Source organism: Paenibacillus aestuarii (assembly GCF_027789125.1).
Lineage (GTDB): Bacteria > Bacillota > Bacilli > Paenibacillales > NBRC-103111 > Paenibacillus_E > Paenibacillus_E aestuarii.
Window position 1 is genome coordinate 1 of sequence record NZ_JAQFVF010000025.1, and the last position, 115,343, is coordinate 115,343.

Consider the following 115,343-nt stretch of genomic DNA (forward strand, 5'->3'; position numbering starts at 1 on the left):
AGCGTCATTGAAGCATTATTGATGGAATTCATGTTCGAGGCACTCCGTGAAGCGGGAATTCGTTTGCCCAAGGCGACTGGTTCAGCAGTCAGCATTGTAGGCGCGCTTGTCATCGGACAAGCTGCCGTCCAAGCCGGAATCGTATCTGCACCTATGGTAATCGTTGTTTCCATGACCGGCATTGCTTCTTTTGCCATACCCCGTTACAACATGAGCATCGCTTTCCGAATCCTTCGATTTCCGATGCTTCTCCTTTCAGGGATGTTCGGGCTATATGGCGTCGCAATGGGAACGATCGGGCTTTTAGCTCACATGGCCCGATTGGAGCCATTCGGCGTTCCATACTTGTCCCCTGTCTCCCCGTTACGACTCCGGCAATTGAGTGATGTATTCATCAGAGCCCCACGAACGCATGCTAGCCGAATCAGATATCGACTGTCCGTGTTTAGGAGGAAGACTGGAAATGAGGGGAAGTTGTAAAGCTTGCATTTCAACACTGATACTTGCCTGTCTATTATGCGGCTGCTGGGATCGAAAAGAGCTGAATGATCAGGTTTTTGATCTTGCAGGCGGGATTGATTTGGACGAAGGTAAGGGCAATCGTTACCTAATTACTGCTCAACTATTTATTCCCTCCAAAACGGGGGAAGGACAAGAATCATCGAAACCGTCTTATTTTCTTGAGACTAGCAGGGGCAGAAATATTTATGACTCGATCGAGATTATGCAGCGTTACCTTTCTAGGTCGATGACCCGCGGACATAGACGTAATCTATTCATTGGAGAAAAGCTAGCCAGAAGCGGAATATCTGAAATTCTGGACTCATATACCCACGATCCGGATAGCAGGCTTCGGACAGATATATGGGTAGTGAAAGACGGTACTGCGATGGATATTATGAAAGTCAATTATCCGCTAGAGGAGCTGCCAGGAATGGCGCCTATCAAAATTCATCAGGCTACAGGAGGTATAGTCGGAAGTTCTTTAGTTGAATATTTAATAACTTCCAAAGGAGAAGGAAGCTCGCCAACGCTGCCTGTCATGCAGAAAATATCCCCCCCTGGCCTTGATAAGCCGACGATGATGTTCTATGGCCGTGCTATTTTTAATCACGACAATCAGTTGGTGGGCTACCTAGACAATGAAGAAGCGCACAATAGAGACTGGATCCTTGGATTAGGTAAATATGTAGTTCTCACGACCGAACTTCAGGGTCAATCGTCTGGAGTCGTCTTCCAACCGAAAAGCAAAATCCGTATTACAGTCTTGGAGTCCGACAAAATTCGAATTGAGATTGCAATTAAAGGGCATATCGTCATAAAAGAAAACAATACGTCGCTTGTGTTATCTAATCACTCCGATCTAATGAAGCTTCAAGCATCATTCAATCAGGAAATCAGCAATCAGATGACAAAGCTCATCGATAAGGTGCAGAAAGCGTTTAAGTTAGACGTGCTCGGCATCGGAGAAACGTTGTATCGACAACACCCAAACTATTGGATACGACACAAAAAGGATTGGGATACGATCTTCGTTAATTCTGAATTCGTCGTTCGAACTAATTTGGAAATCAAACAACTCGGACAACAAAATTCTTCGATTCAAGTCAAATGAAAGTTGGGATCACATGAAACTATCCTTAAATCAACTGTTCTGGCTGATCGTGACGATGGAAATTGGCATGACTGCATTATTGGCTATCGGAGATGCCTTCAAGGAAAGCGGCCAAGTGGCATGGTTATCGGTGTTTTTGGCCCTCTTGGCGAGCCTCGTCATAACCTATATATCCGTCAAATTGAGTTTATTGTTTCCCGGAAAAACGTTCGATGAATTCGTATCCGATATTATCGGTAAGTGGCTCGGTAAAGTGCTCTTAGTATTGTATCTTGCAATTTGGTATGCTGTTGGTGGTATTATTCTTCGGGAGTACGCAGATTTCGTGTTTATGACGTTATTTTCCAAAACACCGATTTGGGTCATTATGATTATGATGGTTGTGATGATGGTCTACACCATAAATGGCGGCATCCAAACCTTGGGACGTTGCAGTGAGATCATCGGCCCCTTCATTGTAGGAACCATCATACTGATAACTATACTTTTGTCAAAAGATTTTCATCCATATAGACTTTTACCATTAATTCCTATGCATGGTTTGAGTTCATTAGTAAAAGGAAGCCTTGGGACGTTATCTTTCCTTGGTGAGTCCATCGCAGTGTTAATGCTGGTTGGATTTCTGCCTAAACAGCGAAAAGTCACCGTTACAGCAATTGGCGGGGTTGCATTAGCTGGCATATTGCTTGTCGTAATGGCGGCAAGTACTTGTATGATCATAGGTCCCATACTGCCAGCTTATTTCATCTACCCCGTTTATTCAATATGCCAATATGTATCCGTTATGGAATTCATTCAAAACATTGACGTGCTCGCTGTGAACGTCCTAATCTTCAGCATCTTCGTTAAGCTATCCATGTATTTATTCATGACCAGTTATGGTACAGCCAAATTATTTGGAATTGTAAGGTGGAGAAAGATGACAGGAGCTGCCGCCGTCATTTTATTTCTGATTGCACTTTCTCCAAATAACATCGTGGAATCGCAAATTTCATTTCCGCTTTTCTGGAAGTTTATTGTTCTTCCAATTTTCATTACCGGGTTGCCGCTTTGTCTGCTTATAATCGCCATCCTAAAACAGAGGGTAAGAAAACTTAACTTCCGATGAATGTTTGATTCACCATATTGCGGTTGTGGATCAGTCAATCAGAGCGAGCAAAACTGCCCGACCTGCAAATACTCTATGTCTGCACGTTCCAGCCGTTGAACCCTAATAGGGTCTTGAAGGGCGGAACGAACAAACCCGCCGAATGCTCAGCGGGTTTGTTTATGATCATGCGATGATGTACTGGTTATTATTAGGCCTTGTTAGATCTCGCGAATGTGATGTAATCGACTTGAACAGGCTCTGCTGATTCGATCCGAAATGTCCGGTTGATCTCTCCCAGGTGATATTGCCCATGTAAGAGGACCTGCGACAGGATGTCGCGGACGGACGTTTTCCCACAATGGCACGAGGATACATAAATTCTCCTTCGAAATGACTTCAACTATAGTGCAACAAATTCCCCTATTTTACCAAATTTACTTGTGATTTTGATGGAGAGGAAGCAGCACCATGTTGGTCTGCTCCCTGCCTGGTTGAACTATCGCTCCCTAATTCCCTTCCCCTTATCAGTTGCTCCATTTCTGCTAAGAATTGATCAATTTTTTGGTCTATCTCCTCATGATCATAATGAAGTATCGAAGCTAATCTTCCAATACGAATTTGTTTGGATTTTTCCTTTTGAAGTTTCTGGATATGTTCGTGGTAAGATTCTTCTTCAATGCCCTCATCAATTTTTTTCTTAATGAGCAACATTTGAATATCTAACTTATTAATTGAATCGAGATTTTTTGTAAAGTTATTCTCATCAACTAAATAGGATTCATCAATACCAAAATAGTTACTTAATGTTTTCAATCTTTCTTGCGGAATAGGTCTACGTTTCTTAATCCAATCCGAAAATTGTTGTGGTGTAATATTTAACTCCCTACCGATCCCAGAATAGGATTGTTCATTTACCAATACCAAATATTCTAAAGTGGTTTTAGAGTTTAATATATTTTCATTAGCCATTGGGCTCCCTCTCTTATTGATGTAATTTACGTCAATGATAACATGATTGATTGATTCCCACATTTACGTTTATATGGAGTCTATCAACGCCGCTTCCACCCGTGTCGTAGGCACCAAGGGTGCATATTGATCAACACTGAACCAATGGGTACTACTCAGCCCCCCTGAGCACCTCGGGACTCCGGCTGGTTGCTATTCAGGAAGGGTGTGTCATTAACGACGAGCCGTTCGCTCAATGCCATCAGCGGCTAATTTATAAAGTTGGTGCGGCAGGTCGTGTCCCATGCCGTCAACCAACATTAGCTCGGCGCCCGGAATGGCAGAAGCTGTGTCCTCGCCACATGCCGGGACGAATAGGGGATCGTCCACCCCATGAATGACAAGTGCTGGCACTTTTATAGTCGCCAGCCTCGGACGACGGTCACCGGAGACAGCAATAGCAGCAATCTGTCGTCCGACACTGCCTGGATCGTAAGCTCGCTGGACTTCCTCCAGAATGAGCGCCCGATAAGCGTCCTCTTCAAACGGATAGCCGGTGCCGGCAATGCGTCTGGCAAAAGAGAGGCTGTGCGCCAAAAATCCTGCTTCATCCTCAAATGGGTTCGGCGCCGGTTTAGTCATCAAAGCCATGACATCCGGGGAAGATTGTGGAAGATCGGGATTACCGGAACTGGACATAATGGAGGTGAGTGATAAGACCCGTTCAGGGTACTCACTGGCCACAATTTGGGCGATCATGCCGCCCATCGACCTGCCAACGAAATGTGCCCGGTCAATTGAAAGGGCGTCAAGCAGTCCAATAGCATCGTTGGACATGTCATCGAGAGTGTAAGGGATGTCCGGTCGCTGTCCCGACATGAGGGCAGTCACCAGTGCATCAAAATCTAGTGTCCGATAATGGCTAAAATGTGTCGAGCAACCTACGTCGCGATTATCAAAGCGGATCACGCGGAAGCCCCGTGCTGCCAATAGCCGACAAAACGGAACCGTCCATCGGATCATCTGGGTTCCAAGCCCGGCGATTAGAATAATAGCCTCATCATTTTCGTTGCCGAAACTGTCATAGGCCAGATCAACGCCGTTGACTTTCAGGATGTCCATAATCATGTTTTCCTCCAATTCATTCGGTCTCAGAAGTTCTACCATTGGTAAAAGCCGTGAATCTTCGATCGCTGCAGTCCGTTGCCCGATACCGGCCAGGTTGTCTTAATAACTTGAAAAAAGCAAGAAACAACTGCGCGCTGCTCTGGCGGATCAGCATGACAAGATCCCTTCTTTCGTCTTCGTTTAGATTGTTCTGAGCACTCATTCTCTTATCTTTGACTTAATTTAAGTCAATAATAATAAAAGACATAAATTATGTCAATGATTTCGACGTAATTTATGTCTGAATTGTACTATCGTATCCCTACCTTACCGATATAACTTTCGTTATATCTTTGTTTTTCGCCGTAAAGGAAAATGTAATTCTCGATCAAGCTTTTCAATGCCACTATTTACCACTAACAAGTCAGTCAATGATTTGATGATTATACCCATGACTAACATGGTCAAGAAAGAACGGGTGTATGTCCATGTGTTCATCCTATATATTCCTAAAGCAACGAACAGAGGCTCACCTATATAGGAATTCACTAGGGCAAGCCCAAGTGTGGCGACAAGATAATTTAGCCACTTTGTAAACCATTGATAGATCAATGTGAATAAACAGGGAATTACGAAAAAGTTGACGGCATTAAAACGTTCTAAGAATTGTATAAACTCGTAAGGGTAAGTCCAAAATCCAAAGTACTTTCCTGTCTCATCAACAATACCAACAATAGTGAAAGCGATCATAAAGCCAATAATGATTTGATTTTTGCGATTTCTGTCGATAAATACTATAAATAATAAAAAACATAGTACGTTGACAGCCGTAATAATCCACCAGTTTGTGCTAAATAAGGTGTGACTAGCCCACCAAGACATTTCTAATTGATGTTCTTTAGCTGTTAGTTGTTCGATCTGATCCCATTGCATCGTAAAATTTTCTCCTTTAAAATTTTTACTTTTAAGGAGTATTATGAAAAATAATTGGCAAAAGTATTCGTGATCGCCATTAGTTAAGCCCTTGTAAGAGAGGACCTACCGGTCATTACTGGTTCTGCGTCACAACAGTTAATAACCTCATTAACCAAGAAAAAACGACCCGTGTGATCGCATCTACTTCGCGATAGGGTCGTTTTGTTCTTTCTCGATATACTTTGTGTTGGATTAAGGAATATTAGATTACAAAAGCTGAAGTAATAATTACCAAAAGAATGAAAAGAACCAATACCGCAGCCATACTTGTGCCTATACCGCCATAACCTACTCCACTCATATCTACACATCCCTCACAGTGGTTTTTCACTACGGTATAAAATACGTACGATACAAAATACTTGCGTGGACGATAGCCTAAATAGGAGCGTCTAAAATCTTCATTTCATTTGGGAAGGCTGATGTTATCTCACGCCGTATCACAGTTGCACGGCAGCTCGGCCATCTCCGAGACAAACAAGAACGACCTCCTGTTTGGACGCCGTACATTCCCCATGGCGCTGATCCACTATCAGCCGGTCTTATTACGAAATAGATGCGAATACAGACCGTTTTTCTCGTTGTTGAGGCGATGAGTGGGTGTTGAGTGTGCAGGCAATACCAATATATGGTCAAGTAGATGCTAGGTCTATCCCCCCACTTCGTGTTTTCTTACTTTTTAGCCGGTATGTCCAGAGCGCTTTCTTCGATACTTTGATAGCTCTCCATTCCCAGCCGGATCCAACGCTATCGTTGTGCTAAAGAAAGAAAACGTCATGGCGTGGGCACCAGTAACACCGGCGCCGGCACCATTGAAAGATTTAGAGATTTGAGTTGGCGCCATAATTATTAATGATTCACCGTTGATTATGGTGCCTGAGTTAGTAATTACTTTAAAGGCACCGATTTTAGATGACATCTGCATCAACCCTTATCCTTATTTGATGTCACTATTATATGTGAGCATGGTCTTTTTGCATGGTTTAGTGAACATGTCCAGGCCCATTTTAACGGCCTCCCATAAAATCACCAATTTTGCACCTCTATATTTACATTTTCCACAAGTAATCTGCCGTCTGTCAACATTATAAACACCTTTGAACGCTAACGGGAATAAGTTGAACCATAGGCATCTATCCCATATGCGCTTATGCCCATGCACTTCAAATGCAAAATTTGTAGGTCGCATGATAGGCGCGCAAAGGAGTGTTCAGGTTGATTGAAAATGCATCCCACTATTTTGCACGCGGCAATACCGCTCACGGTGCTCATTTTTTGTATAAGTCAGCTTTCCAAGGACTGGATAAGATTCTCGTCTTAACGGGCCCCCCAGGTACAGGCAAATCCACGGTCATTCGCAATTTGGCAGAAAGTCTGCTGGACAGAGGTCAGCACGTGCAATGCTTTCATTCCCCGCTTCGACCAGATGAGCTGGACGGCATAATTGCAACCGAATTAAAGGTTGGTGTTATTGACGAGCAAGCGTGTGGAGGGATCTTAGAGGGCGTCACAGGTGAAACCCTTATGTTCGATTTCGGGGTGGCGCTTGATACCAGAAGTATTTCCAAAGAGACTTTTGGAACGATCGAAGAGCTCAAAGGAAACCTTATCGATGCTTATTCTAAAGCTTATAAAACCTTTGCAACCGCTTTACGGATTCATGACGAATGGAAAAATTTTATATCGAGAGCATGGACTTCGTGAAGGCAGATCAAATCACGCAGGAATTGATTCACGAATTGTACGCAGGTTATGAAAACGGGACACCGACCGTTGGACGTCACTTGTTTTTCGGAGCAGCTACTCCGAAGGGTGCGTTTGATTTTATTCAAAGCTTGACAGCTCAGTTGAACAAGCGGATTTTTATCAAAGGAAGACCGGGATCTGGTAAATCCACGCTATTGAAAAAACTTGCGGCTGCTGCCGAAAAGAATGGCATCGAAGTTCAAGTGTATCATTGCGGTTTTGATCCGAACAGCCTCGATATGCTGATCTTTCCGAAGCTCAGCACAGCTATATTCGACAGCACCGCCCCTCACGAATACTTCCCTGATCGGGACGGCGATGAGATCTTGGATATGTATGAACGCGCCATGACCCCAGGGACAGATGAAACCTATGCTGCTGAAATAGCAGCAATTAAAGAACGTTATACAGCAAATATGAAGGAAGCCACCTCTCATTTGGCGGCTGCTGAAGCCATCGATTCACAGATTAAGTCCTTTTATACGGCTGCAACGAATTTTTCAATTATTGAGGAACTGCTTCCTCAACTGCAGTCAGAATTAATGAAGTACATCCTATAGCAGCTAGCGAAATCTTTTAGGGCAGCCAAACAATGCGCTGCCTTTTCGTCATGATGCTATCGTATCAATTGAACGATCTTGTATGATTGCGATTGTTCACTCAGGGACAAAGAATTGAGCTAAATTTGTGTTTGAGTCGACTAAAATGCTTTTTTCCATCACAAAGATGAGATCTGCCCAGCCAATGTATCCACGGTTACTTTAATTCTAGTGCCATCTTCTGTCCCAGCAGACCTCACATCTAGAATTTTGGGGATTCTCCCCTCGCCAAATGCTTGCTCTGACTTATCAAGATTCCACTTTGCTTCAAAAGTACGGTTCCAATTATAAGGATGGTCTCCAGACAAGCATATTTTATCCATGGTATCTCCAACTTACCATACAAATGAAGCACAGCCCCAAGCCCCAAGTACCAATACGAATTAGAGCTCACACCAAACACCCCTGCATTGTGGAATCGTCCCCCTATTATTCCAAATTCTACGGAGCGAATATTCATAGGGACGCTTTCAAGCCAAAATTAAAAAAACGCGCACCGATCGAGTAACCGGTGCACGTTGGCAGCTTAACTTTATGCAATTCCTCATACTAATTGTCTATAGCGCTGTCCATACATCTTTTGCATATTGCCCGGTAGTTTGCAATTCATCCAACCATTTTACAGCAGCTTGTTTGTCTGCTCCATGGACCAGCATATAAGCTTTCTGTATTTCGTTTTCTACTTCCGGAGCCATTTTGCTTCCATCTCCACAAACATACAACCGTCCTCCGCCGTCAAGAATGCCAATGAGCTCCTTTGCATGATTGGCCATTAAATGCTGCACGTATGTTTTGGGTTCACCTTCCCTTCGGGAAAATGCCCTGTGAAGCGTGACCAAACCATCCCTTTCGTATTGTTCTAACTCATCGCGATAAATGTAGTCAGTGTCATTTCGGCAACCAAAATAGAGTTGCGCCTCGCCTAGCGATCTTCCCTCCTGTTTCAATTTAGCGCGCGCCTGAAGGAAACCACGGAAAGGCGCTACACCCGTTCCCGGACCTACCATAATAATCGGTGTTTCCGGATCTTCCGGAAACTCGAATCCCGACTCTGGAGTTCGGATGAATAGGACAATATCGTCTCCCGCTTTACGTTCGGCCAAATAATTGGAAGCAACACCACGATATTCTCCCCTGCCGTTCCAGGCTTGTTCACGGACAACTCCTACGGTAATGCTTGCACGTCTATCACTCATACGCGGGGAACTAGAAATTGAATAATATCTTGGTTTGAGCGGCGGCAGCAGCTCCAGAAACTTTTCAATCGGCATCTCACAGGCTTGATACTTTTCAATAAGATCCAGCATAGAAACCCGTTTCTTCAAGATCTGCTCTTCGTACACCCCGTCCACCAATAGAACGAGTAACTCCTGCTTGTGTGGAGGACACGCCGTATATGCAGCTATTTCACGGATTTGAGCTCGAGTTGCAGCCTCTTGGACCTCAACACTGTGACTTAGAATGGCAGATAGCGCAACCGCGCGATTCAAAGGCAGATGCGAGGCACTTACCCCACTAGCTGTTAAAATCACTTGATCCTGTCCATTCAAACTAAATCGCTTGAGGATACGTTCGACATTCTCCAAACTGTTACTTGGAAAAACGCCTAGGTGGTCTCCTTCCTGATAAGAAACTCCGTTCGGTAATTCTATTTCAATATGTCTTGTGCTTCGTTCACTTGCGCTCTGCTGAAGCTCCCGATTGAGCGCTACTGACGCATGAACGGCTTCATACGATTGAGCAAGTGGCGCCTCTGCAAAACCATTAACGAACTGAATGCTAATCGTACTTCGTTCCTTCTCCGCATTTTCATTCAGTTGGAGATCAAACGTCTTCATTGCATCAGCCCACATCTGGCTCTTCCACATTTCGAGTTGCTTTTCGAAATCTCCGCTCGCGTCAGCCTCGCCACGCTGTGAGAATCTTGTTGCACCTTTCTCCGTGAGTTTCTCGTCGATGAACCTTGGCACATCTTGATAAGTCGAAGCCCAATTGTGGTCACCGCAGCCAAATACGGTATAGTGCACGCCACTGAGCTCATCCGATCCAACCTGATCCAACCACTGAACAAACTGACGCGCATTACCTGGGGGTTTGCCATTATAAGAAGAAGTAATAATGATGACCGCTCCCTCCTTCGGTAATCGGCCTAAACGATCGTTCAATGGAACAGCTTCACTTCTAATTCCATGCAAGCTTGCAAGATCAGCCAATTCTTTTGCGATCCGCTCTGCCGTGCCCATATTGGAACCATAAAGTACGAGCAATGGCCCATTATTTACTCCGATAACTTTGGTTCGATTCATCAAAGCTTCATGTTTTAATGCAACGGCACTCTTTGTTGTTTCCTTCTTCTGCATATATGCAGGAGACAATTTCTTATCCCGCAATTGCACACGAATAGTAAAATCGTCCGGTTTTAGCGTAAGAGTTTGCTTCACCTTTAATTGGTAATTCGTATGATCAATCAATTCAAATTGCTGAAGGATCATCCCAAGGACTAAGGTTGCTTCATGCAGGGCGAACTGCATACCGATGCAAGCTCGTTGTCCATTACCAAACGGCTTATACGCATGACTTGGCACCTTGGCAGGATCCTCAAACCGTTCCGGTTTGAATTGCTCGGCGTCTTCCCCCCATGCTTCTCGATCCCGATGAAGTTGCGGCAAAATTATGGAAACCCTATCCACTTTCTGGATGGGATATTTTCCTCCGAGCACGGTGTCTTCTTTAGAGAACACAGAATATTGGGGGGCAGTCGGCCATAAACGAAGGGATTCATTAAGAATCATTCGGATATACTTCAGCTTAAGAACTTGCTCATAGGTTGGCACAGCATCAGATAGTACTTCATCTACTTCAGCATAAGCCTTTGCTAATACCTCAGGATGCTTTAGAAGAAAGTACAACGTGAATGATAACAATCCGCTGGTTGTTTCATGACCGGCGATTAGGAACGTAATAATTTGATAGCGAATATTTTCATCATCCAGTTGCTCACCGGTTTCAGGGTCTTTCGTATTCAACATGCGAGCAAGTAAATCGGTTTCACCGCTATCTCCGTTTGCTTTACGTTCCGCGATTATTTTATCCACTAATGAGAACATGGATTGAATGTCACGCTCATACTGATGCTTGGTTTTGATCAGCAGCATATTAAGAATAGGCAATCTGCTTCCATAGTGCATTGCCTCATCGAGGGCACGGACCATACTGACAATAAAAGGATTCGGTGTTTCCCTGTAATAGCTATTAAAGCGAAAGTTAAATCCACATAGACCAATGGTATCCAGCGTGAGTCGCGTCATATCGTCGGGAATGTCGATACTTTCATCCGGATTCAATCTTGCCCACTTCTGGACAAGTTGTGAAGCGATGTCCACCATCATGCTATGGTATCCCCTCATCGCTTGTAGACTAAAGGATGGCATCAAGATATTATGTGCTTTTTTCCAATTTGGCTCCTCGGTTAGACTTGTGAACAGGCCATCTTTGGCGAAATCACGCACTTTAAGCAAATGACCGTTAGATTTGTCAAAACGTGACTCATCACTTAGATCGGCCACCAAGTCGGGGCCTGAAACCATATATACATGTCTTCCGAAGGCTTCAAAGCGGTATATCGGCCCTAACTCCTCAGCAATCCTGCAGAAAGATAACGTAGGCGAGTCTTTATCGATTAAAGGTATATTCCCCAGGACACCGTAAGTTTTAGGTTGAGGGATGGACAACGTTTTTTCCATGAAAAGTACTCCTCTCCAAACATTTGCTCATTCACATTGATTTTGCCCAAAATTCCTTACAACGATTACCATGATTAAATGATATTTCCCAAAAACAGAACCTCTGAGATCAACAATCAACCTCAGTGTGATAAACCATGAAGGTAACGCGCCAACTAATGATGAACCCGCTTCAGCACATCGGAAGCAGGTTATCATTTGAAGTAATCATTTTATTATTCGTATTATTCTTTTTCACAAGGTCTTGAGTTTGCACCCCAAGCAGCGTTACTGAAAACCTAGTAATTATTCTTGCCAGTTACATTTTGTTAGAGGCGAATAATTTAAAAAGTTGTATAAAAAATTTAGCTGTCGATGTCTGAGTTTATCATTTTAATTAAGCATTCGGATTCGATTGTTACACGAACTGTAACAACAATAAATGGGAGTATCCGTGATTGCCTATCCATACTTCGGGGATTGGTGGCGCTTCAGCTCCTCTCCCCATCTCAACCCAATGACTTGGTACTTGCCGCTACACTTCGAATGAAAGACTGCAGCTCGCCGATAAATACTTTAGCCGCTTGGCTAAGAAATCTATCGGTCCGATAGAGGATGCAAATCTCTTGACTTGGTGTCGGATTAAATAGGGTGACCGCTGAAATTCTATCATGGTTCAAATAATCGAGCAGCATTCGCGGAAGCACAGCGACACCAATCCCTTGTGCAACTAAGGAAAGCAGCGTCGATAACGTCGAAGTCACAATCGGGGTGTCGATCTCAATGCCTTGCTCTTGACAGCAGGTGCGAATGATCTTCGTTATTTGATGCTCAGGACCGAACATAACCATCTTGAGCTGCTGCAGCTGTTCAAATGGAATCACCTTTGACTTAGCAAAGGGATGATCGGACGGCACGGCCAAAGCAAATTCCTCATGAAACAGTGGAATCGTTTCGATCCGTTCGTCCGGATTCTGCGGCAGTGTCGTGACGCCCAGATCCCTTTTACCGTCGACAACTTGTTCATAGACGTCCATCGTCTCCGTAACGCTGATGGAGAGTTTGGGGTATCTGCGGTGAAAGTCAATCAATAGTGCATCAAACAGCAAGTCCCCATCCCCCGGTAAAATCCCGATGTCGAGCTTGCCGCCTTCCATTTGTTTCAGATCCGTGATCGCTCCTTTGATATAATCGATTCGCTCAAAAATCAGATGAGCTTGCTCTAACAAAATCCTACCTGCATCCGTTAACGCGATACGCCTGCCAAGGCGATCGAATAGCGGCAACCCAAGCTCATTTTCCAAAAACTTGATTTGTTGACTCAGGTTCGACTGCGTTGTGCACAGCTTCTCGGCTGCCCTTGAGAAATGCATCTCCTTACATACAGCTGCAAAGTATTCAAGCTGCCTAATTTCCATTCCGCAACTCCTCCACCCTCTTGACGATCTCTCCTGTCATTGATTATAAAGGATACACCAGTAATTACCAATAGTTTCCACTCATCAATTCATTACTCAAACCGATCGTTTGCATCGGAATTTCGTGATTGTTGCTTCCCTGTGACAAAGGTACACTTTGATTAAGAAACCGAATGAATCAACCACATTTTAGGAGGCGTTCAAAGATGACACAATCCATTCTTCGAACAGGAATTATGCTGCGTCAGATGGTAATCGGACAATTGCAAGCGATGACAGAAACACAAATGGACATTCAACCCGCAGGCTTCAACAATACGATTCGCTGGAATATCGGTCACATGATTTACTGGTTCGATAAATGCTCAGCAGTTTCCTTCGGAATACCTTCGGCAATCCCAGCTCATTATGAAGCTTTGTTCAGCAGCGGAACGAAACCATCCGACTGGACAATCGCCCCGCCTGCAAAAGATGAACTGCTGCAAACGCTGGCAGCGCAGCTGTCCCAGTTATCCGAGCTCAGCCCAGAGAAGCTTGACACGATTCTGACATCACCTTATCAGCTTGGCCCGTTCGAGTTCCACACCGCTGGTGAATTATTGAACTTCGCCCTCCTACATGAAGCCATTCATCTTGGGATTATTTCGAGTCAAATCAAATTCATTTGATAAAATGAGGAGGTCGGCAATATGCCATACATGAAAACGAAAGATGCAACGTGCCTTTATTATAAAGATTGGGGTTCGGGGAAGCCCGTCGTTTTTGTTAGCGGATGGGGATTGAGTGCTGAGATGTGGAACTATCAAATGATTGATTTAACAGCCCGGGGGTTGCGCTGCATTGCCTACGATCGGCGGGGACACGGGCGATCGGACGATCCTGGTCGCGGCTACCACTACGATACGCTTGCCGATGATCTCGCTTCACTCATCGATCATTTGAACCTTCAAGATGTGATGCTGGTCGCTCACTCTATGGGCAGCGGGGAGATTGTCCGCTATTTAACGCGATATGGCAGCGAAAAAGTGAAGCAGTGTGTCTTCATCGGCACGACGCTGCCCTTCCCGTTGAAGTCGGAGGATAATCCCAGCGGATTTGATCGGAGCCTCATTGACATCAATCGAGCGATGTGGAAAAAGGATTTTCCCCGCTGGCTGCAAGTGAACGCCGCCCCGTATTTCGGCGACGGGCTGCCTGGCTGTGAGGTCTCACCAGAAATGACGGATTGGACGAAGTCCGATATGCTGCAGACATCGCTCAAGGCGATCCTCGATTGTAATCTCACGCTCATCGAGACCGATTTTCGCGAAGAGCTGCATGACATCGCGGTGCCCACTCTGTTCATTCACGGGGACAGCGATCGTTCACTACCCGTCGAAATGTCAGGCAAGATCGCTGCCCAGCTTGTGCCGAATGCCCGTTTCCACTTGTACGAGAACGCTCCGCACGGACTTTATATTACGCATATGGAGCGCGTCAATAACGACCTGATATTATTCATTAGTTAGAAACTCATAAGTAAATATCCGGATGAATAGTAATAAGAGCCTCCACCTTCACGATTAACGTGACAGCGGAGGCTTTTAAATTTCTAGTCAGCTATAACTCCCTTCTACATGTTTCCAGGAAAGTGTTAGTTACTTTTGGAATGGCACTGTCCCTTGTTTCTAGTTATTAGACGAACTTTCAAGCTTGACGTCAATGGCGTTGACGAAGATGGTGGAGCCTCCACCCGGTGTGTTATTAAAATCGAACTCGACAGACTGAGCAAATTTGTTTGTGCCTGTGACTTTTACCAGCATAGGCATTGGTTCGTGTCCCTCCGGCATCCATCTGGCCGACATTTTGTAACGGCCGAGCGGGATTTTATCCAGTCCATGACCGCCTGTTTCGAGTGCTGCTGCGCGTCTCGTTATGTTTTGGCCTGCACTTCCGTCAAACAACGGTCCAACTGGCGTGAGCGTTATTTCCACGTCCGCCGAATCGAATTGAGGTAAGCTGTCAGGAAACGAGTAGAAATCGGGATGGATTTCAAGGTTTCCAACAAGATTCTTCAGGGTAAAATTACGAATAGCTCCTGTGCTCCCAGCGAACGGTTTATCACCATCAGCCGTTAACCATAAATCGAGCTGCTTGCCGTTATATTCGAGGGAGAATCTCGTATTCATGCGCCAGGTTGCAGGAACCTTAGCCAATTCAATCCGATAGAATCCCCTTTCGTCGGTCACTGTTTGCATATTGCTGTCGTAAAGTAATAAGTTATCTGCATTTATAATTACATCCGGTATCGGGTTACCCTGCGCGTTAAGCAAGTAGCCCTTTACGACATACGGTTCAACCTTCTCTGCATTCAGCACGGATACAGGTGTCGCCGCAGGAGTCGGTATCGTACTCTTTTCGGGATTTTTGGTATTTCCAACGCCCCCGGTCTTCATATTCCAAACATGGCCGGCTGCGAAGCTGCCAATCATCAAACAACCGACGATCGTAAGTCCAATAACAGATTTCTGGATGATGTTTTTGTTTGAAAAAGACATGATCGATCTCTCCTTTTGAGTGGTTTTAAATCGTTTTATATGGTGCTGCATTGGAGTGAGTCGAAGACCAAACCGTGCTAAATAAAGCGCGATGAACAAACGCTCATCAAGATTCAAGCGATATAGCCGCAAATCACCTTCGGCGTGCTGTCATCGCCCCAAATGAGTGACAATTGATTGATTCATTCCCTTGAAATAATCATAACAAAGAGGCATTCCTTGCCACGAGAGTAATCACTTCCTAGGAATCGGGAAGTTTATATAGTTAATTTCGGGAAGTAATCTCACTCCCGTTTCCTATGCGCTTGATTCTTCACTGTTTTTCGAATGATACTCAGCCAGTTTTCATGCACCTTAACGTGTATGCTCCATTTTTGGAGGGAGTGTAGTGTAAGGCACCCCAACGTGTTCATTCTCCCCTGTGCTGTAATAAGTGGAATTTCATGTTTTAGACTGGATGTGTTGCTCCAGCGCTGATCGACGTGGTTGGAAATCGTCAGGTGCATAAAAATAAGTATTCGACTGGCTGAAAATAGAAAAAGCGGTAGTCTTGGACTGAAAAATAAAGTCCCAGACTACCGCCTTATTTATTCAACTAACGTTCCTTGTTAGTTGAACAAAATCCTACCACATAGATAACCTTGTCCTTAAGTCATTTTCAACGGTTATATACGGATTATTTTACAAATTCATTTTCGCACCGTCCTGAGCGAAGCAGAAGCCGGGCTGTTTCAGGATCCGGTTGCAGCCACGCCAAGACGCGCCAACGCGCATCCAGTTAATGGAAGTACCATCAAGCACCTCCTTAAGACGCTTGCTCATCTAATCCTCTATTATTTAAATATCCGCCTGTCTTCAATTCGAAGCAAGGCGGATATTCTTGAGCAATCTATTATTTTTTCACTCTCGTATACCAATCTCTCGCGCGCTTCGTAACCTCTTCGCCACCCGATTTGTTCCACTTGTCTACAAATTCGTCGAATTTACTGATTGGATATTGCCCGGTTATGATCTTACTTGCGTATTCGATATACAAAGTGCGATTATTGATATCCGGGAAGCCTTCGTATACGCTGGCTGGCATGCCATCGCCCGCAATGACCTTGGCATACTTCTGAGCATCTTGCATATCTTTGACGGTCTGGTCAACCTCCCACTTATTATCTGCTGATGCCGTACTTTGGATGAGATCGGTTGTAAAATCAAGTGTCGATAGACCAGAGGCTGGATTAAAGAGCCCCACATTCTCCTGAGTGCTCTTGTCATCCGGAAGCTTGACGGCTTTGCCGTCCTTCATCGTATAGTGCATCCCTTCTACACCGAGGTACAAATCCTTCCAATTCTTCTTGTCATACATATTGTTTAGCAGCTTTAAGACAGCCATCAGTTTGGTCTGGTCCTTAGTGTTCTTGACGACCCATGCTGGGGGCGTCATCCGTTTCCAGGTATAGAAGCCTTTGTAGCCTTCGACTTCTGGTATGGGGAGCAAAGAGAACTGGGCCTTCACACCACTGTTCTTTTGCAAACCATCTAAGTATAGAGGCAGTTGTTCTACCCAGTGGAAGTAATTACCGGCCTTATTCGCCATAACCTTCCCATCCCACTTGGCCTTATCGTTCAGAAGCGTCTCCTTATCCAATAGTCCGTCTTTGTACAACTTTGCGATGAATTCCAAGGCGGCTCTCATATTCGGAGTTGTTGCGGAATAAGTCAGTTTGCCATCGTATATATCCCAATCCGGATAGCCTTCAAACATGGCCACACCGTACATAGCAAATAGATGATCCATCCAACGCGCCTCTTGGCGGCCGCCAGTAGGAAGCTCATCCTTCTGTCCGTTGCCATTGGGATCCTTATCACGAAATGCCTCTAGAATTTTTACAAAATCATCTTGTGTCTTTGGCATCTGCAAACCCAGCTTGTCAAGCCAATCCTGACGGATCATACCGCCATATCTTCCATAGTCCACTAGACCAGGGATATAATAGATTCTCCCTTGACCGGTTGGATCGTTGGCCTTGACGACATCCCAAACATCCTGCGGTATATCTTGCCATAAATTCGGCGCATACTTCGGCAACAGGTCGGTCAGATCGGCGATCGCTCCGTTTTTGGCCAAGCTATTTTCAATGCCTTGCTGAGGTAAAAATAGATCAGGCATTTCTCCCGATGCGATCTTTAAGTTTAACTGATTTAAATAGGCAGTCCCGCCATTCCACTCCACATACGGGTTGATCACGCCGACACCCAGCTTCTCCTTCAAAAATTCATACGTCTTGCTGCCTTTGGTGATCGGTTTATAGCCGGTATTGGTCCCCCATACTTCAATGTCGATGACGTCTTTCACTTCGGCAGCTGTGCTTTGACTCGTGGCGGGCGATGAAGAGTTTGTTCCTACGGAAGATTCCATTTTGTTGCTACATCCTGCAATGACTGTAAAGGAAAGCGCTCCGACTGCTGCTAGCAATCCTAGCTTTTTGATAACCATACCTAATTTCCCCCTAAGAATGAATTAGAATATGTTTTAAGACTCGAAGAGCCGTAAAACTGAAGCAACAATTGCCCTTACCGTTATTGAGAAGCTGCCCAAACACCAGCGCTTGCTGTACACCTGGATTAAATCGGGATAATGGAACAACGCTGCGGAATGATTGAATCCTGCTGCTTGGTGTATCCGCTTACACATACTATACACTTGGGCAGTTCACATGCTCAAAGGGTCGTTTTTAAGTACTTTACTAGGTCATTTTTTAGGTATTAAAAAAAGTCCTCTCGCCGTCTGGTGGCGAAAGGACTTCTTTTGGTTAAACTTGTTTCATTAGCGATGAGATTTTTTGCTCATCTGAATCCTTGATTTTTTCAAGTTGTTGGATAACCAATTCCCGTCGTTGAATGGAATGATTCTGGCTTAACTTTGCTTTCCCTTCAATTCTATTAATTTTCAATTTAAAGCCTTGAACCCCTTTATTCAAGCCACTAAGATAACCAGGGTCTATGTCCTTCAAGCTATAGGAACTATTAGGGGATTCGTATTTCATTACCATGTCATTTAAGGAAACCATTAACTCATTTTCGTCATCTATCAGCTGGACTTCTCCATATACATGTACGGTCACATAGTTCCAGGTTGGAACTGCCTTATTCGTCTCGTACCATGAAGGGGAGATATAACAATGAGGGCCATGAAATACAGCTAATACCATTTGGTTCCCAATGTCTGTCCATTGAGGATTTGGACGAGCAAAATGCCCATATAGGTAAGTATGATTTTTATCGAGAATTAAAGGCAAATGGGTAGCATAGGGTGACCCGTCATGTTGAGAGAACAATGTAGCAAAGCTATTTTCTCTCATAATCCCGTAGGCAATGGATAAATCCTTTATTTCAAAATGCGATGGTACATACATACGATCCTCTCCTCATCATTAATTAATAATCATAAACCAATAATAGGCAAAGAGTGGACTAAACAAAAGAACCAATTTTAATCTTTATAATTGTACCAATCTTTTATTGCGCTTCGTATGCTTCGCTACATACCTAGCTTGCTATATCAGCGATTTAGTCATAATAAAATCGATTTGTTCTTCATCACCCATAAAAAATGAGTGAGCTCCCGTTTGAACAAAACCCATCTTTCTATAAAAGGAAATTGCGTTCTCGTTCTTTTCCCAAACTCCTAGCCATATCATCTTTTTGTTTTGTCCAATGGCTATCTCCACGGCTTTGTTGAGCAGATATTTTCCAAGTCCTTTGCCTTTAAATTTATATTTAATATAAATCCTCTCAACTTCAAGAGATTCTACACCAATTTCTTCTGATTGAGCATCATTGACATTCACCTTTAAATATCCAGCAAGTTCTTCATCGTAATAGACGAAAAAGAATTCCGAAGAGGTATTTGACAATTCCTTTTCCAACTGTTTAGCGTTAAATGCTCTTTCCAAATAAGCTTCCATATTTTCAAGTGAGTTTTGATCTTTAAACGTATCGTTAAAGGTCTCAATACTTATATCTTGAAGTAATTGTACATCTGCATGCGTACATTTTTTTATTTTCACAGTCATATTGAAATTTTCCCCTTTAAATAAAATCAATACGTTCGCTTGTTGCCCTTCTTTACAAATTCCCAGTCAATTTCTATATTCTTTCTCACTCTTTGAAGAAGATTAATAAGGGTCTCTGCTTCATTTTCGGATAATCCCGCTAATGCGACGCAATTCGAATGATCATTTTCTCGTTTGATAAAAGGAAATACAGTGTTCCCTTTTTCTGTTGGAAAAAGCTTCTTTATTTTTTTGTTATGTTCATCATCTTTCTTTTCAATAAAGCCATTCATTTCAAGCTTTAAAATTGCACGAGCTGCGGTAGTTCGGTCTACTTTAATCATTTCAGCTAACTTTTCTTGAATGATTCCTGGGTTTTCACATATTCGGACAAGGTACAAATACTGCCCTTTTGTCAGGTCATATTCTTTAAATTCGATATTGCTTATGGAATCTAATGCCCTTGCAATCATCCCAATTTCGCGAAGAATTTCCTTCATCATTTACTCCTAAGTTTATAATTTTATTGCAACTACAACAAAAAGTGCATAAATCAAATCTAATACATTATTATTGTATTTGCAACATAAATTTACGTTAAAGAGGTCGAGTCGTCATGCCTCTGTCGGGCAAGATTTCAAGTTACGGATATTTGATTTAAGTTAATACTATTTTGAATTTTAGTAGAGGGAAAATCCGCTGCGTGTAGAAATATTGGTGGTACAAACATCGGTCATCGCCGTCCGGCTTGGAGCACGATTAGAATCAGGCGGCTTTTCGTCGCGGCTCTTTTCAGGCTCGAACTAATATTACAACCTGACAGATGGAGTGATGAGCTTGAAATTGTGGTGCAAGGACATGCCGCGTGGCGTACCGCTGCTGCTAGCCAATTCATTTCTAATGTCGATCGGTTTCTACGCCCTTATCCCAAATCTGTCCGTCTATCTTACGCATTAGCTCGGATGGCAGCCGCTGCTTGCTGGCGTACTTCTGATGGTGCGCCAATTCAGCCAGCAGGGCCTGATGACGTTAACAGGGATGATCTCCGACCGAGTCGGCTATCGGCTAACGATTTCGCTCGGGTTTGTGTTACGCGGCATTGGATTCAGCATGTTTGCTCTTGGCACGAGCCCGCTCGTTATATTTGTTTCCGCCATCGTCGCAGGTATCGGAGGCAGCCTGTTCGAGCCGACCAGCGACGCGGCACTGACGACTCTAACGAATGCGCAGAGTCGGTCTCGCACGTACGCCGTGAAGAAGGTGACCGATAACCTTGGCATCGTGGTTTCGGCTCTGCTCGGCTCTATATTAGTATCGGCCAGCTTCCACTTGCTGTCGCTGATCTCCGGCGCTCTGTTCGTAATCGCAGGTATTTTGACTTATATTAGGCTGCCGTCCATCCGCATCCAGGTAAAGCCGGTTGCCTGGGGTAACATGTGGAGAACCGTTACGCGAGACAAGCCATTTGTTCATTATGTGGCGGTTATGATTGGCTATTTTTTTCTATTCATGCAACTGTATTTGGCGATCCCTGCCCGCATTGTTGATTTAACGCAACAAGCTTCATCGGTATCCTTCGTTTTTCTCGTGCTATCGATAATGATGATCGTGTTTCAAGTTCCAGTTAGCATGCTGGTTACTAGGATCAACGCGATACGCGCCATTCAGGCAGGGTTTGCGCTGTTGGGGACGGGACTGCTCTTGCTGGGTAACGCCGGGCATGTTGCGGTTTTTGTCGCAGGCATTGCACTTTTTACCATCGGGATGATGACAATCGAACCAGCGAGTTTTGATTTGACGGCGCGGCTCGCGAGGCCGGACATGACAGCGACCTATTTCGGATTTTATTATTTGGCCATGGCCATCGGAGGCGGGATCAGCCAGGGCACGGGCGGCCTGCTGATTCAGATCGGATCGTCCTCTGGGCTGCCGGGGCTTATTTGGTGGATCAGCGCTCTCGTCTCGTTACTGGCCATAGCGGGCGCGGAACCGCTGCGCAAATCATTAATTAGCTGTCGATCCGATAACGTAACAACCAAACATTAAAGGCAATTTAAATATCAATGTTCTTAATAACTTTTGCAGGGTTTCCTCCTACAACAACATTATTAGGAACGTCTTTGGTCACTACTGCTCCTGAAGCTATAACTACATTATCACCGATAGTTACACCGGGATTTATTACCGCTCTGCTCCAATCCAAACATTGTTACCAATCATTACAGGCTTCCCAAATTCAGCACCAGCAACACGTTCAAAAGGATTTAATGGGTGTGTGGCTGTATAAATATGTACGCCTGGCGCTATAAAACAATTCTCACCTATGCGCACTACACATACATCTAAAATTACACAGTCAAAATTTGCAAAAAAATTGTTACCTACATGGATATTGTAGCCGTAATCACAACGAAACGTGGGTTCAATATAAAGGCTCATGCCTGTTGATCCGAAAAGCTGTTTAAGGACTTCTATTCGCTTTTCATACTCGGTCTCCAAGGTTTGATTGAATAATCGAGTCATTCTCCTTGCATTTTCACGGTCTTTGGTTAACTATACGTCGGAAGCAAGATATAATTCTCCAGCTAACATTTTTTCTTTCTCGGTTTTGTTATCCATTCTAGACTTCCTTTCTTAAAAGCTAAATTCGAATAAATTCATCATACCCCTAACATATTCTGCTGCACTTTATTTCAATTATAAGATCATTCCCAAAAGTGCAATAAAACTTGTGATCGATAAGCTCTGTAAGGCTGATGAGTTTTAAAGGGAAAACAAAGACCCCCACAGCAAAATGCTGCAGGGGCAGAGGTTTATATATAAGGCGATCATTCATGTTTTAGGCTCAGTTCAATATCTCAGCGATCGCCGGTTGCCGCCATATGGTTAATCTCGTCCATCGTGGCCGTGGTGGCACAAATTTCCTCTGACGAAGCAGAAGCATTCTCAGAAACATTCGCGATGCTCTGGATCATTGAAGAAAGCTGCTCTCTTATAGCATTGACCTCACCTAGATGCATTACAATCCGGTTGGTTCGATCGGAAATAACCGTTATGGCATCCGCAATCTCGCGGTATGTACGAGCGGTATGTTCAGCAGCTGCGATGACTGTTGCTCAGCCCCTTCGGCAACATCGCTAACTGCCCGTGCCACTTCGGTAATGGAAATCGTCGCTTCTTTTGTTGTTTCCGCCAGCACGTCGGATGATTTTGCTTATCAGCAATATATGAGCAATGCAAAAAGGCCGGTTAAACCGGCCTTGCCCATTCTAGCTTCTTCGCTTTCTCTTTGATATAATCGGCAGTTCTTAACGCTAACGACATGACCGTATTCGTAGGATTTCCAGCACCTGAAGTGACAAAGATGCTTGCATCGCAGACGAAAAGGTTAGGAATATCGTGTGTTTGTCCGTACGAATTCACGACTGAAGACGCTGAATCTTCCCCCATCCGACAGCCTCCCATCATATGAGCGGTGTCAGGAATGACAAATTCGACTTTGCCTCCGGCAGCTTCAAGGATAGCACTCATCTTGCCGACGGCATGATCAATGAGCTTGCGATCGTTATCGCCGTAGCTGAACGTTACTTTGGCACGAGGCAGTCCGTACTCGTCTTTTTCATCGACTAACGTCACCTCATTGGCCTTATTCGGGAGCACCTCTCCGACCAAAGTGACTCTTCCGTAATAATTGTAATCGAGCAAAGTCTCCCTGAACCGTTCGCCCCAGATGGGTCCGCCCTTGGCTTTCGATATTCCGTTGGCAAAACTGACCGGTCTCGCCCCATGCGCATGAAGCGTATAACCGCGGACGAAATTGTTATGCGAATCTGTCCGGTAAAAATCCTGGGTCGTCGCCAGTACAGGGGTACCTTTATAAAGCTTGATTTCCTCATCGAACTTGGCGTAGACGTCTTGGCTGCTGTGGACCATGATGGATTTCCCGACCCATCCGCTGCTGTTGGCAAGGCCATCGGCAAATTGGGCATTTGCGGAATTGAGCAGCAAACGTGGTGTTTCTACGACGAATGCCGATAAAATCACCAGCTTTGCTTTTTGTTCGTACGTTAGGCCATTGTGAACAAACGTGACTCCCTTCGCTCTACCATCTTTCCCCATCAACACCTGGGTTACCATACAATCAGCCAGCACCTCAGCTCCGGCTTTGATTGCTTTGGGAATATGTACGATCAATGTGCTGAATTTAGCGTCCGGCATGCAGCCTTGATTGCAAAAGCCTCGATTTATACAAGGCGGACGTCCTTCAAACGGTGCGGAGAGAATCGCGAGCGGAGCAACGGACGAACGAATGCCAAGTTTTTCACAGCCATTCATGAACATATAGGCGTTCGGGCTAAGGGGCTCTCTTTCCGGGTACGGATATGGTCCGTGAAAATCCCCCCATGGAAAATGCTTCGGACCGGATACGGCAATTTCTTTCTCAATTCTCGCATAATACGGTGCCAGATCCTCATAATCAATCGGCCAGTCATCGGCTACGCCATCCATCGATTTTACTTTGAAATCCGCTTGGTGAAACCGCAAGAAAACCGCTGTAAAGTGAGTGGTTCCCCCGCCAATCCCCCGCCCGGAGTTATTGTTCCCCATCTGCAGCGGGTCGCTGCCATCTACGATTCGGGTATCCTGCCAACCCAAGTTTTTCATGGATAACTCATCGCTTGCAAAATCTTTTTGTGGATCCCGAAACGGTCCTGCGTCCAAAATAACAACACTCATGCCGGCTTCGCTTAATTCTTTGGCTAATACACCTCCGGCAGCACCCGCACCAACGATCACGACATCGACTTCTTCACCTTCGTATCTGCGTTTCATCATCGTTCCGGTTGTGCCTCCCATGGATCCAATTGTCCCAGCCCCGTACGTACGTATCCTCGTGGATAAGCCGGACCCGCGTAACCAATTTCGGACCATACGCTCGGATGTGAGCAGTACGCTTCCACAGTCAATTGCATAAGCTTCTTAAATAGATCTTCCTGAGGTATATTGCGCCAAGCATCTTGTGGCTCTGCTAGGGATTCACTAATCCGCTCTAAATATTGAATTTGCCGTTGGGTATCCAGATCGGAAAATGAAGAATTATAAGTCATCCTGGCCCCTTGATCAATCGCTTGGAGTCCTGACCTGACTAAAGCGGCGGCATGAGGAACGTTTGCTTTTCTTTGACTCTCCCCTGGAGATTGATGCAGCGTCTGATCGATGTGACTAAGTATGAAATCCAATACCTCCGGCCTTTGATCATTGACTAAGATAGAACAGATAAGTCTTAGAATCTCCGTTTCCGCAGCGGTCAGAAAATGATAGCTAATCTTCAAATTCAGCCGGGAGGTTACGATGGTTTGCGTATGGTCATCCCACTCATCTTGTTCTTTCATGACATCGAATGACGGGTAATGGCTCACGTAAGACATCAGATCACCAGACCTTCCAATAGATCGCGATCAGCCCGAGGACACTAAGCGCAGTGAACATTAACGGCAGTGTGACAGGAGGACCGATGAGAAAATTTCGTAAAGCCCATCCGCCTACTCGAATCCCGACTCCGCGAAAATGAAAATAAAATCCAATCAAACCATCGACTACACCGAACCACATAAGAACCATAAACAGGGTATGCAGCCAAGATGCGTTATACCAGGTCAGAATTAAACCAACAATCAGGAAAATAGGTGAGGAAATAACGGGTACCCACATTGCTTTATGGGTAAAATTCTGCCTATAGTGGAACATCGTTACCTGGATGCCAATCACGAGAAAGGCCAAGCTGACAAATAAGATTAGAACTCGGTCAAGCGACCATGCAGACCAATTCATAAAGGATCCTCTCTTCCATCGCAATGTTGTCGTTTCAAATATTTCCATGGATCCTGAAAAATATTCCAAAAATACGAATCAGGTGATAAATGAAAAAGGTTTGCATACTACGTGGAAATGAAACTAGGGGTACAAGCTCATTCGATCCAAAAACAATCTAATCCCTACGAACCCTTACCAAACCTGTGCACTATTCTTAACCCCATCAGAACAAGAATCCCACTGATCCAGCTTTACATATACATGGCTAACGTGAAGAGCAACAGTCCAATAACGATGAATGGTCGTCTACCAAATCGATCCAGCATCCTCCCAACGATCGGACGAAAAATAACGGCAGATAACATAAATACACCCATCGATAGACCGACTTGTGTTTCGTTACCGCCAATTTGTTTTGATGAACAAAGGAAGCGTCGGATACAGCATATAAAACGCGTTGAAAAGGAAAAACATCCCTATAGTCATGAGAATAAATGACTTGGCCTATAAGCGTTCCATGTATGTACATCCTTTCTTCAGTTAAATACTGCTAAAGGGCTATATAATCCCAATAAAACAAAACGCTACCGACACCAGCTTGTCAGTAGCGTTTTGAAATTTTCTCAGCCTCTTCCCGAATCCGATGTCGCAAAGACTTCGGTTCCAGCACCTCGACATCCCCGCCCCAGCTCAGGATATAAGGCAGCAGTTCCTCTGGCTGACGGACAAGAAAGTGAACTAAAAGTTCGTCCCTGCAATCCTCAATCGATTCCAAATAAAAATGACATGTCTCAGCGATTTTGTCTGCAATTTCGGGATTAGCTCGAAGCAACACCTGAACGTTACGGTCGTCTGGCGGACGGTAATTGTTAAGGTTAAACCCATTTGGTATGAGAAAGCGATCCTCCAATACGGTAAGCCCCGTCATCCGAGACAACCGGAAATGCCGAATTTCCTGCCGCAAGTCGCAATGTGCAATCAAAATCCAATTTCCCTGAACAAGCACCAGTCCGTAAGGAGCGACATCACGCGTACTCTTCCGATTGCCATCCGCTTCCGGTATTTTTTCAGATACGTCATACGTAATTTGCGGCATTCCATAATGGCCCGCCTCGCTTGTCCGATGTAGTCCTTTTCCCTCCAGCTGGTAATCGGCTCGCCGGCCTGAAGAAGACGCATCGTTTCTCGAACGCGCGACGACTCACCGCGCACTCGCTCCGGCAGAATAGCTTCAATTTTACGTCTAGCCATCTTAGAAACATTTCCGTAATCTCCATCCAACCGCTGCTCGATAAAGTCAATACCCATAAGCAAGGTTACGGCCTCTTCAACAGAAAACCCGACCGGAGGGAGAAAATATCCTGCCATTAGGGAATAACCATGCCCGGGAGACCCCACAATTGGAACACCCATTTCGCTAAGTGTATGTATGTCTCGATATATAGTCCGCACGCTGGTCTCAAATAGAGACGCCAAATCTTCCGCTCTCAATACCTTGCTTCGTTGTAGCTCAAGCATTATGGCGAGCTGCCGATCGGTTTTGTTCATTCTTAATTCCCCCGCTGTTCTTCAAGCAAGTCCACTTCGTTTATTCTACCACAGCAAACAGCAAACTGCTTGTTAGCGTGATAACGGAACCGATCGCGATCCTCGAGCTGTTCGACATGTATCCATACAAGAAAGAGTAGAACTTTATTCCATAAAAATGAAAATCCGCAATTGACGTCTCCTTTAATTAGATATGTTCTTGTCACCTGACATTAGATGTTGTTCGGCGACATCCCCCTTTTGTTTGGGAATACTTTTCTTATACTTGGTAAATACTTCATTAAAAGTAACTTACTCATGCCAAGCGGGGATTGATAAATGATACAAAAGAATTTGCCCTTTGCTCTCATCATGATGACATTAATGATGTCAGTCGGTTTGGTGAATCATGTTCAAATCGTCCCTTTGTTATTAGAAACCGCCAAAAGAGATGCCTGGATCAGTATTCTCCTATTGATTGTGCCTTTCTGCTTGTTCATGATACCGCTATATTATATATGTAAGAAAACGAATGGTCTGAGCATCCAAGACTGGATAAAGCACAACTATGGTCGAATAGCCTCCATCCTTTTTCGAGCCATTTGGTTGGTTTATTTTATTTTTTTCGTATTCGTCGCTGTAAAGGATACGGTCATGTGGACCCATGTCTCCTATTTACCACATACGCCTGTTCTTGTAATTGCTTTCTTCTTATGCGGGTTAAGCGCAGTGGTCAGCGTATTTGGCATACGCATGATTCTGATTGCCAGTGGAATATTTTTGCCAACTGTTTCCTTACTGGGCTTTTTCATTACCTTTGCTAACCTTCCAAATAAAGACTACTCAAGCATATTCCCCTTACTCGAAAACGGTTGGAATCCTATAATAAAAGCTTTGATCTATGTAGGCGGCGAGTTTTCGGAGTTGATCCTCATTACTTTTCTTAGTCAGCATGCTTCTAAGAAATCATTATGGTTCTTTATTTTGCTTGCTTTGATGATAGCTTGTATCGCTCTTGGTCCCACGCTAGGTGCCATTGCGGAGTTTGGGCCATTAGAGGCGGCCAAACAACGATATCCTTCTTTTGAGGAATGGAGACTTCTCCATATCGGGCATTTCATTGAGCATATGGATTATGCATCCATTTATCCGTGGATCACCGGCGCATCCATTCGTATGTCACTCGGCATTTGTTTAATCCTTGATCTTGCAAAATTGAATCAACGGCGGACTCGAGCAATAGCCGCTTCAGTTATTGGCGCAGGATTCATGTTCGCTAACCTGCTCCCAATTAGTGATTACGATTTTTTATTATTCTTACGCGATTGGTACTTTCCAGCAGTACTCCTGTTCCATTTACTTGTCGTTATCGGTCTATGCGGGCTTATCGCTTTATTAAAGCGCAAAAACGTAACAACATAGTCAAAAAAGGTGGTTCCACTATGCTGCAGCAAGATCTCCCCTCCAATCAGACCATCGATTCTTTGCAGGAGCATTCCATCAGACAGCTGTTCAAAAGCAGCCAGGATGTTCAAATCGATCAAGTATTTATGAAATTTCATGACTCAGAGCACAGCGTTATTTTAATATATTGCATCGGCTTAGCTGATTCTAAGCAAATCAATAATTATGTAATGCTCCATTTGGAGAGCATGATTGAGCTTCATCCGGACGAGCAATCCCTTGAGCGCTATGGACCTCTGCGATTGAAGAGGTTGAATGTGAAAGACAATGTTGATACTTTAACTGCACATGTGTTTACTGGTGACTTAATCATTTACTTAGAAAAGTCACACACCTTTTATTCTCTGGTAATCGCCGATGCTCCAAAACGTAATCCTGAGGAATCTGCCTCCGAGGTTTCTATCAAGGGGGCACGCGACGGTTTTACAGAGGACTTGGATACCAACGTTGCCTTGGTTCGGCGCAGAATAAAGTCAGCCTCTATGAGCTGTGAGTATTTTACTGTCGGGAGAAGAAGTCAAACCAAAGTAGCTTTACTGTATATGAACGATATCGCGAATCCAGAGTTGATTCAAATGGCCAAAGAACGCCTACTTAAAATCGATGTGGATGTTCTACATAACAGTAGCCAGTTGGAAGCGATGCTTGCTGATACTTCGATATCGCTATTTCCGTTAATCGATTACATTGGGCGGCCGGATTATGTGACCGAAAGCTTAATGGTCGGTCGGTTTGTATTTTTAGCTGACGGCTCCCCAAATGCCATCATTGCACCAGTTTCTTTTGCAGGAATTCTAAAGACTCCAGAGGATCTCTATTTACCGTTTCAGTTTGTTTCCCTTGAAAGAATACTTCGAATTTTTGGCTTTTTTATCGGAACCCTTTTGCCAGGCTTCTGGATTTCCTTATCCGCTTACAATATAGACCAGCTCCCTTTCTCTTTGCTGGCTACAGCAAAAATCGTAAGGGCCGGTCTTCCTATGCCCTCCACACTCGAATCGTTTTTTATGGTTATTCTTTTTGAGGTTTTCCGGGAAGCAGGCATCCGATTGCCCAAATCGGTCGGACAAACGGTCGCCGTTGTCGGCGGGTTAATCATAGGTGACATGTCCGTCAAAGCCGGGATCACCTCTCCCGTGATGATCGTGGTCGTATCGATCTCTACGGTTGCATCATTTATGCTGATTAACCAGAACTTAAACGGTACAGCGACCATACTAAGGATTTACGTCCTTATCATGTCCTGTTTTTTAGGCATCTTCGGATTTATCCTTGCCTTTATTTGCATCGTTTTTTATATGTCCGCCTTGGAGTCGTTTGGCATCCCATACTTTTCTCCGCTCTCTCCCCCCGTTTGGAAAGAGCTGATACCTGCTATCGCGAGAGAACCTATTATTCGAATGAAAAAAAGATCCAGCGTACTTCACCCGAAGGATTCCACCCGTGGAGGAGATGATGCTTCTTGATTTTCAGCCGCGTACTGATACTGTTTATCGCTTGCAGTCTTCTTACAGGCTGCTGGGATCGAAGAGAGCTTCAAGATACCGTATTCGTAGTTGCACTTGGCGTGGATTATGAAGAAGGACAATATACCGTATATTCCCAATTGATAGATTTCAATAGTGTTGCAAAGCATGAGACAGGGGCAAAGGTTGCGGAATCCACATGGATCGGTAAAGCCACTGGAAGCAACCCATTTGTCGCTTTTCAAACCTTAAATCAACTTACATCCCAACAGCAGCTATATTTAGGACAGGTTTCAGCTCTTATCTTAACAAGCCGTGCGCTAGAACAAAACGTTGAAGACATTTTAGAAGCGTTATATCGATACCGAGAGCTTCGCTATAATTTATGGATATTTGGGTCGGAAGAACCCATTACTTCATTACTTACTTCAAATTCTCTCTTAGGTCTCTCTCCAGAGTTGACGGTCATCCATAATCCAAAACCGGCTTCTGCCAAAGTAGCATGGACTCAACCGGTTAATGTAAGACAATTCCTTAAAGCCTATAGAGAGCCCGGCGAAACCGCATTTATCCCCTCTCTATCGATAAACAAATTATGGAGAACAAAGGACAAGAAGGAAGATGTAGCTTATATCGACGGACTCTATACTTTTTATCAGAAAAAGTATAAAAAGAAATTCCTGCTTTCAAAAGTGGAAGGAATTCGTTGGATGAACAAACCTTCACAAGAGATTTTACTGCAGGTGAATAATCCACAATTTCAAGCAGCCTTTTTGGTTAGGTATACGCATCGACGTGTGAATTGGAATGACGCAAACGGACAGCTTCAATATATCTTGGACTTAGATGTTAAGGGCAGCATGGAGATGGCGAACGGTCCTTTCACCAAGGAAGAGCTTAGAGCAGCGGCGGATAACGCGATTCGTAATGAAATCACCGAAACGTTTCAATTAGGTCAAAAATCGCAAACAGACTTACTTAATCTGGGTAAGGAATTGTACAAACATGACCTTCCAAAATGGCGAGAAATTTACCGTACCCCGGAGGTTAAACCAACATTGAAGGTGAATATTCATTTGTTCCTGGAGCATTCCGGAACATATAAGGCGAGTCGGGACGAGTAATTAAACGGTGTTTAGCATCGCTTGATGCGTAAACATTGAACTGCGTTCCTCCCCCCCATATTTGCTTATATGAACAAAAAAGTGACCCGCAGCAACGGGCTGTGGGTCAAAATTATTTATATTATAAAGGGAGGCAGTTTTATTATAGGCTTAGAGCGCGTACCTCAACCTGATGACAAGGTGGGGGCTGTTTGGCGCTTACCGAAGCCACGGCGGCCTCCTCACTACTTTGATTGAACTAACGATCCCCGATAGTTCAACAATCACGCCTCTAACGAATCTAATAATGTTGTTTTATTTTCTAAGAGTGGGAATAAGTCTATGGTGTTTTAATAATAGATCCAGTCCGTCTGTTATATCGTTAACAACGATATGACTAGCCATTAGGGTTGCCGTTGCGCATCCTTCTTTGCCAACTATTGCAATTGCCAGATCAGCTTGCCGAAACATTAGCTCATCATTTGCGCCGTTACCCATAGCTGCAACGCCATCTGGCAATAGATTAGAAACAAAACTGCGTTTTTCCTCTCGCTGGTCTTCTGGACCGATAATCTGTAGTTTTACTGGCAATCCGTCACATTCTTTTGTTGCACTTCCATTACTGTCAGCAGTTAACACATGGATCGTAAACAGTTTTTCTAAATATAAAAGTCTTTCCCTTACGCCCTGTTGCAGTTTTCCATCCAAAGCTATTGTCCCGTTAAAGTCTAATACTAAATGCTTAATACGAATTTCTCCATCTCCTGGGATGTGTATTTGCATAATTCACTGCTCCTATGTTTCATTTAATTGTTAGTTAACAGTCCTTGTGGTCAATGTTGAACGTGTAATCCAACGCACAATTATAACAATTTACAAGTTTCTTTAGTATTCCGCATAACTGTCAGTTACTTTACAGATAAATTACTCGAACTACTTCTTAAAAAGCTGACACAGATTTAGGATTTCCAAATCTCAGAGCAACTTGTCCAGAAGGTGGAGAAACAGAACTCTTTGGTGGAGACCATATGTGGGTCCCAACAAATTCTATTGGGAATGCTTCGGGTAAATTCTCAGCCCACCAAGCCAGAATCCAACATCTGAGATCGCTTCTTCCAGTATCTCTAATTTTTCCTTCACCGTGTCCCATCTCTAAAAGTATGTAACCTCATTTAGATAATTCACTAGATAGTAGCTTCAAATTCCCACATTTGAGGTATTCGTCAAATAATTAAACAATCCTGCGGTTCTTCATATGAAGAAAAAAGAGCTGCCGCAATTCAATGAATCGAACAAATGAAACAAATACATTTTTCACCTCTTGCAGATTGTAATCTTGAAGTTTAATCGTAATGTCCCACAACTCCAACAACGTATGGTCCTCTTAGCTTGCCCGCGGGATTGCTATCGCTTCTGTTGCTATTCGATGGGAAGTTACAAGCAGCGATCACAATATCATTTCTCCCTCTGCAAAGGAAGGGTATAATGTCAAACTGTCTTCCCGGGTTAAAGAAGGAAACATTCGCCTGTGGAGTGTCGATAATAAGCGCACGCCCATTTATCAATACGATAGCAAAGTTACCGACGGCCAAGAATAAAGCAGCGTCATTAATTTCATCCATAACCCGAAGTATGGTAAATCTTCTGGCTACCACAGCCGTAGGACCATTCGGATCGTTTTTTCCCCATAAATAGGATTCACCTGCTTGCGGTACAACCCACGTCGGGTTTCGATTGATTGGCAGCCCGTTAACCCAAGAAGTAATTCCATGCCACCGTGCTGTCTGAAATGTCAAATTTTAAATTGATCTCGTGGCGTTAGACCATACATACTTCCCCCTCCATGAATAACCTAGCTAATAGCTCTCCTCTCGATCATCCCTTTCTCCCATCTTGAATGAAGCGAGGTTATTCATGACAAATTCCTATACAAAAACTAGAATTCGCAAAATCACCCGCCATTTCGGTCTGATTCCATTGAGTTCAAAGTCAATCGCGTCATTTTACCGAAAAAACGCCATCATCCAGATACAAACGGAAAGTGGAACCTATGCGATAAAACCCTTTTTTCGGAATTTATTCCTCCGATCGAGTACAATTCATCAGATAAAAACAACTGCAAACTATATACAACTCTTGATGGAAAGCGATTTCAGCTATATGCCCAAATGGCTCACGAGCAATACCGGAAAGTTATGGACTTTAAACCAAGGAAGACCCTTCTATATAACCACTTGGATAAAAGGAAGGAATTTGGAAAACCAAACAGATTTTGAAGAGCTCGGCCGGGCCCTTGCAACCCTACATACAACATCCAGTCGTTTCATTTACACTAAGGGGCCTTTCACAACTAAACAAATCCGAATATGGAAAATTCAAGACCGCCTGTTTCGTAGGCGAATGGCAAAGGCAATCCAATCGAATAAACAGAACAAAAAATGGTACAAAAAACATGAAAAACACTGTAAAATAATTTCGGATCGGGCCTGGGCCGACTTAAGGAACCCGGAGATTGTAGACCTCTTGGAGAAGGAATTGGACCGTCCCGCATTAATACACAACGATATTACTTCGCCTAATGTCATTATTTCTGATGACAACAAGCTTTTCATCATCGATTGGGATCATATTAAGGTTGGCTCCATCTACGTTGATATAGCCAAGGCTCTCATGAACACAACTCAATTTAATCCCGATTTCATACAATCGTTCTTAAAAGGGTACGAAGAAATCTATCCTTTAGAAAAGACTGAGCGCAAACTAATTTCTTCCTTATATAGATTGCCCCGGGAAGCTTGGCAGGCCACTCGGTTTCCTAGTAGTCCTAGAAGCCGTGAAATGCTAGACATTATGGAACAAACATGGCTGCTCCGATTGAAAGCAATAGATTTATTAGAGGAATGGATAAATCAATAAGGGGAATTGAGAATGAGGGTATCCATTGGGTCAAGGGTAGAACAAATGTATGGAATAAAAATCAGAGAAACTTTTCAAATACAAGATGTTTAGAGGATTCGAACCGCTGACGCGAGCTACTGTTTAAAAAGTTACGTCTTTCCTGAAGAGGAGGTTCGTTTTATCACCCGCATCTTATCCTGCATGGATGAGCATGGATTTACCCGTGGTCAAAAGGTTTATCCTACATTGGAGCAATCCGCCTATATGACTCATGACGGCATTTCGTACACGTTAACGAATTGGGTAGACGGACAGAGACCGGACTTTATAAGGAAGATAGACTTAAAGAATGGAATTCGAACTTTAGCCAAGTTCCATTCTATTGCTGAAGGATTCCCTACAGCCGAAGCTCCGGTCGCAAGAATCCGATATTCGGGACTGAACAATGAAGTTTCGGAATATAAACAACTGCTCAGCCAGTACAAAAATTCAGGGCATTTAGCAGCGCTCTGTGAGGAAGTGCTGGGCTATTTACATCAGCCAAAAGTCTTAGTGGCCATCGATGCAGAACAAAAGGCTTCCGCATTTATCCATGGCGATTACAATTATCCCAATCTGATTAAAGACAAAAGACAAAAATTACATTTGATCGATTTTGATAACAGTTCTCTCCACACAAGAATGAAGGATTTGTCCCATATTCTTCATCGAAATTTTGTTTGGAACGGTTCGGAGATGCTTCGTTGGATCGACTACTATCAAAGATACCGACAATTAAGCTCTTCTGATTTAAACCTCCTACATGCGCTTTTATCTGCCCCTTACCATGTAGTCCGAAACATAAGAATCGGCGGCATTCGTTTGGCCAAGCGGGTTATTCCAACATTAGCTCATATGAATAAATATCAACGTGAGCTTAGGAGTTTATTGTAATCCGAACAGTCATACCATACCCTTACACATCGCAAATAGCCGATTCAGTCTAGAACTAATAAATACCGTATAATTCAGCGAACGAAGGCGTAGTCAATTAGCAGTATAGTTCCGATACTAACAATTTCTAGAACTTTCCCTTGTAAAGCTTCGCCTCGCTGGTACTACACCAATGTACAAGAGCTAGTTTTAGAATCCTTATAATAGTGAAACCCGCCAGTAAGCGGGTATTTTTTTTCTTTTCCGGGACATTTTCTATATAACTCTGCTATTTGCGGCGGACAAAAAATACGGTTCCTCCACTTCAGATGGTCCGTGGAAAGATAAATGATTGGTATAATTTGGAATACTCGATTATTTTATATAACCTGTCCAATCAAAATCTAATAACTTCTAATATGTATACATAGAGGGGGTGATAGGAATGCGTGCAATGCGTGCAATAGAAAAGTATCAGATCAATACAAACTTGATACCCAATTTGCCGCAAATCCCTTTTAGGAAGGGAGTTGGGCAATACGAAGGGGTCGTCATGCATGCAACAGCTGTTTATAATGATACGGCAACTGGGGAGAGGAGTTACGAAACGACTCATTTTGAAGAGGCTTTCGTTCATACATTTACGGATGAAACGCAGATTCTTCAGGTTGCCGATTTCAAATATATCTCTTGGAATGCTGGGCAAACCGCGAACCAACGTTATCTAGGGAATGAGCTTTGTCAAACTCACGATCACAGTAAGTTTCTGCTTGCTTATGACCGATGGGTATGGCTGGCGGCGTACCAACTTTACCAAAGAACGTTAGGGGTAATCGATAATGTGACGCTGAATTCACATATGCAAGTTACTGAAAAATGGCACGAAAGCACTCATACTGACCCGATCGATTATCTGGCGGAACACGGCAAAACATGGGCCGACGTCGTTCAAGACGTAACCAAATACTTCAATCAATTTCTAAAGGAGGAAATTGCAGGCATGACGGTTGAAGATGCGAATAAGCTGATTGAGATTCTAAAAGGTATTTATAACGCAGGTTTATCTCAGGATGAGGTGCACCGATTAGCAAATGCTTTGCGGAAAGCATCCGGACAACCACTGGAATAAAACAGAATAACCAAAGGAGCCCAAGGACAAATTCCCTTGGGCTCCTTTGATGAGAAAACTCATGACAGAGCGAACTCAAAGTCTATAATAGGCTTGGTTTTAATTTGTTTTTTTGCCGCCTTAACTCCTAAGAATGACCGACTTATTTCCGTGAGGCAAGCCATCTTAGGAAAGCGTGTCTTATTGAGCTATCGTTTCCCGTTAGAATGCCTGATATATGAAACAGCTAAATAAGCACATTTATGCATCAACAACTCAAGACCTAATTTAGACGTGTTCAACATTGCTAAATGGCTATCAGACATATTTTTAGTTGTTTTCATACTTCCAGCTCTCCCAGCTCTCCCATATTGACTCATCATGGCCATCCGTCACTACTAAATCGAATTTTTGGGAAAACATTTCTAGAGAATCTTTTGCATCTAAAAGCAGAAACTGTCCCATCTCTTCTCTCACCGTGATTCCGATATCCTTTAATGCCTCCATCACTAAAAAAGGCTACCGATCATACACGGCAGCCTCGTTGTTCTTTTAATGGATACTCTTCAGCTCGGCAAAGACCTGATGGTCAAGCAGAACATCGCCAGCAGCACAGGAATCTTCCAGTTGACTGATATTTTTGCAGCCAGAAATGGGAAAGACAGGGAATGGATGAGCAAGCAAATAACCTAGTGATATTTGGGTCATCGTAAGCTCTAATTGCTGAGCGATCGATTCGACACACTTCAGCATACGCAAATTCTTATCATTGCAGAGCTTCCATACCTTTTCATTTTCTGGACTCGGTTTAAGCAGCATTTCACTTTTGTAACGACCACTGAAAAAGCCGGATGCCTGTGAATTGTAAGGGATCGCAGGTAGGCCCGTTCCTTCGTGATAGGTGAGCTCATTTTCGTCCATCGTCACCGTCGTGGGATCATTTCCAGGAGAATATGAAGCAAGGCTCCATTTGGTTTGGCTGGCAGCAAACCCTTGCACTCCTCTACTTGCTGCATAATGGTTTGCGGCTTCAATCCGTACCGCCTTCCAATTCGAACATCCAAAATATCTAATTTTCCCCTGTTGCACCAACGCATTCATCGTATCGATAATATCTTCGACAGGTCGTTGTGGATCGTCCCGGTGAAGCCAATACAGATCGATAAAATCGGTTTGCAAATGCCGAAGGCTCTGTTCCACGTCGTAAATAATCTCTTCCCTGCTTAAGCGTGGTATATGCATTGTCTCCAATTCGGGGTGAGCCCCTTTGGTTGCTAGAACTATACGGTTGCGGTTGTTGCGCGATTTCAACCATTGCCCGATGAGCTTCTCGCTGCGACTTAGTTCGCCTGGCAACCAATCGGAGTATACCTTCGCCGTATCCAGAAAATTGCCTCCCCTGTCTAAAAAACGGTCCATGAGTTCAAAGGATGTCTCTTTGCTCACGGTCTCGCCGAAATTTGAAGTGCCGAGGCAAATGACGGATGGCGTTAACTCCGTTCCAGGTATGTTTCTGTTTCTCATATTAACCTCCACCATATTCTCAATTTCGTATAGGGATATATAAGAATCACAAGATGACATTAACTTATTCCTTGATTATACAAGGAGTTGGCATCATCCGGAACTGATTTCTACGACATCAAAATAGTTCACTTAATTATTATCTGAACAGTTAGTCTGCTAGTAAAATCGAGTGTTGCCGGAAGTAAACATTAACCAATTGCAGCAGACCATTAAAAAGTACGACTGGTTTGTGGAACTAAATGCTTGACCGGCGTTATTGGCTATCGGTCTACCGGAGACTCTAAACCCTTGCTAGTGACTCCAATCCTCAAAAGGAAACGATAGTTCTTTCCAGAAACGTTTGCCTCTTGTAATATGATAGGAAGAAGAATCAATTGAAACGAGGAGAGAACATTTTGCTGAAGACTTATCCTGAAGACTTTCAAACGTATACAGCCCGTGACGGCGCTCAACTGCCTTATCGTTTATTTGCAGGTCCTTCCGATGTTGTCCTGATTTTTCTCCACGGTATTACAGAACCCAGCCTGTATCTAAGGGAACTCGGCCGCTATGTATCCGAGAACGGGATTGCCACCGTATACCTTCCGGATCTGCGAGGTTATGGCAATCATCCCATTCGGCGCGGTGACATCGACTACATCGGTCAACTTGATGATGACATCGAGGATCTGTTTCGTTACGTTCAAAAGCGCCATCCTGGGGCGCGAATTCTTATTGGCGGTCATTCTGCGGGAGGGGCAACCGCGCTCAGACAAACGATTAGACCTATTCACCAGGACATTGAAGCCTATTTGCTCATATCACCAGCACTTAGCCCGAATGCGCCGCTGGACCGAAAAGGCGGATCAGGTAACGAATCCAAGGTAAGCATCCCGCGCTATTTGATGTTAATGCTGCTTAATAAAATCGGAATTCAACGATATAACCACACAGTGGTATACCGCAGGCTGACACCGGTTGAAAAGCTGCACGGGACGGAATCTTGCAAACTCAGCTATCGCCTCGCCTTGTCTCGCATGGTCGCCAATGATTATGGCAACTATTTGTCACGATTAACTCAACCGGCATTCGTCATGGTCGGTGCGGATGATGAGGTCTTCGACGCGAACGCCTATCAACCGCTTTATCAAAAGTTTTGTAAGGCGGAAGTCCGTATCATTCCTGATCAAAATCATGACTCCATCGTAAAAATGCAGCCAGCACTCTCTATTGCAGGGGACTGGCTTAAGAGGCATGCAGGCACTCTTGAGTCGCAATAAACAGTGTGCCCCTCTCTATGCCTTCAGCTCCATGATAGAGCAGCCTCGCCCAGTTACATGATCCAGTAAAGCCGTAGGTATTTGCCTACGGCTTTTTATATTCACGTCCCTCTGCCTCGCTTACTATCCCTTCATATCACATTGATCTAGTACCGCTGCACCTTACCCGGCTTTCCTTTTCTAGCAGCCCCATGATGGGCGTACCGTCTGAGGTCATGTAAGAAAAGCCAAGCAGCGGAAAGTCTCTGTAATCACCAGCAAACGAATGGGCTCTTATCCAATCCTGCAGGATGAAAAGCACATACATTAATAGGGTTAAAGCGTTGCCCTCATTGCCACAAGCGTTGGTGGCTTTTTCATAAATTTTGCTTCTAAGAGTAAGGAGTAATGTCAGGATGAAACCATATCATGTGGTCTGGAAAGGACCTGTTCACAAAGCGAGCGGTCTCGGAAATGCAAGCAGAGCGTATGCGCGCGCGTTAATTCGGCAGGGGGTTCGTGTTAAGATCGGTGCAGCAAGAACCAGAAAAAATTCAGCCGGCGGCAAGAAGGTGCTCATCTATCACCATGTGCCAAACTCGATGAATATCAAGCGGGAGCGAAGGGCTTATGATTTCATTATTTTGAATACCGTTTGGGAAACGAGCAGAACTCCACGGAATTGGCTGGCGAATATGAACAAGTTTGATGCGATATGTGTGCCCTCGCAGCATAACAAGAAGGCATTACGTAATAGCGGCGTCAAAGTCCCGATTTTTATTGTTCCTCATGGCGTGAATGCCAAAGTCTATCATCCAAATAATAAAAAGTTGCCTGTACCGAATACAGCAGGCAAGTTTACGTTTGTCTCTGTGTTCGGCTTTCAGCACCGGAAAAACCCGGAGGGACTTTTAAGGGCCTACTGGGAGGAGTTTTCCGCCAAAGATAACGTGATCCTCGTTATCAAAACGAACGGATATGCGGCGTATGAGAATGAGAAATGGATTAAGTCCAGAATCCTGCAATACAAAAAAAGATTAGGCATCTACAAGGATACAGCTCCGATTAAAGTCATCGCCCATCGGCTTCATGAAAGACAGCTTAGAGGGCTGTACACGCGGGGGAATGTCTTCGTGCTTCCCACCCGCGGCGAAGGCGTAGGGCTGCCTTATTTAGAATCGCTGGCAAGCGGTGTACCGGTCATTGCTACCGGATGGGGCGGGCAGATGGATTTCCTGACAAGTAAAAATTCGTTCCTGATCCCTTATCGGCTACAGAACCCGCTAACGAGCATGAGCAGCAGGCATTCCATTTCGCGAACTTTTGGCTACCTGTTTGCGCAAAAGGGACAGCTATGGGCAGAACCGGACCTGCCCAGTTTGAAGAAGATCATGAGACTTGCCTACGAGAATCCTGGTTTGTGTAAGCAGAAAGGTCTTCATGGCAGGAGGGATGTCCAGGCTTTATCCTGGGACCGAGCGGGGGCGAAGATGAAACGCGTGATTGAAACTGTGATTCGTTTCAAGAACTAGTTAAAGAACGAGCTAGCGTTGACATCAAAGATCTCCTCTGCACCAGCACGAAAAAGCAAATAGCGGAAGTAACTCTTCCGCTATCTTTAGCATCCCTTATGTCATTCAAACAAACGATTCAACAGGATCAAGATGATGGTATGGTAAGTTTCATTATATCAGTCGAGGCTGTCTTCATCCGGTGGGGTTTATCTTGAAGCAACTCGTCGTTAAAATTGGGGGGGTTTTGACTTATTGCATTCAATAATAATAAAAAGTAAAACAAGACATCTTCGTTGAGAGTGCATCAATTCGATTAGACGCCTCCATTATTTATACGGCCTCTTAAACACAAACCAAATAAAAACCACCAACGCAACTATAAATATTGCCATAAATAGCAAAGTTCCATGTGGGGCCGCATGTAATTTTGTGTCGCGGCCCATTCCTCCTGCCATGTTAATCACTTCCTATAATCAAATAGCTGTGCTTTTTCTTAAAATATTCATTTTCTCCATTGATCTCTCAACAAATTCAAATACCACATAGACGCCGATTTATCGGGACCTAGGATTAGATAATGCCTCCTATTCGATCTATGCATGCTCTAGTTTGATAAGCAGCTATTTAATATAGTTAATTTAACTTCGCTAATTTCGTTTGAATATTCTTTTCGAATGCTTCCAAGCGTTGAAGCTGTTTTTCATATTTGCTTATTTTCGCTTGTTGCTGTCTTTGTTTCGCTTTCTCTAACAATTTCTTCGTGTTTTCAATTGATTTTTGAACATGAGATAGCTGCGCTTCCAAGCTTTTCTTTTGTGATTGAACACTGTTCACAGATCTATGTACGGCCTTTTGTTGAGCTGCAGTTGGATGCGTGGTTGCTACTTTCGTTGCAGCAAAAGCTGACAATGGCATTGTTAACACGATTGACGTAACCGCCGTAGTTAGAATGATCTTTCTCAGTTTTTGATGATTCACGAAAAATCCCTCCATTTTTATCTATTCGATGCCTTTTATCAGTTATTATAGTCAAACAAAATTAAAATCCAATGAGAAAGCATGTCCTTCTTAATTGAAAAAGGAATAGTTGCCGCGGGCTCTGCTCCCTTCTCGTTCTTCGAATTAAGAGGTCAACCAGATTTTACTGGTTGACCTCTTTTGTCTTTGGTGAATTTAGCAGTTGCCGGGGATAGATCGACCCGCCACCCACCGCCTTGCGGGAACATTCCGGTCCTAACAACCGGCTCGCGAACGGATCGATTGGTTGCAGTATGGCGGCGTCATCTCCCGCTTCCTTATTTGTCAAGAATAATTTCTTCAGTACATTCTCATCGTTTTCTAATAAACAAGCCCCTTCCCACTCCAGCTAACGGTTTCCGACACCTCAAACAATTTTTAGGAGATCCCAACTGTGCTAAACTAGGTTCCAGATACGGATGAGCTGTACACAACCTTGAGGAGGGGAACAACTATGAAATTACATCAAGTATGGAACAAGCGCTTGGCTATCTTGGCACTCGGGACAACCATCGCCATCTCAGGTGGTGTGATCAGTAGCCCTCAGCTTACTAAGGCTGATACGATATCCGCTTCCGCAACTTCGACTTCATCTAAAGCCAATGCCATTATTGCATTCGGCAAAAAATATTTAGGTACACCTTATAAATTTGGTGCAAAAGTCGGTCAGACCCGCAATTTCGATTGCTCGACATTAACGAAATACATCTATGGCAAATACGGCGTTAGCTTGCCGCGTACCGCAGCGCAGCAGTCCAAAGTAGGCCGTCACGTATCGAAGAGCAACTTGCAGAAGGGCGATCTCCTCTTCTTTTCCGTACCGGGTCGACCGGGTGTAGGACACGTAGGCGTCTACATGGGGGATAACAAGATGTTGCATACGTACGGAGCCGGTGGTGTAAAAATTACGAAACTGAACTCGTACTGGAACTCGCACTATATCACAGCCCGCCGCGTCTTGTAATTGGCAGGTTTAATGAAAAAAGAACCGTTTATCTCTTAGAGATGAACGGTTCTTTTAGTATAGCCAGAATAAAAGTGATTTCTACCCGGTTTCTTTTTACCATTGTACCAAATCATCTCTGACCGCCTGCACGGGATATGCAACCGACTTCGCTGATATGACAACCCGCTCCTGCTCATATAATCTTGGTCATGATGTCGTAGTCTACGATCTACGATCGTCTTGCCGCCCTTCGGCAATATCAACGCATTCTGTGTAATCGCAGACGTAAAATGCTTGTATTAACTAGCAATTAACGTTTCGCCTAAATCATCCTTATCCGGGAAATAATAATGAATGCTTGCCATACGTATCCCTAATATTCTCTGCAAGTTGCGAACGGCTGAATCCAGCACCCGATGAAAAGTGGGTCACGGATGTGACCGAATTCAAATATGGACATGGTCAAAAAGCGTATTTAAGCGCTATTCAAGATCTCCATGATAAATCCATCATCTTCTATGTTATGGGACATTCCAATAACAACCCGTTAGTATTCCAGACGTTGGAACAACCCTTACAAGCAGCTCCAGGAAATCGTGGATTTCAATACACGTTGTTGGAGTTCAAAAAGCTTTTGAACCAAAATGAGCAATCCCAGAGCATGTCTCGAGTTGGTCGATGCATCGATAACGGCCATTGCCCGATTGCCACTTTCACCATCTTAAGTGCATCTTCCTTTCTTTTACTATGATCTATGATAGTCTAGTCGACTACTGAGGTCGACTATCTTGTCACCTGATTCATACCCTGCACGCTGAATGTTTCGTAAGGCCTTTTATGGCGGTTCGGTGATGAATTAGGCACCTGCACATTCAAATAGTCTTTTACCTACATAAGATAAGTTATCTTATTCAATACCCATTTTTTTAAAGGAGAGGACTAAACGATGAGTATGCAGCAATCGCCTATGGGGGTAAACGTACAGACTTTGCCTCCTCCGCCTTCCTACATTCCGCCAAAATCAACAGGTTCCTATATGATCGACTGCTTATATCAGCCAACGTATGTATGGCTTTTAAACGGCGAAAATTTCTGGTTTATTCCAATTAGTGTCGAGTCATTCGGTACAACAGGTTATAGATGGATGGGATCGTTCTGGATGTTTACGGGAATTGATACTAGCTTCATTGAAGTGGTATCCTGTCCTCCCATACCTACTCTTTATTGATGCCAAAAAGCGGGGCTATTCGCCCCGCCCTCCCGATCATTAGGTGATCAGTGTCTTTGAACGCTGCTTACTCCTTATAAAGCTTGAACGACCATATCCGGCGACACTTGATTCCAATCCTTCTGTTCCGGTGTTTACCCACTGGCTGGAATGCCAAAATCTTTGACGATCATGAACGCCATTTGCCGGCTTTCATCTTCAAAGCGCCTAGATTTCAATGGGGGAAATTTTAGGCGCGATTGCTCGCGTTGGATTTGCTTGGCTCAGAAAAGGTACGTCCTCTTTTTAACATCCCGAATAGAGAAGATGGCTGAGGACTCAAAATCCCTCCACCCATATCCAAATTCAGTACATTTTCAAACAAGACGATTTGATTCAACGCTGTCATTAATTGCTCTTGCTTATACGGCTTGAGACTGAAACAGAGCTGCACGAATGTTTTTCCATTGTGCCCCTCGGATACTTCCTGGTCCGATTTCATTTTAATTTGGCTGAATTGAATGCCGTATTCTCCGAACGTGGAAGTAATCATGCCGAGCACGCGCGGGTCATCCAGCGCTTTAATATTCACTTCCAAGCTTCTGCGGTGTCTCATTAAATATTTCTCCCACTTATTGAACAAGAGTAGGCTGATCAAGACAATCAGCGTTGCAAAAGAAGCCGTATACATGAAGCCGGCACCCACACATAAACCGATGGCGGCGACAACCCAAACCGATGCGGCCGTTGTCAGTCCGCTAATCAGGGAGCCCTGCCTCATAATAGCCCCCGCACCCAAAAATCCAATCCCGCTGATGACCTGAGCGGCCAAACGGGCGGGGTCCATGCTGACATGGGCCTCGGTGGTAAATTCCGAAAAACCATATTCCGACAATAACATAATGGTCGTAGAACCGAGACATACCAAAATATGGGTCCGGAATCCGGCGGCATGATTATGCCACTCCCGTTCCATGCCTACCAAACCGCCTAATAATACCGCGATCATTAATCGAATGAGAATCTCTATATGAGAAATATGCCAAACGCTATTTACAGCCGTCATGATCTCACATCCTCAAATTCAGCAGGGCTGAAATATTCCTTGTTGTTATGGACTGGACACCCCATTCGATAAAACGCTTCATCTGCGACTCTTCATCCACCGTCCATACATAGACATCAAGACCGTGACGACTCGCCATTTGCAGAAATCCAGCATCGACAAGTCGAAAGTTCACGTTCATACCAAAGCAATTTGCCCGCTTCGCATCCTCACAGCTGATCCGAACCGCTTCACTATACGAGGTGGATGCAAATAGCGATGAATCCACGTTCAACAGCTTTCGCAGTTCTTTATTGACGTGATTCACCATGATCGCACGCTCCGTCTCGCAGCCTGAGAGAATGATCTGCTGAATCAATTCATTTTCAATAATGAAACTCGAAACCGGTTCCACACATGCATCCGATTTTAAATCCAGATTCATTTTCATGCCGGAATCCTTTAAGATAGGCAGTATCTCCTCCAAGGATAGGAGACGAAATGTCTCTCCTGGCGCCCCGTGGTGCGCTCTAAGCTCCAACCCGCTCAGCTCTTTATAGCTCGTTTGGGAGATTCGGAATGCGGACCCGTCGGCCGTCTGAACGAGATCGTCATGGGAGAACACAAGCACGCCGTCAGCCGTGATTAAAAGATCTTCTTCAACAAAATCAACGCCCGAATTCAACGCTGATATAATCGAGCGCATTGTATTGTCCGGCGTCCCCATGCATCCTGTATGGGCAGTAATAAGCGGGAATGGCTTCAAGATGGTCACCAACTTTTATGAGAAGTAAATTGCGTTCGTAAATCCGATCATCGTGTTCACATGGTAGAATACGCCGTGGAGTTCTGCACGTAACCAGCGAATCCCTGATAGATCCATGACTTGGCTTTGTGCCGAGTTAGCTCGGCTCACGTTCAGCGTACCGATCTGCCCTCTGTTACTGATCAGTCTGATCTCCAACTCGCGTTCAAGCAGGATCCAGTGTCCGGCTCTGGCCGCAAAATCCACGCCCACTGTCACTTCAGCGAACGAATCGGCGGGCAGAATCACCTCTTCACCGATATCGGCTTCCTGATGATCTGCTGTTCTTACCCGAAGCTGTGGTCTGGGCCCCATCGAAACAGCTGCCGCTCCGCGCTTTAGCGCATCCAATGCAGCCTTCGTGATGCCGGATGATGCCGTAACTTCATCACTCAGGCCAAGATAAGTTGCCGATATAGGCTCTGATACGGGATCTGAAGTGTGCCAATCTCGGCCGCTTGTGGCAGCAATGCGATAACCTTGATTCAACAAGTCAGTCCACATAGCGAAGGCGCGATGATTATTTCGGCGAATTGAAGGAAACAAGCCTGACCATACTTCAATGTAATCGATATCTTTCCATTCAGACACTTCAAATTCCCAATAACAGCCCGTGCACATCGGACTCCCGACGCGGAACGGATGCGCGATGCCAACGAGTCCCCCTTGGCGATGGACGCCTTCAATCCCGCGATGTATATGAAACGGACTTAAATTGCGCCAATCCACATACTCCTGCAAGCCAAGCGTCAGCATATGTCCAAAAAAAGTCGTCCATTCCAGGCCCGGAATCACCTCGACGCCTGTTGAGTCAACGACTTCTTCCCGATTGGATAATCCTGTCATCGTATTATGGTCCGTCAAGGCAACACCATGCAGCCCTAAAGTTTTAGCTGCTTCAGCAAGTTCCCTAAGCGATTGCTTGCCATCGCTGTGGAAGGTATGACAGTGCAGTTCATAAGGCAGCCACTGTTTCATTTCCCCCCCACCTCACCTTCCCACACATGAAGGCGATACTTACACTGCTCAGTCACAACACAATGCAGATTGATCATTAATTTCAGCTGTCCCTTTGGAAAGCTGCCGGGAATAAATCCAGGCGAAGCTTCATCGGCTGTTATCGTTAAATGCTGAACAGGATCATGGCGGTGCCCAGCCCCCCGAAACCCGTTCTCATCGTCCAGCGAAAGGGTAAGCAGATTTTGAAGAGGCAGGAAATCTCGCCATGAATACGAGTCTCTCTGAGCTTCCAGAATATAGCGCGTAAACCCTTCTTCAATGAGGGCTTGCGCTTGACTTTCATCCTCCAGCTTTTTGGGTTCATAGTTGAATTCCAGATGAAGCTCTTGGCACATTTCGTGCAAATGAAACGTATACGTGATGTGACTCTTGGAACAGCTTGGTGTCACCGTTCCTTCCGCTTGCAGCAGCGTCTTCAACGAGAACTCCTCCTTTATTGAAAAAAGACACCTTTCTCCGTAAGAGAAAGGCGCTCTCTTTCATGGCGTGAACCTTAATGTGACGAAGCTTTATCGTCCTTTATCATGGTGCGGATATAGAAATAACCCATAAACGAACATAGTACGAACATAAATACGGCTGTGGCGCTGGCCAACTGTGTCTCCTGATAGACCGAGAAAACCTGTCTCATCGCCACCCCGAGCACTTGTGGAGAATTAGGCCCGATTAAGAACGGGGCTGTAAACCCGCCGATTATTCCCATGAAGCTAAATGTAATGGCGACGAGCATAGTTCGGTAAGTCAGCGGAACGATCAGCTTGAAAAAAATTTGCAGCCGCCCGGCTCCGACGTCCTTCGCGCTTTCGATCAAAGCATTCGGAATCCCCGACAAGGCCGATGCAAGCAGCATCGTGGTGAACGGGATATTAAACCACAAATTCGCTAGAATGATTCCTTTATAATCAAAAATGATTTTAGGTATGTTCTCCACGCCAAATGGCAGCAGCAGCCGGGACAGCCAGCCGTGATTGCCATACATGTTAATAATTCCGTAAGAAGCAATAACGGAGGGCACGAACATCGGAATCATATACATTTTTTTAATGCCGCTGACGATCCTCCCGCTGCTGAAGCGCATGTAGACAGCCAGCGCATAGCCGATCAGCACAACGGCAATAACGGAAATAATCGTAAGCTTCAGCGTAAATAAAATATTGGCGGACATCACTTTATCCGTAAATAATTTAACATAATATTGAAGCGTATAATTGCCGTTATCGTCCTGAAAGCTTTCGTTGATGGCCAAAACAATAGGTGCGATAACAACAAAGCATAATAACAGGAATGACGGAATGACTAGAAAGAGCCCTAACAGCCCTTGTTTCACTTGTTTACTCATTGGCCTGCAACTTCTTGCTGCCAGCGTTTTTGGATCTCTTTACCTAAATCACCAAGGTTAAAAGTACGATACCCCGCAGCCACGTCCTTAAATTGATCCCGTAATTCGGCAGGCATCTCCGACCATTTAATTCCAGGGTAGCCGTACATTTTCTGAACAATTACCGTTTGCGCTTCCGGCGTTAGAACAAAGTTAAGGAATTTTGCTACGGAATCTAGGTGTTCGGACAATTTAGGGGCCATTAAATAGGTTGGACCGCCGGTAAAGGAGGGCTGAATTTGCGTTAACTTAGTCGTGTCCGGAAGCACCTTTTTGCTGATTTGCTCTAGCCCCTGGTCAGACCATGCCGGAATCATATCCACTTCGCCGTTAGCCATCAAATCCAGGGTACCCTGGTTTTTCTTCGGATAGACGCCTTTCTGATACATATAAGGGTGCAGCTCCTTAAGCAATTTAAACCCTTTATCCCACTGAGCCATCCATTTCGGATCCTGGCTTGTATTCGCTTCAGGCGGCAGGAAATTATAAATCGCCGTTTGTACGAAGGAATCACCCGATCCCCCTGTTGCCGGATCATTGTAAGCAAAGCGCCCCGGATGTTGACGAATCCAATCGTAAAGCTCATCAGCCGTTTTTGGCGGATTGCTCACCTTCGCGCTGTTATAGGCCAAGACAACGGCAGAAGCCCGATAAGGAATTCCTTTTCCATCCAAGTTTTTCAAATTGTTTTCATCAATTTTAGCCAAATTCGGGATTTTCGTCTTATCCAGAGATGCCCATAGATCGCTCTTCATCCCTTTGGTCAAATCACTTAAGCTGCTCTCATACAAGTCAATATCGCCGGATTTTTGTCCAGCCTGTTTGGCTGCTGCAATTCGATCCAAGGTGGATTGTCCACCGGAACCGGAGTCAATATAGACTAGCTTGACTTTGATGTTCGGGTTGGCTTTTTCAAACATAGGGACAAGTGTCTCCCAGAGCTGTTTCACATTCAGTGAGCCGGTAAAGTAAAATTGAAACTCATCCTGCTTCTGTCCGCTGCTTGCCGGTTTATTGCTGCCACCAGCGCAGCCCGCTAAGGTTGATAGTACCAATACTGAAGCCGCCGCCAAACTCAACCGTTTTCTCATACTGACCATCCCTTATTCCTCCCTGAATTTGTTTTATTTCTTAGGTTGACTTGCAATCAAATCTTGTAAGTCAATACCTTAGAAAACGTAATCCCGACAAGCTGACCTGCCTGAAGATCTTTGACTGCATCGCGGGGTAAAAACGCTTTCAACGCGCCGCATTCCGTTTCCAATGAAACCTCTGCATAGTGGCCGAGGATCATGACCTGATGAACCTTGGCGGATAGACCTTCTTCCGTTCCGACAAAAATGATATCCTCCGGCCTGATCGCAATCTTTACTTCGCCTTGCAGACTGGCTGTATTGGCGAATTGCAGCTGCTTCACATGCACAAGGCTTCCGTTAGCAGTACCTTGAAGAAAGTTCATTTTGCCAATGAACTGGGCGGTAAACAATGTGCGGGGATGATCGTAAATCTCTTGCGGAGAAGCCATCTGTTCAATGTGCCCCGCATTCATTACGACGATCGTATCGGAGATCGAGAGCGCTTCCTCTTGATCATGGGTAACGAATACCATCGTAAGACCGGTCCTCGATTGTATATCCCGCAATTCTTCGCGCATTTCGTGGCGAAGCTTGGCATCCAGCGCTGAGAAGGGCTCATCGAGCAGCAGCACCGCAGGTTCGAGAAGAAAAGCCCGGGCAACCGCAATGCGCTGCTGTTGACCGCCTGACAATTCGCCCGGATATTTCTTCTCGGTGCCTGGAAGTCTTACGAGTTCCAAAACCCGATGGACGGCTTCATCAATTTCTTTTTTACTCTTCTTGCGAATTTTCAAGCCGAAGGCGAGATTGTTGTACACATTCATATGTGGCCACAAATTATAGCCTTGGAACACCATGGCTGTGGGTCTCTTCTCAGGAGGGAGCTTCAAGACACTTTGGCCTTCGATGAGAATATCACCTGAATCCGGCTCTAAGAAGCCGCCGACACTTCGAAGCACGGTAGTTTTACCACACCCGGACGGTCCAAGCAAGGTCACTAATTGACCCTTTTTGACATCGAGATTAATACCTGAGACACCTTCGCCGGTTTTATATCTTTTGGCTAGGTTTTGAATCGACAGCTGAATCATAGGAGGCTCCTTCCATTCGTTTAGAATCTATTTCATTTGGAAGCCGCTTGACATCACGTCAGCTGATACGAAGCGCTGTGCCGCCAGCAGCAGAATGATCGTCGGAAGCGTCAAAATGATGGAAAATACGGCGCCTGCCGTACTAGGGTAATCCGAAATGATCGAGTACATGACCACCGGCATCGTACGGAAATCAGGAATGCCCACCAGGTAAGTGCCTTGCGCTTCGTCCAGGGAGCTGAGGAAAGTAAAGATTGAGGCTACGGTAATCCCAGGCAGCGCCATCGGAAACGTAATGCTCCAAAACACGCGAAAAGGGCTGGCGCCCACGTCCCTCGCTGATTCTTCCTGTGCTTTATGCACATTGCGGAAAGAGGATGAGGGAATCCACGTCATGTACATCAGCGTGTTCACGATATGAATAAGGACTACACCGAGAAACGTGTTCATTAAACCGAGTTTATAAAACAAAACGGCGATGGAAACATACAAACCCATTTTTGGAAAAGCATGTGTCAGCAAGAACGAGAATAGAAAAATACGGCTTAAAGGGAAGCGGATTCTTGCGAAAGCATAAGCAGCCGGAATACAAAGGATGATTGAGAAAGCGGTTACAACTGTCGCAATAATAAAAGATAAGCTAATGGATTTAATTACTTCTTCGTTGGAAAGTACGAATTTCCACCAATCCAACGACCACGATTGTGGCAATGGCGCCGGATACTGCCACTTTCCCGTAAAGGCCAGCAGCAATAAATTTAATAACGGGCCCATAAAAAACAAGGCAAAAACGACAAGAATGATAAACTCAATAATCTTTCGTTTCCCCAAGGCTTTAAAGTACCACAACATAAACTGCAGATCTCCCCTTTCTGTTTTGCATCATCTTGAATCCATTTGAATTTCATTAACCTTAGGGTAAGCGGTTAACCTACCTGTTCCCTTATTATGAATTTAAATCCTTATTTTATCAATCACTTTTTTAAGATTTTGTAAAGGTATTGACAGTTGACTAGGATGTGTGCTTTCGATTACAAATTAAATAGGAATCATTTCGTCATTTTTCTCGTTAAGCGCTTACCTCATTTTGTCGAAAAAAAAGACCGCATTGCCTTCGGATGCTGATGCGCCCCTCTGGCTACACGATCTACCTTTCATTTATCGCCGATGACGACTTGCGCAGCACAAGGTCCGGCAGCAGCACGACTCGCTGCTTAAGTACTTTTTCTTGCTTGATCTCCTGTATGAGCAAATCAACGGCTCTGCGTCCAATCTCTTGGATAGGCTGGCTAATCGTAGTGAGTGGCGGATCGATGATCGTAGCCAGCGTCGTATTGTCGAATCCGACTACAGACAAATCCGAAGGAAGCTGCAATCCGACTTCCCGCGCTGCCTGTATGGCTCCTATCGCCAACAGGTCATTGCAAGCAAAGACAGCCGAAGGCCGCTCATCTAATGAAAGAAGCTCCTTCATCGTAGATTTACCACACTCCACGCTATAGCCGCTGATCAATACGAGGCCCTCATCTAGCATCACGTTGGAAGCGGCCATTGCCTGGCGGCATCCGCGGATTCTTTCAAGGTTGCTCGTATTGTCCATATCTTCGACCAGAATGGCAATTCGCTTATGCCCAAGCTCTACTAAATGACTGCCGGCGAGATAACCGCCCAGGAAATCATCCACCATGACCGTATCCACGGCTAACGTCGGCATTTCACGAGTGATCAGTACAAAAGGAATATGGTGCTGGAGCATTTTTTTAAGGAAATGGTCATTTTGAATCCGCGCTGCAGAGATAATACCATCTACCCGTTTTTGGGTCAGCAAAGATAAATACTGTACTTCCTTATCAGGATCATTATCCGTACTGCATATAAGCACGCTAAAGCCATATTCACGGCCGCGATCTTCGACAGCCCGGGCAATCTCCGCGAAAAACGGGTTGGCCAAATCGGGTAAAGTAAGCCCCAGCGTATAGGTGCTTTTTTTGGTCAATGCGGAAGCTACCATATTAGGCTCATACTTCAGCTTCTCCATCACCTCATACACATGCTTTCTTGTCTTATCACTTATTCTGCCAGTCTGATTGATGACTTTGGATACTGTGGCTATGGAGACTCCTGCAGCTTGGGCTACATCGTAGATGGTAGCTTTCATCGAATGCCCCTTTCTCTAATAATTCCTATACGAAATCTCACATTTTGAGTCTATCATACGACAGCAACCTCAGCTGTGTAAACTTGAATATGCTGCTTTAATCGCTTATAACAAATGCATCTTCGCTTCAGCCTCGTCCCACGACACCGTATACCCGCTCCCTTTGGCACAAAAGATCGAAGACGAAGTGTAGAGCGGATCCGCGTCCTTCCTGTAACCGATTCGCTTGATCACTTCTTCCGCATTATGGCACAGGTCGTAGCCGCCGAACGTCATATGCAGGCTGCCCCGCCCATGCGTAAAAGAAGCGAGCTCCGTACTATAACTCATAAACGTCGCGACCGGTACCAGGCCTGTAATGACGGCATGCGTGCTCGTCGTTTGCGGTGGCTCGAACTGGCCGTGAGCCTTCTGAATATCGGACAGCACCCTGCCCAGATCGTCCAGCTCGACTCTAATCTTCACGTTGTAATAAGGCTCTAGAAGCACATTGTCGCTCTTCTCCAGCCCCTGTCTGAGCGCGCGGAACGTCGCTTCGCGGAAATCGCCGCCGTGCGTATGTTCGTTATGCGCGCGACCCCTCATAAGAGTAATTTTAATGTCAGTAATCGGCGACCCCGTCAAGAGACCGTGGTGATCTCGTTCAAAAAGATGCAGCCTGACCAGATTTTGGTTACCTGGACTTAAATCGTCGAGATGGCAGGCGCTCTCGAACGTAAGGCCGCTGCCTCGCTCCCCCGGCTCCAAACGCAAATGCACCTCCGCATAGTGCCGGAGCGGTTCGAAGTGCCCGTAGCCGGTTACTGCAGACCGAATCGTTTCTTTATATAAAATCTCCGGACTGCCGAAGGCGACGTCGAGTCCGAAGCGCTCTTTCACCAGCCGCTCCAGCACTTCGAGTTGAATAAGTCCCATGACATTAATGTGGATTTGCTGCAAGCTTTCCTCCCATACAACATTCAAAGACGGATCTTCGTCGTTCAAGATGCGGAATGCCTTCAGTACTTCCTTCACGTTGAGTGATTCGGCAAATACCACCTTGGATTTCAGCGTCGGCACCATGTCGTAAACCAACTTGCCGGTACAGCCACCCAGCCCCTGGCCGGTCTCGGCAGCGGTTAGACCAGTTGCTGCGAACAGATCACCCGCCGCAACCTGATCGACCGGCTGCATTTTCGTCCCACTCACCAGGAGCAGCCGTGTAACCTTATCGCTGATAGGCTCGCCCCCAGAGTTATAGTGGAGTTCGTCCCGCACCTTCAGCATGCCGCTCAGCGCTTTAATAAAAGTCAGCCTAGCCCCGCTGCCGTCATGCCGGATTTTGTACACGTGCCCTCCGAAAGGGGCTTCCGCCTGTTCATCATAGTCCGTCGCCGTTAGCCGGTGCATCTGATCGAAGAACTCCATCACGCCTTCATCCTGCAGTGCTGAGCCCCAAGCGCACGGAAACAGCTGCCGCCCGCGAATCATCACCTGCAGCTCCTGAAGCCAGAACGCCTGATCCTCCGTACTCGACAGGAATACCTCCAGAAGCCGCTCGTCCCGCTCCGCCATGCATTCCATCAATGCCTCCCCGAAGGCGACGTCCGTCAGATGGCCAGTTATCGCGCACACATCGCCCGTCAGCTGCTCACGGATATCTAGAAGTACATTAGCCGTATCCGCCCCGACCCGGTCAATTTTATTGATAAAAAAGAACGTTGGAATACGGTGCTTGTGAAGTAGCTGCCAGACCGTCTCGGTGTGACCTTGGATTCCTTCCACTGCGCTGATGATGAGAATGGCATAATCCATCACTCGCATGGCCCGCTCCATCTCCGGAGAGAAATCAACGTGTCCGGGAGTATCTATCAAATAATAGGTCGTCCCTTTATACGTTAGGATTGCCTGGTCGGCGAACACCGTAATGCCTCGCTGCCGTTCGATGTCGTGGCTGTCAAGGAACGTATCCTTATGGTCGACCCGCCCCCGCTCGCGTATGCTCTGCGTATGGTACAGCAACTGCTCGGCGAATGTGGTTTTGCCCGCATCCACATGCGCGAACAAGCCGATCGTCTTCTTGGTCATCGTATCTTTCTCCTTGTCTCCAGCGAGTTGTCTTTGCTTCTATTATTTCATTCCCATTGAGAAATGGGAAGGGCAACGATTTCAGCTTATGTGCTTTGAAATAGAAAAGATACAAACAGAGGATCAACACACAACGTGTAAAGTCTATCATACTTGATTGCGTAAGAAGAAAACCGTGACCATTAGGGCACGGTTCTCGATCTGAGATTACTCGTTTTTTTTGTTATCTAATGTTCCTGTTATTGTAATAAAACCGCTTAATCGATTATGGTTGCCAAACTTCCCATATGTTACCGTCAGGATCAGCAAACGTTATGTTTGGTCCGCTTGTCACCCGTTCTCCTAAAATATTCACTCCGTTTTCCTTGAAGCGTTCAAATAACTCCTCGATCCGTGGAGTAATAAAACATGCCATTGCATGTGGTTTGCCGCTGTCCAATGACCATGAAAAGCGTAATCGACCACCTCCTTCTTCTGATTTGTGAAGGAACAGAGCGGGGACAACTTGCCTTAAACCAGGCGAAGGCAGTTTTCCATTCCGATCAGGAAAATTCAAAACAGCCGTCATCATCCCAGGCTCAACACGATCGATGTTTGCAGGTTGGTACCCTAAGTTCTTTTGATACCATTTAATAGACTCGTAGACATCATTTACTGGTACGTAAATACAAGTTATACCCGTAATGTCCTCCAATCTTTCTTCCACTTTCATTTCCTCATTTTGCCGCATATCCGTTTCTTCCTCCTCATTATCATAAATAATAATGATCAAAATCTACGCCAAACTATTCCTAACTATACCTTACTTAACATGAGGTGAAATGTCATTTTTTATATTTCTGTCACTTGTTCATTATCCTTTTCTCCCGTTACTCCTTCATGCCCTCCTTCGGGAATGAGATAAAGTTCACGAACAAAAGCCTCTAATCACACTTTTATAGATGTGATAGAGGCTTGTTTTTTACAGAAAATTCAAATTCATCGATATCCCGATCAGCCTTTGATTGGTTGCACGTATTGCATGCGCAGACGCAGTTGTCAGGGGTTGTATGCCCACCTTTGGCGCGAGGTAGCATGTGATCAATCGTGTCCCCGTATTGTCCGCAAAAGCGACATGTATATTGATCCCGCTCCAGAATAAACCTGCGGAATTCCTTATTGCTATACAAACGACGAATCGTATGCCGATTCATCACGATAGCAGCCCGCTCCTTCACTAGCGTTATGGCCAACTCAGGATCGACTTCTTGATGCCACTTGCGGCCGTTGTCAGTTTTGCCGCGCATGTGGATGAAGCCCTTCCGATTCGGTATCAAGCCGATGGCCTTCATCTCCCGTATCGGAGCACACTTGTTGACGATCGGTTCTTCCGTAATCACTGTTGATTGGGTATTCTTATTGACGGCGGTCTTCAATGTATTTGCGGCCTTTGCCTTTGACCGACGCCTTCTTCTCTTCTTCTTTGCAGGTGCAATACCGACGCTCTCGTCTGTCTTACTTGTTTCAGCAGAACCCATTTCAAACAGTTCCCTGTCGTCAACGGTCTTATCTACAGGAACCGTTTGTTCCCGGCGTTTTTTTCGGCAAGCTTTGCAAGCACCCCGGTATGAAACCGCCCCTCTGCTTTTGCCTGTCCTACGCTTAAATTCAGACAGCGGCCTCCGCTGAGTACAATAGGTGCACAGCTTGGTCGGCACAGTGTCGTCTTCTGATATCTGCGGCGGAACGCTAACCGGCACGCTTCCACTTATGCCGCTCAAATCCTGTATCCGTAGCGTATCCGGCTCAAGCACCGGCCTCGCATCACTCCGCATTCTCCCCTTACTTACCATCTCGGCTTGTCAGCCCCGCTTTCTTTGTGTTGACCTTATCATACCACATCCCCGCCAAATATAAGACTCAATCTCAACACTATGTGAATCCAGTGTTAAACTTGTCCATGCAAAAAAAGAGAGGGATACACCCTCACTTCATTTCTATGCAATTAACGTGAAGCATGAAAGCCATAACGCGTTGCTTTGAATGCTTTTGTTTATAAGATCCTTTAATGCTTTATGCCCTTTTAGTGGAGAAGGAAAGCTTTATTGACTTGGCTTAGTTAGCTTATTTATCATTCCAGATTAAAACCCTTTCGGCAGGCAATATACTGCGCCATGAGTAAGTTACTCTACTCTATTTTGTATATAGGTAGAGTCCAAAATCTTGCATAACGGAGGTGTGCCCCATTTGTCGCAACATGGTAGCTATATTACCTCGGTGATAAGATCCGTGAGTGACAACGTGCAGGACCGATTCAGAAATTGAAGTTTTAAGCAAACCAGCATATGGGTTATCCACCACAATCAACTTTTCAATATCTTCTTGGCTGTTGAGAAGTGCTTTGTATCTTTCTGATAAGTCTAAAAATTTTCTTTTCATTTCCTCAATACTTTCCGTTTCCACTTGTTCTCTTAGTTGATTCGTGAATGACATTGCTTCATTCATACTTTTACCTGAGCTAATGTCAAACCATGCGTAATCTACGAGGTAGATATGAGACAACACCTTAGCGACCGAAGAAAAACCACTCTGAATTTCTTTTTGATAAATGTCCTGTGGAAGTTCTTTTAAACGATCAATGATAACTCCATTTGCCCATACGTGATAATCGTACATTTTTATTGCGGGATGCGTCACTTTAAATATCTCCTTTTGCTGAATTTCAGTATTAACCCCGGAAACAATTTGGCTTGAATTTTTCATGAAAATGTCCTCCTTGAAATAAATTCGTTTGTTATGCTTACAATACCAATGTTAAACCATGCACCCTGACAACATTATGTCAGGGTGCATGGGGGAAAAAACTTAATACAATTCGATCGAGCAAAAAGAGAAAGTACCTGCCAAAAATCAGATCTATGTGACCCCGAATTCTATACAATAACGAAAGGATCGCTTAAAATATACAAACAGCCGAAGAAAAAAACAAAAATGCCGAAGTCAGTTACATCAAAACACACTTTCGTTTCTTTGGAGGAATGGAGCCTTGAAGCTAGGATACCGCTCACTGATACGTTTCGGATTTACGATACAAATCTTTAAAACAGCTCTTGCCGCCGCATTATCATGGTGGATATCAACCCTATTTTACCCAAACCCTTACCCCTACTTTGCACCATTGGCCGCAATTTTGACAGTTCAGATTACTATCGCCGATTCCCTTGAAAAGGCAATGCAGCGAATAGTAGGAATTATTCTCGGAGTCTTAATCAGCCTTTTTATCGGGCATTGGATAAGTATGGGGACATTATCTATTTTTTTCGTTGTTTTGGTTGGAACAGCAATACCTAGTGCATTCCGGTTAAATAACCAGATTACTTCCCAAGTAGCTGTAAGTTCGTTACTAGTTTTAGCCTTCGGACATAATCAAGGATATGCTTTCGGAAGAATTATTGAAACTGTGATCGGCTGTGCGGTAGCCATTGGCATCAATGCTTTGCTAAGCCCTCCGAATATGATTCCAAAAGTCGAAACTTCGCTCCTTAACTACAGTAAGCGGGCCGCTAACACGCTAAAGTCTCTAACTTTATTGTTAGAATATAAAGATAGCGAAACGGATGGTTTCGATGAAGTGGGAAAATTAATCTATGAAATGGAAAAGATCCATGATGCGGTTCAGATGGCCAAGAATAGCCTAAAATATAATCTTTTTCTTAAAAAGATAAGGGGTCGATTGGACACTCTTACTAATGGAATGAACCAATTGGAAAAGGTAACCGTACAAATTAGAGGGATTCGCCGTGGTTTGGCGGATTTAATAAAATTGGATGGTTACGAAAGAGATATTATGAATTTAGAGTTGTTTTGTGACGCGTTGGAGGCAACCGCAGCGTGCATTGAGCATTACGGTGAAATGATGATTTATGAGACAAATGAAAATAAAGAAAAACAGAGGATCAACACTCAACGTGTAGAGTCTATTATACTTGATTGCTTAAATGAAATGACTCAAATCAAATCGCCTCACGTTCTTCGAGAGATCGGGGGGATATTAACGGACTTGAACAGAATATTAAAAGAAGTGTCATTGGATAATTGATTGGGTAAGAAAAAGTTGGCGGACCTTATTTTTTGGTCGGTCGCGATTACAGGGCATTTAAAATATTCTTCTTACGGATCTTCTTTTTGACCGTTTCATATTGTCACTCATTAAATGGCAAAAATCCAGTCGGCATGTCTGCTGGCTGGATTAGTAATGTTTTGCAAAGTCATTTAAGCCCTAAAGTAGGCATGACCATTGGGATTTTACGCAAAGCAGATTTAGCAGACGGTAAAACGTAACCAATATTAGCCGTAGATTTACCTCTTTGACTGGTGCTTGCTACCAGCGTGTTGCTATTTAGTAGAGATGCTTCTATACTATAAACGGAAAATATTATTGAAACTAAGTTTCATAGAATGAAATAAGGAGCGATCATATGTCTTTCATTTTCTCTGGTATCGACCACGTACAATTGGCGGCTCCCGAAGGTTGTGAATCAGAAGCACGAAGATTTTTTGCTGATTTATTAGGTTGGGTAGAAATACCAAAACCCGAGATTTTAAGAAAACGTGGCGGTGTTTGGTTTCAATGTGGTGTTCACCAGGTGCATATCGGTGTTCAAAAGGATTTTGTTCCCGCTACAAAAGCCCACCCTGCATTTCAAGTGCAGAATATAGATTCATTGCGTGAGTATTTACTCCAAAAGAGTATCCAAGTGATTGATGATGATGCACGTTCCGATGAGGGTGTAAAACGCTTCTATCTCCATGACCCGTTTGGAAATCGCCTTGAATTTTTGGAATGGCTGTAAATGAAAGTACGTAAAAAACAGCCCAACGGGCTGTTTTTGCAATATGGTTACTCTCGAGTCCTTAAGGATCATTATTTATTCCTTGTATAGAGCAAAAACGGCTTCATGTCCTCTGGTGATTTGAAGAACTTGCTCCGAAAATCGAATACACTTATTCTCCGATTATTCTCATCAAGCCCCATCTATAAAGCTCTTCGGATAGAAGTTATTCTCAATTAACGCATTTTTCAAGTTCCTTGTTTCATGAATTGAGCAGCACGATAACCAGACTCCAATGCCTGTTGTTCGTTAAAACCCGCATCAACTGACGAACCCATGTATAGATACTCTTCGTTATTTTCATCTTGGTTCCGAATATCGCCATACTTTGTTTCGATGTTGTATTTATTTATTAAACCTTCATTGATTGGAAGATTCACTGCGTAAGATCTAAAACCTGGGCTTAGGACATCAATCAATGGAGCGTACTCCTGGATCGAATCATTACGCCATTTGGACTCCTTGTAACTATCATCGCTCACTTTGAAATCTTGGCCTACATGCATCGAAAATTCGATATCTTTATTGGCCGTTGGCCGTCCCGTAATATAATAGCTCCCCGCGCGTTCTCCAAACTGCTTCTCATAGGTGACACTATCAATGATAAAATCCTCTTGATATGTCGTTTTCAGATACCCTAGTGCTTTAGCCTCTGCTTTATAATTGAACAAAGAATAATAAATATAGTCCCAAATAATAGCTGTGAATCAACATCTGTCCAAAGAAAAATAATCCTGTTGAATACTTTCGTTTTACCTTCATCTCGCTCACATAATACGATCCTTCCGGTTAATCGTGTACCTGTCCTAGTAACGGCAAACGCCTTGTTTGTATCGAAAGAGTTATTAAATCATTATCCGTTCATTCATTTTCAAAATATAATGCAATATCCGTTTGATTGAAATGATGCATCTGTGATATTTTGAAGATAATCAAACAATCGTTTGATTAATGGAGGCGATCGTATGAAGGACAAAGATACGTGTGAGATATTTTGTTTTGATCAAACAAAGGTCCAAAAGGTTCAGTCTTCACTTGCATCGCAGGACATTCAAGGCATGGTCAGCCTGTTTAAAGTTTTGGCAGATGAAACACGAATGAAAATCGCTTTTGCTCTTTGCGAAGAAGATGAGCTCTGCGTGTGTGACGTTGCCAACATAATCGGTTCAACTATGGCAACAGCTTCGCATCATTTGCGCACATTGAAGCATCTGGGTTTGGCAAAATACCGTAAAGAAGGTAAATTGGTCTTCTATTCCTTAGAGGATGATCACGTACATCAACTAGTTCGGCTAGCTTCCACCCCTAGGAAGGAGTTGCAAACGAGTGGCACCTGACGATCAAAATACCGAAAAGAAAAATGTATATCGTGTTCAGGGCTTTACGTGTACAAACTGCGCCGGAATTTTCGAGAAGAACGTCAAGAAACTGCCTGGGGTTCAAGATGCCCAAGTCAATTTCGGAGCATCTAAAATTTCGGTTTACGGAAGTACGACAATCGAGGACTTAGAAAGAGCAGGAGCATTTGAAAATCTTAAAATTACGCCGGAAAAACAACCTATTGTTGAGAAAAAGGAACCGTTTCTAATGAAAAATTGGAAGGTGTTAGTTTCCTCGTTTCTTCTTATCCTTGGTTATTTTCTTGGTAAGCAATACGTAGAAACCAGTTTTTTACAACCCTTTCTTTATGCTGCATCTATGATTGTAGGTGGATACGAATTATTCATGAAAGAAATCAAAAATTTATTCCGCCTTCAATTCGATATGAATACGCTTATGACCGTCGCGATTATTGGCGCGGCTGCTATCGGTCAATGGGGCGAAGGAGCTACGGTTGTCATCCTGTTTGCCATAAGTGAAGTATTAGAACGTTATTCGATGGAGAAGGCGCGACAATCCATTCGTTCACTCATGGACATTGCACCTAAAGAGGCCCTTATTCGTCGCGATTCCAAGGAAATCACGCTAACGGTGGACGATATCCAAGTAGGCGATATCATGATCGTGAAACCAGGACAAAAGCTCGCTATGGATGGTATCGTCATAAAAGGTACAACAACAATTAATCAAGCTTCAATTACGGGCGAATCGCTTCCGGTTGCAAAAGCTCTTGACGATGAAGTTTTTGCTGGAACATTAAATGGAGAAGGGCTGTTAGAGGTAAGGGTTACAAAGACTGTTGATGATACAACAATTGCAAAGATTATTCATCTTGTTGAAGAAGCGCAGGCTGAACGCGCCCCTTCACAACAATTCGTGGATAGATTCGCAACATATTACACACCGGCTATCATGACTCTAGCCTTTGGTGTTGCCGTGATACCACCGTTATTCTTTGAAGCGATTTGGGGCAAATGGATTTACGAAGGATTAGCCCTATTAGTTGTAGGTTGTCCTTGTGCATTAGTCATTTCAACACCAGTTGCCATTGTTACCGCAATTGGTAACGCAGCAAAAAATGGTGTCTTAATTAAAGGCGGCATTCACCTTGAAGAGGCAGGGAGTCTTTCCGCCGTAGCCTTTGATAAAACGGGTACTTTAACCAAAGGATTGCCGCAAGTTACGGATATCATCACTTTTGGTAATAATGAGGATGACCTTTTAGCCGTTGCTGCTGTAATCGAGAAAGGCTCTCAGCACCCCTTAGCTTCGGCAATTTTACGTCGAGCTGATCATCTCGGAGCCGATTTAACTCGAACTGTCGAGGAGTTTCAGTCCATTACCGGTAAGGGTGTGAAAGCAAAGGTAAACAATGAATTGTACTATATGGGTAGCCCGCAACTTTTTGCCGAGCTCAATGTATTAAACTTGAAGAATCTAGAGTTAATGTCTCAAATCGAAAGCTTCCAAAAACAAGGGAAAACAGTTATGGTTCTTGGTACTGAACAAGTAATTCTTGCACTTATTGCTGTCGCCGATGAGGTTCGTGAATCCAGTAAGAACGTGATACAAAATCTTCACGCAATGGGAATCAAGAAAACAATTATGCTGACAGGTGACAATCGCGCTACCGCTGAAGCGATCAGTAAGCGGTTAGGTGTTATGGAAGTGAAGGCAGAGCTGCTGCCGCAAAATAAATTGGACTACATTAAAGAACTTCGTAAAGATTATGGCAAAATCGCAATGATTGGCGACGGTATCAATGATGCTCCAGCTCTAGCTGCTTCAACAGTTGGTATCGCTATGGGTGGTGCAGGAACGGATACGGCAATTGAAACGGCGGATATTGCGCTAATGGCGGATGATTTGGATAAACTCCCTTATATCATAAGCCTAAGCCGGAAAACGCTTGCTATCATCAAACAAAATATCACGTTCGCGCTCGGTATTAAGTTGCTTGCCATAGCTTTAATTGTTCCAGGATGGTTAACCTTATGGCTAGCGATATTTGCAGACATGGGTGCAACGTTAATTGTGACTTTGAACAGTTTACGTTTGCTTAAAGTTCATAAAAGTAACACTCATAGGCAGATTTAGACAAGTAACATAAAGAGTAAGTGACGATTACAATTCCTCACCTCCTCCCTGCCATCCGCCGCGAATGGGATTGACGATTTCGCGCTCCCTTCAAAAGCCATCTCTGCCCCTGCTCGGTGAAAGCGGTACTTATGTCGGAAAGAACCGCGTCAAAGCTGCGTGCTGCATCCGCACAATTGGGACGTCCCTGAGTCTACAACGATAAGAAGGTAACCCCTACCTCGCCCGGTGTTACCCTCTTGGATTGCCCGATTTAAACTGTTTTGCTGCATTGCGGAGTTATCGTTCCCGTTAGAATTATTTTCACCATTTATTAATTTTTTCTATTCTAACGATCCATTTATAATACCCTAACAAGACTAACAGTAGGAAAGGATTTAGTAGTACCGAATACCACATTCTCCACCATCCGTAGTGAAAATATCCCCAAGGTTCAGGCAGTAATGTAATCAACTCATATATGGCGGTACCTATGATCCAATAGATAAAGTAAAATGCTTGTACTCTTAATGGACTTTTAAACGGATACCAATTTAAAAACATCATGTTAACAGGAGGAAGCAGTGCAAGATGCGCAGGTACAGCCTGAAAGTCAATATCTTTGGTAAAGTACCAGTAACCATGAAATTTATAATCAACAAATGAATCGAATGTACCTTGAAAAATCGATGTAAATGTCCAAACATGAACGATTTGGTTTGCTGTCAACCTCTTATTGGTTGTAAAGGCAATAAGATTAAAAACGACAATTGCGATTATAAGTCCAATCATAATAATTCCTTTTCTATTTATAATGCCCGGATTTTTATTAAATGTATTCTTCTCCCAACTTTTCTGCCTGTTACTTCAATGAAACTTTCTAGAGTTCAGTGGGGTGCTCAATAACGAAAATAAGCGATGGATTGGATCCATCGCCATACTTTGTTTGTTCAATATCAAGTCCATGACGGATTACTGATTATTAAAAATTAACAGTATCGTGCTAACATGAAGATTTGTTGCCCATTCGTAGAAACACGTATGCGAAAGATGACCACAACGTGATAAAGACGAGCTTATACACCCCCCTATACAAAGCTGAAACTTGTCAAAATGAATTCAGTCACCCTAGACGGCAAGAATTGTCCATATTGCTATAACTTCGCGGTATTATCCCCAATCGAAGCGCGTCTCAACAGGAATTCGCGTTCCTTTTCATTGCGTGTCAGTGCTGCAGCGCGTTTGAACTCAAGACTTGCTTCTTGCTTGCGGCCCAGCTTCATGAGAAGATCCCCTCGAACACTTGGTAGAAAATGATAATTTCTCAAAGATGCTTCTTGTAATAATGCATCGACGACGTCTAAACCCACTTCTGGGCCGAACGCCATCGAGAGAGCGACAGCATGATTCAGCGTGACGACAGGCGATGGCGCAACTTGTGAAAGAGCATCGTACAACGCCGAAATCCGGACCCATTCCGTTTCCGAAGCCGTGCGGGCACGAGCGTGACACGCCGCGATCGAGGCTTGAATCAGATAGGGACCGAACGCCTTGCCCAGACGCTCGGCTCGTTCGATCGCAGCCAGCCCTCGGCGGATGAGCAGGTGATCCCATAAGGCCCGATTCTGGTCCATAAGCAGAATCGGTTCTCCGCTTGGACCGACCCGCGCTCTGAATCTAGAAGATTGAATCTCCATCAGTGCCACGAGTCCATGGACTTCTGGTTCGTCGGGTGCTATCTCAGCCAATATCCGCCCAATCCTCAGCGCCTCATTACAGAGCATAGGCCGAATCCAGCTCCCGCCAGAAGACGAAGCGTAACCCTCGTTGAACACGAGGTAGATGACCTCAAGTACAGACGATAACCGCGCTGGCAACTCGGCTTTCGGTGGCAATTCGAAGGGAACTCGGACAGCTGCAAGCGTGCGCTTCGCTCGAACGATCCGCTGGGCGACAGTCGGCTCCGGGACGAGGAATGCACTTGCGATTTCCTCTGTCGTCAATCCTCCGAGCAGACGCAGCGTTAGCGCCACTCGGGCTTCAGCCGAGAGAACAGGATGGCACGTCGTGAAGATGAGACGAAGGAGTTCGTCGCCGACGGGATCATCTATCGCATCATCCCAATCTGGTTCGTGCTGTCTGTCAATTTCCCTGCCAATCTCCTCGTATTTGCGACTGAGTAGTTTGATTCTGCGCAGGTAATCGATAGCCCGACGTTTCGAGGTTGTCATCAACCACGCCCCTGGGTTATCGGGGATGCCCGTCTCCGGCCACCGTTCAAGTGCAATGACAAGCGCATCTTGAGCCAGATCCTCAGCAAGCCCAACATCGTGTACCATTCGTGCTAGACTAGCGATAATTCTGGCTGACTCGATTCTCCAAATGCCGTCGATGCTACGGTGGATAGCGGATCCCTTCACGACCTCGGTTTCCTCGTGACACGTGCCTGCAATTCATTTTCCATGGCTAACGATGTTGAGTCCTGGACCAGTTCTGGTGCCTCGAACACTTGGCGCAGCTAGATTTCGCCTTCACCGAAGCCGTGAGGATCAGGCATCCGCATCGCCCATTGAATGGCCTCTTCCTTCGATGTCACCTCGATCAACGTGAAGCCAGCGATCAGCTCTTTCGCTTCCGTGAAAGGTCCGTCTAGCACCTTCGCTTTTCCACCCGGTTCTGGATAAGAGATTCGAATTGCGCTCGAACTTGAGTGGAGTCCATCAGCAGCAACCAGTACGCCTGCCCTCGCCAGCTTCTCGTTGTATTTCGCCATGGCATCTAAAAGCTCTTGACTCGGCATGACGCCCGCCTCGGAATCTGTTGTTGCTTTTACAATCATCATGAATCTCATCGTAATTACCCTCCTTGTCTAAAATTTGTCCCAACGATTTTTAGTGATTCTAATCTCTCATTTTGAAATAGTGAATCGGTCTCACCTCAATCCTCCATCCGTATTGTTCGCCTTTGTCCACTTGTACGGTCGGATGTAAGGCTGCGATCTGAATCGCCTCCTCGATATCTTGTGCTTCTATAAGAAAAACACCTCCTATCATCTCCTTCGTTTCAACAAATGGACCGTCGGTAACCTTTACCTTACCATTCGCCCTACGTAAGCATTTTGTTTCCGTTTCCGAACCGAGTCCCGCATCGATAATCACTTGACCGCTATTATAAAGCTCCTCCAAGTGGGGGGACATTCCTGCATTACAGCATCAATCTCTTCCTTAGAGCAAGCATCCATTTTCGCTGCTTCCAAGTAACCCAAACATAGAAATTTCATTTTACACTTCTCCTTACCCGTTTAGTTTTTTTGAGTCCTTCATTCTTGTACTACTTAATCGTCGAACGATTTGCAACGAAATCGACAAATCCAAAAAAATATTTCAAAAATCCTTGAACTGAATTTCACACCCACCTTGTCGACAATTACGTTGTAAAATAATTGTCTGGCTTAAATTAAGAAAGAAGCCCTGAAAATAGTTTGGGGCTTCTCGTGTGCTTAGGCAGACAAACTGCTGACTGGTCATCTAGTTTGTTTTGTGAGTTATTTATTTCATAATGTACGAAGTCGTAGTTCAAAAAAATACTGTACAATTGGATGTTTTAACTTCATCTTCTCGGTCATGTTTAAAATTCGCTTTTTCCCAACGCGTCTGTCAATCAAAGCTAGAATATTCAATAAGATATCATTGCTCTCTATGCTTTCCTCTATAGGAATGGATAAAAACTTGTTAGCTACAACGATAAAATTTGATTTACTTAATGACGACTGTGCAGACAAAAGCTCTTTTGAATATTCTGATATTTTTCTACTTCTTGCTATTACTTTTAAACGATCCTCCGGAACATTGCCTTTCGTATCTTTTCTGACCGCTTCAATTTCTTCATTGGAAATAGGAATTTGGATATCTGCATCATTCTTAATTTCCAACTCCGTCTGATACCATTTGATTAAGGTATCACTCATATTGAGAACGTTCTTTTTATCTACTGCAATGTAACAAATTCCCGCCTTATCTGGTAAATACCGGTAGCTGCTTGAAAGGTATTCGACCCTGCCATATAGCGCAGGACTGAGAAAACTCTCCAGCTGTTGTTTCAATTTGCTCCAGGCCATTTCATCCTCCTACGTTAACACCACAAAACACCCATTAAATTACTCGTTCTATTATCCATAATACAATAACCAACGCATAGATCAAACAACAACCTTAAACCCAATCCTCCCTATACCAGTCATCATCAAAGACTCCACCCGGGCTAGCATCCAAAAGTCTTCCTCTCACCCCCATCACCTTCTCCAAGAAAAATGGACCAACGGAGGTGTAACAAAAAATTCCTACCAAGATGAATAGGATTAGACCAATTACGAATGAAAACCCTTTCACTTCAGCCATATGATCCGTATAAAAATTAATTACAATCGGGTGTATATACGAGATAAAACTTAGAAAAAACTCAGTCAAACTCAAGGCTATTGCGTAACTTGCGATGGCAAGTTCGATATCTGCTGTTTTCCCAAAAAATATGTTGATAACAGGCCCAACCATGACAACGATAACTGAAGAAAATATGAGAGAACTATAGAATTTAAAGATCGATTGCTTGGATTTAATTTGCAGATCATGTTTTCCGGCATTTTCCTAACCAGATCCCTTGCTTCAATGAAACTAATAAGTGCTTCAATCATCATGCCGACTAAAAAAAATAATGGCTCCTGTTTTGCCTGTTATATTGCAAGCCTTATTCCCATTCCGATCGTCAACCACTTTGTTTGCCGGTTATAGATGATGACTCCCTGGTCCTCATGAACGACCTGTCACGTGGGGATAGTTTCCGAATCATGATCGCGACAACAACTTTATTCCACTAAACCAAATACAAAGAAGCCGCGATTTACGCGCGGCTCTTTTCATTTTTAAATTAAAAAGTACTATATACACTTTCACATTCTTTCACGGTCGGTTGATAAAAACAGTGCTTCTTCCATCGTCCTACGAGCGGCTGATTATACCAAGTTGGCGGACATGGTCCGGGATTTTCGAACGATCCTGGACGGAAATACCATAGGGAGAATTCCGCCGGCCAATTCCGTTCCCCATTTACAGCCCGTTGCGCCAGACGGCGTTCCCGATCTCTTGCGTTTTGATAGTACAAAGAATGTTGCAACGCTTCGAACGCATGCGGCTGGTTAATCATTTGGGGAATGGTCCGAATTCCTTTAAAGTCGGAGCAATTCGCTCTTACTCGATTAATACCAACATTTCCAACAAGAAGCATGCCCATTTCGCCCTCGGTCTCAGCTTCAGCACGCAGCAACCTTGCCAACATATCAATATCCTGTTTCCTTGCTTTCACGACTGCCATTCGCTCACCTCTTCAGATTTCTAGATTATCATATTGTAGGTGAAGCGGATTTGTTACTCTGGCTAAAGAGAGAGCGATAATAAATTGTGTCATTGTTCAACTAACGTTCTGCATGAGAGAAAAACGGAATGGATAGGATGTTGACCATAACATGTTCCTCCTTCCAATTAATGCGGAATCTCATATTGGATGAGGACGATAATCAAAACGATACTCTCGACAACGATTCTTGCCCGGCTGACCGATAATCCGGTTTTTCCGAAATGGAAAGCATGAAACCATCCCTAGGACCGCCCCGATTCACGCAGCCACATAGATCCCTCCGCCAAAAGAGATTGAACGTTCTCCGCAATCGCATTTCCTAATCCAAAGAAAGTTAAACCAAGAAAAAAAATATAATACCTTAATAACCGATATGCCCATCTTACATCATATATCCACTTAATTTAGATGAAGAAAGCGAAAAGTACAACTAGCACCTTTGATCATGTCTCCAATTTTACGATTCAACATCGATAAAGACATGCCCTTGCTCTAGTTCCATTTCAATAAAGCCAGCCATATTTCGTGATTGAAAGCAGAACGGCCGATTGCCACCCATGAGAATGATATTTTTTACGTCCCCGTCGCTTTCCGAAGGTAAGGCAAATGTTTTGATGTAGGCAAATTCAGTGCTTAGAGTTGAATGTATAGCGCTCACGAGCTTGTCCTTTGCTCCTCGCCCTATAAGATTCATCAAAATTGCACCTTTAGAATTGAGTTTGTCTTTGGCCAGCCTAAAAAATTCCCTGGAAGTTAAGTGAGGCGGCGTACCTGACCTGTTAAAAGCGTCTAAAACAATGTAATCATACGTATGCGGTTTTTCCCCATCTAGAATTTCGCGCCCGTCGCCGACGATGACATTATTCAAGCTATATCCGAAATACCTCCTGCTTAGCTCTACCACGTTCTCATCGAGCTCTGCCACCTTCACTCGCTTATTAGGAAGATTTCTGGCAATTGTACCGATCCCATGCCCGATGACAAAAACGTCTTCGAAAGACGGATCGTTGAAATGCATAAGGTGAAGCATCGCCCGAGGATATTCAAATATGATTCTTGCTGGTTGCTTCAGATCCATTGCTCCTTGCACGGCCTGATCCGAGAATTGTAGGACGCGAAACGTTCCTTTTTTCCCATCTAACTCCGACGTTTCATAAACCGTGATTTCACGATGCTGGTCTGTGTTTTTAAATAATAAATTCAAATCATCAAACTCCTTTAAGCAGCATTGAGGTAGACCCGTGTATTCTCATTTTACCATATTCCGTATTATACCTCTGATCATTGAATGACGTTCTAAAATTGATATTGGAACGATTGGAACGTATGTTCCTGATGTATTGATGCTGCTATCAATTGGATAAAATTAGAACAAGCTTAAAAAGAGGACAGACGCATAGCCCGAAGTTTAAGAAATACAATTCCGAATGGCTCTGGGCAAATGATTAAAAGGAGCTTTTAAATGAGATTTTTATCTGAGTTTAGTCGTAATAGGCTTTCCATCCTTTTTGAATATCGATTAATGGTATTCATTCTTTTCTTTTCAACATTAACTTCATCCCATGCAAGAACTTTATATGATTCAATAATCTGTACAGACAATCCAGTTGGATACTGGTCATTGTCAACGAATGCAACCACGGATCAAACCGGTCACGGTTTAGATGGAACGTTTACAGGAACTCCAACAAATACGACATTGCCTAACGGAGACGAGGCACCTGTTTTTAATGGTGTTGACCAGTATTTTACGATTCCGGATAACGATTATTTGGAAATCACTCGTACTGGTGTATTGACAATTGAGGCCTGGATGCGTCCGGACGTACTACAATTTTCACATTATGAAAGTACCGGTTATGTTTATTGGATGGGAAAAGGGACTTCCGGACAGCATTCATGGGTAGCGAGAATGTATAATTTAAGGAATGATGAGAAACGACCCAATCGGATCAGTGGATACGCGTTCAATTTAAATGGAGGTCTGGGGGCCGGATCGTACTTCCAGGATACTTTGCATGAGGGTCAATGGATACACTACACACTTGTTATCAATACCACGAATAAGAGCTCGACATATCCAACAGGGTACACCAAAATATTCAAAAACGGAATTCTTCGCGACCAGGACAGACTTTCAGACTATCATATAATACCCGGCAACGGTACAGCTCCAATGCGAATTGCTACAAGAGACTTGGCGTCGTATTTTCAGGGAGCGATTAGTAAAATAGCCATTTACGACTACGAACTGACTCCCACGCAGCTTTCTGCGCACTTTAATGCTATGATAATTTAAAATATTTTAAAGTAATTGGACGTATAAAATTGCTGAAGGCGCGCCTGGAATGCGCAAAAGGAGGCCTATCGCTAGGTCCTCCTTTTGATTGAACCAAGCGATATCGGCCTCCGAATAATGACAATAGCTGTTTTCGTCCCGCATAATTCCTTCAATTAAGCTAATTTCCTCGTAGTATCGCAAAGTGTGGATGCTGAGTCCCGTCTCTTCCGAAGCTTGCTTGATCGGGATTTTTATCTATACCATCAATGTGACCTGCACCCTATCTTCAATGACTGCCCGGGTTACACCAAAGAGAGAAGCGTCGTCACCTAGGGGAGTAATTAGTAATTTAGGATTGATGGTTATCAGTGCGGATAAAATATTCAAAAGCTTGCCAAGGAAGTTTTCGATTCTACTTGTCATTATGCCGCCAAATACAATCGTATCAGGATCCAATAACGCGACGACGTTGACGACCGCATAGGCAAAATGCTTAATAATCAAGTCCTCCCGATCCTGGTTTCCCTCGCATCCGCTGCTATTGGAGTAATTGAGAGCTGTTAAGCCATATTCCGCTTCAAAGTAGCCGAAACGACTTTTCATCCTTTGATTTGTCAATGGAATCTGACAGGGATCCACGATCAAATTCCCTATTTCTCCGGCTGCAAACTTGGCGCCACGATATAATTTGCCATCTATTAAAATACCGGCGCCGATCCCTCTGTCAAGATGAATATAGACCGACACGCCGGTCAAAGAATTTCGCTTCCATGCATCGCCGATTGCGGCTAATTTGACATCGTTTTCTACGATAATAGGATAGGGAAGATGATTAGCTAGATGGCTCTTGATAGGCTCTAGCTCCCATCCGAATTCGGGGGCATTGGAAACAACACCTTGAGCGTCGACCACTCCAGGCACCGCTGCTCCGACACCCAATACCAATTCCGGATCAATCTGTTGAGCGGCAATTAAATCCATTAAACGCCTGGCCGCTTCCGCACAAACGGAGATGCCCTCATAATGCTGAAGCTTGATCTGCTCCTCGGCTAATACGCTGCCTACAAGATTTGTAATTCGAATCCGGATTTTATCCTGATTCATTTGAACTGCGCCAATATACCTGGCATTCGGATTCAATTCAAATAGTTTGGGTGGTTTACCGCCCTGTGAAACGCCTTCGCCAGCATGGTGCAGCCATCCTTCTTCGAATAACTCCTTAACGATAGCAGAAACCGTAGGCGGACTGATCCCGGATAACACACTCAATTCCGCACGGCTTGTGACACTTTTCTGCTCAAGCAGAGAAAGAATCGTATTCCGATTTACAAGCCGCAATAAATTTGGAGTACCCAGAACATTGTTTTTCCTAACCAACAAGTCCACACTCCTTTGTGTTAACTGTTTGACACTCGATGCTCTGAGAAGTGGCCAGAAGGCATGGTTGTGGCGACGGAAAAACTTCTCATTTCAATTATTCAATAATAACAGGCTTCGGATTTTTCAACTTCAATAAACGAGCCGCATTTCCGCCAAATATGAATTGCATCTCTTCTTTGGGGATGCCAATCGTATTACAAGCTGCCTCCTGCAAATCAAGATATCTTTTTGCAAAGCCACGAGGGAAATCACTTGAATCGGAACCGAACACAATTCGTTTCGGGCCAATCGTTTCATATGCCTTCTTAAATAAGTCCTGCAATGTCAAACTAAAAGGCATCCATCGAATCCAGTCATTCGATCCAGAACCGTCAACATGAACGTTGGGGCTGGACCAAGCCAAGTGTAAGAGCTCTTGCCAATAACCCGCTCCAAAGTGCGGGAAGACAAATGGAATGTCTACATATTCCTGCACGACCCTTGCCATCGACAGCGGGTTCATACATGGATGATCGACGATACCGCCTGGGCCGCCTAGCACTCCGAAGTGAATAAGACACGGCAGCTTACGATCAGCTAAATACGTCCAAAAAGACTTTAGTTCAGGAGCATCAAACGACTTCGTCATTAAAGGTCCAAACCATTTGTACCCGTGCAATCCAAGCTCCTCAATGGCATACTGCAGTTTTTCAGCAGCCCCGTCCTGGGATAGATCGTGGTGAGCAAATCCTGTGAATTTATCCGGATGTCTTTTCACGATGGCAGCCAGTTTCTCATTCCCAGCACCCGTCAGGAAGTTCACATGCTGCAGATGATTGTCTTCCATTTGTTTTAACCATCGTTCTTCTTGGACATCGTCACCAGGGTGCTCTGCTTCCGGATCTTCAAACTTAAACTGTTCACGCCACTTAGCTCGCAATTCCTTCTGGTATTCAGTGATAGCCGGTGGAACTTGGCGTTTTCGAGGCCCTTGTTTTGCTGGAAAATGCACATGCATGTCGATCACGTTTTTGATCATACATATCACCTCATGTTTGGTTAGTATGTGAAAATCAATTTGCTACTTGAGTCCGGTAAGAGAGATCCCTTCAACAATGCGACGTTGGAAAATGAAATACACAAGAACAATCGGTATAACAGCCAAAGTGCTCATGGCCATGATTAGGTTCCATTGCAGCCCCCCCGCATCAGCTGTTGAAAATAAGGAAATTCCGACAGGCAAGGTGCGCATATTTTCCGACGTAATGGCGATAACTGGCCATAAATAAGCGTTCCAATTACCAAGGAAGGACAAGATGCCTAATGCGCCTAAGGCGGCTGTCACTTGCGGGAGCACGACTTTCAGAAAGATGCCGAACTCCGACATGCCGTCAATCCTACCTGCGTCTATAAGGTCATCCGGAACACCGAGCATAAACTGTCTCATTAAGAATACGGCATACGCTTGAATCATACCGGGGAACATGATGCTCCAGTACGTATCTGACCATCCTAATTTGGTACTCATAACGTACCAAGGGATGACCAGCAATTCGGTAGGCACCATCATCGTACTCAGAATCAGTATAAAAATAATCTTATTTCCTTTGAAATGATGCTTGGCAAGCGTATAGCCGACCAGGGAAGCAAAAAACAACTCACTAATGGTTACTGTAATTGCAACAATAAAGCTGTTGCCGTACCAACGGACATAGCTGGTATGTGTGAAAATATGCCGATAAGCTTCCAAGGAGAGGCTTTTCGGAAATAATTTAAACGTATAAAACTCTGGCAGCGTTTTAAAGGACGATAACACCATCCAAAGAAATGGCATCGCTACGCAGAGGATGCCCAAGCATAAAACAAAATGGATGACGACAGCAGTCGCATCAATCCTTTTCCGCATCCCCACATCCCCTTTTAGTAATCGTAAGTTCTATTGATAAGCTTCATCTGAACAACTGTAACGACCAGGATTAAGATAAACAAGACGACAGTCACTGCTGATGCGAACTCCAAATTGAAATTGTTGAAGCCTTGGTTGTACACATAGACGACGATACTTAACGTACTGTTGAGAGGCCCGCCAGCCTGACCACTACTGCCTCCAGTGAGGTTCGCGATTTGCGTAAAGGTTTGTAGAGCCCCGATAACGCCGGTAATCGCCAAAAATACGATCGTCGGATTCAACAAAGGCCACGTGATGCGCCAGAACAGCTGCCAAGGACTAGCCCCATCAATTCTTGCAGCTTCGTAATAACTCTTGGGAATCGACTCTAAACCTGCCATGGATATTAATGTCGCATACCCTGACGATTGCCAGATGATCACAATGCTTACGGCGACGAGTGCCTCGCTCGGACTTCTTAGCCATGGCTGAGCAGGGATATGAAAGAATTGAAGGAACGTATTGATGAGACCGCTGTTAGGGTCATACATAAGACGCCAAACCCAGCTTGTTGCTACTGCCGATGTAATATACGGGAGAAAGTAAACCGTTCTGTAAAATCCCTTGAATCTTTCGATTCTGCCGATCATCAATGCAAGCACGATCCCGATCGCTAGTTGACTCGGTACGGTAATAATCACATACAAGCAGGTATTCGTCAGAGCGTGCCAAAAATCTGGTGAAGAAAACATCTTCTGGTAATTATAGAGCGTCAAATCAGAGCTGTTTTTTCTAAAAAAAGACATCGAGAACGCATATAGAGTGGGCGCGATGCGGATCCCCAGAAAAAAGAGCATGGGAATCGCCAGAAACGTGTACGCAGTGAGCGCCTTTTTATTCTCCAGCGACCCGCGTTTTGGCCGGCCGAGCTGTAGTGATTTCTCTCGAGAAGATTGCGAAGCAATTCGTGCCACTGCTACACCACCTTACTAGAACTAATGGTATGCCAGGAACGATTGGCTATCCATCGTCCCCGACATGACCATCATTCATTTGATTAATTTTTATGCTGGCTGAAGTAGTCATCTCTTAAAGCTTGCTGCTTCTTCACCAATTCATTAAATGTCTTTTCTACCGGGGCATTATTCAGTAATATTTCATTGGTCATATCAATGATTGCCTGTCTTTCATCCTTCTCATTGACGAAATACGTAGCGTGAGCATCCTGAAGTCCTTTAACAAACGCTCCAAAAATGGGATCGGCGGTCAGTTTTGGATCATTGGACAAGGAAGCAGCAGCCGGAAGTTCACCGACCTCATTCAGCCAATTTTTTTGCGTCTCTTCGGAAATCAGGAATTTAAGAAACTTTTGTGAGGCCTCAAGCTTATTGCCGGAAACGCCTTTTGCAATGCCATGAACCCAATAGGAACCAAAATTGGATTTAAGACCACCTGGTTCTTTAGTCGGTAAGGTTGTAACTCCCCACTCCGCGGCCGTATCTTTCTTAAGCGATGGGATGGCCTGAGATCCATCGAAGATCATGCCCGCTTTTCCGGATTTAAATGCCGTTTCGTAATCTGTATTAAAACTCGGATCGCCAAGTTTTAATTTGCCAAACCAGTCCATGTAGAATTGAAAGGCTTCCAACCCTTTCGGTGATGAGTTCCACAGCACTTGCTTATTATCCTCGCTGAACGGGGTTACTCCCCATTGACGCAGCAGCACTTCTTCAAACACATGATAGCCTTGACCTGCTACCTCGGGTGCGAATCCTTCTTGCTCTAACTTGCCGTTGTTATATACAGTCATCTTTTGTGCATAACTGATCATTTCGTCCCAGGTTTTTGGAGGACTATTGGGATCCAAACCGGCCTTTTTGAACATGTCCTTGTTATAGAACAAAGCCAGTGACCTTACTGCAGTCGGAACTGCGTAGTACTTTCCATCGATCTTTGATTCTTTAACCATCGGTATGTAATATTTCTCAATTTCATCATTGCTCATAAAGCTTTGAGGCAGGGGCTGCAAAATACCATCCTGCACGAATTGCGGAAGCCATCCGTAATACAGGTTTAGAACGTCCGGTCCGTTTTTGGCATTAGTCGCAGCTGTAACTTTTTGAATGTATTGGTCATAGGGGAAGTCTTGAGCAACAACTTTAATATTCGGGTTTTGTTTTTGAAACTCATCGACGAGTTTCTGCATAAACGTTACTTTAGCCGGGTAACTGTACTGCCAGTACGTAATCGTAACCGGTTCCGTGCTTGAGCCAGTCGAGGATCCGCCCCCTGCAGGTTGGGAGTTGCAACCAGCGAGCACCGATAATGCCAAAACAGATGCTGCTGCTAGTTTGACCTTAATTACCATTCGAAAAACCCCCTTAATTAGGATGAGTATTACTAAAAAAATGGGATAGAAATAAAGAAATTTCTGCGGTTTGCACCACCTCTTTTAAAGCTATTCCCCTAACTAAAGAAAGTTTCCTAACTTTTTTAATAAGCGGTTTGAAAGCGGAATAAAACATATACTTGCTATCTATGAATGCAACGATAACGCTTACATCGTTGATACGATTAGATAATCGGCCTAGAATTATGAATTTCCCTGGAACTTGCAGAGCTTTGTTGTTGAGTTCTGAAGGAAGGTAATAAATAGCTCGTAAATTAATAAACTTTATTAACTAACTAATTAAACACTTCGGCTCATCTTTTCTGCTCTATGAATTCTACCCCTAATGAATACTCCGAGGAGGTCATACCATGAACGTACGACAAAGCATCCTTAACCGTGAAGGTCAGTCCTTTCCAGGCGTCACTTATACTGAGGTTGTGCTAACCCCTGCCTATGACAATCAAAAGGCCGTATTGTTAGAGCCTATGATTGCGATCCATAAAGCCCATCTCCTCATGCTGGTTGAACAATCATTGCTGACGCGCGAACAGGCGCTTCCCATTATGAAAGCCATCCAAACGCTCGATCTTGAAAGTATACAACGCACCCCGTACGACGGCAGCTTTGAGGACCTCTTCTTTCTCGTCGAGCATCAAATCATGGAAAAAGCCGGAGATATTGGTGGGAGCTTGCATCTAGCCAGAAGCCGCAACGATATGGGTGTAGCCATGTATCGCATGACCCTTCGCAATAAACTCATTACGGTACTTCGATCAGCCATAGCTTTATTGCAGACATTGCTAGACACTGCCGAAGATCACATGGATACGATTATGCTTGGATATACCCATACGCAGCAGGCTCAACCGATGACCTTCGCCCATTATTTGATCGCCGTATTCGACTCCGTAAGCCGTGATGTCAAGCGTTTTCAATCTGCCTACGAAACCTGCAACTGTAGCCCTCTGGGAGCGGCTGCACTAACGACATCCGGGTTTCCAATAAACCGTCGCAGAGTAGCCGAATTGCTTGGTTTTAACGGTCTTGTCGAAAACTCATATGATGCTATAGGCGGTGCGGATTATCTAGGCGAAGCTGCGACCTCTTTGCAATTATCTTTTATTGGAATCGGACGTTTTGTCCAGGATTTACTGTTATGGTCAACACAAGAATTTGCCGCAATCCGTGTCGCCGATCCGTATGTACAAATTAGCTCCATCATGCCGCAAAAACGGAACCCCGTCTCCCTTGAACATATGCGTTCGCTTAGCTCTAGTGGAGTCGGCGCTGCTTCCACGGTACTGCAGATGCTGCATAACACACCGTTTGGCGATATTGTCGATACAGAAGATGATTTACAGCCTCATCTCTGGCATGGCCTCAAATTATCGGAGCAGATATTCCGCCTGCTATCCGTAGTTGTTGGGACTCTTGAAGTGAACAAAGATTTGCTGCTTAATCGCGCAAAGCGCAGCTTTGCAACAATTACAGAGCTGGCTGATACGCTAGTACGTGAGAAAAGTGTTCCATTTCGCAGTGCACACGCTATCGCAAGCGCCGTTGTCAAGACAGCTCTTTCACGCCAAATGGATGCTACACAGGTTACCTGCGAATTGGTCGATGAAGTTTCCGAACTGATTGTTGGACATCGTCTCCAGATATCGCCTGATCTGGTTGCTCGCGCAATGGATCCCGTCCATTTTGTTCAGATCCGCAACCTGCCGGGAGGTCCTTCTCCAGCAGAAATACGCAGAATGATCGAAGAGCGCAAACTTTCACAAAAAAGCATAGTGTCCTGGGTTGATAGTCAGATCGCGCAAACGAATCATGCCGATGCTCAACTAAACCGGATTACAAGTGAATGGGGTCAGTAATATGAAAAGTGTCCCATTACTTGCCATTGATGCTGGAGGCACGAACTGTCGTGCAGTCCTCTGCTCACTTGACGGAAGTATTATCCAGTATGTGGAAGGGGGCCCATGTAATTATCAAAGTATAGGAGTCACTCAGGCCCAAGAGAATTTAACCCGGGTCCTATGGAAACTTACGAATCAAAAGGAACACGGACTTTCTGTTAATCAGGTTATTATCGGGATTGCTGGCCTTGACACTTCAAATGATCAAATCATCATCGAGAACTTCGTTAAGAAATCGCTGCTTGATACGCGTATCCTTGCACATAACCTGTTAGTGAATAATGACGGAATAATTGCACTTCTCGGCAGTATCGGCGAATCTCCAGGCATCATTGTGGTCTCGGGCACCGGATCTATCGTCCACGGCCGATCGCAGGACGGCACTCAAATGCGTGCTGGAGGCTGGGGTCATCGTGTCGGGGATGAAGGTAGCGGATATGCCATTGGACAGGCGGCCTTAAGACATATTTTTCGAGCTACGGACGGTAGAGAACCTGTTTCAGCTATTCAACATGAAATCTTAAAAGAGCTGCAGATGGGAACGATTGACGATTTGATGAGCTGGGTTTATAGCGATGAATATACAGTTGACCGTGTGGCGTCGATAACTCCCATTCTATTTAGCCTTGCCCATGGTGGAGATTCAATCGCCCTCTCCATCCTTCAACGCGCAGGACAAGAACTTGCTGACGCTAGCGCTACAGTGATTCAAAGACTTGAACTTACGAAAGCGCCTTTTGATATCGTAACAGCCGGCAGCATACTTCAGAAAGATACGTTGGTCGCTGATGCTATGATTCGCTCCCTCTCAGATCGGTTTCATGATTTTCGTGTTACACGATCGTTTGACGAACCGATATACAATGTTTTGCTGTATGGTCTGAGTTTGTTAGGTGATATTTCGGAGGAGATCAGAGATAATTGCTCGCGTGAGCTGCTTCGGGTGGCAAAAGCAAATGGAAAAACCTAGGGGAATAAAAGCTAGAAATAATGAAAAGCCTGCTCCTGACATTTCGTCAAGAACAGGCTATGATGTCAGTATTACAGTTTTACAACATTCTCTGCTTGAGGTCCACGTTGGCCTTTAACAACATTGAATTCAACGCGTTGGCCTTCGTCCAAAGATTTGAATCCTTCACCTTGAATAGCAGAGAAGTGAACGAATACATCGTCTCCGTTCTCTCTTTGAATAAAGCCATACCCTTTTTCTGCATTAAACCATTTGACTGTACCTGTTTCCATAAGTAAATAACCTCCAAAGTTTAAAACGTTAAGCCCTACTCAAGCGGGACTATACACTAGTATATTTGATAGCTGATGCAAAATCTGTTGGAATTTGTCTTAAAAATAAATAAATCTATTTTTTCTTGATATATCCTTTTCCTACTGAATCCAACAACGATAGAACAAGCTAAAATAGTAATAACCTAACCATGCAAGCCTCCCACCAATCGGGGACGGGGCAGGTAGCGACCGATCGGAATTTGGACCAGGCTAGTCAGCCCAAATCGTGACAACTGGTAGAGCTCGTCACTCGCTCCAGCCTGAAAGCCAAGCAGCGGACGTCCGCCCATGTCGAGAATGGATGATGCCAGCAGCAAGCGATGCAGGAGCATGCCGGCTTCCATCTGCTGGATGCGGTATCCTCTATACCCGAATTGGGGAATCAGATGATCGGCGGAACCGGCAATGTGCAGGCAGATCGGCACTTGATACAAATTGATGTTGTGCAGGGTCATACCCTGCTGCAGACGGAGCCGATGATCACCGGCAAGCACGCGCCTGAGTGCATGGGCTGCTGTGTCATAGTGGTAAGCTCCGTCCGGCACCTCTTCGACGTTATAGAAGCACCCGTATATAACGACACGTTGCGGGGCGGCCTCCCCCGAACCGTCCAAATCGTTGCGGTACGCGAAGGAAGCCGCTGCTTCCTGCAGCAGGACGGCTAACTGCTGTACCGTTACGGGGCTCAAGACAAATTCGCTTTCGGGCGAATACCTTGCGCGGTTGGCCGCCGCCAGATCGATGCTCAGCCGTTTCACCTGAGGCAAATAGACAGTCTGCAGGCCGCTTTCTGCAAACAAGGCGGGCTCGAAACGGTGAAACGGCTGCAGCGCATCAAGCACCGACGCTTCGTTCATCCGAGTCAGCTGCGGGATCTCCTTTACGGTCAGCGAACGCGTAAAATGCTTATGACGAACAGCCGGCAGCTCACGGCAAAGCTCAGCCGCCTCAACTTGCGCCTGCGTGCCGTTGCCGTCGCCGATCCAAGTGATGTCTCGCTGCGCTGAAAGCAGCATAACCGCATACACGTTCTCCTCCCGACCGGATAGCCCCAGAAGATGGCCCAGAGCCCGATCCAGAAACTGATAGTGCACTCTTGACGAATAGCCGAACCGTTTCGCCGTCTCTTGCAGCTGCCCAAGCAGCACGCCTGTATCAAGCCCTTGTAGACGATAAGAGAAGGTGTTGTATTTATAAGCATTTTTCCAAACCATTGCCGATACGAAAACAGCGCCGATGCAAGACGATATATCACTCCGGTTGCCAAGAGCCCGAGATAAGTAAGAATCGTAATCGCCCTCACGCAGCAGCAACAGGCGGTGATGCGCTGTATCGTAATGGTAAATACCTGGAGTGCCGGTTGCCGTGCGGAGATAGACGTACAATTCGTTAGGGTACAGCCCTCCTCCGGAAGGGACAAATCTGCGGTACGTCTGTACTGGAACGGCATGAGAATAGCCTACTTGCGACAGCCCGTAGGCGTACCAGAGGAAATGTCCAATGTCCTTCACGCTCGGTTCAGCGGGCGATTGTCGCGCTTCCAACGTCAGCGGGATATCCGAGGACAGCGGAAGAGCCGGCAGGCCGCGATACAGCTTATAGGATAACGGCGCGTCGTCCCAATCGACCTCCCAGCCGGGCATCCCGCTCTCGTAGCTATCGGCATGAAGCTGGCGAATAAACATTTCCGGACTCATTCTGCCTCCCCCTATCTCACAGTGAACTACGGTATGACATTCGCCGGCATCGGTCCGACTCGTTTAAGGGAAAGGATGCGGATGAGCGTTGAGCTCCTCCATACGCAAAGGCCGCTCTTTGTATCCGAGCTCGGCCGGCACTCGAAGCACCCTTTCCAATCCGGCCACCCGGGTAAGATCGTAACCGAACGTCATCGGCAGCATGCCGGGGATCAGCACCTTCACGCAGTGCAGTCCGTTACGTCGCAGCTCCGGTGTGGTCTGGTCCACTACGATCACGTCCAATTGGAGCCGGAGGAACGTGCCGATCATCGACTTTAAGTCTTCTGTCAAATCAGTGCTCTTCGGTGCGGCTGTAAATTCCTGAGCGAACGTTCGCATCGGGCGGTTTTCCTCCAACAAAAAGCTCAGCCTCGGCTCCGCATCGGGCAAGCTGTATAGCATGGAATGGTCCTCCATGTTCCGTACCAGTGAAGGATCACGAAGCATCTTCATATAGTTCTCTCGGTTCGCCTCGAATTTATGTGTCATATTCAGCAGCATCCCCGACAGCTCATGAACCGCTCCCTTTGCCGCGCGCACCGGATCCGGGTGCGCCCCAGCCGCACAGATGAGATTTATTCCATGAGGATTCCTGTTTTTCGCCAGCGCCCAAATGCTGGGAATGCCATTCTCCATCGTCGCGTTAAACAAGAGAACGTCAAAACCAGCAACAGCCTGCAATCGCTCCACCATCAGATTCAAGTCGCGGTCACCGATGGATCGAGGATCTAGTCGCGGAAGCGGCAGCTGTGCATACCACGTCAGCAGAAACGAATCGCGCTCCACAATCTCCAGTATGCCGTACAAGATCGCTTCCTCCAGGCTTCCGCCTAAGGCGCAACCGTTGGACGTCTCGTACACGAAGCCTTGCCGGCAAGGAGAGCTGTAGTACGCAAGCCATTGAGGCACCAAAATCGGGCGTTCTTGCGCAAACGAGTATCCCCATACCCATTCAGTCTCCACATCGGGATCAAATGGCCGGAAAGGAAATCCTGGCAGTTTATATTGCTCCTTCGCATACAGCCCGACGGTCATGGGATCGAGCGCTTCCCCAGCCAGTTGCCGCCAGCTACCGTGAACGATTGGCCGCTTGCCACGCGGAGCCATGCCGCAATATCGCTCCAAGCCCTCCAAGATAGCGGACAGCTCGCTATCCGCATAGCAGTTCGTTCGGCCCGCCGTCAACTCGTCCTGTTCCAACATCGGAAGATTTACAGTGGTATCGGCCAACGGCGACACCAGATCCAGCATTTTACCGTTCATTAATCCGGTTTTGTAATCGAGATAATCCCGAACCAGAAAAGTTTTCAGCTCATCGAACGATCGGCTGCGGTAAATGCTCTCGCCGATTTTTGGACTCGGCTCGAGGGAGATCTGGGCCGCAACCCGCGAATCGGCTGGCAGATGTCCGCATACGGGGCACTGCGGGTCCGGGAGGAAGAAATGGCTGGAGCAGGACAATGTCTTCAGGTTAAAGAAAACCACATGCTCTTCCAATCGGGAGCGGCTGTGCCGCAGCACGCTCCGCGCTTCCGCCGCAAGCAGATACGCCATCTGCAGGAGTCCCGTGCGCGATGCCCACGCGTCGGATAGGACTCCCCCAGTCTCCGTCAAACGATGCTGCAGCTCCCACGTTTCCCTGCGATCGCGCCCCGCGATAAGCTTCCGGGTATCAGCGCACCGCGAGCAGCCAGGCTGGCCCGGCCTTACGAGAGGCCCAACAACGCCTTCGCCGAAGGCGACGAAACCGCGCAGCCACGGAATGCCGGCAGCCTCAAGTTCCGCCTCCGCCTCGCGCTGAACGGCGGGATGCCAAGCATCTTGCAGGACTAGGGCAAGTTCCGCCGCTGCCGGCACTCCCTCCCGGAAATCGGACAAACGAACGATCCGGCACTCAGAAATCAGCTCCCCACACACCAGCTCAGCCAGCACTCCATCTCCGACAATAGCTACAACCGCGCTCAACCGTCCTCCCCCTCTCCAAGCAGCACGCCATAGACGGCTACAGGACCATCACGCAGAAACGGCTCCACCGCCAGATCGATGACAAAGACTTCCCGGCTGCTTGTTTTCAGTTTCCTCATCGCATCCCTCAACACATCCGTTTGTTCCGCCGTCACCTCGGCCGGAACCGATAGCTCCAACGAGGCGATCGGACTGAGGTGTACAGACTTCGCCTCTACAGCCTGAGGTGCCCGACAAGCGGGTCCGTTTTGTGCTCTATGCAGCGCAGCTTGCAGCGCCTTACGCAGCGCAATTGGCACGTTCAAGCCGTTGCCGCCGAACCATCCATCCTCCGTGCCCACCCATACGGCCGGAAAGCCGCAAACTTCCTCTCCGATCCCGATCAAAGGCAGCCCACGCATCGTGGTCAATGCTTGCAAATAATACCTGCATCGCTCGTTGTCAACCTGACCGAGCCGCACACGAGTGACTGTCGGCTCTCCACTAGTCAGCCGTGCCTCCAAGTGCTGCAACAAACAAGCCTGCAGCCCGCGCGCCATGCCTTCTGCTATCGTCTCTCCGACACCGATACCGATAAACTGCTCGGTGTTAACAAGAACCCCCGTGAGCCTCGACACATACGCCTCAAGCCCGGACAGCCCTGCTTCACGCCTTGCCTCCTCGTGCGTCAACCCAGAACAGACAATGTCCGGCAGCAAATCGGCTGGCCCTTCTGTCAACGGATCGGCAGCCTGAACGCGGCATTGTGACATAGGCAGCTGTCCAAGGTCCCCTTCCTCCCACTTATGGATAATTCCTGTTTTCTCCGATGTCAACATGCTCAAATATGAAAACAGCCCGTTCACTCCGCCGACGTCCCGCCGTTCCTCGAACCGAAGCTCCGTAATATCCACCCATCTGGCTGCGGCATTCACATTTTCAGCGGCGAGAGGATGCGGCAGGAACGGATGCCAGTTTCCTTCCAGTGTCTCCAAATCAAGCAGATACAGCGAGTTTCTCAGCTCCGATTCAGCAGCACCCGTCACCATTTTGAAGTGTTCGAACACAATCAAATTTGCGAGCAGTGCCCCTGCCGTAGAGGAGAAAGCGAACCGCTCCGTGTCCTTGAAAACTTCTGACTTATGGATGCGCCGCCTTGCCGACTCCCAGCAGAATGCGCTCCCCGGCTGCACGAGCGGGCCCGCGATGCCAGCTTGATGAAGGTGTACGGCGGGTATCCATGTTTTGCGTTCCGCTTGGCATGCCGCTTGAAGTAACCGAAATTCCTCACAATCGCCAAGCTCGGACACAAAGAGGATCGTTTGGAACGGCCGCACGGCTTCCCTCCATGCGTCGGCTCCCTTGTGCGGCAGCGTCACCTCTCCGATCTCGACTTCGGGGTCCGTCTTGCGGGCGTGTTCCGCCAAAGCCGAAAGCCGCCGCCGGTCCGTAGGCATCGAATCCGTAATCAGGATGCGAAACCGGGGCAATCCTGACTCAAGCAACGCCGATACGAGCGACGCCAACATCGGGCCGAAGCCGACCGCAAGCACCTCGGACTGCCGGTAACACTGAAACCGGTAAGCGCCGGAATCGCCGAAGCTGTCGAGATAAGCGATTTGCCCTGCATACCTGCGGATCGTTTCCTCCGATAGAACGTAAGGGTGGTCCTGGCTCACATCCCGCGCAAAGCCTTTCTGCCTCAGCACTTCCGCGATTTCGTAAACTCTTTCCCGATGCGGACCAGATAGTCCGTCCGTCAATTCCGCCAGTGTGTGTTTCCCGTTGAACATGGGAATGAGCTTTTCCAGCCAGCGGTCGATCATCTCTCCTTGCATGCGGAACGTACCGGCGTTATTCCGGAAATAGACGCCGTCATTCGGAACCGGCAAAAAAAATGTATCCGCCTTTACCTGAAGGCGCACAGACGGGGTCAACTTTGACATCTCAGCCCTCCTAGCCGTAAACGCCGTTCTCCAATTCGGAATATTCCATTATATGTAATCCTATGTCCCTCTCTTTGTCCCTCATGTCACATATCTTCTTCGGAAATGCGGCCGCCCCTGCACAGCGTTGTGCAAGGGCGATCGCTTTACTACGAGTGAAAACATTAGCGACAGCGGTGGCCGCCTCCGCATTGGTGGCAATTGCCTGCGCATTGATGGCAGAAGGCCGCACACTGGTGACAGCGACCGCCGCAAAAACCACTGCAGAACCCGCCACAAACGCCGGCACAAACCCCGGCACAAACCCCCGGGATAAAACCTACGCAAACGCCTGCACAAACGCCCGCACAAACCCCTGCACAAACTCCTGCGCATAGTCCAACGCATAGACGCGACGCATCCACCGGCATTTGGCCGATCGGAAACTGGCCAGCGGGATACTGGCCCTGCTGCTCCCAAGGCGTTACTTCGCTCGCCTGAAATTGCGAGACACCCAACTGTTGAAGCTCATTTTGAAAATTTGTCATGAGATAACCCTCCGATATTATTATTCACGATGCTTTGAAGCGAAAAGAAATGGAATGTTACAGAACATGATTCCAATTTATGGTCGGAACTCCGCAAGTGTTACTGAGTCATATGTCCTGTTTTTGGGGTTTTACCAAATAGACTTGTCCGAGAAAACGCCGGACCCATGGAACTGTACCTCGTGGTGGCGATCATTTGAGGCTGATCTACCTTCTGGATGTACAGGGCAAGTTATCTTTTCGACACATGAGACAACTAAACCTAATATCCTAAATTAGCCCAATATTTAAAGGAGCGTTTTGATGGAAAGAAAATTAATTTTTGATTACGTTATTGTGGGTACAGGACCAGCAGGAGCGGTAATCGCGAAAACTCTATCTGACGATAAACGAACATCCGTCCTTGTTTTAGAAGCGGGCGGAAATAACGATAAAGATAAACCGATTAGCGACTCGACGATGGCTTCTATGTTGGAAGAACAGTTCTTCCCTCAGTATTTTTGGCAAGGAGAAGGTGTCCCGCAAGCGGGGCTTGACGATCGAATGTTTGAATGGACAACAGGACGTCTTATGGGCGGCGGTTCATCGATTAATGGAGAACAGTATGTGCGCCCTACAAGCCATGTACTTAAAGAATGGGAAAGGCTGCTCGGCCCTCTTTGGTCCCCTAAACGAGCGGTTCTGCGATTCAAAATACTTGAAAAATATAATGGTAAAACAATTAATGCCGCTGCACGCGGGTATCGAGGTCGCATTGATATTCGTCAGGCTCCTTTACATCCGACATCGATGGCAAAAAAATTAGTTACTGCAATCGAGCGAGCCTCCGGCTTCCCTGAAATTCTCGATTATAATAACCCGAAAACCACAATGGGCCCCTTTACGCGATGGCAATTATATCAAAAACCGAATGGCAGGAGGGAAAGTTCCTCCACTGCATTTTTGTCTCCAGATATCTTAAAGGTGAATGGCCGGGGAGTAAATGGTCGTAAATTAAGATTATTTTCTGATTCGACTGCTTTGCGGGTGATATTTTCTAATAAGCGCGCCCGTGGAGTGGAATTTCTAAAAAGTGGTAAGCGATTAATTGCATACGCAAGGAAAAAGGTCATTATTACGGCTGGTATTAACAGCGCTCAACTCTTAATGCTATCCGGGATAGGATCTGCAAAAATACTTAAAGAAGCTGGTATTCGCTGCATCTTTAATAATCCAAACGTAGGGAAAAGCTTAAGAAATCACACACTTAACTTTGCCGTATTTCAGTCGAATCCGAGCGACAGACCTTTACCTTCAAATGATCCAAATGCCCTTTATACCGGTGGGGCTTTCCTGCCTGATCCTTTAGGCATAGATCGAAAACGTCGAGCGGTTCAAATTTTGGGTATAGGTTCTGAAGGCGATACGTTAACGTTAGGTTTGATATACTTACGTCCGAAGAGTCGCGGTTCCATCAAAATCCAAAACAAGGATCCTCTAAAAATTGTGCTCGCAGATGAAGGTTTTCTAGATAATCCGAATGATTTGGAAGCTGTAAAAAACATTTATAAGATCTATGTAAAGGATATAGCCGCTGAGCTTATGTCCATTGATCCTATGTATCAGCTCATCTCACCTACTGCTGAAACGATTGATAATGATGCCGAACTGGAACAATTTATTAAAGACAACTTTGATCACAATCATCACCAACAAAGCTTGCTTCGAATGGCCCCATTAAAAAACGGAGGGGTCGTTGATCGGCGTGGAAATGTTTACGGAGTAAAAGATTTAATTGTTGCGGATGCTTCAATCATCCCTTTTACCGTCGATGGAAATACTTCAGCGGCAGCATATCTAATCGGATATACGATCGCGAAACAAATCATAATGATAGATAAAAGGAAACAGCGGAGGAAGATTCGAGAGAATTTCGAAAATAGCGAAGAATAGCTGAAATCTTGTACGTTCAGTTTTCAATGAAGCACTCTATGCCCAGAGTGCTTTTTTTCGTGTTTGTGCTTGTCCATGGATTTCGCACATTTTTGAATCCTTAGTGGATAAGTCCAATTCTCTATTCTACATTGATCATAAAGTATGCTGAACATGATTAGAGGAGGATTTATATGGCACAACAAGTGAAATTAAGTCCGCAATTCAGAAGACTTTGTATGCAATTCAGCAGAATCTTAGGCGGCGAATCGGAAATTGAAGCAGGTCCGGTTTGTTTTGTGACGCGAATGACGAATTTAAAAGAAACGATCCTAGGAAGAAGAACGCGCTCCCCACTGGTTCAAATGCAAATGTTCTCGTTTGAATCGCTAGATAGTTCGGGTCGTGCGCTATGCTTAGGTGAGACTGCCGTTCATCAAGATCAGGTTAATCGCTTAATAACAAACCTCCGTAAACGCGGGATAAAAGTAACAGCGATTCATAATCACTGGCTAAAAGAAAATCCTCGATTAATGTATATGCATTGGGAAGCCATCATGAATCCAGTCGTTTTTGCGAAAAGAACCAAAGAGTCCATTGCATTCTTAGGTTAATTGCCGTTGAGTTTTGTACGTAACTTATTTTGAAAGGATGATTTCATATGGCGGCACAAGTGACGGTAAGCCCAGCTTTTAGAAGACTATGTAATCAGTTTTCAACCATTTTAGGTGCAACCGAGCATGAAATAACGAAAGGTCCTGTTTGTTTTGTTACTAGAAATAGGAGGGTAAACGCTGCCATTTTAGGAAGACGTACAACATCTCCTTTAGTCCGTTATCAACTGTTCTCATTTGAATCTTTGGACAAATCAGGTCGCGCACTCTGTTTGGGTGAAACCGCTCTCTTCCAAAACCAAGTAAATCGTTTGTTGACCAATCTTCGCAATAACGGGATTAAAGTAACAGCCGTCCATAATCACTGGCTGTTTGAGAACCCGCGGCTTATGTATATTCACTGGGAGTCAATTGATAATCCTATTGAATTTGCAAAGAAAGTAAAACGCTCTATCGCTTTTCTGGGCTAGCTAATTATAACGCATCATTACGATCTTCCAGTCCTCAAGGGGGAGATAGTTTCCGAGCTGTTGCTCGAACTGCTCCCTTTCCTTTTGGATATATCGCTTCGATTAATCATAGAAAAGGCTCTATCGCAATGAAGCGAATAGAGCCTTTAAGATTTACGTATAACCTGTATATACAAATACGTTTTACTCGGGTCTTTCTATTGTAAATTGTTCACCTAAACTGGAATAATTGTTTCCGGCTAGTCGGCTAACAGGCTTCAACTGATAGGCATCTATACGTCCATCTTCAATTAATTCTTCAGCGATGTGAAAGCAAACGATTTTTCCAATAATTAAATCGCAAGCGGGCGCTTCTGGGCTGCCTCCAAGTTCAATGTTTTTTTCTAACGTGCATTCCATCCGAATCTTCGCTTCTTTAACCCCAGGTGTATTTATTTTGTTACTTGGAACCAATGTGAGCTTTGCAAGTTCTACTTCACTTTCCTCTGGTGGTAAATTGGCTGCCGTTTTATTAATTGCTTCAATGTAAGACTCATCCGAGATATGAACGACAAATGATCCCGTTTCTATTATGTTTCGTGCTGTGTCTTTGTACGCTCCGTTTTTTCTTTGAATGGATACCGAAATCATGGGCGGATTGGCAGTGACAATATTAAAATAACTATACGGTGCCGCATTCAATACACCATTCCTTGATAAGGAAGTGATAAATGCAATGGGTCTTGGTATGATGCTTCCAATAAGAAGCTTATAATTTTCCCTTTCCGTTTGGGTTTCCGGATCAATGAGTAACACTTGAATGACCTCCATGTTTCATGACTTATTCATCTCTCTCACTTGAATAGGGAATAAATTGGCTTCGATTTGGGCGCGATGTTCTTCGTACCACTCAGGCAGCATTAATTTCTCCCCTAAAGATTCAGCAGGTTCATCCTTAGCAAAGCCTGGAGGATCCGTAGCAATTTCAAAAAGGATTCCACCGTATTCACGGAAATAAATCGCATTAAAGTATTGACGGTCTATGATTTGTGTTGGACGGTATCCTTTACGCATGACAGCTTTTTGCCATTCGGCATGATCCTCATAATCGTTGGCTCGCCATGCAATATGGTGAACCGTTCCTGCCCCGCCTATACCCCATTCCATGTTCTCAAGTGGAACATCTATAATGTTCGCGATTTCTCCGGTTGCTTGAAAACGCGCGTATTTGTCATCTTGGGCAATTTTCGTCAAACCAAGGACAGTTTGCAGTGTATCCATCGTACTTTCAGCATTCGTACTGAAAAGCACAGCTCCACCAAACCCTTTAATAGCTTTATCCGCGGGAATCCCGCTGAAAGACCATTTACTGTCAGCTCCTTCACTACGTTCAACGATTTCTAGATTCAGTCCTTCGTTGTCTGTAAATTGAAGAAATACTTCATTGAAACGGCTCACTTTCTTTACTGAGATGTCAAAGCCAGTCAACCGATTTTCCCAGAAATCTAAAGAACCTTGAGGCACCACATAAGTGGTAATCCCAACTTGGCCGCCGCCAATCTCCCCTTTTGGTGATCCTGGTGACGGAAAGAACGTAATGATTGTACCTGGGCTTCCAGCTTCGTTACCAAAATATAAATGATAGACATCAGGAGCGTCAAAGTTAATCGTTTTCTTTACCAGTCGCAAACCAAGAATTCCAGCATAAAAGTCGACGTTAGCTTGGGGATTGCCAGCAAATGCTGTAATGTGATGGATACCCGTTGTTTGTTTAGTCATGATAATGCCTCCTTAAGACTCTTAATTATAATTTTCATACGTGTTGATAAACCACATGTTCCTTCAATGTCAATAATCTTAATTTTAAGATATACAGCACAAGAAACCTTAGCTAAGGTTTTTTTAACCTACCGAAAACCTCTAACATAAAAGTCACCTCGCTCAGATAAATCTTAAAATCAAATATCTTAATTTAAAGATAATACTTATCTCAACTTTTGTCAACATGTTTTCATCAAGCCAATCATCCACCCATAAGGAATCCCTCCCCTATGGTCAGATTTTGACTACAATTGATCCTATTTGAACTAAAGGACACTCCGTCGGGAATGACCACTTTTCCTCTGAAAAAAGCTATAGAAATAAAAACAACCAGCTGCTGAAATTGAAGCGTGCTGGTTGTTCGGTTTTCAATCCTTCTATTCAGCGTTACCTTGATTCAATTGAGCCCACTGCTCAAAGCATTTGACAACAGCACTCATATCTTCCGTGCCTGCGCCTTCGTTACATGCAATTTGAAAGATTTGTTTGGCCACTCCCAACGCAGGCATAGGTAATTGAATCGAATCTGCTAATTGGGTTGCTAGTTTCAAGTCCTTCAGCATTAATTGCGTCATAAATTGAGGTGAAAAATCCCGGTTTAAAATTTTCGGCCCTTTCATCTCAGCCATTCCGCTACGGGCTCCGCCACCGGCAATTACCTCCAAAAATAAAGCCGGATCCAATCCACACTTTTTCACTAACGCTATGCTTTCCGATAAAGCAATCAAATTGGAAGCGACAAGTGCATTGTTGGCAAGTTTCGTTTTGGAGCCGGAACCGCTTTCCCCCATATATACAGCTTTCTTACCCATTGCTTCAAAAATAGGTCCGCATTGCTCGAAAATTTCTTTTTTTCCGCCTACGATGAACGTCAAAATTCCTTCGATCGCTTGCGGTTTGCTGCCGGTAACTGGAGCGTCCAACATGTCGACGCCAAGCTCCTCTAACTTTTGTGCCAATTTCATACTCGTTTGGGGCGAAATGGTGCTGCAATCCATTACGATTTTGGCACCGCCACCCTGCTGTAACGAAGACATAATGCCTTTCGCCCCATCATAAACTTCATTTACCGCATGATCATCTGAAAGCATGGTTATGACCATAGCGGTCTGTTGCACCACATCCCCCGGGGAATCGGCGATTTGTACGCCTACCCCCAATTCTTCCGCCTTTGTTCGATTCCGGTTGTAGACTACGAGCTCATAACCCGCACGCAGCAAATTGGAAGCCATAGGCAGCCCCATGGTTCCAAGTCCGATGAATCCTATCTTCATTAGAAAAAACACCACCTATTTGGCAGATTGTGATCCAAGCTCAAATCGCTTATTTATTTATTATATGGTAAAAGATAAAGTTCCATAAGAACTGAAAATATGTATATTTAGTTACTTTCGATTAAGTAGCCTTTCGATCGTAACCAATCGAGTGAGCAAAAGCCCGTTTAGCTATGCATAGTCGGACCGCTCCAGTGGAAAAATTAGAAGGAACCTTCTACGTATTCCAGCCATTTGAAAGGAGCTGCCTGCATGTCGGACCAACCGAAAACCGGAACTACTCCAGTCCTAGCAGAGAGCCCGGAAACGCATATCAGCTTTAATGACGAATATTACGCAGATCGTGAGGCGTTTCGCGAAGTAAAACCGGAGCGAGTCCGTGTGGCGCCGGTTGTCTCGATGGGAAGCACCGAATTCCAGGAAGAAGAGCCGGAAAATGCGGCAACTGCCATCGATTCATCCGACGACTCCTTAGATGATGCTTATGAATCGCCAGATGCGCTGGGGCAAGCGCTGCAGCAATATTCCGGTACGGTGCAGTTCGTCAACCATCTGTTTCACGATCAAATGGATGTGAATGAAGCAAAGGAAGCCTTGCAGGAGCAAGGCTGGACTGACGATGATCGGTCAATCCCGATCGGGGACTGACGCTGCATCTCAGCCACGGATGCGGTTTTCTTTTTACCGGGATAACGTTCTTGTTATTCGGTTTTGACAAGAATGTTATCCCATAAATCAAAAAACCGCAATTTATGCGGCCTATAATTTGCTATTTAACGATTGGCAATATAACTTCGACCATCGTTCCTTTTCCAACTTCACTTTCGAAACGCATGGTCCCCTTATGATTTTGGATAATTTTCATGGAAACCATTAACCCTAACCCTGTTCCTGTTTCTTTCGTAGTAAAAAAGGGATTTCCAATCTTATTGATTTCACTTTGTGGGATTCCATACCCGGTGTCAATAATTCGAATGCATATTTCATCTTTCATTTGCTTGGCTTGCATGATCACTTCTCCGCCATCTGGCATCGATTCAATTGCATTTTTTAAAACATTAATAAATACTTGATTGATACTGCGTTGACAGTTAATGAATGGTAAATGATTATCGAATTCTTGCTTTATTTGAACGTTATACAGGTTTGCTTGTCCTTCAAATAATCTTGCAACCTTATTTAACTCATTTACAATGTCCCTTAATTCATATGCTTCATTTGAAGGTTTAGCTAAAACTAAAAGCTCACTGACTATTTCATTGATTCGATCGATTTCTGAAATCATGATTTCATTGCGTAATTTCTTTGTACCGTCCATATCCTCTTTCATATACAGTTGCACAAATCCTCGCAAGCTGGTCAACGGATTCCTAATTTCATGGGCGATCCCAGCTGCAAGTTCGCCAGCTAAGGAAAGCTTCTCAGATCTTCGGATGAATTCTTCAGAATGAACCCGTTCGGTGATATCACGTCCCATACTGATAACGTGTTGAATATCACCTGCTTCATTTCTTATTTTTTTAGAATGTGCTTCTTGCCATATGTAGTGACCATTTTTATGCCTAAGACGGTAAACAAATATTCTGCTATCAGCATTATCCGAATAACCTCGCCTTAACCAACCACCGTTCATATCTTCCGGATGCCAGTAGTCGTAAGCATATTTTCCGATGAGTTCATCTGGTTCAAAACCGAGCTGGATACGGATGGCAGGTGAAACATATGAGATTTTTCCATCTGGCGTTAAACGCAAAATGACGTCCTGTGAATGTTCAGAAATAAGGTTATGTAGTTCTTCAATCTTATTGAACTCTTCTTCTTTCTTCTTTTTTTCTGTTAAATCCACTATTTGCGAGATGAAAATGGCATTATTATCGTTTTCCGATGGGCTCATTTCTGAAGTTACATGTAGAAGAACCCAAATCATACTCCCCGATTTATGAATAAGCCTTTTTTCTATTTGATAAACGTCTGATTTACCCTGAACTAACTTATACCACAATTCCAGTTCTGCTTCTAAATCCTCAGGATGAGAGACAGTTGAAATACAGAGATTTAATAATTCACTTTCACTATACCCCAACATTTTGCACAGAGATGGATTCGTCTTAAGAAAACATCCATTAGAAGATAACAAAGCCATTCCAATTGGAGATTTCTCAAATGCACGTAAGAAAAGACTATGGTCGTTAAAATGAGATACCATTTAACCCTCCGCTAAAAGCAGTTGCAAGAATAACCTGATTATGGCATTATAGCAGCAATTTTCAGTTATTAGTATCAAATTTTTCGTGCCTAAGGACATTTTCCACCATGTCACTTTGTTCTCTTCATGGACTCCACAATTAATATGAATATAGTTCCATTTTATCTGGGAGAACATTCAAAACACGAGGGCTGCACAGCGAACCGCGACAATAAAAATGGTAGTACCTATGATTGCGCTATCCAATATTTTGGGAATATACCTGTTAGTTGAACTAATACAGCCGATCGAAGCGACCGGCTGCTGTAGATGATTAATTTAGCTATCGTGTCCTGTTATCTTCATTCACTTTGCGGTCATGCTGTTCACATCGATAAAAGGCGTCGCACCGCCAGTGACGGAAGGCAGCTTGCCGTCCCATTTCTGAATGGCCTCTTGTTGTACTTCAATTTGCTTAAGCGCGATGAGGTCCGGCGTTACTTCCTGCTTCTTCAGCTTGAGCGACTCCGCTTCAGCCTGGGCCTGCGCGATGGTCTGCTGGGCTTCAATCTGAATTCTTTTCAAGTCGTTCTCCGCTTTAAGAGCTTGCTGCTGCGCCACTTGCTTAGCCTCGATCGACTGATTAAACGCATCCGAGAACTTGAAATTGACGATGTTGATGTCATTGACGACCAGATCATACCTTGCCATCCGCTTCGTTAGCAGATCACGAATTTCATTCGCGACTACATCACGTTTTGCAATCAGATCTTCGGCCGCATATTTCGCTGTCACTTCTTTTACGATTTCCTGTATCGCCGGCGCGACAATAATTGTATCAAACGAACTTCCGATGTTATTCATCAGATTATACGCCGATTCTTTGTTTACGGAATAGTTCAGTGCCACATGCGTGGAAACGGGCTGGAGATCCCTCGAGGACGCCGATGTGTCCGCTTCCGCTTTGGTTACTTGCACGTTAACTTGAATAATATTCTGCACGAAAGGAATTTTGAAATGAATGCCTGGCATTAGCGTAGTATCACTTAATTTACCCAACGTTTTGTATAGTCCGACATGGCCAAACTGAACTGTAGCAAAGCTGCTGAGCGCTGCAATAAGCAAAACTACACCGAGCAAGCTCCACGCTATTATTCTGCCAACGGGGCTCTTTCGTTTCGCCAATGGGTTATCCGGTGCCACACCAAGTTCCATGTGCATACCTCCAACTTTATTAGTGTTTGCTACCTAACAGTACGTTGGCGGGCTTTTCCAAGTTTCAATGAAAAACCCAAAATTCGGTAAATTGGAGCAGATAACCGAAGAGCATGCTTCAGTTCAACCAAGAAAAAGTAAACCAGAATCCTTAAGTTCCCACATTGTCAAATATCTGCCGTGAACAGCATAATAGGACTGGTGGAACCAAGATAATGCTGCGCGTCCATGTAGTATGCTGGCCGACGCCGCCAAACGGGTAGGATATCATAATCTTTTTGAAGGTGGGGATGCTGTGTCCATCGTGCAATCTCGTATTTACTGTTGTGAATGTAGCAGAATTGTACCTAAAGACGATGCAATGTACTATTTTAAAACAGATTTCAAGCTCATTTCAGGTTATGTTTATTGTGTAGGTGCATGTTCGAGTTGTTGCGACAAAAGGCTAAATTCAAAACAAGATGTTAAAGAAACTATATTCTATTCCCAATCCTGACTGTGTTCCCTCAAAATGGACTTGATCATAGTCGCTCGAAGTATAGGTGAACGTCCCATCGCCCTTAAATGATAGTAGACAATGATCTTGTCTAATTAGGGTACAAAACTGTAAAACGTATATTATGAGGTGATTCAATGTACTATTGCATCCAGTGTAATGAACTCCACTTGCGTTCTGAATCAGAACAAAAGCACATTTTTAATTCGGGGTTTCATTATATTGATTCAAATCTTTATCATGCAGGAGTTTGTAATAATGACAGAGAGTGCGATTGTGATGTTTTTGAAAAGCAATTAGCTACAGCGTAGACTGGCCGTCCTCGGATTTCGATTCGAGGAAGACTCGGCTATAGGAAGGGGCAGAATATCAGATTCGCCCGGGCGTCACCCTGGAGAGAGTAACCTGGTTACCTTGAAGGGTGAGTGACGCTTTATGCGTAATAATGCCGAGCACTTTATCCAGGAATCCTAGCGGAATCGCATTGAAAAAACGCCCCGTCTCCTCTGTGCTCAGCACATGTGAGGAGTCTACCGTAATGCCGTTCACGCGCAGAGGCCAGTGCAATCGATCATGTAGTAATAATTAACGCCCAGCGATTTAAGCAATCAGATGCTATCTTAGCTGAACTATCCGGTGCGTTGTCGAGCCAGTCATACTTCACTTTACCGCCCTTTCTCGGAAAATCCGTCATCCCGAGCTTTGGAATCAGATACTTACGGAACTGCTCCCGCGTATCGTTCTCCCAATTACCGATTGACGCCTTATCGAGATCTATATTTATCTCTAAAATTCCTCCTCCTACCGCAACAATTTACCCAATTATTGAGTCTATATTTACAACATTAGGTAATTGAGGTGGAAACCGTATATGAACTTCAAAACACGAATCAAGTCTTTTATTTGCCTCGTCTTTGTCATGATGCTGGTCAATTTTATTTGTAATATGCAGGCTGATGCTGCGCTGCCACCGCACAGAGCAATTGACCCACCCAAAGTCCCACCGGTCATTACCTTATTCGAACAGACGCCGCTCTATTCCACGCCTGACGATTCGCGCAAGCCATTTGCAGCTCTTACTCCTCAAGATGTAACTACCGTCGATGCAGAGCAAGCCTGGTACATGAAACAGCGCGGTGAAAAGGTATGGATCAAAATTAAGACCACATGGGCAGGTGATCTCTGGATGCACCTAGACTATGACAAAATTGGCGTCGTCAAGCCGCTCGATACGAACATTGCACTGCTCTGGGACACCGCCCTTTATACGCAACCATCCTTATCAACGATGACAGAAGTTGTGCTCGCTCCGCAAACCGTTCACGCGAATGCCGTATTCGAATCACCTGTATCGTATTTATCCAACTCCTATCGGATTGAGACCTCGTGGCTAGGGGATATGTGGGTTGTCTCTCAGCCTCATATGCTGATAGATATGGAGATTTTAAATCAGGAGATGGATCTGCCGACCGAAACCTTGTACATGGAGGACTATGATACATCGAATCGTTTGCAGCGTCCCTCGGATGTCAAGATGATTCCACCGCAGAAAGTATTTGCCTTCGAAAAAACACAGAATGGAGTTTACCATGTTCGGTCTCAAGATGGTAACACTTTCTGGATTCAGCCGGAATTTGCACAGCCTGCAGGGGCAGAGCCAATCAAAGAACGGCTCAAACTATTGAAGGACGTGAGGCTCTACCTGTTTCCAACGATGCCTTTCCCAACCTTCGGGGTGTTATCGGCTCAAACCGTAGATGCATTTGAACGATGGACCGATCCGCAAAACGAACAATGGTACCATATTCATACTTGGGCCGGAGATATGTGGGTGCAGCCGGATAAACCACTTTAATAAAAGCTTCTGATCGAAGAGCCTTCGAGGAAGATGCATTCGTTAACGGAAGCTCTTTCGCTGCTTGCCAACGCTCGGACCAGTACGATGTGTAACAAAAAACCATTCGTTAAAAACGAATGGTTTTTTGTGGTTTATTATTCCTAAGTGCAGCCGTCGCTTGAAAGTGATACCCCTTTCATAAAGCGACATTTTCTTTCGCTTCTGGCGAATAAGAATCAAACGCTCGGATCCATTTGAATCGATTTACTTTTATAATCGCTACAAAGCATTTCAAGATTTGGTCCGATTTCAGACAAATAAATGTAACCAATGGTGAAAGATTGAATACAAAAGCACAAAGTGCCGAGGCTGGCAAAACAATCAGCCACATGAAAATGGTATCATTGTATAAAACAAATTTGGTATCCCCACCACTACGAACGATTCCTGTTAAAGAAGGCATCTGATAAGCAGTCCCACACACGGTGATGGATAATACTGTCATGAACTGCAGGGCAAGGCCCCTTGCTTCAGCGGAAATGGAATAAAAGTCCAGGACATAATCCTTAGCAATGAACAGAGCAGCGCCTGTACATAATCCAATGATGAGATAGAGCATCTGCAGCGTCTTGGCGTAAGCTTTGATTTTATCCATATGCCCTTCGCCAATCGTTTTGCCGATTACGACGGTAGTAGCACTTGCAGAGGCAAAAACAACGACGGATACAATCTGAAAAATAGTTGTCGCTATGCTGTTTGCCGCAATCGCAGCTTCACCCATATGCCCCAGAACGGACGTCTGTGTCGCCATTGCGATCCCCCAGATAAAGTTTGACATTAGAATAGGTGACCCCAACTTGACATAATGCTTAAACAACTCCATATCAATTGTAAAGAAATCTCTCAGCTTCAACAGGATCTTCCGATCAAATCGCTTCACGAAGATGCAGACTATGATCAATTCAATTATTCTTGAAGATAAGGTTGCTATGGCAGAACCCTGCACGCCTAGACTTGAAAAACCAAAATGTCCGTAGATCAAAACATAATTCAGGCAAACATTGATGATGAGCGTGGTCGAGGACAAAATAAAGCCGATCTTCACCGTCTCCACACTCCGCAATGTCGCAAGCAGAATACTGGTAACGGAAAAAAATATGTAGGAGAAGCAGATGATCTTAATGAATTTAGCTCCCTCAGCAATAACACTCTGATCATTTGTAAACAAAGAAAGTAAGCTTTGTGGAAAGAAAAAGACGATAGCCCACATAATCAAACCAACAAGAATCGAAAGGCGCATTCCTATGCTGGCAATCCTCTTAATCGATCCGATATCATTTGCCCCCCAGTACCTTGACGCCATAATGACAAGCCCTTCACTCACTCCCATGACTAGCATTTGCAGCACAAACTGAATCTGATTGGCTATCGCGACACCGGACAACGCCGATTCACTGTAACCGCCGATCATTAAATTGTCGGATAAGTTGACCCCGAAAGTAATCAAGTTTTGTAATCCGATGATTAGGGTCAGCGTAAAAAAGGTTTTGTAAAATAACGTCTCTCGTACAAATAAACTCAAAAACAACACCCGCCTCCATCTTAGAGTTAATTCATTTATCAACAAAACAATTGACTATGTGCACATTACTTCTGCAACTATGCGGTAGCCCGACCCCAAAGCTTATGGTGGAAGCTGGCGAGATCTACCATTTGATTTCTTACAGTATAAGGATTCATCCCATAGAATGAAAAGGCATAATCTGGTTAGGACATGCACTATTTGGCTAAAAAACGAGTGTGTCCATTGCCGGATTCAATAAAAAAGGAACAGCTGCCGGTTCGGCAGTCTGCTCCGGTATTTTATTCAACGGCATCCGAAGACGGATTGATGAGTAGCAAAGGCTGATTAACGGCGTTTTCGCGACTGTTTATCGTTACCAAGATCGATGTCGTGTTCGGATCCATGAATCGGAACGTCGCCTTCCGATCGGTCGCCATCTGCGTCTGAACGAATCCAGTTACGTCTAGGGAATACCAGCCCGCCTGATCGACGCGCACGAATCCGACATTCTGAGCGCCTGCCCCTAGCCGGTTGTTCCAGTTCATCTTCGCCTCGCTCCAGGTATCCCCATCATAGCCATACACCCACAGATTCATCGGCTTGGCCAGAGGCGTTGGCACGTAGAAACGAAGCTTGGCTGTTTGCACCGGCTCCGTGTACGTGCCCAAATCAAATTTCATGAACGCCATCCGATCTCCCCCACCGGCCGCTTTGGGAAGATCCACGACTTCCAGCGTATCTACGCTTCCATATACAGCTTCAGCTACATTCTCGTACACGAAAGTATCCTCGCTTGGCAGGAACACGTTATTGACTACTGCCGAACGCACGACCTGCAGTGTATACACATCCGTTTCGCCCGTTTTCCCGGTAACCGTCATTGAAATCCGAGTCTCCCCTTCGCCCAGCGCGATGGCTGCGGATGGGGTTCCGCTTGGCGTTTCGACTCCATTGACCGCAATCACACTACCCGCATTCGAAGCTGTCGGCGTCACCGTAATGGATTGCTGCTGCGCAGGAACCGTCACCGTATAATTGGTTCGATTCTTTGCAAACGGTGCATCCCATGTGCCTGCGCTTACCGTCAAGCCGTCAAGTCCCGTTCTCGGATACAGCGCCGTTATATGCGGCTCGTCGTAGGCTTGAGCCCAGTAATAGCCTGTCGCCGTCACGCGACGTGGCTCGAAGCCGACCTGCTGGCCATCTGGTATGCTTTCGGACGTCAGAGTCAGCCAGCCGGCCTCATCTGCCGTGCCGCCCTTATACACGCCGCCTGCATAATGGAAGCGGCCTTCAATGGCAGCACCCGGAATGGCTGCACCGGTGACCTGGTCGACCGCCTGCACGCTTGCCACAGCACGGCCGGAGCCCGCCGTCACGTTCAAGCCTCGCAAAATCATCGGCTTCAGCGCCGTGCTGCCTGTCGTAGCGGACGCTTCAGGAGACGCAGGACCTAAGTTCCCTTGTAAATCCACGGCCGCAACCCGGTAATAATACGTCGTATCCGGCAGCAGTCCGATATCCGTATACGACAAACTTCTGGCCAATCCCGTTACGGTTGCCGGTCCTGGAGTAAAGCCACTATGCGTGCTGCGGTAGACGACATATCGATCGACCCAATTGTTATCGAATGCCATACCGAATTTCACTTGAATCTGCTGGAAATTCAGCGCTTTAACCGTCGGGGCAGCGGCAATCAGGTCAGGCGCCTGTGTATCGGCCGGCGGCTCCCAGAAAGTACCGCCTTCTCCCCAATAGGACGGCAAGTGAAGCAGGTCGTCATAATGATGCATTGCGATGCCGCCGAAGGCATCGGAGCCGCCGAATGCGGCATACACCTTATCTAATTCCCGCTCCATGCTGGCCCGCCCCTCCTCCTGGAACGTGATCGTCTCCGGATCACCGCTGTTGGCAATATCCTTCGTTTCGACGCCGATGACGACCGCATGATTTTTGCCGATCGAGTGCGCATAGCTGATTTCATCCCGTGCGCCGGCGATGATGCCAACAGAGCCGTCTGCGGTATCCCGGTAATCCATGATCGAGACGTAATCGCTGATGTCCAAGACGTGCTCGGCCAGCGACTTGGTGCTGCCGTTCCAAGTAATATTGAGCGCCGATGCCGAGGAATCGTACCACTTCGGAATCGCTGGCCCGAAAGGTAAATTAATGCCAGCAGCCTTGATCCGGTCGATCATCTTTTGCAACCCGTCCAGGTATTGGAGCTGTAAGGATGGATACTCGTTATTAAAGTCCGGAGAAATATAAGGTTCAATGTCAACGTTGACACCATCGAACTTCTCATTCACGCCTGAGGCTAGGTTATAATTGATGATGCCCTCTACTTCCCCGACCGCACGATCGTGATATACTTCATACGCGCCAAAATAAGGCGGCGTGGTGCCGCCTGAGATACAGGCCTGCACCGCAAAGCCCTGATCATGGGCCCAAGAAATAAAATTGCGAAGCTTGCCAGGATCCTCCTCCAAAATATCCATGCCGTTATAGGGACCGACCGCCAAATAAAAGGTCTTGACGGGATCGGAGCCGAAAGTAGCTGTATCCTTAGCGAACGCGTTTAGCACGCTGCGTGCATTCGGATTGAGCAGCAATTGATACGTTTCCGGCTCCCAAATCCACATCGACCGATCCTGATCGGCCATATGGAATACTTCGACCGTGCCTTTGCCAATTTTGGTATAGGTGGTTGAACTGCGCCCGATATGACCCTGATCGTCGATCGTTCTAGCTTCGATGCTAACGGTCTGATCACTCAGGCCATCCGTATTCCAGTGCCAGGTGTAATGGTTTCCAGTCCGTGCGGCTTGCTGCCATGAACCGTGATTCACGCGAACGTCCACCTGTTTCACCTGATTTGGCGAATCGATCGTAACCTTCACTGGGACGGTCCCATGAACTGTCTCACCGTCACCTGGATTGGAAATTGTGACTAGGGGACTGCCTGCTTGAGGATTGTCGACAGTCAGCACGACAGTGTGGCTCCAAACACCGTACCGTGTATCGATATTCAGCCCTAGCGCGTTTATCCGAACATCACCATTGTATACACTTGTGTCTAGCTCATAATGCCAGGTACCGGAATTGCTGTCATCCGGATTCGCCTCCATAACCGCCGCCACCTGTGTGGTACCGTTAATGTACAATTGGATGTCATACGTATCCGTATAAGTCCCTGATAGGGTCAGCATTCCTGCTTGAACCACCGTATGGTCTATGGGGTTATCCAAGGTGACCGCCGAACGGGCACTGGCGTGAGCCGTCCTCACGTTGAATGGGGCGATAAGGCTTATGACCATGAAAAATACCAAACATGCCTTCATCCATGCTTTGTAAACTTTCTTCATGCGGCATACTCTCCCTTCTTCATTAACAAATTAACGAATTGGATTCACATTCACCTCATCATTACCGGTTCCTCCCATTAATTGGATTGGCCGTTCTATTCCAAATTTTAACTCACGCTGGGACGTAATGTAAGCCCTTTCGAGAAAATAGATAAAGGTCCCCTACACATGTAGCGGATTTTGCGAAGAACTATTCATTTATCTGCTAAAAAGTAACCGGTGCATGATAGGCGTATTTTACTATCTTTTCTTGAGTCTGAAACTTACGAGCATTGGGCTGCGTCTATACATAAACGAAGTTAACTTATTAGGAGCAGATGATATGAGAATAAAAAAAGGTCTCCAAACCGGAGCCGCTTGTATGATGCTGATGATCGGACTCATGCCGGCTGCCGTCGCTCAAGCTGATACGGACAGTCCTCCTGCCGTTTTCTTGGACGGCCGTCCGCTTTCCTTTGAAACCCCGCCCATCATCGAAAACGGGTTCAGCCTTGTCCCGCTTCGTTCTATATTCGAAGCTGAAGGCGCCAAAGTAACATGGGATGAAGCGACTCGTACAGTAAAGGCTGTGAAAGATGACACTGTATTTACATACCAAATCGGGGAAATGACTGCAACGAAAAATAATGAAACGATCGCCATGCCCATCTCCGGCAAAATTATTGCAGGGAACACGTTGATCCCGCTTCGATTAATCAGTGAAACGCTTGGCAATCTCGTGCAATGGCATAATTACGACCGATCGATTACGATCTCATCTGCCAAAAGCTATGAAACCACCATAGAATATGGCGTTAACCTGCGTGACGCGCCGAACACTGGTTCGCAAGTGCTTCGGATGATTCCAAAGAAAGAGAACATTCATGTCATTCGAGAGATGAACCCGAACTGGCTGGAGGCGCAAACGAAAGACGGTGCGATCGGCTTTCTCTCCGCTGACCCGCAATACACCGATTATGTGAACTCGGACCTAACAGAGAAGAAAGCGAATGACTTGCTCGCGCTCGGGTTCAAATTCTTGGGAACGCCGTACGAGTTTGGTGCCTCCTCCGATCAAACCAAAACGTTTGATTGCTCTTCTTTCGTCCGATATTTGTTCAAAGAGGCACTCTCTATCGAGCTCCCGCGCGTCTCCTACGACCAAGCCCAGGTAGGGAAAGAAGTCGGACTTGCCGATCTACGTAAGGGCGATTTGCTATTCTTCAGCGCTCGCGGTCTGGACATTGGACATGTGGGCATTTATGCAGGTGACGGAAAGATACTTCATACGTATTCCAAAGAGGAAGGCGTTCATATCGAAGACTTTAATGACAAGTGGAAGAAACGTTTTGTTACAGCCAAACGATTATTTTAAATCACTTGAGTAAGGCTGCCAGCATCTGACTGGCAGCCTTCATGATTTTATATGTTAATTCTCATCTTCATTCCTGTAGGATACTGTTCCAAAATCACCGCATAAATCAAGAAAGATCCCTCTCATATCAAAAATCTCTTTATCTTCTTGTAAATAAGTAAGCACTTCTTTCCTTAAAGAGGTGTCGGGCTTTGCATTCTCTACCTCGGTCAATTCATTAAATACAAATTTCCATAAAAAGCTTACTGAACCCGCAGTCGGATACAGGTAGAACTGCTTTTGGAACTTTACGATATTGCTGGTAAGCGGTAACATTTCCCGAAGTTGGGGAGTAAAAAGCCAAGTATGGCATACCATACCTTTATACTTGACCTCTGGAAAATAGGTTGCATAAAATTGTTTCGCTTGCATATAAGAGTCTCTTATAGATTCCATATCAAAAGCTGTATCTCTTGGAATGTGGATCTCAAGCAAAGTATCGTCTTTGTCCAATACTTTTTTCCATTCATCCCTTTTAAGCTTGACTTGTTTATTTAAAGCTTTACCAATGGGAGTTATTGGATTTCCAATAAAATAATCTTCCGTTTCCTCATAATTTGTCACAAAGCCATCGGTTGTCTTCTCTTTATTACATACTCCTTGCATATCTCCATTTGCTCTCAACTCCATCCCTTCACTGCATAAAAGCAAAAAGGTATCTTCCTTGGCATTGTAAAAGCCTTTTACGATGCCAGAAAATGTCGTTTCCATAAATTGCATTCTACCCAGCCGAAACAATTTGGCTTCAAGATGCCTCCAGATCCAGCTGAAATTTCTGATGGCATAATACCCCACTAAGTTATAGGCATTTTGTACCCAAACACTGATATCCCTTAGGGTTTCTACAAATAATTCTTCACTCAGTCCCCTTTCGGAATACTTCCGTTCAGTAAGAGGCAGTCTTTGCAGTGCAGCATGCAGGTAAAAGAGAGTGGCTTCATTACCGAAAACTTCTTCCACGTAAGAATGAACAGTCAATGGTTCCCAGACTGTCGTCCAATATCCGCTTTCGATATAATTCTTATAAAACTCCGAATAAACCTCAAAAAGTTTTTGATCATTATTTATTTTATTTGCTATTTTCACTAATATTTCGATTGCACCTTCAGGCATCAAAATTTTCCGGCAGTAATGCTCTGTTAAGTCTTTCGATAATAACAAGAGTTCCATTCATGTACTCCTCCCTTTTGAACGCACCTCTAGATTGGATTATTTATGGGTAAGTTTACCACATGGCTGAAAATTGTTCATTATACAAAATGCCAGATAAGTTAATGAAGGCAAACAAAAACAACAGCCACGTGTCTGATTGGGCTGTTGTTGAAGTTGAACATTTCAGATGTTCACATATAACATATTATCCTTGGTATAACGATCGCCCGCCGCTATGCCAATTGGTGCGACTTGATCAATCTTAGCCAACTCTTCTTGTGTTAAAACCATATCTGCGGCAGCGACATTTTTTTCCAGATAGGAAATCCGACGAGTTCTGTACGGCAGTTAATTGGATGAACGGCGTGCGCGCGGCGAATTGTACCGGCTGCGGCTTCGGACAATCCGATATGCCCTATTTTACCATCATTTTTGAAAATGCCTTCTTTGGAATTTCACACGCATCATCAATCTCTTCTCCCAAAGTGTCAGATACGAGATCGAGTTTAAATAAATGCCCCCCATTTCGTATTTCCGGCTTTAGCTTGACTGGAATTTCTGCCGAGTTAATTTCCATCAAAGATTTTCTCCAGAGCATCACGTTGCGGAGGCTTGATGTTTACTTTTGGACGTAACCTTTTTGTCATTGCCTCAGCCTCGTCTAGGTTTTGAAGCTTTTCCTAAGGTCATTAAGGTCCCGGCAGCAACCGCTCCGGCTCGACCTCCGCCACCGGCGCAGTGAAAGCCCACCTTCTTACCGCTTTTGTACGCCTCAACTACACAGTTAATCGCTTTCTGAAAAAGCTCGTCTTGAGGGCCTTCCGCATTGTCTCCTAATGGCACTTTGATCCATTCTACCTTCGCGTTTGGATCCGCGCATTCCGTTGCTTCGCTGCGCAGATCTACAATCACTTCCACGCCTTCGTTTTTCACCATGTCTGCAACGTCGGCCGCACCTCCGAAGAAAATCTTATCATCCATGAGGTTTTGATAGTTTTTTGGCATTTCGTTCTCCTTTTTTTCTTCTTGAAAGATATAAATGTTTGAACTCCTTTAGCAAATAAATAAGCTTCCTTTAAAGATTACCTTAAATATACATATTTTACGAGCTGCATTATGATTAACCCTGCCTTCGCACTTCTAACGCAATTCTGCACTCGTTATGTACAACGTAGTCATTAAATTCGCATTAATGCTGGAAATAAATGCCAACATGACTACGCCCCTCGTGTTAGATTCGATGTCTAACATTTGGGGCTCAGTTCACCATTAAGAGAAATCTATCAGGCTGGCTAACGAAACGGAGCTTTGGTTTGTATCCGTTTAAAAACCAACATCCACCGGGCATACTTGTAAAAATGGTGTCCTTCGGTGGAATAAATGTTCCTAAGTTGAATTGAAATACTTCCGACTATGTGGTTTGGGCTATATTTTGAAGCAACGGTAAATATTTTTTACTCACCCTGAACTTTTAACCTAGAGATAATGGAATTTCCGAAAGACTGTTGATTGGCTTGCCAGGACTGCATTTTCACTTATTTATGAGACCATTTTGCATATGACTTATAAATCGTCAATAAGAATTCGCTATTTTGACATCAAAGTCTGATTACTGTTCGACAAAACCGCTTATAATGAAGCCATTACCTCGTTATCGGAAAGGAGATTCTGTTTAAATGAGTGATCACCATGTTCCACGCCAAGTTAATAACAAAAATTATACGGCTGCGATCGTCACCATCTCATTGGTAGCGAATGTCGTTATTTTACTCTTGTTCTTCTCACCTATTGGCTACAAGGGAGAGATTGATTTCGACCTTAGCATCTTCCCAAGAATCAATGGGGTGTTGAACAGCTTCACCTTCATCTTCCTGCTAGCCGCTTTGATCGCGATCCTACGGAAAAACGTAAAGCTTCACAAAGGGTTCATTCTCGCCGCCTTCTCTTCTACACTGTTGTTCCTTGTCTCCTATTTAACGTTTCATTACATGTCTTTGGAGACGGCGAAATTCGGTGGTGTTGGCATGATCCGGCCGATTTATTTCTTCATTCTGATCTCTCACAGCATCCTGGCAGCCATCATCGTGCCGCTCGCGTTGTTCACTCTCGTATGGGGATGGACAAACCAGTTGCATAAACATCGTAAAATTGCCCGTTGGACGATGCCGATCTGGCTATATGTCAGCTTAACCGGGGTTGTCGTGTTTCTAATGATGGAACCGTACTATTAAGGAGAATTGAACAGACCTCCTTCAAAACCTAAAAAAGACGGCTACCAATTCAAGCGGCTAGCCGTCTTTTTATAATAAATGCTATGGTTCAGCACCGATCGCGTCACAGCTGGTATCGGATGCCAATCAACAAACTCAATTAAGTTCTTAAAGCGAAATCTATCGCACTTTCAGCATGAATTCTCGTCGTGTCATACACAGGTATGCTGCAATCAGCCTGCGAGACGAGCAGCGTTATTTCTGTACATCCTAGAATAACCGCTTCTGCTCCTTGCAGCTTGAGATTTTTTATGATTTGTAAATAGGCTTGCTTCGAATCTTCTTTAATAATGCCAAGACAAAGTTCTTGATATATGATGTCATGAACCGCCAAACGCTCCGCCTCATTAGGCACAATAACCTCAAGTCCAAATTTGTCTGTGAGTCTACCCTTGTAAAAATCTTGTTCCATCGTAAATGCAGTGCCAAGTAAAGCCACCTTTTTGATTCCATCCTTGACAATTTCAGCGGCTGTTGAGTCAGCAATATGAATGAGCGGAATCGAAACCGCTTCTTCCACTTCTTGGGCCATCTTATGCATTGTATTTGTACAAATAACTATGAAATCAGCACCAGCCATTTCCAGTTTTTGTGCAGAATCAATCATCATCTTTGTAGCCTCCCCCCAGTTCCCTTGATGCTGCAAAGATTTGATTTCTTGAAAGTTTACTGAATACATGAGACTTTTGGCGGAATTGTGTCCACCTAGTCTTTCTTTGACACATTCATTTATGATTTGGTAATAGAGAAGAGAGGATTCCCAACTCATTCCACCAATAAGTCCAATCGTTTTCATGTTAGACACCTCAATTATTGTTAACTTCATTTTCTCACAAGGAGTTTAAGAATACAATAATTGGAGGATACAGCCATTTTGCCTAAATAAAAGGGTGACCCAGCCATCGTCATGGCTTTTTAGGACATTTTAAAATACAAGGAACATTTTCAATGCCGTGGCAATCTGCTCCTTAGTCATCGTTTTAATATGGCTGGTGCCCACCAATTCCATTTACCGAGCATTTTCATTAACGACGGAACCAAAATCATCCTGATAATCGTAGCATCAATAAAGACCGCTGCTGCAATCCCAATACCAAGTTGTTTTACTCCTGCTACTTCTCCGAATGCAAAGGGAACCGTGACGGCAATCATAATGGCAGCAGCTGCGTTAATGATTTTGCGAATTGAAGCCAGCCCTACTCGTACGGCATATCCATTGTCCTGCGTCTTTTGATAGACCTCGAATATTCTGGATACCAAAAACACCCCGTAATCCATGCTGATTCCAAAGACGAGTCCGAAAATAAATACAGGAATCATAATCGCTATGGACGTCGGTTCAATTCCAAAATGCCCTCCCTCAAAAGTCCATGTCAAAATACCAAACGACGCCCCCAAGCTCAGAAGATTCATAACAATCGTTTTTAATGGAATCAATATGGATTGAAAAGCCATAAACAACACCACGTAATTAGATACAAGTATAAAAAGAAGTACAGCCGTAATATGTTGAAATATCGCGTCAAACACCTCCTGCTGGTATTTCGCTTCACCTCCCAGCAGAAATGAAATCTCTGATGATTCCCCCTGATTCCCCCAATTTCTGAGCCAGCTCATCACATGTTTCGAAGCTGTCGTACCTTTAAGGGTAATATGTAGGAGCATATGATTTTTTTGAATAAACTGTTGAAGAATCGGTACATACTTCGCTTTTATTGCAGGATTTTGATATAAGACGTATAGCTGCTCAGGCGATAAGTGAAGACTCGAAAAGACAGAATCCACTTTCTGTACGTTAGGATCGCTCTCTAGTTTTTGGATGAGTGTATGTACTTTGAACCATTCTTCTTTGTTCATATTATCTGCATTTACTTGGGCTATGAGATACACATCTGCATTCATAGGGGATCCGAACTGATTTTGGTAAGTTTCGAAGGCCAGGCGTGAGTTATAGCCTTGTGGCAATGATGTGGCATCAGGAATGGCCAATTCCATCTTATTTAACGGAAGGAGACAACAGATCAATAAGCAGGTGGCTAATAAACCCATTCGCGCAGGCCTTCTCATCACATATTGAGATGCGCAGTTCCACCATCCCCTTTTTGTGAATATATCAAAGGACTTATTTTCTGATCGAATAGCACGCCTCATCACAAATAGGAGTGCTGGGACTAAGGTTAACGCTAACAAAACAGACACGATCAATATCGTCATTGCTCCTAAAGCGATTGACGAAAACATTGGAAGCGGGATAAAGAGTATCCCCATAAGGCCTAAAAAAACACTTATCGCAGAAAATAGGACTGCTCGACCAGCTGTACATAGTGTAATAAGTAGTGCTTGTTCTGGTGGTTTATGAACTAATTCCTCGCGAAAACGGCTGACGATCATTAAGGCAAAATCAATGCTAAGCGCAAGTCCCACCATAGGAATAACATTGAGGACAAAGTTGGATAATTCTATTTTTGACCCTATCCCATACATGATCCCCATCGTACCGGTAACCCCAACAAGACCTATGACAATGGGGACCATCGCAGAAACGATACCTCCAAATGCAAACCAAAGAATAATAAATGCTGCTGTCACTCCAATCCATTCGGCTTGTCTCAAATCATGTTGGCTCGCTCGATTGACATCAACTTGAACGACGGGTTTCCCTGTTATATTCACTGTGATCGCTTTAGCAATAGGAAAGCTCCTCTGAATTTCAGCCAGAGTAGATTTCATATCCTGTATATGGTTGTCCAGAGCAAACATCGCATATGCAAAATTGCCAGCTAGCATCTCTTTTCTTTGCAAAGGAGATACGATTTCGCTGATCCCTTCAATTATTTGTAGTTGTAGTATCGTTTGCTGAATAAACTGCTGAAACTGTTCTAACGTGACGTGCTTATTTTTTTCAAATACAAGAATAACGGGATCTTTGGGAATATGGAAATCAGAAGAAAGGATCTGCTGAACGCTAGCGTAAGCTCCATCCGGATATAAGCCATGATCCTTAAGAGTAGCAGGAAACTTCGGAGCCAAATAGCCGAAAACGATCAAAAATAACGTCCAAATTAGGATGATCACTTTGGGATATCGAATGGAAAGATAGGCAAGCTTGTGAAAATTCATAACATGGCTCCTTAACGCAACGGGGAATAACGGCTATACATCGCTTTCTTTTAACCTGGTTGCTTGTACGAATTTTGTAACCAGTCCTGGTGCAAGAGGTGCTATTCCTAAAAAAAGTCTAGGTAAAACCGGCGCTTGAAAAAGCCACTGAAACAATTGTCCCCATTGAAAGGGACCGCTGAATTCTCGGCGTACCGCTTGCGTATATTGTTGTCTCCAATCCTGCAACGAAATTTCCCCAGATAAAAAACGGTTGGCCAGCGGTGCGCACAAAAGTGCAGAACGAAGCGCCATAGACATCCCATCCCCACAGAGTGGAGGTATCATTACTGCGGCATCGCCAACTTGAGGGATCATTTCCCATGTAAGCGGCTTTCTATTTAAAACGACTGGGGCAACGGCTGCTTGCGTGCCGGGGACTGGAGTTGCGTTCGCTAGCTTTTGATTCAGCTTAGGATGTCTACGCCGAGCTGCTTCAATCCATCCTAAAACCGATTTATCACTACTGGACGTGAATCTGTCTCTTTTAAGGAGTGCCGCAACATTTACAATGCCACCTTCAACAGGGGAAACACCTACATATCCGCCATCGAAAAAATAAAGTTCAACAACTGGTTCCGCATCTATCCCCACAAAATGCGATTTAATGCCGACATATGCATGCTTAACATGACCATTTGAGTGATGGCCGGGAAGTCCGGCATGACCATTCGAACCCCAGGCAGCAATAACCGCTCGCGCTCGATAGGATTGTCGCTCTTCTCCTTGTTTGGTCTCAATTGTGAACCCGCTCCCATGGGGATTTACAGACGTTACCGTAGTCGAAGTCAAAATGTTTACACCTGCATTCGACGCAGCTTGATGGAGCGTGGCGTCCAATGAATACCGGCTAAGTCCTAAAGCAACGCCTGTCAATGGTATTTCCAAAGGATTCCCGAAGTTGAAAAGCAACCGTGCCCGAGTGATCGAGTAGGGCTGCAGCAGCTCCACTTGATTGCTTAGGCCAAGCTCTTTTAACATGCTTTGGGACTCCGGGGAAAGAAATTCACCGCAAACTTTATGTCGAGGGAATTGCTTTCGATCAATCAAAACCGTATCCCAACCACGATCCGCTAACGTTTTCGCCAAGCTGCTGCCAGCAATTCCAGCTCCCAGAATGGCAACATCCCGGATTTGATTCATCGCAATCAACTCCGATGATTGAATTCATCCTTGCTTTTCCACATCACTACCGCATAACGAAACAAAGGTCTCCAAGTGTAAAACATGCCGGAATTTCCAATAAACCTTCTGAGATACTCCCAGTCCTCCGAACGAAATCCTTTAGCTACTGAAAGAGGCCCGTCGTTTCGAATATACCTGTTTTTGGAAATGATTCGTGTCGTAAGCCAAACCGCAGCCCATGGAATCCAATGTCGATGGATGTCATTAATGACAACCCCTATGCGAGAGGCTTTAAGCATATGATCTACAACCTTAGGGAGCTCATTGGCGCTAAAATGATGCACAAATTGTGTCCCCGTAATCACGTCTGCACATCCTTCAGAAAGATCAAACAAATCACTTCGGAAAACTTGTACACGACGATCTTCACAAAAGAGCTGTCTTGCCTCTTCACAAGCCTCATCTGTAATATCTGTCAGGAAAATAGTGATTTCGATTTGATGCCTATCCGCCCACTTTAACAGGCGTTGATTCACATCCCCTGAGCCGGCTCCAACATCTAAGATGGATAGTCTTTTCGGCTTACCCGCTTCTCGCCATAATTGCTTAACGCCATAAAGCGTTGGCCCAGAGGCGCCAAAAATCCAGTTAAGCCTACTAAGATGCCGTAATGCTTCCCGGAGCTCCTTACCTCCTGTGTTGAAGTCATCCATGAACTCCGGTTCGATGGCCCGCTGCTTGAACTTTTTAAACATGAAGGTTACCTAAAAGCACTTCTTCTGGAGCGAGAGATGGGATATAGGTAAGCTTAATCATCTCGCAAGTTAGGCCTGGTCCAAATGCTACGGCTAAGCCGTTAATGGGCCTTTCACTTCGGTTCTTTAACTGCTGCCGTAATTCACTCATGACAAATAAAATGGTAGCTGAGGACATATTCCCATAATTGCGCAGTACAGTACGACTAGGCGATGTTTGTTCCGCTGTCAGACTGAACTCGCTTTCTAACGCATCGATAATGCCCTTCCCTCCGGGGTGAATCGCCCAGATCTCCGGGTTTTGATCCCCATTTATCAAACGTTCAATTTGTTCTGGAATCAATTTGCCTATCAGTTTAGGGATGTTTGGCGAAAGATAGAGATCAAATCCAAAATTGCCCAACTCCCATACCATCTCGCCCGCAGAATCCGGCAATAGGATGGAGTGCTCAGTTCCCAAGTGAAATATGCCTCCTTGCTTAGCGCCGGTACTACCGATAATACAAGCAGAAGCGCCATCGCCAAAAAAGGAAGCTCCATATAAGGCCTCACGTTCCGTAGAAGGTTGAATGTGAAGTGTACATAACTCCACGCATACAACTAGAACTTTAGCTGAAGGCTGACTCGCTACAATTTGTTTGGAGAGACAAATAGCCTTTAAACCGGCAGCACAGCCTAAGAATTGAAGTGGAATCCGATTGACTGTGGGTGCAAGTCCCAAAGAACGGACCAGCTCTGTATCTAAACCAGGAAGAAACTGCCCCGTACAGCTAACCGTGATCAGATGCGTAATCTCGGATACATCCACATTCCCATCTAATAATGCCCTTATTGCGGCACTCAGCCCTAAGGGAACAGACGCTTGTTTATACACTTCCATTCGCTCAGCTGTTGAAGGAACCTCTGAATCGGATATCCGTGGAAAATAACGGCACTCTTCAGCAGGCTCCAGCAGGTTTGGCTCACAGGTATATCTGGTTTCAACACCACATTGTTTAAATATTCGTTTCGCCCAACGCATAGAGTCTTGATTCTCTCTTAATGCTTGTGCAAGTCTATTTGAAGTATCCGCTTGATCTAAGCGATATTCCGGCACAGCTGTTCCTATTCCTAGGATTGCGACTGTTTGATCGGCTTGTTTCGTTTCCAATATCCCATCCCCTTGTGCAATCATTTGAACAATCAGACATGCCCTGCTTAATCAAGCCTATTCAAACTTCATTACGAATATGATACGGATATGTAAAATTGTTCCACAAAAAAACAGCTCTGAAAAGAGCTGTTTTGTGATAGCAGCAAGAAGTGTCATTGTTAACCTTGAATGACTTTTAAAGGCTCTTTAGCAGGACCTTCGAGTACTTCCCCTTTGTATGAAAATCTTGAACCATGACATGGACAGTCCCAAGTACGCTCTCCATGATTCCATTCAACTTCACAACCCATATGTGTACACGTTGTATCTACGATGTGCAAGTGGCCTTCTTGATCCCGGTAAGCCCCCGCTCTCTCTCCTACTACCCTTACGACAGCACCTTCGTCGTTCTTCAGATCCTCTGGCTTCTTGAAGGTCATTTCCAATTTCCCTGAAATGAACTGATTCACCACATCAGCATTTTGCACAACGAACGTTTTAATGCTTGGATCCGCATGAAATCTAGACGGTTGATAGAGTTCCTTATAAGGGCTCACTCTTCCTTGAACTAGCTTTTCTAGTAATAAAGCTGCTGCAGTGCCCGTTGTCATCCCCCATTTTTTATATCCAGTTGCTACAAGGATATTCGGTTCACTATCTTTGGTTTGGCCAATGTACGGAAGCTTGTCCAGTGTTTCCAAGTCTTGAGCGGACCATCGGTAACGAATTTCATGAATTCCAAAATGTTCATCCCCAAATTGCTGTAAAGCCTCATAATGCTTGAACGTACAGATTCCCTGCCCTGTCTTGTGGCTCTCGCCTGAGATCAGAACCATTTTTTCACCAGCGGTCATGGTAGACCTTAGCGATCTTTTAGGCTCTTCCGCACTTATATACATGCCTCCCGGAAACTCTTTGGCCGTTTTAACCGCTAAAATATAGGCTCTTTTCGCATGCATTTTGGCAAAGTAAAAACCGCCGCCGTCATAAAATGGAAAATGTGAACACGAGATCACAAATTGACTGGAGATTCGATAACCGTCCTGCGTCAAGACAGTGGCTGGATGACCTTTTTCAATATCCACGGCTGTTGTATGCTCATAAACCTGTACCCCGTGTTCTTGAACCGCTTGATTTAATAAATAGTCTAAATAGCTTATGGGGTTAAATTGCGCTTGATTTTTCATGACTACAGCGGCTTTTGTTTCAATCGGGAGCGGTGTCTGTTCGATCATGGAACCGGGAATGCCCAATGCCTCGTAGGCTGCATGTTCCGCTGCAATTTTTTTCACGAAATCATCTGACTTCGTATAAATGTAAGCATCTTCCTCTGAAAAATCACACGGTATTTGATGCTCATGCACCGTTTGTTTAATAAACTTCAGCGCCTCGTGGTTGGATTCGTAATAAAGTTTTGCTTGTTCCTTACCAAAATGCGAAATAAATTCATCATATATTAAATCATGCTGTGCTGTAATCTTTGCCGTTGTATGCCCTGAAGTTCCATTAAGCACACGACCAGCTTCTAGAATTGCAACATTGAACCCTTGCTTTGAAAGCAGATATGCGGTAGTTATTCCTGAGATTCCAGCCCCTATAATAGCAATGTCAACTTTGATATTCTTTGTGAGCTTAGGATAGCTCCTGTTGCTCAAAGATGTTAGCCAAAGCGATTCGGGAAATTGTGGGAGTCTTTGGGGCTGCTGCTCCGTAAACATCATTTCTTTCCTCTCTTCCATTTTTTTGCATAATATATCCATGAACCTATCGGCTTATTCAAAAACAACCTTAACCAGTCAACGGATACGTCGAGTTTGAAATCAACTAGTTACGGATATTTCGGCAAATTTGTCGAAGTTAAAAAAAATCAGTCAATATTTGCGCTTGCCCAGGAAATATATTCGGTAATTGCATGCTTTTCCCCAATAGGGGCAGGCTTGTAACTGGCATAACGTTGCAGGGAACCGACATGTAATACTTCCCCATCGTGATGGGAAATTTAAGGAAAATGTCACCTTCTTGGAGCAGCCATGCCTCTAAACATAAATTTCTTATGGAATATCGTCACTTGTACTGTATTGTTCATCTTGTTAGTAAAGAATATCACGCGCCATACGCTCCGGGAGGCTATTGTTTGCTTTCTCTTTGCTCAGGTTGTGACTTGGGCTTTCAGCACATTTTTTGTTGAACTGCACTGGGAGACTTGCCCCGTAAGGCTTTTTCCGCGCGCCACTCGAACCGACTTTGTAGGTGACTATTTCACGGCTCCAGTCATCTATGCGTTATTTTATTTTCAGTACATCAAGCATCGAAGCTGTTTATTCCGCTGTTGCCTTTAACTGTATGGTTCAATCGTTGGTTTTTCAAGCAATCATACCCATATGGAGGGATAAAGGATGGACCGCGTAATTGAGGTTGCTGTTTGGTTCA

General features: G+C 44.9%; 104 protein-coding genes and 5 pseudogenes (1 of these 109 running past the window's edge). 37 read left to right on the top strand and 72 right to left on the bottom strand.

Annotation, left to right across the window (positions count from 1 at the left end):
* The 3 genes from O9139_RS10810 to O9139_RS10820 form a co-directional block, all read left to right on the top strand.
* Positions 1–480: spore germination protein (locus tag O9139_RS10810; protein WP_270879489.1), on the top strand; the 480-nt coding region annotated here is incomplete at its 5' end.
* Positions 464–1,615 carry a Ger(x)C family spore germination protein gene (locus O9139_RS10815; RefSeq protein WP_270879490.1) on the top strand — a complete coding sequence of 384 codons (1,152 nt, stop codon included), beginning with the start codon at positions 464–466 and terminating at the stop codon, positions 1,613–1,615. The genes O9139_RS10810 and O9139_RS10815, both read left to right, overlap by 17 nt.
* Before the next feature lie 13 nt (positions 1,616–1,628).
* Complete coding sequence (locus tag O9139_RS10820; protein ID WP_270879491.1) at positions 1,629–2,723, top strand: GerAB/ArcD/ProY family transporter; 1,095 nt, start codon at positions 1,629–1,631, stop codon at positions 2,721–2,723.
* 402 nt (positions 2,724–3,125) lie between these two features.
* Here O9139_RS10820 and O9139_RS10825 read toward each other — a convergent pair whose 3' ends face one another.
* From O9139_RS10825 to O9139_RS10845, 5 genes are all read right to left on the bottom strand, one after another.
* Entirely contained in the window at positions 3,126–3,674 is a 549-nt protein-coding gene (locus O9139_RS10825) for a helix-turn-helix domain-containing protein (protein WP_270879492.1), read from the bottom strand.
* Between the two features lie 213 nt (positions 3,675–3,887).
* A complete protein-coding gene (locus O9139_RS10830; RefSeq protein WP_333742581.1) occupies positions 3,888–4,820 on the bottom strand; it encodes an alpha/beta fold hydrolase in 933 nt (310 codons plus the stop codon).
* A gap of 285 nt (positions 4,821–5,105) precedes the next feature.
* Positions 5,106–5,693 carry a CBO0543 family protein gene (locus O9139_RS10835; RefSeq protein ID WP_270879493.1) on the bottom strand — a complete coding sequence of 196 codons (588 nt, stop codon included), beginning with the start codon at positions 5,691–5,693 and terminating at the stop codon, positions 5,106–5,108.
* 244 nt (positions 5,694–5,937) lie between these two features.
* Positions 5,938–6,036, bottom strand: coding sequence for a YjcZ family sporulation protein (locus O9139_RS10840; protein WP_270879494.1), 99 nt, complete (start codon positions 6,034–6,036; stop codon positions 5,938–5,940).
* A 378-nt stretch (positions 6,037–6,414) separates the two neighbouring features.
* A complete protein-coding gene (locus O9139_RS10845; RefSeq protein ID WP_270879495.1) occupies positions 6,415–6,660 on the bottom strand; it encodes a spore germination protein in 246 nt (81 codons plus the stop codon).
* A gap of 290 nt (positions 6,661–6,950) precedes the next feature.
* On the opposite strand from O9139_RS10845, the gene O9139_RS10850 reads away from it, so the two are divergent.
* On the top strand, positions 6,951–7,439 hold the full coding sequence (locus tag O9139_RS10850) for an AAA family ATPase (RefSeq protein ID WP_270879496.1): 489 nt from the start codon (positions 6,951–6,953) through the stop codon (positions 7,437–7,439).
* Complete coding sequence (locus tag O9139_RS10855) at positions 7,403–8,041, top strand: hypothetical protein (RefSeq protein ID WP_270879497.1); 639 nt, start codon at positions 7,403–7,405, stop codon at positions 8,039–8,041. Before O9139_RS10850 ends, O9139_RS10855 begins: the two co-directional genes overlap by 37 nt.
* A gap of 596 nt (positions 8,042–8,637) precedes the next feature.
* Here the strand turns inward: O9139_RS10855 and O9139_RS10860 are convergent.
* Both O9139_RS10860 and O9139_RS10865 read right to left on the bottom strand, forming a co-directional pair.
* A complete protein-coding gene (locus tag O9139_RS10860; protein ID WP_270879498.1) occupies positions 8,638–11,823 on the bottom strand; it encodes a bifunctional cytochrome P450/NADPH--P450 reductase in 3,186 nt (1,061 codons plus the stop codon).
* 488 nt (positions 11,824–12,311) lie between these two features.
* A complete protein-coding gene (locus O9139_RS10865; RefSeq protein ID WP_270879499.1) occupies positions 12,312–13,220 on the bottom strand; it encodes a LysR family transcriptional regulator in 909 nt (302 codons plus the stop codon).
* A 206-nt stretch (positions 13,221–13,426) separates the two neighbouring features.
* Between O9139_RS10865 and O9139_RS10870 the strand changes: the two genes are divergently transcribed.
* Together O9139_RS10870 and O9139_RS10875 are read left to right on the top strand one after the other, a co-directional pair.
* On the top strand, positions 13,427–13,888 hold the full coding sequence (locus tag O9139_RS10870) for a DinB family protein (protein ID WP_270879500.1): 462 nt from the start codon (positions 13,427–13,429) through the stop codon (positions 13,886–13,888).
* A 21-nt stretch (positions 13,889–13,909) separates the two neighbouring features.
* Complete coding sequence (locus O9139_RS10875; protein ID WP_270879501.1) at positions 13,910–14,728, top strand: alpha/beta fold hydrolase; 819 nt, start codon at positions 13,910–13,912, stop codon at positions 14,726–14,728.
* Positions 14,729–14,887: 159 nt separating this feature from the next.
* Here the strand turns inward: O9139_RS10875 and O9139_RS10880 are convergent, their stop codons facing one another.
* From O9139_RS10880 to O9139_RS10905, 6 genes are all read right to left on the bottom strand, one after another.
* The gene (locus tag O9139_RS10880; RefSeq protein ID WP_270879502.1) at positions 14,888–15,757 is read right to left on the bottom strand and encodes a carboxypeptidase regulatory-like domain-containing protein; all 870 of its coding nucleotides are present in this window, start codon (positions 15,755–15,757) and stop codon (positions 14,888–14,890) included.
* A gap of 681 nt (positions 15,758–16,438) precedes the next feature.
* The gene (locus O9139_RS10885) at positions 16,439–16,579 is read right to left on the bottom strand and encodes a hypothetical protein (protein WP_270879503.1); all 141 of its coding nucleotides are present in this window, start codon (positions 16,577–16,579) and stop codon (positions 16,439–16,441) included.
* 70 nt (positions 16,580–16,649) lie between these two features.
* On the bottom strand, positions 16,650–18,245 hold the full coding sequence (locus tag O9139_RS10890; protein WP_270879504.1) for a type 2 periplasmic-binding domain-containing protein: 1,596 nt from the start codon (positions 18,243–18,245) through the stop codon (positions 16,650–16,652).
* A gap of 316 nt (positions 18,246–18,561) precedes the next feature.
* Positions 18,562–19,164, bottom strand: a complete 603-nt coding sequence (locus O9139_RS10895; protein ID WP_270879505.1) for an FMN-binding negative transcriptional regulator — start codon at positions 19,162–19,164, stop codon at positions 18,562–18,564.
* A 141-nt stretch (positions 19,165–19,305) separates the two neighbouring features.
* A complete protein-coding gene (locus tag O9139_RS10900; protein ID WP_270879506.1) occupies positions 19,306–19,824 on the bottom strand; it encodes a GNAT family N-acetyltransferase in 519 nt (172 codons plus the stop codon).
* A 26-nt stretch (positions 19,825–19,850) separates the two neighbouring features.
* Entirely contained in the window at positions 19,851–20,303 is a 453-nt protein-coding gene (locus O9139_RS10905) for a MarR family winged helix-turn-helix transcriptional regulator (RefSeq protein ID WP_270879507.1), read from the bottom strand.
* Between the two features lie 469 nt (positions 20,304–20,772).
* Here O9139_RS10905 and O9139_RS10910 point away from each other — a divergent pair.
* Positions 20,773–21,849, top strand: a pseudogene (locus O9139_RS10910) (MFS transporter); the annotation flags it as partial.
* Between the two features lie 7 nt (positions 21,850–21,856).
* Here the strand turns inward: O9139_RS10910 and O9139_RS10915 are convergent.
* The 7 genes and pseudogenes from O9139_RS10915 to O9139_RS10945 all read right to left on the bottom strand — a co-directional run bounded on the left by O9139_RS10915 (position 21,857) and on the right by O9139_RS10945 (position 27,165).
* Positions 21,857–22,422: pseudogene (locus O9139_RS10915) on the bottom strand (maltose acetyltransferase domain-containing protein).
* Positions 22,423–22,855: 433 nt separating this feature from the next.
* The gene (locus tag O9139_RS10920) at positions 22,856–23,002 is read right to left on the bottom strand and encodes a hypothetical protein (RefSeq protein ID WP_270879508.1); all 147 of its coding nucleotides are present in this window, start codon (positions 23,000–23,002) and stop codon (positions 22,856–22,858) included.
* A gap of 50 nt (positions 23,003–23,052) precedes the next feature.
* On the bottom strand, positions 23,053–24,639 hold the full coding sequence (locus O9139_RS10925; RefSeq protein WP_270879509.1) for a GMC family oxidoreductase: 1,587 nt from the start codon (positions 24,637–24,639) through the stop codon (positions 23,053–23,055).
* A complete protein-coding gene (locus O9139_RS10930; RefSeq protein ID WP_270879510.1) occupies positions 24,636–25,232 on the bottom strand; it encodes a gluconate 2-dehydrogenase subunit 3 family protein in 597 nt (198 codons plus the stop codon). Before O9139_RS10930 ends, O9139_RS10925 begins: the two co-directional genes overlap by 4 nt.
* A 4-nt stretch (positions 25,233–25,236) precedes the next feature.
* Positions 25,237–25,635 carry a hypothetical protein gene (locus tag O9139_RS10935; RefSeq protein ID WP_270879511.1) on the bottom strand — a complete coding sequence of 133 codons (399 nt, stop codon included), beginning with the start codon at positions 25,633–25,635 and terminating at the stop codon, positions 25,237–25,239.
* A gap of 233 nt (positions 25,636–25,868) precedes the next feature.
* Complete coding sequence (locus tag O9139_RS33185) at positions 25,869–25,994, bottom strand: MFS transporter (protein WP_333742588.1); 126 nt, start codon at positions 25,992–25,994, stop codon at positions 25,869–25,871.
* 224 nt (positions 25,995–26,218) lie between these two features.
* Positions 26,219–27,165: pseudogene (locus O9139_RS10945) on the bottom strand (helix-turn-helix transcriptional regulator).
* A 318-nt stretch (positions 27,166–27,483) separates the two neighbouring features.
* Here O9139_RS10945 and O9139_RS10950 point away from each other — a divergent pair.
* The 3 genes from O9139_RS10950 to O9139_RS10960 are packed head-to-tail and all read left to right on the top strand — an operon-like array spanning position 27,484 to position 31,198.
* Positions 27,484–28,566 (top strand): GerAB/ArcD/ProY family transporter, encoded by a 1,083-nt coding sequence (locus O9139_RS10950; protein ID WP_270879512.1) that lies wholly within the window; start codon positions 27,484–27,486, stop codon positions 28,564–28,566.
* 20 nt (positions 28,567–28,586) lie between these two features.
* On the top strand, positions 28,587–30,074 hold the full coding sequence (locus tag O9139_RS10955) for a spore germination protein (protein ID WP_270879513.1): 1,488 nt from the start codon (positions 28,587–28,589) through the stop codon (positions 30,072–30,074).
* Positions 30,071–31,198: a Ger(x)C family spore germination protein gene (locus O9139_RS10960; protein WP_270879514.1), complete on the top strand. Its 1,128-nt coding sequence runs from the start codon at positions 30,071–30,073 to the stop codon at positions 31,196–31,198. The genes O9139_RS10955 and O9139_RS10960 overlap by 4 nt, the downstream gene beginning before the upstream one ends.
* Positions 31,199–31,492: 294 nt before the next feature.
* Here the strand turns inward: O9139_RS10960 and O9139_RS10965 are convergent, their stop codons facing one another.
* Entirely contained in the window at positions 31,493–31,960 is a 468-nt protein-coding gene (locus O9139_RS10965) for an HAD family hydrolase (protein ID WP_270879515.1), read from the bottom strand.
* A 1,131-nt stretch (positions 31,961–33,091) separates the two neighbouring features.
* Between O9139_RS10965 and O9139_RS10970 the strand changes: the two genes are divergently transcribed.
* From O9139_RS10970 to O9139_RS10980, 3 genes are all read left to right on the top strand, one after another.
* Positions 33,092–34,093: a phosphotransferase gene (locus O9139_RS10970; RefSeq protein WP_270879516.1), complete on the top strand. Its 1,002-nt coding sequence runs from the start codon at positions 33,092–33,094 to the stop codon at positions 34,091–34,093.
* Between the two features lie 96 nt (positions 34,094–34,189).
* Positions 34,190–35,008, top strand: coding sequence for a phosphotransferase (locus O9139_RS10975; RefSeq protein WP_270879598.1), 819 nt, complete (start codon positions 34,190–34,192; stop codon positions 35,006–35,008).
* A gap of 424 nt (positions 35,009–35,432) precedes the next feature.
* A complete protein-coding gene (locus O9139_RS10980) occupies positions 35,433–36,116 on the top strand; it encodes a peptidoglycan recognition protein family protein (RefSeq protein WP_270879517.1) in 684 nt (227 codons plus the stop codon).
* A 309-nt stretch (positions 36,117–36,425) separates the two neighbouring features.
* Here O9139_RS10980 and O9139_RS10985 read toward each other — a convergent pair whose 3' ends face one another.
* Both O9139_RS10985 and O9139_RS10990 read right to left on the bottom strand, forming a co-directional pair.
* Positions 36,426–36,602: a hypothetical protein gene (locus O9139_RS10985; protein ID WP_270879518.1), complete on the bottom strand. Its 177-nt coding sequence runs from the start codon at positions 36,600–36,602 to the stop codon at positions 36,426–36,428.
* A 45-nt stretch (positions 36,603–36,647) separates the two neighbouring features.
* On the bottom strand, positions 36,648–37,619 hold the full coding sequence (locus O9139_RS10990; protein ID WP_270879519.1) for an aldo/keto reductase: 972 nt from the start codon (positions 37,617–37,619) through the stop codon (positions 36,648–36,650).
* A 398-nt stretch (positions 37,620–38,017) separates the two neighbouring features.
* Between O9139_RS10990 and O9139_RS10995 the strand changes: the two genes are divergently transcribed.
* A complete protein-coding gene (locus O9139_RS10995) occupies positions 38,018–38,881 on the top strand; it encodes an alpha/beta hydrolase (protein ID WP_270879520.1) in 864 nt (287 codons plus the stop codon).
* Between the two features lie 395 nt (positions 38,882–39,276).
* On the top strand, positions 39,277–40,392 hold the full coding sequence (locus O9139_RS11000) for a glycosyltransferase (protein ID WP_270879521.1): 1,116 nt from the start codon (positions 39,277–39,279) through the stop codon (positions 40,390–40,392).
* Positions 40,393–41,007: 615 nt separating this feature from the next.
* Here the strand turns inward: O9139_RS11000 and O9139_RS11005 are convergent.
* Positions 41,008–41,352 carry a hypothetical protein gene (locus tag O9139_RS11005; RefSeq protein ID WP_270879522.1) on the bottom strand — a complete coding sequence of 115 codons (345 nt, stop codon included), beginning with the start codon at positions 41,350–41,352 and terminating at the stop codon, positions 41,008–41,010.
* 493 nt (positions 41,353–41,845) lie between these two features.
* Between O9139_RS11005 and O9139_RS11010 the strand changes: the two genes are divergently transcribed.
* The 3 genes and pseudogenes from O9139_RS11010 (at position 41,846) to O9139_RS11020 (ending at position 43,565) form a co-directional block, all read left to right on the top strand.
* The gene (locus O9139_RS11010) at positions 41,846–42,355 is read left to right on the top strand and encodes a C40 family peptidase (RefSeq protein ID WP_270879523.1); all 510 of its coding nucleotides are present in this window, start codon (positions 41,846–41,848) and stop codon (positions 42,353–42,355) included.
* A gap of 394 nt (positions 42,356–42,749) precedes the next feature.
* Positions 42,750–43,052, top strand: a pseudogene (locus tag O9139_RS11015) (DDE-type integrase/transposase/recombinase); the annotation flags it as partial.
* A gap of 231 nt (positions 43,053–43,283) precedes the next feature.
* Positions 43,284–43,565, top strand: a complete 282-nt coding sequence (locus O9139_RS11020) for a transporter (protein ID WP_270879524.1) — start codon at positions 43,284–43,286, stop codon at positions 43,563–43,565.
* 229 nt (positions 43,566–43,794) lie between these two features.
* Here the strand turns inward: O9139_RS11020 and O9139_RS11025 are convergent, their stop codons facing one another.
* The 13 genes from O9139_RS11025 to O9139_RS11085 form a co-directional block, all read right to left on the bottom strand.
* Positions 43,795–44,610, bottom strand: a complete 816-nt coding sequence (locus tag O9139_RS11025; RefSeq protein WP_270879525.1) for an MgtC/SapB family protein — start codon at positions 44,608–44,610, stop codon at positions 43,795–43,797.
* Between the two features lie 4 nt (positions 44,611–44,614).
* The gene (locus tag O9139_RS11030; RefSeq protein WP_270879526.1) at positions 44,615–45,355 is read right to left on the bottom strand and encodes a glycerophosphodiester phosphodiesterase; all 741 of its coding nucleotides are present in this window, start codon (positions 45,353–45,355) and stop codon (positions 44,615–44,617) included.
* A gap of 15 nt (positions 45,356–45,370) precedes the next feature.
* Positions 45,371–46,372 carry a CehA/McbA family metallohydrolase gene (locus O9139_RS11035; RefSeq protein ID WP_270879527.1) on the bottom strand — a complete coding sequence of 334 codons (1,002 nt, stop codon included), beginning with the start codon at positions 46,370–46,372 and terminating at the stop codon, positions 45,371–45,373.
* Positions 46,369–46,833 (bottom strand): hypothetical protein, encoded by a 465-nt coding sequence (locus O9139_RS11040; protein WP_270879528.1) that lies wholly within the window; start codon positions 46,831–46,833, stop codon positions 46,369–46,371. The genes O9139_RS11035 and O9139_RS11040 overlap by 4 nt, the downstream gene beginning before the upstream one ends.
* A gap of 74 nt (positions 46,834–46,907) precedes the next feature.
* The gene (locus O9139_RS11045; RefSeq protein ID WP_270879529.1) at positions 46,908–47,753 is read right to left on the bottom strand and encodes an ABC transporter permease; all 846 of its coding nucleotides are present in this window, start codon (positions 47,751–47,753) and stop codon (positions 46,908–46,910) included.
* Positions 47,750–48,892: an extracellular solute-binding protein gene (locus tag O9139_RS11050; protein ID WP_270879530.1), complete on the bottom strand. Its 1,143-nt coding sequence runs from the start codon at positions 48,890–48,892 to the stop codon at positions 47,750–47,752. Before O9139_RS11050 ends, O9139_RS11045 begins: the two co-directional genes overlap by 4 nt.
* A gap of 47 nt (positions 48,893–48,939) precedes the next feature.
* Complete coding sequence (locus O9139_RS11055) at positions 48,940–49,959, bottom strand: ABC transporter ATP-binding protein (RefSeq protein ID WP_270879531.1); 1,020 nt, start codon at positions 49,957–49,959, stop codon at positions 48,940–48,942.
* 27 nt (positions 49,960–49,986) lie between these two features.
* Positions 49,987–50,811, bottom strand: coding sequence for an ABC transporter permease (locus O9139_RS11060; protein ID WP_270879532.1), 825 nt, complete (start codon positions 50,809–50,811; stop codon positions 49,987–49,989).
* 295 nt (positions 50,812–51,106) lie between these two features.
* A complete protein-coding gene (locus O9139_RS11065) occupies positions 51,107–52,117 on the bottom strand; it encodes a LacI family DNA-binding transcriptional regulator (RefSeq protein WP_270879533.1) in 1,011 nt (336 codons plus the stop codon).
* Between the two features lie 105 nt (positions 52,118–52,222).
* On the bottom strand, positions 52,223–54,184 hold the full coding sequence (locus O9139_RS11070; protein ID WP_270879534.1) for an elongation factor G: 1,962 nt from the start codon (positions 54,182–54,184) through the stop codon (positions 52,223–52,225).
* A 265-nt stretch (positions 54,185–54,449) separates the two neighbouring features.
* Entirely contained in the window at positions 54,450–54,914 is a 465-nt protein-coding gene (locus O9139_RS11075) for a VOC family protein (RefSeq protein ID WP_270879535.1), read from the bottom strand.
* Between the two features lie 205 nt (positions 54,915–55,119).
* Entirely contained in the window at positions 55,120–55,998 is an 879-nt protein-coding gene (locus O9139_RS11080) for an HNH endonuclease (RefSeq protein ID WP_270879536.1), read from the bottom strand.
* Positions 55,999–56,356: 358 nt separating this feature from the next.
* Positions 56,357–56,839, bottom strand: a complete 483-nt coding sequence (locus O9139_RS11085; RefSeq protein ID WP_270879599.1) for a DinB family protein — start codon at positions 56,837–56,839, stop codon at positions 56,357–56,359.
* 370 nt (positions 56,840–57,209) lie between these two features.
* Here O9139_RS11085 and O9139_RS11090 point away from each other — a divergent pair, with 370 nt between their 5' ends.
* The 3 genes from O9139_RS11090 to O9139_RS11100 all read left to right on the top strand — a co-directional run bounded on the left by O9139_RS11090 (position 57,210) and on the right by O9139_RS11100 (position 59,016).
* Positions 57,210–58,262 carry an FUSC family protein gene (locus tag O9139_RS11090; RefSeq protein ID WP_270879537.1) on the top strand — a complete coding sequence of 351 codons (1,053 nt, stop codon included), beginning with the start codon at positions 57,210–57,212 and terminating at the stop codon, positions 58,260–58,262.
* A 32-nt stretch (positions 58,263–58,294) separates the two neighbouring features.
* Positions 58,295–58,504 (top strand): hypothetical protein, encoded by a 210-nt coding sequence (locus O9139_RS11095; protein WP_270879538.1) that lies wholly within the window; start codon positions 58,295–58,297, stop codon positions 58,502–58,504.
* A 137-nt stretch (positions 58,505–58,641) separates the two neighbouring features.
* Positions 58,642–59,016: a VOC family protein gene (locus O9139_RS11100; RefSeq protein WP_270879539.1), complete on the top strand. Its 375-nt coding sequence runs from the start codon at positions 58,642–58,644 to the stop codon at positions 59,014–59,016.
* Between the two features lie 227 nt (positions 59,017–59,243).
* Here the strand turns inward: O9139_RS11100 and O9139_RS11105 are convergent, their stop codons facing one another.
* Complete coding sequence (locus O9139_RS11105; RefSeq protein ID WP_270879540.1) at positions 59,244–59,726, bottom strand: hypothetical protein; 483 nt, start codon at positions 59,724–59,726, stop codon at positions 59,244–59,246.
* A gap of 294 nt (positions 59,727–60,020) precedes the next feature.
* Between O9139_RS11105 and O9139_RS11110 the strand changes: the two genes are divergently transcribed.
* Both O9139_RS11110 and O9139_RS11115 read left to right on the top strand, forming a co-directional pair.
* Positions 60,021–60,392, top strand: coding sequence for an ArsR/SmtB family transcription factor (locus tag O9139_RS11110; RefSeq protein WP_270879541.1), 372 nt, complete (start codon positions 60,021–60,023; stop codon positions 60,390–60,392).
* Positions 60,382–62,532 (top strand): heavy metal translocating P-type ATPase, encoded by a 2,151-nt coding sequence (locus O9139_RS11115; RefSeq protein ID WP_270879542.1) that lies wholly within the window; start codon positions 60,382–60,384, stop codon positions 62,530–62,532. The genes O9139_RS11110 and O9139_RS11115 overlap by 11 nt, the downstream gene beginning before the upstream one ends.
* A 303-nt stretch (positions 62,533–62,835) precedes the next feature.
* On the opposite strand, the gene O9139_RS11120 is transcribed toward O9139_RS11115, so the two are convergent.
* The 7 genes and pseudogenes from O9139_RS11120 to O9139_RS11150 all read right to left on the bottom strand — a co-directional run bounded on the left by O9139_RS11120 (position 62,836) and on the right by O9139_RS11150 (position 69,124).
* Entirely contained in the window at positions 62,836–63,303 is a 468-nt protein-coding gene (locus tag O9139_RS11120) for a hypothetical protein (RefSeq protein WP_270879543.1), read from the bottom strand.
* A gap of 362 nt (positions 63,304–63,665) precedes the next feature.
* On the bottom strand, positions 63,666–64,931 hold the full coding sequence (locus O9139_RS11125; RefSeq protein ID WP_270879544.1) for an RNA polymerase sigma factor: 1,266 nt from the start codon (positions 64,929–64,931) through the stop codon (positions 63,666–63,668).
* 101 nt (positions 64,932–65,032) lie between these two features.
* Positions 65,033–65,362, bottom strand: a pseudogene (locus tag O9139_RS11130) (YciI family protein); the annotation flags it as partial.
* 49 nt (positions 65,363–65,411) lie between these two features.
* Positions 65,412–65,696: a YciI family protein gene (locus tag O9139_RS11135; protein WP_270879545.1), complete on the bottom strand. Its 285-nt coding sequence runs from the start codon at positions 65,694–65,696 to the stop codon at positions 65,412–65,414.
* A 368-nt stretch (positions 65,697–66,064) separates the two neighbouring features.
* On the bottom strand, positions 66,065–66,628 hold the full coding sequence (locus tag O9139_RS11140) for an SF0329 family protein (protein ID WP_270879546.1): 564 nt from the start codon (positions 66,626–66,628) through the stop codon (positions 66,065–66,067).
* 806 nt (positions 66,629–67,434) lie between these two features.
* The gene (locus tag O9139_RS11145; protein WP_270879547.1) at positions 67,435–67,878 is read right to left on the bottom strand and encodes a cell wall hydrolase; all 444 of its coding nucleotides are present in this window, start codon (positions 67,876–67,878) and stop codon (positions 67,435–67,437) included.
* Positions 67,879–68,377: 499 nt separating this feature from the next.
* The gene (locus O9139_RS11150; protein ID WP_270879548.1) at positions 68,378–69,124 is read right to left on the bottom strand and encodes a spermidine synthase; all 747 of its coding nucleotides are present in this window, start codon (positions 69,122–69,124) and stop codon (positions 68,378–68,380) included.
* A 258-nt stretch (positions 69,125–69,382) separates the two neighbouring features.
* Between O9139_RS11150 and O9139_RS11155 the strand changes: the two genes are divergently transcribed.
* A complete protein-coding gene (locus O9139_RS11155) occupies positions 69,383–70,219 on the top strand; it encodes a LamG-like jellyroll fold domain-containing protein (protein WP_270879549.1) in 837 nt (278 codons plus the stop codon).
* A gap of 6 nt (positions 70,220–70,225) precedes the next feature.
* Here O9139_RS11155 and O9139_RS11160 read toward each other — a convergent pair whose 3' ends face one another.
* From O9139_RS11160 to O9139_RS11185, 6 genes are all read right to left on the bottom strand, one after another.
* Positions 70,226–70,456 carry a MerR family DNA-binding transcriptional regulator gene (locus tag O9139_RS11160; RefSeq protein ID WP_333742599.1) on the bottom strand — a complete coding sequence of 77 codons (231 nt, stop codon included), beginning with the start codon at positions 70,454–70,456 and terminating at the stop codon, positions 70,226–70,228.
* Positions 70,457–71,581: an ROK family transcriptional regulator gene (locus O9139_RS11165; RefSeq protein WP_270879550.1), complete on the bottom strand. Its 1,125-nt coding sequence runs from the start codon at positions 71,579–71,581 to the stop codon at positions 70,457–70,459. It abuts the gene before it with no gap.
* A 94-nt stretch (positions 71,582–71,675) separates the two neighbouring features.
* A complete protein-coding gene (locus O9139_RS11170; protein WP_270879551.1) occupies positions 71,676–72,599 on the bottom strand; it encodes an amidohydrolase family protein in 924 nt (307 codons plus the stop codon).
* Between the two features lie 42 nt (positions 72,600–72,641).
* Positions 72,642–73,466: a carbohydrate ABC transporter permease gene (locus tag O9139_RS11175; RefSeq protein ID WP_270879552.1), complete on the bottom strand. Its 825-nt coding sequence runs from the start codon at positions 73,464–73,466 to the stop codon at positions 72,642–72,644.
* Between the two features lie 14 nt (positions 73,467–73,480).
* Positions 73,481–74,422 (bottom strand): carbohydrate ABC transporter permease, encoded by a 942-nt coding sequence (locus O9139_RS11180; protein ID WP_270879553.1) that lies wholly within the window; start codon positions 74,420–74,422, stop codon positions 73,481–73,483.
* Between the two features lie 83 nt (positions 74,423–74,505).
* Positions 74,506–75,816, bottom strand: a complete 1,311-nt coding sequence (locus O9139_RS11185; protein WP_270879554.1) for an extracellular solute-binding protein — start codon at positions 75,814–75,816, stop codon at positions 74,506–74,508.
* Positions 75,817–76,208: 392 nt separating this feature from the next.
* Between O9139_RS11185 and argH the strand changes: the two genes are divergently transcribed.
* On the top strand, positions 76,209–77,714 hold the full coding sequence (gene argH / locus O9139_RS11190) for an argininosuccinate lyase (protein WP_270879555.1): 1,506 nt from the start codon (positions 76,209–76,211) through the stop codon (positions 77,712–77,714).
* Position 77,715: 1 nt separating this feature from the next.
* Positions 77,716–78,726, top strand: coding sequence for an N-acetylglucosamine kinase (locus tag O9139_RS11195; RefSeq protein WP_270879556.1), 1,011 nt, complete (start codon positions 77,716–77,718; stop codon positions 78,724–78,726).
* A 71-nt stretch (positions 78,727–78,797) separates the two neighbouring features.
* Here O9139_RS11195 and O9139_RS11200 read toward each other — a convergent pair whose 3' ends face one another.
* From O9139_RS11200 to O9139_RS11220, 5 genes are all read right to left on the bottom strand, one after another.
* Positions 78,798–78,998 carry a cold-shock protein gene (locus tag O9139_RS11200; RefSeq protein ID WP_188178200.1) on the bottom strand — a complete coding sequence of 67 codons (201 nt, stop codon included), beginning with the start codon at positions 78,996–78,998 and terminating at the stop codon, positions 78,798–78,800.
* 185 nt (positions 78,999–79,183) lie between these two features.
* Positions 79,184–80,737 carry a SagB family peptide dehydrogenase gene (locus tag O9139_RS11205; protein ID WP_270879557.1) on the bottom strand — a complete coding sequence of 518 codons (1,554 nt, stop codon included), beginning with the start codon at positions 80,735–80,737 and terminating at the stop codon, positions 79,184–79,186.
* Between the two features lie 63 nt (positions 80,738–80,800).
* A complete protein-coding gene (locus O9139_RS11210) occupies positions 80,801–82,744 on the bottom strand; it encodes a TOMM precursor leader peptide-binding protein (RefSeq protein WP_270879558.1) in 1,944 nt (647 codons plus the stop codon).
* On the bottom strand, positions 82,741–84,669 hold the full coding sequence (locus O9139_RS11215; protein ID WP_270879559.1) for a putative thiazole-containing bacteriocin maturation protein: 1,929 nt from the start codon (positions 84,667–84,669) through the stop codon (positions 82,741–82,743). Before O9139_RS11215 ends, O9139_RS11210 begins: the two co-directional genes overlap by 4 nt.
* 164 nt (positions 84,670–84,833) lie before the next feature.
* Positions 84,834–85,196, bottom strand: a complete 363-nt coding sequence (locus O9139_RS11220; protein WP_270879560.1) for a heterocycloanthracin/sonorensin family bacteriocin — start codon at positions 85,194–85,196, stop codon at positions 84,834–84,836.
* A gap of 303 nt (positions 85,197–85,499) precedes the next feature.
* On the opposite strand from O9139_RS11220, the gene O9139_RS11225 reads away from it, so the two are divergent.
* From O9139_RS11225 to O9139_RS11235, 3 genes are all read left to right on the top strand, one after another.
* Positions 85,500–87,128 carry a GMC family oxidoreductase gene (locus tag O9139_RS11225; protein WP_270879561.1) on the top strand — a complete coding sequence of 543 codons (1,629 nt, stop codon included), beginning with the start codon at positions 85,500–85,502 and terminating at the stop codon, positions 87,126–87,128.
* Positions 87,129–87,301: 173 nt separating this feature from the next.
* Positions 87,302–87,721 (top strand): DUF1259 domain-containing protein, encoded by a 420-nt coding sequence (locus O9139_RS11230; protein ID WP_270879562.1) that lies wholly within the window; start codon positions 87,302–87,304, stop codon positions 87,719–87,721.
* 47 nt (positions 87,722–87,768) lie between these two features.
* Positions 87,769–88,191, top strand: coding sequence for a DUF1259 domain-containing protein (locus O9139_RS11235; protein ID WP_270879563.1), 423 nt, complete (start codon positions 87,769–87,771; stop codon positions 88,189–88,191).
* 183 nt (positions 88,192–88,374) lie between these two features.
* Here O9139_RS11235 and O9139_RS11240 read toward each other — a convergent pair whose 3' ends face one another.
* From O9139_RS11240 to O9139_RS11250, 3 genes are all read right to left on the bottom strand, one after another.
* On the bottom strand, positions 88,375–88,986 hold the full coding sequence (locus tag O9139_RS11240; protein ID WP_270879564.1) for a flavin reductase family protein: 612 nt from the start codon (positions 88,984–88,986) through the stop codon (positions 88,375–88,377).
* Positions 88,987–89,004: 18 nt separating this feature from the next.
* On the bottom strand, positions 89,005–89,949 hold the full coding sequence (locus O9139_RS11245; RefSeq protein WP_270879565.1) for a ring-cleaving dioxygenase: 945 nt from the start codon (positions 89,947–89,949) through the stop codon (positions 89,005–89,007).
* A 419-nt stretch (positions 89,950–90,368) separates the two neighbouring features.
* A complete protein-coding gene (locus O9139_RS11250; protein ID WP_270879566.1) occupies positions 90,369–91,265 on the bottom strand; it encodes an NAD(P)-dependent oxidoreductase in 897 nt (298 codons plus the stop codon).
* Positions 91,266–91,517: 252 nt separating this feature from the next.
* On the opposite strand from O9139_RS11250, the gene O9139_RS11255 reads away from it, so the two are divergent.
* Entirely contained in the window at positions 91,518–91,913 is a 396-nt protein-coding gene (locus tag O9139_RS11255) for a hypothetical protein (protein ID WP_270879567.1), read from the top strand.
* A gap of 121 nt (positions 91,914–92,034) precedes the next feature.
* Here the strand turns inward: O9139_RS11255 and O9139_RS11260 are convergent, their stop codons facing one another.
* On the bottom strand, positions 92,035–93,471 hold the full coding sequence (locus O9139_RS11260; protein WP_270879568.1) for a PAS domain S-box protein: 1,437 nt from the start codon (positions 93,469–93,471) through the stop codon (positions 92,035–92,037).
* 345 nt (positions 93,472–93,816) lie between these two features.
* Positions 93,817–94,665 carry a prohibitin family protein gene (locus O9139_RS11265; protein ID WP_270879569.1) on the bottom strand — a complete coding sequence of 283 codons (849 nt, stop codon included), beginning with the start codon at positions 94,663–94,665 and terminating at the stop codon, positions 93,817–93,819.
* A gap of 633 nt (positions 94,666–95,298) precedes the next feature.
* Here O9139_RS11265 and O9139_RS33305 point away from each other — a divergent pair.
* Positions 95,299–95,472, top strand: a complete 174-nt coding sequence (locus tag O9139_RS33305) for a DUF3973 domain-containing protein (protein ID WP_377526039.1) — start codon at positions 95,299–95,301, stop codon at positions 95,470–95,472.
* A gap of 560 nt (positions 95,473–96,032) precedes the next feature.
* On the top strand, positions 96,033–97,016 hold the full coding sequence (locus tag O9139_RS11270) for a hypothetical protein (protein ID WP_270879570.1): 984 nt from the start codon (positions 96,033–96,035) through the stop codon (positions 97,014–97,016).
* Positions 97,017–97,194: 178 nt separating this feature from the next.
* Here the strand turns inward: O9139_RS11270 and O9139_RS11275 are convergent, their stop codons facing one another.
* Complete coding sequence (locus O9139_RS11275) at positions 97,195–98,586, bottom strand: MATE family efflux transporter (protein WP_270879571.1); 1,392 nt, start codon at positions 98,584–98,586, stop codon at positions 97,195–97,197.
* 275 nt (positions 98,587–98,861) lie between these two features.
* A complete protein-coding gene (locus tag O9139_RS11280; RefSeq protein ID WP_270879572.1) occupies positions 98,862–101,927 on the bottom strand; it encodes a CBM96 family carbohydrate-binding protein in 3,066 nt (1,021 codons plus the stop codon).
* Positions 101,928–102,249: 322 nt separating this feature from the next.
* Here O9139_RS11280 and O9139_RS11285 point away from each other — a divergent pair, with 322 nt between their 5' ends.
* Positions 102,250–103,281, top strand: a complete 1,032-nt coding sequence (locus tag O9139_RS11285; protein WP_270879573.1) for a stalk domain-containing protein — start codon at positions 102,250–102,252, stop codon at positions 103,279–103,281.
* Between the two features lie 54 nt (positions 103,282–103,335).
* Here the strand turns inward: O9139_RS11285 and O9139_RS11290 are convergent, their stop codons facing one another.
* The 3 genes from O9139_RS11290 to O9139_RS11300 all read right to left on the bottom strand — a co-directional run bounded on the left by O9139_RS11290 (position 103,336) and on the right by O9139_RS11300 (position 105,477).
* A complete protein-coding gene (locus O9139_RS11290; protein WP_270879574.1) occupies positions 103,336–104,490 on the bottom strand; it encodes an acyltransferase domain-containing protein in 1,155 nt (384 codons plus the stop codon).
* 397 nt (positions 104,491–104,887) lie between these two features.
* Positions 104,888–105,049, bottom strand: coding sequence for a hypothetical protein (locus O9139_RS11295; RefSeq protein WP_270879575.1), 162 nt, complete (start codon positions 105,047–105,049; stop codon positions 104,888–104,890).
* Positions 105,050–105,123: 74 nt separating this feature from the next.
* Entirely contained in the window at positions 105,124–105,477 is a 354-nt protein-coding gene (locus O9139_RS11300) for a phosphatase domain-containing putative toxin (RefSeq protein ID WP_333742595.1), read from the bottom strand.
* A gap of 671 nt (positions 105,478–106,148) precedes the next feature.
* On the opposite strand from O9139_RS11300, the gene O9139_RS11305 reads away from it, so the two are divergent.
* Positions 106,149–106,703, top strand: coding sequence for a DUF420 domain-containing protein (locus O9139_RS11305; protein WP_270879576.1), 555 nt, complete (start codon positions 106,149–106,151; stop codon positions 106,701–106,703).
* 139 nt (positions 106,704–106,842) lie between these two features.
* Here the strand turns inward: O9139_RS11305 and O9139_RS11310 are convergent, their stop codons facing one another.
* From O9139_RS11310 to O9139_RS11335, 6 genes are all read right to left on the bottom strand, one after another.
* Positions 106,843–107,538 carry an aspartate/glutamate racemase family protein gene (locus tag O9139_RS11310; protein ID WP_270879577.1) on the bottom strand — a complete coding sequence of 232 codons (696 nt, stop codon included), beginning with the start codon at positions 107,536–107,538 and terminating at the stop codon, positions 106,843–106,845.
* Between the two features lie 176 nt (positions 107,539–107,714).
* Positions 107,715–109,862: an MMPL family transporter gene (locus O9139_RS11315; protein ID WP_270879578.1), complete on the bottom strand. Its 2,148-nt coding sequence runs from the start codon at positions 109,860–109,862 to the stop codon at positions 107,715–107,717.
* Between the two features lie 33 nt (positions 109,863–109,895).
* Positions 109,896–111,044 carry an NAD(P)/FAD-dependent oxidoreductase gene (locus tag O9139_RS11320; protein ID WP_270879579.1) on the bottom strand — a complete coding sequence of 383 codons (1,149 nt, stop codon included), beginning with the start codon at positions 111,042–111,044 and terminating at the stop codon, positions 109,896–109,898.
* Between the two features lie 5 nt (positions 111,045–111,049).
* The gene (locus O9139_RS11325; protein WP_270879580.1) at positions 111,050–111,781 is read right to left on the bottom strand and encodes an SAM-dependent methyltransferase; all 732 of its coding nucleotides are present in this window, start codon (positions 111,779–111,781) and stop codon (positions 111,050–111,052) included.
* The gene (locus O9139_RS11330; protein ID WP_270879581.1) at positions 111,774–112,931 is read right to left on the bottom strand and encodes a type III polyketide synthase; all 1,158 of its coding nucleotides are present in this window, start codon (positions 112,929–112,931) and stop codon (positions 111,774–111,776) included. The genes O9139_RS11325 and O9139_RS11330 overlap by 8 nt, the downstream gene beginning before the upstream one ends.
* Before the next feature lie 161 nt (positions 112,932–113,092).
* Positions 113,093–114,631, bottom strand: a complete 1,539-nt coding sequence (locus tag O9139_RS11335; protein ID WP_270879601.1) for an FAD-dependent oxidoreductase — start codon at positions 114,629–114,631, stop codon at positions 113,093–113,095.
* Positions 114,632–114,943: 312 nt separating this feature from the next.
* Between O9139_RS11335 and O9139_RS33310 the strand changes: the two genes are divergently transcribed.
* Complete coding sequence (locus O9139_RS33310; protein ID WP_377526050.1) at positions 114,944–115,252, top strand: CBO0543 family protein; 309 nt, start codon at positions 114,944–114,946, stop codon at positions 115,250–115,252.
* Between the two features lie 57 nt (positions 115,253–115,309).
* Positions 115,310–115,343, top strand: partial view of a CBO0543 family protein gene (locus tag O9139_RS11340; protein ID WP_270879582.1) — the 5' portion only. The gene runs 287 nt beyond the window's last position; the window shows 34 of its 321 coding nt (coding positions 1–34); its start codon is at positions 115,310–115,312; its stop codon lies beyond the right edge, outside the window.

Bases quoted from the DNA above. Each gene is read 5' to 3' on its own strand.
- O9139_RS10825 (WP_270879492.1), bottom strand. From the start codon at position 3,674: ATGGCTAATGAAAATATATTAAACTCTAAAACCACTTTAGAATATTTG.
- O9139_RS11075 (WP_270879535.1), bottom strand. From the start codon at position 54,914: ATGCGGCAAAATGAGGAAATGAAAGTGGAAGAAAGATTGGAGGACATT.
- O9139_RS10860 (WP_270879498.1), bottom strand. From the start codon at position 11,823: ATGGAAAAAACGTTGTCCATCCCTCAACCTAAAACTTACGGTGTCCTG.
- O9139_RS11255 (WP_270879567.1), top strand. From the start codon at position 91,518: ATGTCGGACCAACCGAAAACCGGAACTACTCCAGTCCTAGCAGAGAGC.
- O9139_RS11185 (WP_270879554.1), bottom strand. From the start codon at position 75,816: ATGGTAATTAAGGTCAAACTAGCAGCAGCATCTGTTTTGGCATTATCG.
- O9139_RS11270 (WP_270879570.1), top strand. From the start codon at position 96,033: ATGAACTTCAAAACACGAATCAAGTCTTTTATTTGCCTCGTCTTTGTC.
- O9139_RS11315 (WP_270879578.1), bottom strand. From the start codon at position 109,862: ATGAATTTTCACAAGCTTGCCTATCTTTCCATTCGATATCCCAAAGTG.
- O9139_RS11085 (WP_270879599.1), bottom strand. From the start codon at position 56,839: ATGTACGATTATCACGTATGGGCAAATGGAGTTATCATTGATCGTTTA.
- O9139_RS10870 (WP_270879500.1), top strand. From the start codon at position 13,427: ATGACACAATCCATTCTTCGAACAGGAATTATGCTGCGTCAGATGGTA.
- O9139_RS33185 (WP_333742588.1), bottom strand. From the start codon at position 25,994: ATGGGTGTATTTATGTTATCTGCCGTTATTTTTCGTCCGATCGTTGGG.
- O9139_RS10890 (WP_270879504.1), bottom strand. From the start codon at position 18,245: ATGGTTATCAAAAAGCTAGGATTGCTAGCAGCAGTCGGAGCGCTTTCC.
- O9139_RS11320 (WP_270879579.1), bottom strand. From the start codon at position 111,044: ATGAATCAAATCCGGGATGTTGCCATTCTGGGAGCTGGAATTGCTGGC.
- O9139_RS11170 (WP_270879551.1), bottom strand. From the start codon at position 72,599: ATGATCAAAAACGTGATCGACATGCATGTGCATTTTCCAGCAAAACAA.
- O9139_RS10980 (WP_270879517.1), top strand. From the start codon at position 35,433: ATGCGTGCAATGCGTGCAATAGAAAAGTATCAGATCAATACAAACTTG.
- O9139_RS11000 (WP_270879521.1), top strand. From the start codon at position 39,277: ATGAAACCATATCATGTGGTCTGGAAAGGACCTGTTCACAAAGCGAGC.
- O9139_RS11260 (WP_270879568.1), bottom strand. From the start codon at position 93,471: ATGGTATCTCATTTTAACGACCATAGTCTTTTCTTACGTGCATTTGAG.
- O9139_RS11140 (WP_270879546.1), bottom strand. From the start codon at position 66,628: ATGGCCTGGAGCAAATTGAAACAACAGCTGGAGAGTTTTCTCAGTCCT.
- O9139_RS11195 (WP_270879556.1), top strand. From the start codon at position 77,716: ATGAAAAGTGTCCCATTACTTGCCATTGATGCTGGAGGCACGAACTGT.
- O9139_RS11250 (WP_270879566.1), bottom strand. From the start codon at position 91,265: ATGAAGATAGGATTCATCGGACTTGGAACCATGGGGCTGCCTATGGCT.
- O9139_RS11310 (WP_270879577.1), bottom strand. From the start codon at position 107,538: ATGAAAACGATTGGACTTATTGGTGGAATGAGTTGGGAATCCTCTCTT.
- O9139_RS10880 (WP_270879502.1), bottom strand. From the start codon at position 15,757: ATGTCTTTTTCAAACAAAAACATCATCCAGAAATCTGTTATTGGACTT.
- O9139_RS11110 (WP_270879541.1), top strand. From the start codon at position 60,021: ATGAAGGACAAAGATACGTGTGAGATATTTTGTTTTGATCAAACAAAG.
- O9139_RS11065 (WP_270879533.1), bottom strand. From the start codon at position 52,117: ATGAAAGCTACCATCTACGATGTAGCCCAAGCTGCAGGAGTCTCCATA.
- O9139_RS11175 (WP_270879552.1), bottom strand. From the start codon at position 73,466: ATGCGGAAAAGGATTGATGCGACTGCTGTCGTCATCCATTTTGTTTTA.
- O9139_RS11265 (WP_270879569.1), bottom strand. From the start codon at position 94,665: ATGGAACTTGGTGTGGCACCGGATAACCCATTGGCGAAACGAAAGAGC.
- O9139_RS11155 (WP_270879549.1), top strand. From the start codon at position 69,383: ATGAGATTTTTATCTGAGTTTAGTCGTAATAGGCTTTCCATCCTTTTT.
- O9139_RS11145 (WP_270879547.1), bottom strand. From the start codon at position 67,878: ATGGCAGTCGTGAAAGCAAGGAAACAGGATATTGATATGTTGGCAAGG.
- O9139_RS10865 (WP_270879499.1), bottom strand. From the start codon at position 13,220: ATGGAAATTAGGCAGCTTGAATACTTTGCAGCTGTATGTAAGGAGATG.
- O9139_RS11225 (WP_270879561.1), top strand. From the start codon at position 85,500: ATGGAAAGAAAATTAATTTTTGATTACGTTATTGTGGGTACAGGACCA.
- O9139_RS10935 (WP_270879511.1), bottom strand. From the start codon at position 25,635: ATGAATTGGTCTGCATGGTCGCTTGACCGAGTTCTAATCTTATTTGTC.
- O9139_RS11215 (WP_270879559.1), bottom strand. From the start codon at position 84,669: ATGTCAAAGTTGACCCCGTCTGTGCGCCTTCAGGTAAAGGCGGATACA.
- O9139_RS33305 (WP_377526039.1), top strand. From the start codon at position 95,299: ATGTACTATTGCATCCAGTGTAATGAACTCCACTTGCGTTCTGAATCA.
- O9139_RS11100 (WP_270879539.1), top strand. From the start codon at position 58,642: ATGTCTTTCATTTTCTCTGGTATCGACCACGTACAATTGGCGGCTCCC.
- O9139_RS11080 (WP_270879536.1), bottom strand. From the start codon at position 55,998: ATGCGGAGTGATGCGAGGCCGGTGCTTGAGCCGGATACGCTACGGATA.
- O9139_RS11325 (WP_270879580.1), bottom strand. From the start codon at position 111,781: ATGTTTAAAAAGTTCAAGCAGCGGGCCATCGAACCGGAGTTCATGGAT.
- O9139_RS11235 (WP_270879563.1), top strand. From the start codon at position 87,769: ATGGCGGCACAAGTGACGGTAAGCCCAGCTTTTAGAAGACTATGTAAT.
- O9139_RS10990 (WP_270879519.1), bottom strand. From the start codon at position 37,619: ATGAGAAACAGAAACATACCTGGAACGGAGTTAACGCCATCCGTCATT.
- argH (WP_270879555.1), top strand. From the start codon at position 76,209: ATGAACGTACGACAAAGCATCCTTAACCGTGAAGGTCAGTCCTTTCCA.
- O9139_RS11045 (WP_270879529.1), bottom strand. From the start codon at position 47,753: ATGAGTAAACAAGTGAAACAAGGGCTGTTAGGGCTCTTTCTAGTCATT.
- O9139_RS11055 (WP_270879531.1), bottom strand. From the start codon at position 49,959: ATGATTCAGCTGTCGATTCAAAACCTAGCCAAAAGATATAAAACCGGC.
- O9139_RS11070 (WP_270879534.1), bottom strand. From the start codon at position 54,184: ATGACCAAGAAGACGATCGGCTTGTTCGCGCATGTGGATGCGGGCAAA.
- O9139_RS11120 (WP_270879543.1), bottom strand. From the start codon at position 63,303: ATGATTGGACTTATAATCGCAATTGTCGTTTTTAATCTTATTGCCTTT.
- O9139_RS10985 (WP_270879518.1), bottom strand. From the start codon at position 36,602: ATGGAGGCATTAAAGGATATCGGAATCACGGTGAGAGAAGAGATGGGA.
- O9139_RS10895 (WP_270879505.1), bottom strand. From the start codon at position 19,164: ATGTATGTACCATCGCATTTTGAAATAAAGGATTTATCCATTGCCTAC.
- O9139_RS11205 (WP_270879557.1), bottom strand. From the start codon at position 80,737: ATGAGTCCGGAAATGTTTATTCGCCAGCTTCATGCCGATAGCTACGAG.
- O9139_RS10830 (WP_333742581.1), bottom strand. From the start codon at position 4,820: ATGGTAGAACTTCTGAGACCGAATGAATTGGAGGAAAACATGATTATG.
- O9139_RS10950 (WP_270879512.1), top strand. From the start codon at position 27,484: ATGATACAAAAGAATTTGCCCTTTGCTCTCATCATGATGACATTAATG.
- O9139_RS11285 (WP_270879573.1), top strand. From the start codon at position 102,250: ATGAGAATAAAAAAAGGTCTCCAAACCGGAGCCGCTTGTATGATGCTG.
- O9139_RS11300 (WP_333742595.1), bottom strand. From the start codon at position 105,477: ATGCCAAAAAACTATCAAAACCTCATGGATGATAAGATTTTCTTCGGA.
- O9139_RS10875 (WP_270879501.1), top strand. From the start codon at position 13,910: ATGCCATACATGAAAACGAAAGATGCAACGTGCCTTTATTATAAAGAT.
- O9139_RS10885 (WP_270879503.1), bottom strand. From the start codon at position 16,579: ATGAGCAAGCGTCTTAAGGAGGTGCTTGATGGTACTTCCATTAACTGG.
- O9139_RS11200 (WP_188178200.1), bottom strand. From the start codon at position 78,998: ATGGAAACAGGTACAGTCAAATGGTTTAATGCAGAAAAAGGGTATGGC.
- O9139_RS10820 (WP_270879491.1), top strand. From the start codon at position 1,629: ATGAAACTATCCTTAAATCAACTGTTCTGGCTGATCGTGACGATGGAA.
- O9139_RS11290 (WP_270879574.1), bottom strand. From the start codon at position 104,490: ATGGAACTCTTGTTATTATCGAAAGACTTAACAGAGCATTACTGCCGG.
- O9139_RS11295 (WP_270879575.1), bottom strand. From the start codon at position 105,049: ATGGAAATTAACTCGGCAGAAATTCCAGTCAAGCTAAAGCCGGAAATA.
- O9139_RS10835 (WP_270879493.1), bottom strand. From the start codon at position 5,693: ATGCAATGGGATCAGATCGAACAACTAACAGCTAAAGAACATCAATTA.
- O9139_RS11060 (WP_270879532.1), bottom strand. From the start codon at position 50,811: ATGTTGTGGTACTTTAAAGCCTTGGGGAAACGAAAGATTATTGAGTTT.
- O9139_RS11025 (WP_270879525.1), bottom strand. From the start codon at position 44,610: ATGACGGCTGTAAATAGCGTTTGGCATATTTCTCATATAGAGATTCTC.
- O9139_RS11035 (WP_270879527.1), bottom strand. From the start codon at position 46,372: ATGAAACAGTGGCTGCCTTATGAACTGCACTGTCATACCTTCCACAGC.
- O9139_RS10905 (WP_270879507.1), bottom strand. From the start codon at position 20,303: ATGAAGGAAATTCTTCGCGAAATTGGGATGATTGCAAGGGCATTAGAT.
- O9139_RS10855 (WP_270879497.1), top strand. From the start codon at position 7,403: ATGGAAAAATTTTATATCGAGAGCATGGACTTCGTGAAGGCAGATCAA.
- O9139_RS10845 (WP_270879495.1), bottom strand. From the start codon at position 6,660: ATGCAGATGTCATCTAAAATCGGTGCCTTTAAAGTAATTACTAACTCA.
- O9139_RS11305 (WP_270879576.1), top strand. From the start codon at position 106,149: ATGAGTGATCACCATGTTCCACGCCAAGTTAATAACAAAAATTATACG.
- O9139_RS10840 (WP_270879494.1), bottom strand. From the start codon at position 6,036: ATGAGTGGAGTAGGTTATGGCGGTATAGGCACAAGTATGGCTGCGGTA.
- O9139_RS10955 (WP_270879513.1), top strand. From the start codon at position 28,587: ATGCTGCAGCAAGATCTCCCCTCCAATCAGACCATCGATTCTTTGCAG.
- O9139_RS11280 (WP_270879572.1), bottom strand. From the start codon at position 101,927: ATGAAGAAAGTTTACAAAGCATGGATGAAGGCATGTTTGGTATTTTTC.
- O9139_RS10900 (WP_270879506.1), bottom strand. From the start codon at position 19,824: ATGACTGTGAAAATAAAAAAATGTACGCATGCAGATGTACAATTACTT.
- O9139_RS10970 (WP_270879516.1), top strand. From the start codon at position 33,092: ATGACAAATTCCTATACAAAAACTAGAATTCGCAAAATCACCCGCCAT.
- O9139_RS10925 (WP_270879509.1), bottom strand. From the start codon at position 24,639: ATGATGAAACGCAGATACGAAGGTGAAGAAGTCGATGTCGTGATCGTT.
- O9139_RS11245 (WP_270879565.1), bottom strand. From the start codon at position 89,949: ATGACTAAACAAACAACGGGTATCCATCACATTACAGCATTTGCTGGC.
- O9139_RS11020 (WP_270879524.1), top strand. From the start codon at position 43,284: ATGAGTATGCAGCAATCGCCTATGGGGGTAAACGTACAGACTTTGCCT.
- O9139_RS10930 (WP_270879510.1), bottom strand. From the start codon at position 25,232: ATGTCTTACGTGAGCCATTACCCGTCATTCGATGTCATGAAAGAACAA.
- O9139_RS11010 (WP_270879523.1), top strand. From the start codon at position 41,846: ATGAAATTACATCAAGTATGGAACAAGCGCTTGGCTATCTTGGCACTC.
- O9139_RS11230 (WP_270879562.1), top strand. From the start codon at position 87,302: ATGGCACAACAAGTGAAATTAAGTCCGCAATTCAGAAGACTTTGTATG.
- O9139_RS11220 (WP_270879560.1), bottom strand. From the start codon at position 85,196: ATGACAAATTTTCAAAATGAGCTTCAACAGTTGGGTGTCTCGCAATTT.
- O9139_RS10965 (WP_270879515.1), bottom strand. From the start codon at position 31,960: ATGCAAATACACATCCCAGGAGATGGAGAAATTCGTATTAAGCATTTA.
- O9139_RS33310 (WP_377526050.1), top strand. From the start codon at position 114,944: ATGCCTCTAAACATAAATTTCTTATGGAATATCGTCACTTGTACTGTA.
- O9139_RS10815 (WP_270879490.1), top strand. From the start codon at position 464: ATGAGGGGAAGTTGTAAAGCTTGCATTTCAACACTGATACTTGCCTGT.
- O9139_RS11335 (WP_270879601.1), bottom strand. From the start codon at position 114,631: ATGTTTACGGAGCAGCAGCCCCAAAGACTCCCACAATTTCCCGAATCG.
- O9139_RS11050 (WP_270879530.1), bottom strand. From the start codon at position 48,892: ATGGTCAGTATGAGAAAACGGTTGAGTTTGGCGGCGGCTTCAGTATTG.